This window comes from Affinirhizobium straminoryzae, from assembly GCF_007004135.1.
Taxonomy (GTDB): domain Bacteria; phylum Pseudomonadota; class Alphaproteobacteria; order Rhizobiales; family Rhizobiaceae; genus Neorhizobium; species Neorhizobium straminoryzae.
The window spans coordinates 1-112,267 of sequence record NZ_VJMG01000009.1 but is presented as its reverse complement, the minus strand read 5'-3'; the positions used below and the strand labels follow the sequence as shown (position 1 = coordinate 112,267).

Below are 112,267 nucleotides of genomic sequence, written 5' to 3'. Positions count from 1 at the left end.
ACATCGCCGCGCCGATCCTGATCGCCTTCAACATGCGCCCCGAAAGCGGGGATGCATCCGCCGCCAAGGGGGGCAAGAAGGCCTCCGACGTCAGCGGCGCGAAGGTCTGATCGATGGTGGAACTGCCCGGTCCCGATGCGCATTTCCCCGGACGCGCGCCGATCGATGCCTATGGCAATGGCGGCTTTCGTTTCGCGGACATGTCGCATCGCGGCTCTCTGATCTGCCTGCCCGTGGGCATCTATGCCTGGGAGATGGCTGAGGGCGATCCGCTGACGGTGGATGCATTTTCGCGCGTGTTGCACGCTGAGGGCGTCGAGTTTCTGCTTGTGGGCACGGGCCGCGATCTGCGCCCGTTGCCGGCACCGCTGAAGGCGGCGTTCCGGGCGCGCGGAATTTCCTCGGACTCGATGGGAACCGGGGCGGCCATCCGCACGTACAACATCATGCTCGGCGAATCGCGGCCCGTGGCTGCGGCGCTCATCGCCGTCTGAACCGAATTTGCGTGGAGGGAAGGCCGTGACGGCTGGTGCCGGCGACCACTGGGACATCTGCCTCTCGACGCTGCGCGAGACGGACCGCGACCGCTATCTGGCCTGCCTCCTTTCGCCGGAGGACAAGCGGGGAGCGCTTGCGGCACTTTACGCCTTCAATGCCGAAATCGCCCGGGTTCGCGACGTGGTGCAGCAGCCGCTGGCTGGCGAGATCCGGCTGCAATGGTGGCGCGATCTCCTTTTCGGCCAGGCGAGCGGCGATACAGGCGGCAATCCGCTGGCTGTTGCGCTGATGGAGACGGTGGAGCGTCATCGCCTGCCGCGTCAGAGCCTGACCGACATGATCGAGGCCCGCATCTTCGATCTTTATGACGATCCGATGCCGGACCGCAATGCGCTGGAGGGGTATGCGGGTGAAACCGCCTCCGCCCTGATTCAACTGGCCGGTCTGGTGCTCGATGCCCCGGCCGCCATGCAGCAGGCGGAAACAGCCGGTCATGCCGGCGTCGCGCAGGCCGTTGCCGGCCTTCTTCTGCTGATGCCGCAGCACCGCCGCCGTGGCCAGGTCTATGTGCCGCAGGATATCCTCTCTGCCACCGGCCTCGACCGTGACGGTTTCCTGGATGACGCGCTGAATGGGAATGTGGCGCATTCGGTTGGCGCGCTTGCCGCGCTCGGGCTGGAGCACCTCGGCAAGGCGGCCAGGTCAGGCATGCCTTCCGTACTGGTTCCGGCCTTCCTGCCGGTCGCGATCGCCGCGCCGGTTCTGAAGCAGGCCGCACGGCGCCCGCAGGATGCGCTGGACGGCAAGCTGCAGTCGCCGCAATGGCGTCGCCAGCTCTCCATGCTCAAAATGATGGCGCTGAAACGTTTTTGATGCCTGCAGGTGGCCGGGGCCGGCAATACGTCCGTCCTCCAATACGTCCGTCCTCAAGTGATGGCACGCCTCCACTGTCCTGCCGGCCAGCTTGCGGAGCCCGGTTCCGTCTGGCGGTCACGTTCGGGCAAGCCTCGGCCGCTACAGGGCAGGGGCGGTGAGCGGTGCCGTCTGCAGGGGAGAATTCGGTGTGAGTCTGGTCGTCTGGGCAATCATTTTCGGACTGGTCATTCTGACCGCCTATTACACCACATCCATGGCGCGGGAGCGCGAGGAACTGGATCGACATGATCCGGGACTCGCCATTCTCGAATTCGGGCGTGCCTATCCGACGGAAGCGATCCGCAGCCTGCATGAGACCGAGGATGGCAACACCATCTTCGTGCGCCTCTACGACAACAAGGCCGGCATCATGCGCAATGGCGGCTCGCACTATGCCTGCCATCTGATCCAGCCTGACCGTTCGCGCGTGACGCCGATGTCGAACGGGCGCGGCCTCGCGATCGACTTTCTCGACGCACCCACGCAGAGTGGCAGCTTCGTATTCTCGACCGCCGCCGAGGCGGCCGAGGTGTCGCTCTGGTTGCTCGGCAACTATGTGACCCGCGAGCAGATGCCGTTAGACGGCGTCCGCGGTCAAGGCGGCAGCCTCTGAGGCCTCCGCAAACACGGGCGCCGGGACGCCCAGCCACGTCGCGCAGTCGGTCAGCGCGCGGCGGGCAAGAAGCTGGCGCTTCATCACCGTCTTGTCCTTGCCGCGGAAGCGTTTGACGCCCTCCGGCTTGACGATGGAGCCGGGCTCCAGCTCCGGAAACAGGCCGAAATTGACGTTCATCGGCTGGAAGGAGCGCTTGCCGGGCTCGTCGTCCGAGACCAGATGGCCGCCGGTGATATGGTTGAGGAGCGCGCCGAGTGCCGTGGTGGCCGGCGGCAGGCTGGGGGCCTCGCCTCTCGCCTCGGCAGCCGCGAAACGACCGGCCAGCAGTCCGATCGCCGCACTTTCCACATAGCCCTCGCAGCCGGTGATCTGGCCGGCAAAGCGCAGGCCGGGGCGCGATTTCAGCGTCAGGCTCTGGTCGAGCAGCGTCGGCGAATGGATGTAGGTGTTGCGATGCAGGCCGCCGAGCCTTGCGAATTCGGCATTCTGCAGGCCGGGAATCATCCGGAAGATCTCCGCCTGCGCGCCATATTTCAGCTTCGTCTGGAAGCCGACCATGTTGTAGAGCGTGCCAAGCGCATTGTCTTGCCGAAGCTGGACGACGGCATAGGCCTTGACGGTCGGGTTATGGGCATTGGTGAGGCCCATCGGCTTCATGGGCCCGTGGCGCAGCGTCTCGCGGCCGCGCTCCGCCATCACCTCGATCGGCAGGCAGCCATCGAAATAGGGCGTGCCTTCCCATTCCTTGAAGCCGACGGTGTCCCCGGCAATCAGGGCATCGACGAAGGCGTCATACTGGTTCTTGTCGAGCGGGCAGTTGATGTAATCCTTGCCCGTGCCGCCGGGGCCGACCTTGTCATAGCGCGACTGGTACCAGCAGATCGACATGTCGATCGACTCGCGGTGAACGATCGGCGCGATCGCATCGAAGAAGGCGAGCGCATCCTCGCCGGTTTCCGCCTGGATCGCGGACGCAAGCGAGGCGGAGGTCAGCGGACCGGTCGCGACAATCGAAAGGCCCCACTCCTTCGGCGGCAGACCCTGCACTTCCTCACGCACCACGGTGATGCGGGGATGCTGCGACAGCGCCTGTGTGACGGCGTCGGAAAAGCCGTCGCGGTCGACGGCGAGCGCCCCGCCGGCCGGCACCTGGTGGCGGTCGGCACAGGCCATGATCAGCGAGCCGGCAAGGCGCATTTCCGCATGGATGACGCCGACCGCATTGGCGGTGGCATCGTCGGAACGGAAGGAATTGGAACAGACCAGCTCGGCAAGGCCGTCGGTCTTGTGCGCATCCGTGCCGCGGACACCGCGCATTTCATGCAGGATGACGGGGATGCCGGCCTCGGCCAGCTGCCAGGCGGCTTCGGAGCCGGCAAGGCCGCCGCCGATGACGTGAACGGGTGTGGAGGAAATCTTTGTCATGGGCGGCTCAATATCATGAGCCGCCCGCTGGTCCAATATCAAAGGCGCCTGCCTGACTAAGCGTGTTTCTGCCGGCGTCAACCGGCCATCGGCGTGCAGAGTTCAACCAGCAGACCGTCCGGGCAGCGCAGGTAGGAAACCACCTGTCCCCAGGGCTTTTCCGCGGGTGGCGACAGTTCACGGGCCCCGCAGGCGATGGCCCGGGCATGTGCGGCGGCGACATCCTCGGTGACGAGCGCGATTTCCATGCCGAGCGGCTGCGGGGATGCGTGGGCCGAGACATGGCCACCTGGAAAATTGGCCTCGCCCAGCGCCTCTGCCGCAAAGGCCAGCGTGGTTTCACCGCTCTCCAGCTCGCCATAGGTGCCGCTGTCGTGCAGGAAGCGGGTGGAGAAGCCGAAGGCATCGCCGAAAAAGGCAAGCGACTTGGCCACGTCGGGAACATAGGCGATGGAATAGCCGAACTTCATGGAGGTGTTCCTGTCTTTCGGAGGCAGGCCTGTGTGTCAGCCCTTTGCGGCGGGCGCGAGTTCTGCTGCAAGCGCGTCATCGAGTTCGGTGGCGCGCAGGTGAGCCGGGCGTGATTCAATGCGCGCAACATAGGCCTCGAACGCAGCGCGTTTCTCGATGCTACCGAACTGCATGCCCCACATCAGATGCGCGCCGAGATAGACGTCCGCGCCGGTGAAGCGCTCGCCAGCGACATAGGTGGTGGCGGACAGCGCCTGTTCCAGAGTGTCGAGAACAAGATCATAGGAGCCGTAGCCGACCATGCGCTGCTTTTCTTCCGGCACCACGAAGCCGAGCGCGCGGTTGCTGACCGCGGTTTCCAGCGGTCCGGCGGCGAAGAACATCCAGCGATAGTAGGCAGCCCGTTCTGCATCCGTCTGCGGATGGAGGCCCGCGTCATGGAACGTGTCCGCCAGATAGGCGATAATGCCGGCGCATTCGGTCACCACGAGGTCTCCGTGGCGAAGGGCCGGGACCTTGCCCATCGGATTGATCGCCCGATAGTCCGCGCTTTTCATGTCCGGCCCGTAGGCCAAGAGACGTACATCATAGGGCTGGCCGACTTCCTCCAGCATCCAGCGGGCAATGCGGCCGCGCGACATGGGGTGGGTATAAAGTGTCAACGGTGACATGAGGCTCCTCCGGTATTTGTTCTTCTTATGTTCTTATTGTGCCGTGATGACGGCCGGATGACAAGCCCGTGTGGACAAAGAAAAACCCGGCCGCGAGGCGACCGGGTTCGTCTGTCTCGGGATCGGTGAGATCAGGCGGCCATGGCGGCGCGCAGGTTCTCGTCCACCTTGTCGAGGAAGGCGGTGGTGGAGAGCCACGGCTGATCCGGACCGATGAGGAGCGCCAGATCCTTGGTCATGAAGCCGGCTTCGACGGTATCGATGCAGACCTTTTCGAGCGTCGTCGCAAATTTTGCGAGTTCGGCATTGTCGTCGAGCTTGGCACGGTGGGCAAGGCCACGGGTCCAGGCGAAGATCGAGGCGATCGAGTTGGTCGAGGTTTCCTGACCCTTCTGGTGCTGGCGATAGTGGCGCGTCACGGTGCCGTGGGCGGCTTCGGCTTCCACCGTGCGGCCATCGGGCGACAGAAGAACCGAGGTCATCAGGCCGAGCGAGCCGAACCCTTGAGCAACCGTATCGGACTGGACGTCGCCGTCGTAGTTCTTGCAGGCCCAGACGTAGCCGCCGGACCACTTGAGGGCGGACGCGACCATGTCGTCGATCAGGCGGTGTTCGTAGACGATGCCGATCTCGTCGAACTTCGCCTTGAATTCGGTCTGGTAGACTTCTTCGAAGATGTCCTTGAAGCGGCCGTCATAGGCCTTGAGGATGGTGTTCTTCGTGGACAGGTAGACCGGCCACTTGCGCATCAGGCCGTACATCATCGACGCGCGGGCGAATTCGCGGATGGATTCGTCGAGGTTGTACATGGCAAGCGCCACGCCGGCGCCCGGTGCGTTGTAGACTTCCTTCTCGATCACTTCGCCGTCTTCACCGACGAACTTGATCGTCAGCTTGCCCTTGCCGGGGAACTTGAAATCGGTTGCCTTGTACTGGTCGCCGAAGGCGTGACGGCCGACAACGATCGGCTTGGTCCAGCCCGGAACCAGACGCGGCACGTTCTTGCAGATGATCGGCTCGCGGAAGATCACACCGCCGAGGATGTTGCGGATCGTGCCGTTCGGGCTCTTCCACATTTCCTTGAGGTTGAATTCCTTGACGCGGGCTTCGTCCGGGGTGATCGTTGCGCACTTGATGCCGACGCCGTGCTTCTTGATGGCGTGGGCGGCGTCGACCGTCACCTGGTCATTGGTGGCATCGCGGTTTTCCACCGAGAGGTCGTAATATTCGATCTGAAGATCAAGATAGGGCAGGATCAGCTTTTCCTTGATGAACTGCCAGATGATGCGGGTCATCTCGTCGCCGTCGAGATCGACGACCGGGTTGGCAACCTTGATCTTGTTCATGTATCAGCCTCTTCAATGAACGGGGCTTGCCGCCCCGGCTTAGGTGGACAGAAGTCTCGTGCGCTATAGCACCGCAGAGCCGGAACGCAAAGCACTGCCAGAACAATTGCCATTGCCAAATCGATTGAGGGGGATAATCTCCCGCAACGTTTCCAGACAGGGATTATTGCCGCCATGCGGACCGTGCCGCTCGCTTTGCTTTTCGCTTCCTTTGCCACGTTTGCCAGCGCCGCCGATGCCACTGATCCGGTGCGTCAGGTGATGGACATGACCAAGGCCAACTGGGAAAGCGTGGATGCGGGCTGGAAGTTCATCTTCGATCCGGAGCCACTGGCAAAGCTGTTCAGCAAGCGCTTTCAGACAGCCTATAAGGAGGCCGCCAAACACCCGGCCTACGAGACCGAAAACAACCAGCCCGGCGATCCCTTCGGCTATGACGTGGTGACGGATTCTCAGGATGGCTGCCCGCTGCAGAACATCACCATTGCACCTGGCCAGCCGAACGGCGCGGTGACATCCGTCAAGGTCACCTTCAAGCTGTGGACCTGCATCGATCAGGCCGACATCAAGGATTCCGTCAATGAGGTGGATTTCGATGTCATCACCGAAGGCGGGCGTTTCGTGATCGATGATATCCACCGTGTCAGCGAGGGGGAGCGGGATTCGGTGTTTTCGGAAATGCAGGATCTTGCCAAGGGCGAGTGACAGCGCCAAACGGTTTCGCCGCACCGCGAGGCCGTCCCTCGTGAAGCTGCAGACGTGACCAAGGCGCTCCCGGAATGGCATCCAAACCCAAGCTCATCGACTGGATTCACTCGGTAGACCCCGCCCTGTCGCGGGCCCGCATGGGTGCGCGCGTCACGCTGTCGATTGCTCTGTCCGTCGGTGTTCTGGTGCTGGTGCATCTCAATGGGATGGCGTTGCCGCCGATTGCCTTTGGTCTGGCGATCATTCTCTCGATCGAGGGCGGTGTTGCCGTGCGCGATGCCACGCCACGTGGCCAGTTGCTGACCCGCGCGCTCGGCGCCCTCGCAGCGCTGGCCAGCATGTCGAGCGCGATTGCGCTGGAGCAGCACCGCTATCTCTCCGATATCACTTTCCTGCTGATCGTGCTGTTTGCAAGCCTGGCCAGGGTCTACGGACCGCGCGGCTTTGCCATCGGCATGTTTGCCTTCACGTCCTATTTCATCAGTGCCTATCTGAACCCCACCTATGACCAGTTGCCGGGAGCAGCCTTTGCGCTTGTTGTGGCGGCGCTGGTGTCGCATGGTGTGCGCAGCCTCCTGCTGCCGGACAATAGGGGCCGGGACCTGCTGCAGGCGCTGATTGCGATGCAGGGCCGCGCCAACGATATCCTCGTCCGTCTGGCGCTTCTTGCCCGCGAGCATGTGACGACGGATGAGGACCGCGCGGAACTGGTACAGCTCCAGGAACGACTGAAGGAAGTCTCGCTGATGGCGGAGGGGCTTCTGCCACGCAATGCCGATGGCATGCTGGACGAAAGCGATGCCGGCGTGATGGAGATCGCCACCGCCATCTTCGACCTGCATCTGGCGACCGAAAGTGCCGTCGTGCTCAGCGTCTACAACACCGCTCCCTTCGGTCTTGTGCATGCGGTGCTGGAGGGCAAGGACGAGGCGGTCAGCCACTGGAGCGAACTGCGCGACGAGACGCCCGACAAGCACCTGCGCGAAACGATCAATGCGTTCACGCTTCTGCATCGCATCCGCACCCGCTTTGCCGGCGTGATTGCCGAGGGTATGCACGACCAGTTCCGAACGCTGGCGCCCCATACGCCGGATCGCTCCGGTGCACGGCCGGACTTTTCGCTGAAGAACCCGCTGGTACGCGCCGCCCTGCAGATCACGGTGGCCTCCGGCATCGCCATGGTGTTCGGCCTGATGCTGTCGCGCGAACGCTGGTTCTGGGCGGTGCTGACGGCCTTTCTCGTCTTCACCAATACCAAGTCGCGGGGCGATACCGCCATTCGCGCCCTGCAGCGCTCCATCGGCACCGTGCTCGGCATTGCCGCCGGCCTCTGTCTGGCCTCACTGATCAAGGGCGATATGGTGGCAAGCGTCGCGGTGGCCGGGCTTGGCATTTTCTGCGCCTTCTATGCCCTGCAGGCCTCCTATGCGGTGATGACCTTCTTCGTCTCCATCGTCATCTGCGTGATCTATGGACTGATCGGCTCGCTGACGACCGAGCTTCTGCTGCTGCGTGTCGAGGAGACGCTGATTGGCGCCGTGGCCGGCACGGCCGTCGCCTTCGTCGTGTTTCCTGCCCGCACGCGCGAGACGCTGGAGGGAGCGATCGGCCGCTGGTACGACCAGTTGGGCCAGCTCCTCGAATCGGCCCGCGCTGGCGCATCCGGCAATGATCTGATGGAACGCTCCCGCCAGCTCGATCTCGCCTACCGCGATCTTGCCCAGGCGGCTCGACCGATCGGCACGTCCTGGTCGATCGTCACCAAGCCCGGCCATGTACGCCAGACGCTCGCCATCTTCCTCGGCTGTACCTACTGGGCGCGCATGTTCGCCCGTGGTCAGGCCCTGCCGGCACATGCCATGCCGGCAGAGGACGTCGAGGCGGTCAGCGCCCTGCTGGAAAAGATGTCGGCCGCCCGTGCTCTTTCCGGCGAGCCGTTCTACCGGGCTTCGAAGGTTCGTCGCCAGACCCTCGATCACCTGCCGACCTATCATCTTGGTGCCCGGCAGGGGCTGGACATGATCGGCATTCTGCTCGGCCGCCTGACGCCGCCGCGTCGCGTGACCTGAGGCCGGGCTTGCGCGGAAAAGCACGGAGCGATATCTCCCGCGCGACCAAGCATCGGACGGGATCACCATGGCAGGCACGAACAGCGAGCGCGAACTCTTGACGGAAGGTCCGGCAATCATCCTCGTCGAACCGCAACTGGGCGAAAACATCGGCATGGTAGCCCGCGCCATGGCGAATTTCGGCCTGTCGGAGCTGCGTCTCGTCAACCCGCGGGACGGTTGGCCGAGCGAGAAGGCACAGGCCGCCGCCGCCAAGGCGGACCATGTCATCGAGGCGACCATGGTCTTCGACACGCTGGAAGAGGCGGTGGCCGATCTCAACTTCGTCTATGCCACGACGGCACGCCAGCGCGACGGCTTCAAGGAGGTGCGCGCGCCGGTGACGGCAGCCGCGACGCTGCGCCAGCGCTTCAATGCCGGGGAGCGGACCGGCATCCTGTTCGGCCGCGAACGCTGGGGGCTGACCAATGAGGAGGTGGCGCTGGCCGACGAGATCGTTACCTTTCCTGTCAACCCGGCCTTTGCCTCGCTCAACATCGCCCAGGCCGTTCTGCTGATGTCCTATGAGTGGATGAAAAGCGGCATGGACGATATCGCCGCGACCCCTTTCCAGGCGGTGGACCAGCGGCCGGCGACCAAGGAGCAGCTGTTCGGCTTCTTCGAGCAGATCGAGGAGGCGCTCGATTCGCGCCATTATTTCCATCCGCCCACAAAAGTGCCGAAGATGATCGACAATCTGCGCGCCGTCTTGTCCCGGCCGGGCTTCACGGAGCCGGAAATCAGCGTCCTGCGCGGCGTGATCTCCTCGCTCGACGGCTTCCAGCGCCGCTGGCCGAAGGGACGGAAGCCGAAGACGGACGAGGCGGGGCATGACGGGGGCAATGAGGGTGGCGACAAAGGCGACGCATGAGCTGAAACCGGTTCTCGTCTTTGATTCCGGCATCGGTGGCCTGACCGTCCTGCGCGAGGCCCGCGTGCTGATGCCGGAGCGCGGCTTCATCTATGTGGCCGATGATGCCGGCTTTCCCTATGGCGGCTGGGAGGAGGAGGGGCTGAAGGCCCGCATTCTCGCGCTGTTCGCAGATCTTCTCGACCGCTACGATCCGGAGCTTTGCATCATCGCCTGCAACACCGCCTTCACGCTGGTCGGTGCTGATCTGCGGGCCGCCTTTCCGGACATGACCTTTGTCGGAACGGTGCCGGCCATCAAGCCGGCAGCGGAGCGCACCCGGTCCGGCCTCGTTTCGGTGCTGGCCACGCCCGGCACCGTCAAGCGCGCCTATACCCGCGACCTTATCCAGTCCTTCGCCTCGCAATGCCATGTTCGGTTGGTCGGCTCGGAAAATCTGGCGCGCATGGCGGAAGCCTATATTCGCGGCGAGAGCCTGGACGATGCGGCGGTTCGTGCGGAAATCGACCCGTGCTTTGTGGAGCGGGAGGGCCGGCGTACCGATATCGTAGTGCTGGCCTGCACGCATTACCCCTTCATGGCGAACCTGTTCCGCAGGCTGGCGCCCTGGCCGGTGGACTGGCTGGATCCGGCGGAAGCGATCGCAAGGCAGGCCCGCCGGCTGGTGCCGCCGGCGGATGCAGACAGCCACGGCGTCCACACCGACTTCGCCGTTTTCACCTCCCATGCGCCGGATTTTCCGACACGTCGCCTGATGCAGGGCTTTGGTCTTCGCGTGTCGTGAGACAACAGGCATAGCCCCTGCGTCACTGTGGCGCATTGGCAACAAGGAAGCCCATTTCCTGCAAATGCAGATTGCAGGACTTGTGGATGGAATGAGCCTGTGTCAGGTTCTTCGCGTCCGCAACTCTTCACGGAAAGGAGGCACGTCATGGATTATATTCACTCTCTCATGTGCCTCACCGGCGGATATATGATGACCCGTGCGCAGGCTCTGTCCGGCACATTTGGCGGTCATCGTACTCGGGCGCATTTCGCCTGATTTCCCAGCCATTTGGCACCTAGACCTCAACCTCTCTGACGCCGCGCGAACCCGTGTCCAAGCCCTCGTGGCCTGACCTGTTTTGCCGTGCGTTTTCCAACCCGCAAAAGGACCCGTTGCCGAGACGCAGCGGGAATGAAGACTCATGTCCAAAGTACACCCTTTGGTTGCCGATGCTGTCGGCGATCTGCATCGTGAACACGGTTTCTGGCGCGTCGCGGCGGCCCTGGCTGCCGCGGTCCTGCGCGAACGGCGCAAGGCCAACGACCTCAAGCACTTCTCGGACCGGATGTTGCTCGATATCGGCGTTCCCGAAAACGAAGTGACGAACGAGTATCGGATGATCAAGCAGCCGATGGTCTTCTGGCTGGGGTTCCGGCTGTGACCCGCGCGCCTCCGTAAGGAGGCGATTGTCCGGCCGGGCACGATCGTGTCCCGTCCGTCATGCAGCAGAGATACCTTCCGCCCTTCGGGGCGGGAGGTTTTTCGCGTTCGACAACAGACAGGAAAGACCATGCCGTCTTTTGACATCAGACGCCTCGATGCCGATGACATGACCGAGGCCGCCGCCGTGCATCGTGCGGCGTTCAACGCCGCTTTACCCTCGCTTGCCGATCTGCACACGCCGGCGGAAGATCGCGTCTACTGGCGGGAGCATCTTTTCGAAACCTGCACCATCTGGGGCGCCACGGAGGGCCGGCATCTGCTCGGCGTCATCGCCGTTCGGCCGGGCTGGATCGAGCAGCTTTATATTTTGCCCGGCCGGCAGGGAGAGGGCATCGGCTCGGCGCTTCTGGCGCGGGCCAGGAAAGGGCAGGTGACGCTCGATCTCTGGACCTTCCAGGTCAATGACCGTGCACGCCGGTTCTACGAGACGCGTGGTTTCGTTGCGGTCGAGCAAACCGACGGGCACGGAAATGAAGAGAGGGAGCCGGACATCCGCTACCGCTGGCAGGTTCAGACCGGCTGGTCGGCGACGTGATAGACACGCAGCCGGTGACCATCCGGATCGGTGGCGGTGAAGGTGCGGCCGAAATCCATGGTGGTCGGAGGCTGCAGGATGTGGGCCTGCCGGCCGATCCAGAGCGCATGCAGGGCGTCCACCTCGGCATCGCTGTCGCAGGAGAAGACGATCTCGCTTGCCCCCGTTGCCCCTGACGTTCCCGGCTCGACGCCGCGCCGATCCCACAAGCCGATTTTGAAACCACCCGCCAGCACGAACATCGCAAAGGTCGGTGAGGCCTCGACGGGCTTGATGTCCAGCAGAACCTGATAAAAGACGCTGCTTGCGGCAACGCTGTCGACATGCAGAAGAATGAAGTTGGCGGGTTTCATGATGTGTGCCTCCGTGTGTTGAGGCCCACAGATCTACGCCGTTCCACTGTCAGGAACTGTCAGCAGCCGCGTTTGAGGCGCCGGCCTGCTGCCGGGCGCGCCATTCCGACAGAAGTGCGGCCTTGCGTCTCGGATAGCGCTCGCCCGTCTCCAGGAGATCGCTGATCCGGTCGGCGCGGAAATGGCGGAAATCGTTCCGGGTCTCGCACCAGGCGACCAGCACGCGCACCTGATCGAAGTAACCGAGCGCGAAGGGCCAGACGCGGCGTGCGGACTTTTGGCCGGAAAGATCCAGATAGGAGAATTGCAGCGTCTGCTCGCGGCGGACAGCCTCCCGCAGCCGCTTCAGATCGCCCGCCAGACCGTCGACCTGTTCGGCCGGTCCGATCAGGAGCTGGTTTTCCTCGATCTGGTCGCGAAGCGGCGCGGGCAGCACGGCGGAAATGCGCGCCACGGCGGCGCGGGCAGCCTGCGCCAGATCGCCATCGCCCCGCGCGGCGACCCAGCGCGTGCCGAGAATCAGTGCCTCCAGCTCCTCTTCCGAAAACATCATGGTCGGCAGCAGGAAGCCGGATTTCAGCTGATAGCCCATGCCGGGTTCGCCGCGGATATCGGCACCCTGTGCCCTCAGCGTCGCGATGTCGCGGTAGAGCGTGCGCAGCGAAACCGACAGGTCTTCGGCCAGTTGTTCGCCGCGGACAGGACGACGGTATTGCCGCAGCGTTTGAAGGAGAAGCAGAATACGGTCCGAACGCGCCACGATGGCTCCCTAGATTGTATCTTGGTCGCCCTACGAGGCGGGCAATCGGCGATGTGCGCATGTCACGCGGCGCTTGCCAAGCGTTTCCGTTCGTGGCTTGCTTCCCGTCATAGTCGAGAGGGAACTGTCCATGCCGATTGAAAACTGGCTTGCCTTCGTCGCAGCCTCTGCCGTCATGCTGGCCATTCCGGGGCCGACGATCCTGCTGGTCATCTCCTATGCGCTGTCGCATGGGCGCAAGGTGGCGGCTGCGACGGTGGCCGGGGTTGCGCTTGGCGATTTCACCGCCATGACCGCTTCGATGCTCGGCCTTGGCGCCCTTCTGGCAGCCTCGGCCTCGGCCTTCACCGTGCTCAAATGGATCGGCGCTGCCTATCTCGTCTATCTCGGCATCAAGCTATGGCGGGCCCCGGTCAGCGAGGCCGCAGCGGCGGATGCCGAAGAGCACGCGGGCGCGGAGCCAGCCTCGAAAATCTTCCTGCACACCTATGTGGTGACGGCCCTCAATCCGAAGAGCATCGTCTTTTTCGTGGCCTTCCTGCCGCAGTTCTTCGATCTGACGCATCCTCTGCCGCCGCAGATGGTGATCCTCGAGGTCACCTTCCTGGTGCTTGCCACGCTGAATGCCGCGCTCTATGGCCTGCTTGCCTCGATGGCGCGCGAGACCGTGCGCAAGCCCGGGATCCGGCGCATCGTCAACCGCACCGGTGGCTCTCTGATGATCGGCGCCGGCCTGCTGGCGGCCGGCTATCGTCGGGCTGCCGGCTGATTGTCTGTTGATCACGCTCCATTGGGGCGCGCAGAATCGCCGGGGATCTGCTAGAGCACTGCCGGATGAGCGCGGAAAAGCCCCGCTCGACGGATCATGTGCATGAGAGGTTGAAGGCCGTGCAGGTAGGCATCGATATGGGAACTGTGTCCGGCGGGCAGCCGGCCAAGCTCGATATCGAGGAGCTTCTGGCCACCCGTCTGCTGGTGCAGGGCAATTCCGGGTCCGGCAAGTCGCACCTGCTGCGGCGTCTGCTGGAGCAGTCGGCGCCCTGGGTGCAGCAGGTGATCATCGATCCGGAAGGCGATTTCGTCACGCTCGCCGACAGGTACGGCCATGTCGTTGTCGATGGCGAGCGCACGGAAGCCGAACTGATCGGCATTGCCACCCGCATCCGCCAGCATCGCGTCTCCTGCGTGCTGACGCTCGAAGGGCTCGACCTCGAGGAGCAGATGCGGGCCGCCGGCACCTTCCTCAACGGCCTTTTCGATGCCGACCGCGAATACTGGTATCCGGTGCTGGTGGTGGTGGATGAGGCGCAGATGTTTGCGCCCTCGGTCGGCGGCGATGTGTCGGAAGATGCGCGCAAGCTGTCGCTCGGCGCGATGACCAACTTGATGTGCCGCGGTCGAAAGCGCGGTCTGGCGGGCGTGATCGCCACGCAGCGCCTGGCAAAGCTTGCCAAGAACGTGGCGGCCGAAGCCTCCAACTTCCTGATGGGCCGCACCTTCCTCGATATCGACATGGCGCGCGCCGCCGATCTGCTCGGCATGGACCGCCGGCAGGCGGAAATGTTCCGCGATCTGAAGCGCGGCAATTTCGTGGCGCTTGGCCCGGCCTTGTCGCGCCGGCCGCTGCCGATCGTCATCGGTACGGTGGAAACCTCGGCACGCTCCTCCTCGCCGAAGCTGATGCCGCTGCCGGATGCGCCGCAGGATGTGGAAGACCTGATCTTCACGCCGGACCCGGAAGAGTTCACGCGGCCGATCGTGCGCCGCGCGCCGCCGGCACCGCGGCCGACGACGGATATTCTCGCCGAACTGTCCCGCTCGACGCCCTCCGTCAGCGCTTCGCCGCAGGAACCGAGCCGTCCTTCCCAGCCGGAGCTTTCGCCGGAAGAGCGGGAGGAGCGGCTGGCGGCTGTGCTGTCCGAGATCATCGACGATCCGCAGGCCGCCTATCGCACCGATTCGGTGCTGTACCAGGATTTCCTCGTGCGCGCCCGCATGCGCCGCCTGCCCGGACCGCCGATGTCGATGGGGGAATTCCGCCGCCGGCTGGCGATCTCGCGGGCCGGAGTAGACGAGGAAACGGCCGCGACCCCCGGTTGGCAGACGGCGCTGGAGCTTTCCGCCCGCGTCTCGGACGATCTCCAGGGCGTGTTCCTGCTGATGGCCAAGGCGGCGCTGACGGGGGAGCCCTGTCCTTCCGACATGCGCATCGCCAAGGCCTATGGCACGCATTCTGCGCGCCGCGCCCGCCGTCTTCTCGGCTATTTCGAGGAGCAGAACCTGATCGTCGTGCATTCCGACTTTTCCGGCAAGCGCATCGTCGCCTTCCCGGATCTCGATGTGCAGACGGCACCGGGCGCGCCGGATGCGACCGACGACGAACCGGCGCGTGTGGACCGGTTCGCGGCGGAGTGAGACTGTTACCCTCGCGGCGGCGCCTCATCCACCCTTCGGGTACCTTTTCCCCGCGGGGAAAAGGGCGCGCGGCTCTGGTTGTTCTCCTCTCCCCACCGGGGAGAGGGTCGCCGAGCGAGGCGGGGTGAGGGCCCACGCCGCGATAAGCCTATCGTGGGAGACAGCGACCTCTGTATCGTAACGGCGATTGACGGCTTAAACCGCTCAAGCCGCCCGCTCTTCCCACACCTTCACCAGTTCGACGATGGCCGTGACCGCCGTTTCCATGTCCTGAACGCTCACCCATTCGAGCGGCGAGTGATAGGCATGGCCGCCGGTGAAGATATTGGGGCAGGGCAGGCCCATGAAGGAGAGGCGGGCGCCATCCGTTCCGCCGCGAATGGGCGTGATCTTCGGCTCGAGGCCGATGCGGCGGGTGGCCTCCAGCAGGTTTTCCGTCACTTCCGGGTGACGGTCGAGCACGGTCTTCATGTTGCGATACTGCTCTTTGACCGTGAAGGTGAAGGTCGAGCCCGGATAGGCCGAAAGCACCTGTTCGGTGATCGTCTTCAAGAGGTCTTCCTTGTCGGTCAGCCCCTGTTCCTCGAAGTCGCGGATGATGAAGCTGATCTTTGCGCCCTCCATCGCACCGCTGATGCCGACCGGGTGGATGAAGCCCTGCCGCCCTTCGGTCGTCTCCGGCGCCTGGTCCTTCGGCAGACGGGCAACGATCTCGGCGGCGATCTTGATGGCATTTTCCATCTTGTCCTTGGCGGTGCCGGGATGGATGGCGACGCCCTTGATGGTGATCGTCACGCCGTCCGCCGAAAAATTCTCGTTCTCGATCTCGCCGATGGTCGAGCCATCCAGCGTGTAGCCGAAGGCAGCGCCAAGCTTTTCAAGGTCCACCTTGTCGGCGCCGCGGCCGATCTCCTCGTCGGTGGTGAACAGGATTTTCACCGGTCCGTGCGGGATCTCCGGATGGTGGAGGAGGAACTGCGCCGCCGTCATGATCTCGGCGACGCCGGCCTTGTCGTCTGCGCCGAGCAGGGTCGTGCCGTCGGTGGTGACGATGTCATGGCCGATCTGGTTTGCGAGTTCCGGATGCTCTGCGACACGGATGACCCGGCTGGTGTCGCCGGTGAGGCGGATGTCGCCGCCCTGATAGTTCCGGACTAGTTGCGGCTTCACCCCGGTGCCGGAAAAATCCGGTGCCGTATCCATGTGCGCGCAGAAGCAGATGGCCGGAACCGCCTTGTCGCTCGTTGCGGGAACGGTCGCATAGACATTGCCGTGTTCGTCGAGATGCGCATCGGCAAGGCCCAGCGCCTTCAGTTCCTGCTCGAGCACGCGTCCGAGGTTCTTCTGCTTTTCCGTCGAGGGCTGGGTCGAGGAGGCGGGATCGGACTGGGTGTCGATCACCACATAGCGCAGGAAGCGATCGAGAACGGTGTCGGTGGGAAGAGACATGAGCGGGCATCCGATTCTGGCTGACGTGATGGCTCGACTGTAGCGTGCCGGACGCAAGGCGGAAATGGCGGATGCGAAAACCGCGCCGGTCAGACCGGCGCGGCAGGGCAGCTTCAGAGAGCCCGGTTAATCGGCAGACTTGGTCAGCGTCGCGCTGCCGTTGCGGGTGGCCCAGAGCGAGCCGAGGATGCCGGCGGCGAGGATGCCGAGCGTGACCGAGAGCGAGACCACCGGCGGGATCTTGGCAAGGCCCAGCATGTCGGCGAGGAAGATCTTCGAACCGATGAAGATCAGCACGACGGAGAGCGCGTATTTCAGGTAGGCGAAGCGGTGGATGAGGGCCGACAGCGCGAAATAGAGGGCACGCAGGCCAAGGATCGCGAAGATGTTGGAGGTGTAGACGATATAGGGATCGGTGGTGATCGCGAAGATGGCCGGGATCGAATCGACGGCGAAGATGACGTCGGCGAGTTCCACCATCACCAGCGCCAGGAAGAGCGGCGTGATGAAGGTCTTCAGTCTGCCGGTCTTGTCGTCGGCTTCCCGCACCATGAACTTTTCGCCGCGCAGGCCATCGGTTACCGGCAACTTGCGCCGCAGGAATTTCAACACGGGGTTGGAGGCGACGTCATATTCCTTGTCGGCCGTCAGCAGCATCTTGATGCCGGTGACGATCAGGAAGGCCGCGAAGAGATAGAGAACCCAGTTGTAGTTTTCGACGATCGCGGCACCGGCGGCAATCATCACGCCGCGCAGCACGATGACGCCGAGGATGCCCCAGAGCAGGACGCGGTGCTGGTAGGCGCGCGGAATGGAGAAGTAGGTGAAGATCATGGCGATGACAAAGATGTTGTCCATCGCAAGGCTCTTCTCGACCACGAAGCCGGTCAGATATTCAAGGCCGGCCTGTTCGCCGCTCTGGAACCAGATCCAGCCGCCAAAGGCGAGGCCAAGCGCAATATAGAACGCGGAAAGGGCAAAACTCTCCTTGATGCCGATCTCGCGGCTGTCCTTGTGCAGGACACCGAGATCAAGCGCGAGGAGAACGAGAACGACGACGACAAAGGTCAGCCACATCCAGACGGGCTTGCCGAGGAGGTCTATGAAAAGGAAGTCCATGACGGCTCTTTCGAAGCCGGATCAAGGTTGACTGAAAAAGCACCGACATCACGGTCGATCCGGCGATACACGTCAGAGGGGCCCGGTGCTGACACGGCAGATGGGAAGCCACAATTTCGCCTTCAAGAGCGCAGCATCAAAAAAATGCAAGGTGACATCACGGCGCGGCATCGTGGTTAACGCGGCCTTGATCCACGGCCGCGTCGCGGGCGATGTTGACAATTCCATGACTTCCCCCTAAAGACCGCGCCAACGCCGGGTGGAAACGCCCGGTGTTTCATTTGACATGTCCCGTGGTTGTCTCCGGACGCTCCGTGAGAAACCTGTCAGAGCCGCCGCAAGGTTCGGGCTCTTAGGAGGGCGTGTTTCCTCGGGTCCGGTCTGGAAACAGCCCGGTCGTTGTTTGTTTGAGAAGGAAATACGATGAGCAAGCGCGCGTCGTCCAAGTACAAAATCGATCGCCGCATGGGCGAAAACATCTGGGGCCGTCCGAAGTCCCCGGTCAACCGCCGCGAATACGGCCCGGGCCAGCACGGCCAGCGCCGCAAGGGCAAGCTCTCCGACTTCGGCGTGCAGCTGCGCGCCAAGCAGAAGCTGAAGGGCTACTACGGCGATATCCGCGAGAAGCAGTTCCGCGCCATCTATGACGAAGCCAACCGCCGCAAGGGCGATACCGGCGAAAACCTGATCGGCCTGCTCGAGTCGCGCCTGGACGCCATCGTCTACCGCGCCAAGTTCGTGCCGACCGTCTGGGCTGCCCGCCAGTTCGTCAACCACGGCCATGTCACCGTCAACGGCGTTCGCGTCAACATCGGTTCGTATCGCTGCAAGGCTGGCGACGTGATCGAAGTGCGCCAGAAGTCCAAGCAGCTGGTGACGGTTCTCGAATCGGTCCAGCTGGCCGAGCGTGACGTTCCGGATTACATCGAAGTCGACCACAACAAGATGGTTGCCACCTTTGCCCGCGTACCGTCGCTCTCCGACGTTCCGTACCCGGTCATCATGGAACCGAACCTCGTCGTCGAATTCTACTCGCGTTAATCGCGGTGAAAATGGCCCCGAAAGGGGCCATTTTCATATGGGAATCTCATCAGGCCGCTCTTTCATCGAGCGGCCTTTTTCATGCGCGGTGTTTGAGGTGATGCCTGACAACGGTGACGACCAGCGCCACGACCCAGACGCCGAACGCGACGCCGCCCACCGGAATGGTGACCAGCATCAGCCAGCCCGCGACGAAGAGAAAGGACAGAAGCCCTCCGATGTCGCTGCCGAAGATGATGCAGGGATAGCTGCCGCCTTCGTTCAGCGGACAGCCGGCAACGTCGGCGATTACTGTGCTGATCACGACGCCAGCCAAGGGCAGGAGGGCGAGAGAGAGGATCGCGACGAGCGAGATGGCGAAGGGACGCAGGAGGCTGCGCATCCGGTCCCTTCGCGCGCGCATTATTTCACCGCAGCCTTGCGCGGCATGGTGGGGTGGTCGGCAGCCGTAGACCCGGCTGCGTTTACCGGGTCGAGAGACTGGGCTGTTGCCACCGGCGCTTCCTTCGGTCCTTCGCCCATGCGGTTCCAGGCGTCGAGGCCGGCGATCTTGTAGGCTTCGGCCAGCGTCGGATAGTTGAAGGTGTTTTCCACGAAATATTCGACCGTGCCCTTCAGGTTCAGCACCGCCTGGCCGATATGCACCAGTTCGGTCGCGCCTTCGCCGACGATATGGACGCCGAGCAGACGGCGCGTCTTCAGCGAGAAGATCATCTTCAGCAGGCCGGTATCGAGGCCCATGATATGGCCACGCGAGGTTTCGCGGAAATGCGCGATGCCGGTCTCGTAGGGAATGCCGCGCTGGATGACCTCTTCCTCGCTGAGGCCGCAGGTGGAAATCTCCGGGACGGCATAAATGCCATAGGGGAAATATTGCGGCGGCTCGCTGGCCGGCGCGCCGACCGCATGGCGGGCGGCAATGCGGCCCTGTTCCATCGAGGTGGAGGCAAGGCTCGGAAAGCCGACGACGTCGCCTGCGGCATAGATATGCGGCACGGCGGTCTGGAAGGTTTCGGGGTCGACCTTCAGGCGACCGCGGCTATCGGCTTCAAGGCCAGCGGCGGGAAGGTTCAGCGTATCGGTTGCGCCGACACGGCCGGCGGCAAACAGCACCATTTCCGCCTGCAGCGAGCGACCGCTCTTCAGTGTCACGCGGCACTTGCCGCCGTTTTCCTCGCGCACGACGGTCTCCACCGTCTGGCCGAAGATCAGCTTCATGTTGCGGTCACGCAGCTGGTAGGCGAAATCCTCGACGATCTCCTTGTCGATGAAATCGAGCATGGTGTCGCGCGGCTCGACCACCGTTACCTGCGTGTCGAGCGCGCTGAAGATCGTGGCATATTCAATGCCGATGACGCCGGCGCCGACAACGATCAGCGAGCGCGGCACCTTCCTGATCTCCAGCAGTTCGTCGCTGTCGATCACGGCTTCGCCATCGAAGGGAATGTGGCCGGGGCGATAGGGGCGGGTGCCTACTGCAAGCAGGATGGAGGCGGCGGTGGTGCGCAGGATCTCCCCATCGCTCTTTTCGATTTCCAGCGTGTTGGGATCGACGAATTTCGCGCGGCCGCGCATCAACTGCACCCGGTTGCGGGCAAACTGATGCTCCAGCACCTCCACCTCGTGATCGAGCGTGATCAGCAGGCGGCGGCGCAGGTCGTCGGCGCTGATATCCTGCTTGACGCGGTACGAGCGGCCGTAAAAACCGCGCTCGCGCCAGCCGGTGAGATTCAGCGCGGTCTCGCGCAGCGTCTTGGAGGGAATGGTGCCGGTGTGCACCGAAACGCCGCCGACACGGCGACCCTGTTCCACGACGAGAACCTTCTTCTCCAGCTTGGCGGCCTGGATGGCCGCGCGCCGGCCGGCCGGCCCGCTGCCGATGACGATGAGATCGTAATGATGCATGGATGTGCCTCGTCTTGGGATGAGATGCCTATTGCACCGCAACAAATGATGTCGGTCAAATCATAACGTCGATTTCTGACCAATTTCTCATCGGTCTGCGACGTTCCCGCAAAAATGCCGGAATCAGACAAAAGCCCCGCATGGACTGACCGATGCGCTGCACAAAAGGCGGGCCGACTGTCGTCAGATCAGCCGCAGGCCCCGGAAGCTCACATGCCCGTCCTTGCCGATGATGATGTGGTCATGCACGGTAATCCCGAGAGGCTTGGCCGTGTCGATGATCGTCTTCGTCATGTCGATATCGGCGCGCGACGGAGTCGGATCGCCAGAGGGATGGTTGTGCACGAGGATGATGGCGGTGGCGGATAGTTCCAGCGCCCGGCGCACCACCTCGCGCGGATAGACGGGCGTATGGTCCACCGTACCGCGGCCCTGCACCTCGTCGGCGATCAGCGCATTGCGCTTGTCGAGAAAGAGGATGCGGAACTGTTCGCGTGCCTCATAGGCCATGGCGGCATGGCAGTAATCGATCACGGAGGACCAGGAGGACAGCACCTGCTTGCCGCGCAACTCGCTTTTCAGGATGCGCTGGCCGACCGAGGCAATCAGCTTCAGGTCCAGCGCCACGCTTTCGCCGACGCCCTTCACCTCCTGCAGCAGGGTTGCTTCCGCACCGAAGACGCCGGCGAGATTGCCGAAGCGATCGATCAGCGCCTTGGCTATCGGCTTGGTGTCGCGCCGCGGGATCAGACGGAACAGCAGGAGTTCGAGGATCTCGTAATCGGCAAGTGCCGTGTCGCCATGTTCGCGGTAGCGGTTGCGCAGCCGGTCGCGGTGGCCGTGATAATGCGCCGGCGGTTCCTCCACCTTGACGGGATGGGACTTCTTCCCGTTGCCGGGCATGGGCGCCTGTTCGGCAAAGAAACCGCGCTCGTCGGAAAACAGGTCATCCACCTCCGCCGCCCTCTCGTCGGGTCCGTCAGACGTCTTGGAGGAAGGCAGAGGCGGTTGCGGCATGGATTACCCTTTGAGCGGCGCAAGACCGGGACGATCGAGACCGCCCGGCGACAGGGTGAAGATCTCGCAGCCCGTGGCGGTGACGCCCACGGCATGCTCGTACTGCGCCGAGAGCGAACGGTCTCGGGTCACCGCCGTCCAGCCATCGGACAGAACCTTCACATGCGGCTTGCCGAGATTGATCATCGGCTCGATGGTGAAGATCATCCCCTCGCGCAGTTCCGGGCCTTCCTCCGGCGTACCGTAATGCAGGATGTTCGGGCTGTCATGGAACAGGCGGCCGACCCCGTGGCCGCAGAAATCGCGCACCACCGAGCAGCGCTCCTTCTCCGCATAGGTCTGGATGGCTGCACCGATCGCGCCGGTACGCACGCCGGGTTTCACCACGGCAATGCCGCGCATCAGGCATTCATGGGTGACTTCCAGCAGCCGCTCGGCGGCGCGCTTGATCTGGCCGACCGGGTACATGCGGCTCGAATCGCCGTGCCAGCCGTCGAGCACATAGGTCACGTCGATATTGACGATGTCGCCCTCGCGCAGCGGCTTGTCATCCGGCATGCCATGGCAGACGACGTGGTTGAGCGATGTGCAGACCGAATATTTATAGCCGCGATAGTTCAGCGTGGCGGGCAGGGCGCCATGGTCCATGCCGAATTCGAAGACGAAACGGTCGATCGCGGCAGTGGTGACGCCGGGCTTGACCATTCCGGCCAGTTCGTCCAGGCAGCGTGCCGTCAACTGGCAGGCGCGGCGCATGCCGTCAAAATCCTCGCCGGTATTGTAGAGCCGGATCGCTCCCGTGTTCTTCTTCGGCGCGGAGGCCGCCTCGATATAGGTTACCATGGATTCACTTTCGTCTCGGTCAGGTTGTTTTTAACCAGCCGGTCCGTCTTCGTCTATCGGGATCGGCCTTTCCGGGCGGATTCCCTGCGGTGAAACCGTGCAGGAGACGGCATAGGCCTCCACGCCCTGGGCTCTCGCCCGGCGAAAGGCCACGCCATAGGCCGGATCCAGTTCCTCGCAGATGCGAAGACGGGTGCAATCGGCCCGCTGGATCACGTAGAGCATGGCCGCCCTGTAGCCCGCCGTCACCATCGCCGCCATTTCGTCCAGATGCTTGGCGCCGCGGCTGGTCACCGAATCCGGAAATTCGGCAAGCCCCGCTTGCCGCATGTAGTGGACGTTCTTCACCTCGATATAGGCCGGTGGTCGGGCGTCATCCAGAAGCAGCAGGTCGATGCGGGAGTTCTGGCCATAGCGCTGCTCGCGCTTCAGCGTTGCGTAGCCGGCAAGCGCCGGAATGAGGCCGCTGACAACAGCCTCTTCCGCCAGCCTGTTCGGAAGGCCGGTATTGATGCCGACCAGCGTGCCGTCGGCTTCCACCATTTCCAGCATGTGGCGATATTTGCGGCTCGGGCTGTCATGCTCGGACAGAAGGATACGCGAGCCGGGCGTGGTCAGGCCGCGCATGGAGCCGGTGTTGGGGCACGAGCCGGTGATCTCGGTGCCATCCTCCAGAATGGCATCGAACAGAAAGCGCTTGTACCGGCTGATGAGCCGGGCCGATACAAGCGGCGGATCGAACTGCATGTCCGAAAATCCCTCTGGCAGAATGGGCGAGGCTCGGGCTGAGCCTGCCCGATCCTAGATGGCTTTGCGGGCACTTGTCTTTCGACGAAATCCGGTTTCCACGTTTTGCTGGAGCGGCGCTAGCTTCGCACCAGCACATAGGTTCCGGGTGCTTCTCCCAGCGGGGCAGGGCCTTTCGCGCCAGGCTTCCGGGCCGCCACGCGGTCAGCATTGCGTGCCTCGATCCAGGCCTGCCAGTGCGGCCACCACGACCCCGGCGTCTCGTGCGCGCCGGCGATCCACTCGTCCAGCGCGCCGATTGCCGGCCCGTTGGTCCAGTACTGGTACTTCTTCTTGTCCGGCGGGTTGACGACACCGGCAATGTGGCCAGAGCCGCTCAGGACAAAATCCACAGGTCCGCCGAAGAAGCGGCAGCCGGCAAACACCGAACGGGCAGGGGCGATATGGTCCTCGCGGGCGGCGAGGTTGTAGACCGGGATCGTCACGTCCGCGAGGTTCACCTTCTGGCCGAACAGGGTCATTTCGCCCTTGCTCAGCCTGTTCTCCAGATAGCAGTTGCGCAGGTAGAAGGCGTGGTTGGCCGGCGTCATGCGGGTGGAATCGGAATTCCAGTAGAGCAGGTCGAAGGCCATGGGCTCGCGACCCTTGAGGTAGTTGCTGACCACATAGGGCCAGATCAGTTCGGAGGCGCGCAGCATGTTGAAGGCACTCGCCATCTTCGAGCCCGCCAGATAGCCGGTCGCCTTCATCTGGCTTTCGAGCGCGTCCAGCTGTTCCTCGTCGACGAAGACCTTGAGATCTCCGGCATGCACGAAGTCCACCTGGGTGGTGAGGAAGGTGGCGGATTTGACGCGCTTGTCGCCGCGGCTGGCGTGGATGGCCAGCGTTGCTGCAAGCAGCGTGCCACCGACGCAGTAGCCGATGAGATTGATGTCCTGCTCGCCGGTTGCCTCCTCGACGGCCGACAGCGCGAAATCGATGCCCTCCTGGCTGTAGGTCTCCCAGGTCATCTCCGCATGGCGCTCATCCGGATTGACCCAGGAGATCACGAAGACCGTGTGTCCCTGATCGACGCACCACTTGATGAAGCTCTTTTCCGGGCCAAGATCGAGAATGTAGAACTTGTTGATCCAGGGCGGCACGATCAGCAGCGGGCGCTTGAACACCGTGTCCGTTGTCGGCGCATACTGGATGACCTCGCAGACGGCGCTGCGGGCTACCACCTTGCCGGGGGTGAGTGCCAGATTCTGGCCGACCGCAAATTTCTGGTAGTCGGTCTGTCGCAGGCGAAGCTCGCCGCGGCCGGCGGCAATATCTTCCGTGAGCATCTTCATGCCCTGCACCAGATTGGCGCCGTCCGTCGAGACGATCTCGCGATAGACCTCGGGATTGGTGAAGGCGAAGTTTGCGGGGGAAATCGCCGCTGTCATCTGCCGCACGTAGAAGGCGGCCTTGTGGCGGGTGTGGTCGTCCAGTCCTTCCGCCTTCTCCACCATCTTTTCCGCCCATTCTGCGGTGACCAGATAGATCTGGCGCAGAAGGGCGAAGAAGGGGTTCTTGCGCCACTCCTCGTCGGCAAAGCGTTTGTCCTTGCGCAGCGTGTCCGGCTCGCCGGGATCGCCCTCACCGGACAGCCGGTTCAGCGTGCGCATCCAGATGCCCATGTAGGATTGGAGCAGAAGCCCCTGTGCCTCCAGCGTGCGTTGCGGCTCGGACATCCAGTACTCGATGACCTTGGAGAGGGTCTTGATCATGTCGGCCACGGGGTCGATGGTGTCGACCACCTCGCCGCGCTCACGCGGCGCCAGCCACTCGGTGGCCGCCTTGCCAAGGTTTTCCGCCGCCTTTGCCAGGTTGACGGCCAGCTTCTGCGGATCCTTGACGATATAGGCTTCCAGCGACCTGGGATCGAAACCCGCGTAGTCGCCACCGGAGGCTCCTGTCTTCTCCCGCGCATCCATGGCTGTCCGCCCCCCCTCGTTCTGCCCTGCTTGTTCGTTGTTTTGGTTTTTACATTGTGCCCGAAACCGAATACAAGTGCCAGCAAGACAGGCCCGATATGGGTCATTTTTGAAGCAGAATAGGGTTGCATCAATGGTAGGACTGGCGCTGGGGTTCAAGCGTTTGCCGGGGATCATCGCGATCGTGGCGGTACCGCTGGCTCTGGCCGGCTGTAACTCGTTTGCGCTCGACAACGGCAATTCGACGGCCCCGCCGAAGGCTGTGGTGGTGGGCCCGAAGGACGTGCCGACGCCGGTCGGCCTGACGAAGAAGGATACCGGAACCTATCCGACGTTCGGCCAGCCGCTGACGGCTGCCAATACGCAGATTGGCGATGACGAGGCGACCACGTCACAGGCGCAGCTTTCCAGGCTTGCCGCCGCGCGTGCCTCGGGTGCCATGAGCGAGGCGGAGTACCAGCGCCGCGTTGCGGAACTACGCCGTCTGGCCGCCCAGCATGCATCGGATACCGAGAGCCAGATCGCCAAATAGCGCTTGCGTTCGACCGGTTTTGGACGCAAAGCAACCGCGTCGGGAGGCGTTGCGATCGGCGCATCCCACGGGCCCTGGATTTTCCCCGCGAGGATCATGATGGAAGAGTTTCACAAAGTCCGCAGACTGCCGCCCTACGTTTTCGAACAGGTCAACCGTTTGAAAGCCAGCGCGCGAGCGGCGGGCGCGGACATCATCGATCTCGGCATGGGCAATCCCGACCTTCCGACCAACAAGTTCATCGTGGACAAGCTGGTCGAGACGGTGCAGCGGCCCGATACGCATGGCTATTCGTCGTCCAAGGGCATTCCCGGCCTGCGTCGTGCCCAGGCCGCCTATTATGCCCGCCGCTTCGGCGTGAAGCTCAACCCGGACACGCAGGTCGTGGCGACGCTGGGGTCCAAGGAAGGCTTCGCCAACATGGCGCAGGCAATCACCGCGCCGGGTGACGTCGTGCTCTGCCCGAACCCGTCCTATCCCATCCACGCCTTCGGCTTCCTGATGGTGGGCGGCGTCATCCGCTCCATTCCGGTGGAGCCGAACGAGGAATTCTTCCGGGCGCTTGAACGGGCGGTCGCGCATTCGATCCCGAAGCCGATCGCGATGATCCTCTGCTACCCGTCGAACCCGACGGCGACCGTCGTGGAACTCGACTTCTACAAGGATGTGGTGGCCTTCGCGAAGAAGCACGGCATCTTCGTGCTGTCCGACCTTGCCTATTCGGAAATCTATTTCGACGGCAAGCCGACGCCCTCCATCCTGCAGGTGCCGGGTGCCATCGATGTGGCGGTGGAATTCACCTCCATGTCCAAGACCTTCTCGATGGCCGGCTGGCGCATGGGCTTTGCCGTCGGCAACGACCGGCTGATTTCGGCGTTGACGCGGGTCAAATCCTATCTCGATTACGGCGCCTTCACGCCGATCCAGGTGGCGGCCACCGCGGCGCTTAACGATCCCGATATCGAGCAGCATATCGATGAGGTGCGCCAGACCTACAAGCGCCGCCGCGACGTGATGGTCGAAAGCTTCGGGCGCGCCGGCTGGGATATTCCGCCGCCGGCCGCCTCGATGTTCGCCTGGGTTCCGATCCCGGAAAAGTTCCGCCCGCTCGGCTCGCTGGAGTTTTCCAAGCTGCTGATCGAGAAGGCAGACGTCGCCGTCGCGCCCGGCATCGGCTTCGGGGAACATGGGGACGATTATGTGCGCATCGCGCTCGTGGAGAACGAACATCGCATCCGCCAGGCGGCGCGCAACATCAAGCGGTTCCTCGGCACCGCGGACGACACATTGCACAATGTGATTTCGCTCAACGCACATCGCTAGGATTTTTTCATCCCGGGCGGCGTCCTGCCGCCCGCTCTTTCTCGACAGGAATTGACGCATGGCAGACGCCCTCAAAATCGGCATTGCGGGTCTGGGCACCGTTGGCGCAGCGCTGGCACGCATCCTCGTTTCGCGTGCCAACGAACTGGCCATCACCTGCGGGCGTCCAATCGCCATTGCTGCTGTTTCCGCCAGGGATCGCAGCCGTGATCGCGGCGTCGATCTGTCTGCTGCAACCTGGTTCGACACGCCGGAAGCGATGGCCGAAACGGCTGATATCGACGTTTTCGTGGAGCTTGTCGGCGGCGCCGAAGGCCCGGCCGAACGGGCGGTGCGTGCCGCACTTGCCCGCGGCCTGCATGTGGTGACTGCCAACAAGGCGCTGCTCGCCCGCCACGGCGTGGAACTGGCGCGCGTGGCCGAGGAAAAGGGTGTTCTCCTGAACTTCGAGGCGGCCGTTGCCGGCGGCATTCCCGTCATCAAGGCGCTGCGCGAATCGCTGACCGGCAATACGGTGAGCCGCGTCTACGGCATCATGAACGGCACCTGCAACTATATCCTGACCCGGATGGAGAAGGAGGGGCTGACCTTCGAGGCCTGCCTGAAGGAAGCCCAGCGTCTGGGCTATGCCGAGGCCGATCCGACCTTCGACATCGAAGGCAATGACACCGCTCACAAGCTTGCGATCCTGACGACGCTCGCCTTCGGCACGGAAATCGCCGCCGACGAGATCTATCTCGAGGGCATTTCGAACATCTCTATCGAGGACATCCATGCGGCGGCCGAGCTTGGCTATCGCATCAAGCTGCTCGGCGTTGCCCAGAGGACCGAGAGCGGCATCGAGCAGCGCGTGCATCCCACCATGGTGCCGCATGATTCGGTGATTGCCCAGGTCGATGGCGTGACCAATGCGGTGGCGATCGAATCCGACATTCTGGGCGAGCTGCTGATGGTCGGCCCCGGCGCCGGCGGCAATGCCACCGCCTCCGCCGTGCTTGGCGATATCGCCGACATCGCCAAGAGCCGTCCTGGTGCACAACGTGTGCCGGTGCTCGGCACGCCGGCGGCAAGCCTTGCGCCCTACCGCAAGGCCCAGATGCAGAGCCACGAGGGCGGCTATTTCATCCGCCTCACGGTTCTCGACCGTGCGGGCGTGTTCGCCAGTGTCGCCACGCAGATGGCGCAGAACGGTATTTCCCTGGAATCCATCGTGCAGCGGGCCAATGGCGGTGCACCGACCGATGCCAAGACGATCATTCTCGTGACCCATGCCACGACGGAGGATTCCGTGCGCAAGGCGGTGGCGGGCATCAAGTCCGGCAGCTATCTCGCAGGCGAACCGCAGGTCATCCGCATCGAGCGTCCGAAGGCCCTCTGAGACGGCAGACCCTCGTCATAAGGCCTTGCGAATAGCGACTCTGGTCATGAGTCGATTTTGGGCGTAGACTTCCCTTCGTACTTCATGAGCGAAGGGAGGCGCCTGTGATGTCCGTTATTCCATTTTCGTTGCGTCGGAGGACCGAGCCCGATCTGCGGGCAGGGCCAGAGGATCGTCTGCTCGTGACCGGTCCGCCGGTGCAGCCGAACGAGGTGAGCGAGGAGGATGCGCTCGAATCCGATCACCACTGGGGTGTTGCCATGGCATTGGCCAGCTGGCCTCTCTGCCTGGGCGCTTCGGCGGTTCTTGCTGTCATCTGACCTATGTGATCGAGAGGCTCCGGCGCGCTTGACAACAACGGCACTTCAGATTTGCCGCGCCATGCACTAGAAGGCAGGGCATGTATGCCTTTGCACGACTGCAGCGTCTGAAAGCCCCTCGCCATGTCCGAACCGGTTGACCCCGTCTCGCGCGCCTTTCTGGGCGTGGAGCGTTCCGCTACTGGCCAGCGCTGGGTATCCCGGCTGGATCAGGCCGGCCAGAACCGGGCGCTTGCCATGGCGCAGGTGCACGGCATTCCGGAGCTGATTGCGCGCGTGCTCGCCGGTCGCGGCGTGACGCTGGACGATGCGCCAGGCTTTCTTGATCCAACAATCCGCAACCTGATGCCGGAACCCTATTCGCTGATCGATTGCGAGAAAGCGGCCATCCGGTTGGCGGATGCGGTTGCGCGCCGGGAGAAGGTGGCGATCTTTGGCGATTATGACGTGGACGGTGCCGCTTCCTCTGCGCTGTTGGCGCGGTTCCTGCGTCATTTCGGCGTGGATGCCGAGATCTATATCCCTGACCGCATCTTCGAAGGCTATGGCCCGAACGCGGCGGCGCTACGCCAGCTGGTTGCCGGCGGTGCGCAGCTGATCGTGACCGTCGATTGCGGCTCGACAAGTCATGAGGCGCTGGCCGCCGCGGCAGAAGAGCGATGCGACGTGGTGGTGATCGATCATCACCAGATGGGGCATGAATTGCCGCCGTGCCAGGCGCTGGTCAACCCGAATCGTCAGGACGACCTGTCGGGGCAGGGGCATCTCTGCGCGGCGGGCGTCGTGTTCATCGTGCTGGTCGCCACCGCCCGGCTGCTGCGCGAGCGCGGCGATGGCCGCACCAAGGGCCTCGATCTGCTCGGCCTGCTCGATCTGGTGGCGCTCGCCACCGTGTGCGATGTGGTGCCGCTGAAGGGGCTGAACCGCGCCTATGTGGTGAAAGGTCTGCTGACGGCGCGGCACATGGGCAATGCGGGGCTGGCCGCACTTTTTCGCAAGGCGGGCCTTGGCGGTCCGGTGACGCCCTATCATCTCGGTTTCCTGATCGGTCCCCGGATCAATGCGGGCGGGCGAATCGGCGATGCTGCGCTCGGCAGCCGGCTGCTGACCCTCGATGATCCGGCCATGGCCGATTCGATAGCAGCGCAGCTCGACGATCTCAACCGCGAACGGCAAGCCATGGAGGCGGCCATGCTGATGGAGGCGGAAGCCGAGGTGATCGCCGAATACGGCACCGGCGAAAATGCCGCCGTCATCGTCACCGCGCGGGAAAACTGGCACCCCGGCATTGTCGGCCTGCTGGCGGCGCGGCTAAAGGAAAAGTTCAAGCGGCCGGCCTTTGCCATTGCCTTCGATCCGTCGGGACGGGGAACCGGCTCCGGCCGTTCGATCCCCGGTTTCGACATGGGGCGCATGGTGCGTGCTGCCGTCGATGATGGCCTGCTGGTCAAGGGCGGTGGCCATGCCATGGCGGCGGGTCTCACCGTGGAACGCAGCAAGCTTGGGCTGCTGCGCGCCCATTTCGAAGCGGTGGCTGAGAAGACGGTACCGGATCTGGTCGCCAACCACATGCTGAAGATCGATGGCGCTCTGGCGGCCTCCGGGGCAACGCTGGCCCTGATCGATCAGATGGAGCAGGCCGGTCCCTATGGCTCGGGCCACAGCCAGCCGGTCTTTGCATTGCCGGCGCACCGCATCACCGATTCGCGACTGATTGGCACGTCGCATGTGAAGGTCACGCTGCAGGGCATGGATGGTAGTCGCCTCGACGGAATCGCGTTTCGCGCCGGTGACACGCCGCTCGGGCAGTTGCTGCTGTCGTCGCGCGGTCAGACGCTGCATGTGGCGGGATCGCTCGGTGCGGATCACTGGCAGGGCAGCCGCCGCATTCAACTGCGCATTCTGGATGCCGCGAAGGCCGTCTGATAAGGCGCGCGGGATGGTTCCGCTCTGCATCAGAAGAGTACAGGCAAACGTTCGAAACGAACGACCCAAAGCCAAATTTAGCGATATATTGAGAAAGTGAAGTGGCACGCCCTAGGGGAGTCGAACCCCTCTTCCCAGAATGAAAATCTGGTGTCCTAACCGATAGACGAAGGGCGCGTGCGCTTCGTTGTGTGGCGCCCTTATAGGCGGGCGCCGATTGTCATGCAAGCGTCAAATTTCACTTTTCGCGCTGTGAATCGCAAAAAAATCATCGGGCTGAGCGGCGGCTGTGGAAAGGCGGAAAGCGACGCAAATACAAAGAGGTATCGCAAAGGAACTGCGCAGAATGTCAGCGTCACAAACAGGAAAACATCGCGGAGAATGGCACGCCCTAGGGGAGTCGAACCCCTCTTCCCAGAATGAAAATCTGGTGTCCTAACCGATAGACGAAGGGCGCGTGCGCTTCGTGGTGGCGCCCTTATAAGCGGAGATTTTTGACATGCAAGCGAAAAGTTGCCGCATCTCTGAACTTTTTTGGACAAGTGAAATGCATGTCGCGCCGCGTGCGTGACGGCGCAAGCCAGCAAGATTGGAAGCCAATGAAAACTGTTTGCAAGAAGGAAAGTGGCACGCCCTAGGGGAGTCGAACCCCTCTTCCCAGAATGAAAATCTGGTGTCCTAACCGATAGACGAAGGGCGCGTGCGCTTCGTGGTGTGGCGCCCTTATAGGCGGGCAAAATCCGGGAGGCAAGCGTGATTTTGCGCAAGCGACACAAAATCCGCAGCATGTGCGATACGATCTGTGGATAACAGAAAGTTGCATTCTATCAGTGTGTTAACTGCCAACGTTGATTCAGCCTACGAGGGCTCTCTCACCATAGGCCGTCCTTTGCTCCGCCCGATGATGGCGTTGCCGGGGAGGCCTGTGCGCTGAACACGCTGCCCGCCATGGGGTTGATGCGGCCGACAACCGGCACCGGAGCCGGCGCATCCATCGCGGGCATGCCGGGGGCTGTGGCTGAGGGGGAGGACATCGCGTAAAGACTGCTGGCGCCGGCACGCACCGCCGTTGGCTGGTTGACCAGTGCAGCGAAATCGGACGAGGGCTGCTGCGCTGCCTGAGGTTGGTGCATCGCGCTCTCCGAGGGGGGCGTTTCCGGCGGACGGTAGGCGCGGCTGCGCCGCTGCAGCGAACCATCGGCGGACACGATCATGGGATCGACATAAGCGCTGGCGGCTGTGTCTGCGGGCGCTGCTGCCGCTGCCGTCGCCACCTGCTGCGCCTCGGGCATCTTCGCTGCGGCCGCAGGTGCCGGCTTTGCGACAGCCGTGATGGCGGGCTTTGGTGCGGAGAGCAGGTTGACGCAGCCGGTAAGGCCAAGGCTGATGCCGATCACGGCGAACAGTGCGCCTGGCACCTGGAAGGTCTTGGAGGTGTGTGGCGTGGTCTGCATGCGCTTCCCGGTCCTGCTGGATCATCACTGCCGCCGAGCATGCGCCGGCAAGCCTGTGTCAGGCTTGCCGGGATGCGGATCGAGGCCGGCAATTCGCGCGCATGAAAAAGCCGGCGCGTGGCGCCGGCTGAACATGAGACAAGACCGCCTGCAGGCAGGCCCTGTGCCGGCTTATCAGCTGTCGGCTTACCAGCTGCCGGTGTTGGGCATCGAGATCCAGGGTTCTGCCGGTTCGAGGGCCGGTCCCTTCTGCAGCAGTTCGATGGAGATGCCGTCCGGCGAGCGGATGAAGGCCATGTTGCCATCGCGCGGCGGACGGTTGATCGTCACGCCGAGGTCTGCCAGGCGCTGGCAGGTGTCATAGATATTGTCGACCTCATAGGCGAGATGGCCGAAATTGCGGCCGCCGGTATAGTCTTCCGGGTCCCAGTTGTAGGTGAGTTCCAGAAGCGGGGCGCGCAGGGTTTCGCCGGCTTCCACATCCTTCTCGGCGGCGAGGAAGATCAGCGTGAATCGACCCTTTTCGTTTTCGATACGGCGGACTTCCTTCAGTCCGAAAATACGGGTGTAGAAATCGAGCGAGGCATCAAGGTCCTTGATCCGGACCATGGTGTGCAAGTAGCGCATGAATGGCTTTCCTCCTGATCGGGCGGTCCCGGTCATGCCGGGCGCTGCTGGGATATGCAGCACTGGTCAGCCTCAGGCAAGGCGTTTACCCTATAAAGAAAGGGATAACACGTGAGCAGGGTCTTGCGCTGGACGAACGGCGCAATGTTAACATATCCTCTAAGAATCAGTTAACCGATCGACCGTGACGCGTAATCCAGGGGCTGACAGTATGGCGGACAGAATGTCATCGAAGGACGTTGCGAGTTTCGAGGAGCTCGGTGGCGAACCGGTAGAACTGATCGAGATCACCGGTGTGGTGAAGTGGTTCGATGTTGCCAAGGGATTCGGTTTCATCGTTCCCGACAACGGCATGCAGGACGTGCTGCTGCATGTGACCTGCCTTCGGCGTGACGGATACCAGACCATTCTGGAGGGAACCCGGATCGTGGCGCTGATCCAGCGGCGTGATCGCGGCTATCAGGCGTTCCGTATCCTTTCCATGGACCAGTCGACGGCGGTGCATCCTTCGCAGCTGCCGCCGGTACGCACCCATGTGCAGGTGACGCCGACGAGCGGGCTGGAACGTGCACTGGTCAAGTGGTTCAACCGCACCAAGGGATTCGGCTTCCTGACACGCGGCGAAGGCACCGAAGACATCTTCATCCACATGGAAACGCTGCGGCGCTTCGGCCTGACGGAACTTCGTCCGGGTCAGGTCGTTCTTGTGCGCTTCGGTTATGGTGACAAGGGCCTTATGGCTGCCGAAATTCACCCGGATGGTCCGAGCGTTCTCCCAAGGGCTCATTGATGCGTCGTCTTTTCACCGGTCTTGTCGCGAGCGCCATCATGGCGCTCTTTGCGTTTTTTGCCTCCGCATCGGTCGCGCAGCTGCGTTTCGATACGCAGCCGCTGGCAATTGTCACGGCCTCCGGTGTGCGCCACAACTTTACGGTTGAGCTTGCGCTTGATTCGCAACAGCGCCAGCAGGGGCTGATGTACCGCACAGAGATGGCCGAGGATCGCGGCATGCTGTTCGATTTCGGCGGCGCAAGGGATGTGTCCATGTGGATGCGCAACACGCTTCTGCCGCTCGACATGCTGTTCATCGATGCCGCAGGCCGTGTTGTGAACATTCACCAGGGCGCGGTGCCATTGTCGGAAGCGATCATCTCTTCCGGTGGCCCTGTGAATTACGTGCTGGAGCTGAAAGGCGGGGTTGTGGCAAGTCGTGGCATTGCCATCGGCGACCGCGTGGAGAGCGCCCAGATCGCCCGGGGTCGCTGAACGGCGGGCAGGGGGCGCGGGCGGCTTCGGTCTTGCCTGGATCAACCCGGGAAGCGGCTCCAGTCTTTCCAGTGACTTGCCGAAGACGGTGTTATTTTGCAGTTGCGGCCAAAACGCGAACCGTGTATCTCGACTTTCATCGTTGGCACGGAGTGTAGCGCAGTCTGGTAGCGCATCTGGTTTGGGACCAGAGGGTCGGGAGTTCGAATCTCTCCACTCCGACCATCGCTGCCGAAGGCGTCTGGTTGACCGCCGGCGGGCTGGCAATGCCTCTGGGCATAGGCCGCCAGCGGCGGATACCCGGCTTCGGTCGGTGTAATTGGCGCCTAAGGGAGCGTTGAGACGTATGACGGCCAAGATTTTCCGTCCCGCAAAGACAGCCATGCAGTCCGGCAAGGCAAAGACTCATCTCTGGGTTCTTGAATTTGATCAGGAAGAGCCGCGCCGCATCGACCCCGTCCTTGGCTACACCTCTTCCAGCGACATGAAGCAGCAGGTTCGCCTGACCTTCGAAACGCTGGAACAGGCCAAGGCCTATGCCGAGCGCAATGGCATCGAGTACCGCGTGATCCTGCCGAAGGAAGCTGCGCGTCAGGCCGTATCCTACAGCGACAACTTCCGCTTCAATCGCCTTCAGCCCTGGACGCATTGATCCGGGTTCTGCCTCTCAGGCCCCTTAGCTCAACTGGATAGAGCAACTGCCTTCTAAGCAGTAGGTCGCAGGTTCGAGTCCTGCAGGGGTCGCCACTGGCTAGGATCTGTTATTTCGCCCGCCGATCTGCTTGCTTCGGTAAGTTCCGCGCTAAAGACGGCGAAAAACCTCCGCCGACAGGGATCTCCACGGAACGATCAATGCCGCTTTTCGCGCATTCGCATCTCGAGAAGGTCGAAAGGTCGGGCGATCTCGTGCGGATAAGCGGTCTGTTCTTTCGTTCCGTCCCGTCAGACCATGCCGACCAAGTCCTTACCCCGCCGGTCAGCGACAAGGCTGGTCGTTACCATAGGCCCGGGCAACCCATTCTGTATACAAGCGCGACGCTTGACTGGTCGATCATCGCCGTTTCCGGATACATGCGTGACGATAATCGCCCGCGCGTCGTTGTGCCTTTGCGCATCGATGATGCGCTTGTCCTGGATCAGCATGATGAAGGCGCCTGCCTGCGACTTGGCATTGATCGGGACTTGTCCAACGAATCCTGGACGAGGGCGTTGGCGGAAGGGCGGGAACCGGGCTCCTGGCGGAACGCCGATAAGGCACGTGCCTGCGGCGCAGACGGGCTTGTCGACCGGTCCAGAATGATTCCGGGCGGATGGCATTTGAACCTGTTTCGCTGGAACGACTTGGGCGGGCCGAAAGTGACGGTCTGCGGCGGTCCCATCGATATCAAGCTATCGTCCGGCGGCGCCAAATGGGGACTGTGATCCCGCTCGACTGGACGTTCTGAAACGGGACGCGGCGTTGTCAGTGGTGATCGTGTTGTGCTGCGGTCAAACCTTGGCTGCCCGGCGTCTTGATGATGTTCCGCCGTAGGTAGGGGCGCATGCCCATATCAACATCTTGAGGGCGTCGGAATGTGCAACGCTCATGCCTTGAGAAGGATAGCCGCTTCTTCTGCGGCGGCAACGAAGGCCTCGCGGGCTGCGTCATCGGTCTGGCGGCCGGCATCCACCGCAGCCAGTACGAGGAGGGCGCGGTCCAGTGCAGGCCCCTCGTCCAGAGGCCAGTCCTCGATCATCGCCCAGGCGGCTGCCTGCGTCGAATCGATCACGACGTCTTCTGCGGGATCGCCAAGACGTACGACGACGGACTTCTTCCAGGCTTTGCTCATGCTCTGTCTCGCTTGGTGATCGGGGGGCGACGCTTGCGGATTGCTCTACGCTGAAAGGCGCGTCATCGGATCCGCAGCTTGCCTGTTCCCGATCAGGAAAGGTTCGTATTGCGGGGCTGTAGCCTGATTCATTTGGCGAGGCGAGAAAATTCGCGTCTTTCCGGAAGGTGGTGCAGGCCGATCAGCGGTGCTGACGTTCCAGTTGCAGAGGTGCGTGCGTGCGGTGGGTTTCCGCATATTGCACGACAACAGGCAGGGCGACGGTAAAGAGAATGAGCGCAACGATGAATGCCGGCCCCTGGATCGCCATGGAACACCTCTTGAAATCCATCGAACCCGGTTCGATGTTCGTTAAGGCAGATTGTGACAAAAAGGTGGCGCCTCGTACAGGCAAATCCGCGTGTGAACGGGCGGTCTACCGCATTTTCTTTCCGACAATCCCTCACCACGCTTGCAATGCGAAAGATTTGTGACTATCTAGCGCCCATCACCTGTATCGATGGCTTCCTGCTGTGGCTCTGCTGCGCGTTCGATGCCGTCCAGGTCAGAAAGGGCGCTCCCCGCAAGGGTCGAGCGCCCTTTCTCATTTCCGGCAGAGATGGCGCCATGCCTGGGTGACATCACGGATCGGTAGCGAAGTCGTACGGCGGCTTGTCTGTCCTGCAATTGCGCGAGAAAGCCGGCGCGAACCTCGCTCATGCTCAGGCTGCCGCTGACCCATCCTTCGATCAGGGCGAGAAAGCGCGGATCCGTGTCCAGCGACATGCCGTGTCTGTCGAGTCTTGCAATGACTCTTTCCACGATAATGCGGCGCGATTCCTCGCTCATATCCGGCCTTTGTGCCGATACGCCATACAGCCTCGGGTTTTCATGTCTCATACGCTCCAGGAATGCGCCGCGGACAGGCGAATCGTCTGCCACAAGGGCGCTCGTGATGCGCAGAAAATACGGCAACAGAAGGTCCTGTGGCGCAAGCGGTCGTCTCTTTGAGGGCCTGCTACCAGATCCCGCTGTCGCGCCAGTAGACGATTGCGATCATCAGCAACATCGCCAGGGCTGCGCGACGCGCCAGAAGCAAAAGGGCGTGGCGTGTCTGATCCTGACCCGCGTCGGTGGCTTCTGACTGATTTGGTGCAGGCTCGAAGGGCAGGGATGTCATGGTCACTCGATTGCGCTCAATCACTGCTGATGCAGCCAAACGCTGCCTGCACACGATTGTTCCGTAAGGCTTCAAAAATCGCTGGGGGTAGGCCAAGGCCTTGTGTCGGCATGCTGTTTCCTTGCCTGCTGTCCACTGAGCGGATCCCTGTTTGATTCACGCTATTATAACACGGAGTCTGTGTCGCAATCATTCAAGAATTGTTGCGGTTTGATATTCCACATGTATTGCTGTCCCATTGTGAGACGATGGATCGGATGCGGAAAGCGCACGCGCTGCCGAGCGGAACAGTCATCCACGTCGTGCCTCTACCAGAGGTATCTGATCATCCTGCCAAGCGCTCGACGGCGCGTAGGGATGGAAACGGTCGAGGGAAATCCGACAGAGCGCATGTAACCATACCCGCCGGGGGAAGCCCCCGTGCCTGCATGGGACCGCGTTCCATGTTAGAGGTTCTGAATGCTCGAAATCCCGGTTTCGCGGCAACGGTTTAGAAGCCGGCGGAAAATAGCCCCTTCAAATGATCCTGAACATCTATTAGTTTTTGTGTCGTCATGTTCGTCAAGGCGACAGTGCTGTGAAAACCCAGAAGACAGGCCCGCGTACCGACGACAACGGCACAGTCTTTCATGCAAGTGATCAGTCACACTTGAATATCCATGCGGGCGCATTGAACCCGCATGCGTGATCATCCCCCCACCCATCACAATCAAACTTCAACCGGAGCGGGCTGCGGGTCGAAGGATCGTGCGCTCGCGGGACAGACATATGGATATTCTACATCAGTTCAGTCCGGCCGTCGTACAGGTCGCGGAGATTGCGATCCTCGTTCTTCTGCTGTTGCTCATCCTGTGGCGCAGCGGATGTGTGCGTTACATCCCCAATGACAGATTGGGCGTGCTCGAAAAGCTGTGGAGCATGCGCGGCTCCGTCGAGAATGGTTTCATTGCACTCAACGGAGAAGCGGGGTTCCAGCCGAAGGTGGTGCGCGGCGGCCTCCACTTCTTCATGCCGTTCCAATACGCGCTCCACCGCGCCAATCTGGTGACGATACCGCAGGGTCAGATCGGCTATGTCTTTGCCCGCGATGGTAAGCCGTTGCCCCCCACGCAGACGCTTGCCTCCAATGTAGAAGCCGACGATTTTCAGGATGTACGCGATTTCCTCACCAAGGGCGGCCAGAAAGGACCGCAGCGAAAGATCCTGCGCGAAGGAACCTACGCCATCAATCTCGCGCAATTCATCGTGCTGACGGCGCAGTCAACCTATGCCATCAATCTCAATGCCGCCGAGGAGAAGCTGTTCTCCGACATGTCATTGCTGATTACCGAACGCAGGGGCTTCGAACCTGTCATCATCGACAACGCCTCGGATATGATCGGCATCGTGACCGTGCATGACGGCCCGGCGCTTGCCGAAGGCGAGATCATTGCGCCCACGGTCGCGAACGATCCCGCCGACCCGCATTTTCATAACAATTTCCAGGATCCGGAACGGTTTCTGGCTGCTGGCGGCTATCGCGGCAGACAATTGCAGGTGCTGGCTGACGGCAGCTATTTCATCAACCGCATCTTTGCGACCGTCGAACTCGTCAACAAGACGGTCATCCAGGTCGGAACGGTCGGGGTGGTCGTCTCCTATACCGGCCGCCGTGGCACGGACCTTTCCGGCCAGAGTTACCGTCACGGTGAACTGGTCGACATTGGTGAACGCGGCGTCTGGTCAACACCCCTCTTGCCCGGGAAATATGCGTTCAACACCTATGCCGGCAATATCGTCATCGTGCCGACCACGAATTTCGTTCTGAAATGGACGAAGGAGCAGTTTGGCGAACACCGGCTGGATGAGAATCTCTCCGAAGTCTCGCTGATCACCAGGGATGCCTTCGAGCCCGTCCTGCCGCTCTCTGTGGTCGTGCATATCGATTACATGAAGGCGCCCCTGGTCGTCCAACGTTTTGGCGATATCAAGCGGCTCGTCGAACAGACGCTCGACCCCATGGTGTCGGCCTATTTCAAGAATATTGCCCAGACCAAGACCCTGATCCAGCTCCTGCAGGAGCGCAGCGAGATCCAGAGCAAGTCCGGCGAAGAGATGCGGGAAAAATTCGCGGGCTATAATCTGGAGCTGCAGGAGGTTTTGATCGGTACGCCACGGGCCAATAACGGCCAGAACAGTATCGAGCAGATCCTGATGCAGTTGCGAGAGCGCCAGATTGCCGTCGAAAAGGTGGAAACCTACAAGCTGCAGGAGGCTGCTGCGATCCAGGAACGGACCTTGAGGGAAAAGGAAGCACTTGCGGAGCAGCAGGCAAAGATCACGACCTCGGCCCTGACGATCGAGATCAGCGAGAATGAAGGCAAGGCGCAGCTCGCGCGCACCCGTCAGCAGGCCGAGACGATACAGGTCACGGCGCGGGCCGAAGCCGAGAGGGTCCGTTTGTCCGGCCAGGGCGAGGCGGACCGGATCAAGACCGTTGCCCTTGCCGATGCCGAGCGTATCAAGGCGACCGGCTTTGCCGATGCTGAAAAGGTGCGGGCTGTCGGTCTGGCGGAAGCCGAAGCAACCGAAAAGAAGGTCGCCGCCTTCGGTGGCCCGGACTATCAGCTGCATTCGCAGGTTCTGATGCGCTTTGCCGAAGCGATCGAAAACGGAAGGCTGCCGCTCGTCCCGCAATTCCAGGTCGGCAATGCTGGCGAAAAGGGAAGCGCCAACGGTCTGGTGGAGATGATGCTGTCCATGCTGATCGCGGATCGCGCAGGTCAGCAACACGCGTCACCGCAACAGGTGGCGCCGACAGATCCGAAATGACGGGCTGATCGCGAGCGCCGTTCGCGGGGGGGAGCAGCGGATCGTCGTTGCCGTCGGTGGACCAGGGCCGCGTGCCATCGCGCTTTGGCTTCATGCGGCGGTGGGCGCTCCCGTTCAGCCGGTCACTTGTCTGAGGCGCAGGCAGGCCTCTGCTCGCGGGAAGTTTCGACCGCTGCGTTGCCGGCCTTCCGGCAGGGCAGCCGCTGCGCGGGTCAAAGGCGGCGTTGCTCCGCTCTCGACTGTATACCCACCCACGGGAAGACATTGACGATGCAAAAGGGGCGCCGCGTGGCGCCCCTTCAACGGATCGCTGTCCCGGACACGGATCAGTGCAGGATCTGGCTGAGGAACAGCTTGGTGCGTTCGTGCTGCGGATTGTCGAAGAACTCGGCCGGCGAGTTCTGCTCGACGATCTGACCCTGGTCCATGAAGATCACGCGGTTTGCCACCTGGCGGGCAAAGCCCATTTCGTGGGTCACGCAGAGCATGGTCATGCCCTCTTCGGCGAGGCTCACCATGGTGTCGAGCACCTCCTTGACCATTTCCGGGTCGAGAGCAGAGGTCGGCTCGTCGAACAGCATGATCTTCGGCTTCATGCAGAGCGAACGGGCAATCGCCACGCGCTGCTGCTGGCCGCCGGACAACTGCCCGGGGTACTTGTGTGCCTGTTCCGGGATCTTGACGCGCTTCAGATAGTGCATCGCGATCTCTTCCGCTTCCTTCTTCGGCATCTTGCGCACCCAGATCGGTGCCAGCGTGCAGTTTTCGAGGATGGTCAGGTGCGGGAAGAGGTTGAAGTGCTGGAACACCATGCCGACTTCGCGGCGCACTTCATCGATCTTCTTCAGGTCGTTGGTCAGTTCGATGCCATCCACCACGATCTTGCCCGCCTGGTGCTCCTCCAGGCGGTTGATGCAGCGGATCATCGTCGATTTGCCGGAACCCGACGGACCGGCAATGACGATGCGCTCGCCGCGCATGACGGTGAGGTTGACGTCGCGCAGCACGTGGAAATCCCCGTACCACTTGTTCATTCCGGTGATCTGGATGGCCACATCGGTGCTCGATACCGTCATGGCCTGCGGCTTGGTGGTCGTTGCAGACATGAGTTTATCCTTATCCTTTTAGCGCTTGTGGCCGGTGTCGAGATGGCGCTCCATGAACAGGGAGTAGCGCGACATGGCAAAGCAGAAGATCCAGAAGACGAAGCCGGCGAACACGTAACCGGTGACCGGCGTGACCGGGGTCGACCAGTTGGCGTCCGACTGGTTCAGCGTGACGATGCCGAGCAGGTCGAACATCCCGATGATGTAGACCAGCGAGGTATCCTTGAAGAGGCCGATGAAGGTGTTGACGATGCCGGGGATGACCAGCTTGATCGCCTGCGGCAGGATCACCAGTCGCATCTTCTGCCAGTAGCTGAGGCCGAGCGAATCGGCGCCTTCGAACTGGCCCTTCGGCATGGCCTGAAGGCCGCCGCGGATCACTTCCGCCATATAGGCGGAGGAGAAGAGCGACACGCCGATCAGCGCGCGCAGCAGCTTGTCGAAGGTCCAGCCGTCCGGCAGGAACAGCGGCAGCATGACGCTTGCCATGAACAGCACCGTGATCAGCGGAATGCCGCGGATGATCTCGATGAAGAGCACGCAGAGCATCTTGATGACCGGCATGTTCGACCGGCGACCGAGCGCGAGCAGGATGCCAAAGGGAAGCGAGACGGTGATCCCGAAGAAGGACAGGATCAGCGTGACCATCAGGCCGCCCCACAGCTGGGTTTCGACCGGCTGGAGGCCGAAACCGCCGCCGAGCAGGAAGAAGGCGACGACCGGCAGGACGATGAACAGCGCCAGGGCGTTCCAGCCCTTGAATGGCGCCTTCGGCATCAGCATCGGGATGAGCAGCACCACGAACATCGCCATGACCAGCATGGGACGCCAGTAGAGGCTGGACGGATAGCGACCGAAAATGAACTGCTGGAATTTGGCGGAGACGAAGGCCCAGCAGGCGCCCGACTGGCCATCCGGCAGGATGCCGCCCTGCGAGACGGTGGCGCAGGCCTTTCGGTCGGCGCCTGTCCAGCTCGCATTGATGAACAGCCACTGGATCAGGCCGGGCAGGATATAGGCCAGCAGCGCAAGGGCTGCGAGCGTCAGGATCGTATCTCCGGCCGAGGCAAACAGGTTGGTGCGCAGCCAGTGGATGACGCCCACCTGGCTGGACGGCGCCGGCTTGGCCGGTTCCATCTGGCGGCGAACATAGGAGAAGTCGGTCACAGCCATCTTATCTCTCCACCAGAGCCATCTTGGCGTTGAACCAGTTCATGAACAGCGCCGTGGTGACGGACAGCGACAGGTAGATCACGAGCCAGAGCGCGACGATCTCGACGGCCTGACCGGTCTGGTTCAGCATTGTGCCGCCGACCGCCACGACGTCGGCAAAGCCGACGGCGACGGCGAGCGAGGAGTTCTTCGTGAGGTTGAGGAACTGGCTGGTCAGCGGCGGGATGATGATGCGCATCGCCTGCGGGATGATGACGAGGCGGGTGGTCACGCCCGGGCGAAGGCCGAGCGCGCTTGCCGCTTCGGTCTGGCCCTTGGCAACCGCCATGATGCCGCCGCGCACGATTTCGGCGATGAATGAGGCGGTGTAGAAGGACAGCGCCAGGAACAGCGAGATGAATTCCGGACCGACCGTGCTGCCGCCCGTCAGGTTGAAGCGGCCGGCAATCGGATAGTCGAAGGTGACAGGCGAACCGAGCGCCAGGAAGGTGGCGGCAGGCAGGCCGATGATCAGGACGATCGCCGTCCAGCCGGAGCGGAACTGCTGGCCGGTGCGGGCCTGGCGCGCGCGCGCCCAGCGGAAGATCACGATCGAGGCGACAATGGCGACGACGAGCGCCACGCCCACCATCCATGCTCCATTGCCCCAGATCGCCTTCGGGAAGAAAAGGCCGCGATTGTTGAGATAGGATGCGAGCGGAAGCGCGATCGAGTCGCGTGCCTGCGGCAGCACCGCGATCACGCCCTTGTACCAGAACAGGATGACCAGCAACGGCGGAATGTTGCGGAAGATTTCCACATAGACCTGCGCCAGACGGGCAATCAGCCAGTTCTTCGACAGGCGGGCGATGCCGACGACGAAGCCCAGGATGGAGGCCGTAATGATGCCGAAAAAGGCAACCTGCAGCGTGTTGAGCAGGCCGATCAGCAGGGCGCGGCCATAGGTGGAATCGCTGCTGTAGGGGAGGAGTGTCTGGGCGATGTCGAAGCCCGCACGGCCCTGGAGGAAGCCGAAGCCCGAGGCGATGTTCGCCTTTTCAAGGTTGTGAATCGTGTTCTGGGTGATCTCCCAGACAAACAGCGCGACCAGCGCGACCGTCAGAACCTGGTAGAAGATGCCACGAACCTTCGGGTCGTAGATAAGCGATGATGTTGAAGACTGCTGAGTATCCGGTTTTGCCAAACTTGGCGCGAAGCCTGCCATCGGCGCCTTTCCCTCTTTTTCATGCTCGTTAGAGCTCGTTATTGCCCGTATCGGGTTCTTTTATACGTCGAAAGGCGGAGTATACCCCGCCTTTCGTGGTTTCGGAGGTTCGAAAGGCGCTTAGCGGATCGGCGGAGCGTACTGCAGGCCGCCCTTGGTCCACAGAGCGTTCAGGCCACGCTCGATCTTGATCGGGGTTTCCGGGCCAAGGTTGCGTGCGAAGACTTCGCCGTAATTGCCGACGGTCTTGACGATGTTGTAGGCCCAGTCGTTGGTCAGGCCGAGATCGGTACCGATCTTGCTGCCTTCTTCGGCACCCAGCATGCGCTTGATGTCCGGGCCGCCCTTGGTCTTCATCTCGTCGACATTCTTCGAGGTGATGCCGAATTCCTCGGCGCTGACCATGGCGTAGTGAACCCAGCTCACCACGTCGAACCACTGGTCGTCACCTTGGCGAACGGCCGGACCGAGCGGCTCCTTGGAGATGACTTCCGGCAGAACCACGTTTTCGTCGGGGTTCTTCATCTTCAGACGGATGGCATAGAGGCCGGACTGGTCGGTGGTGTAGACGTCGCAACGGCCGGCGTCATAGGCGCTGGTGGCGTCGGCTTCCTTCTCGAACACGACCGGGTTGTACTGAAGGTTGTTGGCCTTGAAGTAGTCGGCGAGGTTGAGTTCGGTGGTGGTGCCCTGCTGCACGCAGACAGCGGCGCCGGAGAGTTCCAGAGCCGACTTCACGTTGAGGCTCTTCTTCACCATGAAGCCCTGGCCGTCATAGTAGTTGACGGTGCGGAAGTTGAAGCCGAGCGAGGTGTCGCGGCTGATCGTCCAGGTGGTGTTGCGGGTCAGGACGTCCACTTCGCCGGACTGCAGGGCCGGGAAGCGGTCCTTGGAGGAGAGGGCCACGAACTTGGCCTTGGACGGATCGCCGAATACGGCAGCGGCAATGCCGCGGCAGTAATCGACGTCGATACCGGACCAGTCGCCCTTGTCGTTCGGGTTCGAGAAGCCGGGGATACCCTGGCTGACGCCGCAGGTGACAACGCCCTTTGCCTTGACGTCGGCAAGCGTGGCAGCGGATGCAGCCGAGGCAGCGCCAAGGACTGCCGCGCCAATCGCGGCTGACAGAATCGTCTTTTTCATTTTCCCAACCTTTGTCTGTTGTTCTTTATCGACCCAAGTCTCGCATCACCACGCCGTGAAGGCACCGGGGCAAGACCGCTCGCGTAAGGCCTCCCAAACGAGCTGGCCTTATCACAGTCGCAAATGTGGGCAGGGGTCAAGTCTTGCACTTTAAATTAGCGCCACAAATCCGACAAAATGCAGTGAGTTGGTAATATATTAGGCAGTTCATGCATTTTTGTGCAGTGGATGCCTATTGCGACGACAGGTTGCCGTGCTTTCCACGCATGGGTGTAATGGCAACCATGCGGGCAGGTCTTGACCCGTGCCGGCCTTGGCCTCACAACTCCGGCTTCCTGCAACCTAAAAACTCTGGCATCCCATGAAAAGCAAAGATTCCCTGCTGGCGGGTGCGGGTGACAACACCCGTCTTGCCCATCTCGGTCACGATCCGATGAGCTATCACGGCTTCGTCAATCCACCCGTGGTGCACGCCTCGACCGTGCTGTTTCCCAATGTCGAGACGATGGAGAATCGTGGCCAGAAATATACCTATGGCACGCGCGGGACGCCCACCACGGATGCCCTGTGCGAGGCTTTCAATGCGCTGGAAGGGGCGGCGGGTACCGTTCTCGTGCCCTCGGGGCTTGCCGCAATCACGGTGCCTTTTCTCGCTTATCTCTCGGCCGGAGACCATGCGCTGATTGTCGATTCGGTCTACACGCCGTGCCGGCATTTCTGCGACACCATGCTGAAGCGGCTGGGTGTCGAGGTCGAGTATTACGATCCGGAAATCGGGGCAGGGATCGAGACGCTGATCCGGCCGAACACGAGGCTCGTGCATACCGAGGCGCCGGCCTCCAACACCTTCGAGATGCAGGACATTCGCGCCATTGCCGAGGCTGCCCACCGGCATGACTGCGTGGTGACCATGGACAATACCTGGGCGACGCCGCTCTTCTTCCGTCCGCTGGACTTCGGCGTCGACGTGTCGATCCATGCCACGACCAAATATCCTTCCGGCCACTCCGATATCCTGATGGGCTCGGTTTCCGCCAACGAGAAGCACTGGCCGCGCCTGCACGAGACGCAGATTACGCTCGGCATCTGCGGCGCGCCCGATGACAGCTATCAGATCCTGCGCGGCTTGCGCACCATGGGTGTGCGTCTGGCCCACCATCAGGCGAGCGCTCTTGAGATTGCCTGCTGGCTGGAAGGCCGGTCCGAGGTCGCGCGCGTGCTGCATCCGGCGCTGGAAAGCTTTCCCGGTCATGCGGTCTGGAAGCGGGACTTCAAGGGCGCCAGCGGCATCTTCTCCTTCATCCTCAAGGCAGGCGATGCGGCCGAGGGGCGCAAGAAGGCGCATGCCTTCCTCAATACGCTGTCGCTGTTCGGGCTCGGCTATTCCTGGGGCGGCTATGAGAGTCTGGCGCTCAAGGTCAATCTCTCAGACCGCACCATCCGCAAGGCGCCGCCGGAAGGCCCGGTCATTCGCCTGCAGATCGGTCTGGAAGATGTGGCCGATCTCATCAAGGATCTGGAGGCCGGTTTTGCCGCGGCAGCGAGCGCCTGATCAGGTGGTCGCGTCGTAGCCATAGAGCCAGTCGAGGTCCGCCGCGAGCGCTTGCGGCGGACGCAGCGCGAGAACCATGTCGCGGCCGATCCGCAAGGGGCCACGGACGTGATAGGCGAAACGATTGAAGGCGCCGCGTGCCCGCACGCGTGCCGCCCGCGCCTTGCGAACCTTCTCATAGTCTGCCAACGCCTGCGGCACGGTGGCGGCCGTGGACAGCCGCATGGCCAGTTCCCAGCCATCCTCGATCGCCATGGCCGCGCCCTGGGCGGCAAACGGCATCATGGCATGGGCGGCGTCGCCCACAAGGACCGTGTCCCTGCCATTCTGCCAGGCGCCGTCGCTCACCTGGTAGAGCGGCCAGAAGCGACCGGAATCCATGCATTTCAAAAGGGAAACGATCTGCGGATGCCAGCCGCCGAACTGCTCCAGCAGGAGACGCTTCTGCTCGATGCTGGCATTGGCCTCCCAGATTTCCCCGGGATTGAGGCCGGCGGCGATTGCCACGATGTTGAAGCCATCGATCTCGCGGAGCGGGTAGCAGACGAGATGGCAGGAGGGACCGAGATAGGCGGTCACCGTATCGGGCTGCAGGAAGGACGGTGCGTCCCTGCTGGCAAGCGTAAAACGCCAGGCGACATTGCGGGAGAAATCCGGCTCGGGCGCCGCGGCAATCTCGTCGCGGGTACTGGACCAGACGCCGTCTGCGCCAACAATCACGTCCGGGGCTTCGCCAATCAGGTCGGCGAGGACGTCGCGATTGTTGCGGTCGATGCGTCGTCCAAGATGCAGGACGGCGTTGCGGTCGGCCACGACAGCATCCATCAAAACGCGTTGCAGCGTGCTGCGATGGGCAACGCCATAGGGCGCGCGCCAGCGTTCGCGAGCGAAACGGCCGGCCGGCACATGGCCGAGGCGGCCGAGCGATTTGCCGGAGACAAGCGCAATCCGCTCCGGCTCCGTCCATTCTCGCTCCAGCGCGGACAGAACGCCGAGACGCGCCAGGATGCGGCTGGCATTGGGCGAAATCTGCAGGCCAGCGCCAACCTCCGCGAGGTAGGGAGCCTGTTCGATCACATGGCAGCGAATGCCACGGTTTGAAAGCGCCAGGGCGGTGGTCAGACCCGCCATGCCGGCGCCAATGATCGCGGCATTGCGTATGGACATGGGAACGCGCCCGATCAGGCGGCCTTGACGTGGAAGGTGCAGCCCGGCGGATTGGTTTCGCCGGACTTCAGGGCCGGGTTGTAGCGATAGAGCGTCGAGCAGTAGGAGCAGATCTTCTCGTTGTCGTCGCCCATGTCGATGTAGATGTGCGGATGGTCGAACGGCACGTTGGCCCCCGTGCACATGAACTCCTTGACGCCGACCTCGATGAGGCGGTGCCCGGCGTCGTTCTGGAAATGGGGAATACCGTGATGACCGGCCATGTTTGCACTCCATGCTGTTCATTCGTGCCTGCCCTGACGATCGGCCAGACGTTGACGCGAACCTTACAGATTGCCCGCGCGAAAGTGTAGGGGTAAACGGGGCACCGCATGGGGATTTTCGTCGCAGGGCGGTTCAAGCGGCCGCACTCTTCGCCTATGGTCCCGCCTTGACAAGGAAGCCTGCCATGAACCTGAACCCGCCCGCTTTTTCTACCTTTGCCCATCAGGGCCTGACGCTTGCCTATTTCGATGAGGGCGAACCGGCTGGCGAGCCGGTGGTGCTCGTTCATGGCTTTGCCTCCACCGCCAATGTGAACTGGGTCTATCCGGGCTGGCTGAAAACGCTGTCGGATGCCGGCTACCGGGTCATCGCGCTCGACAACCGCGGCCATGGCGCCAGCGACAAGCCGAAGGATGCAGAAGCCTATCGTCCGGCCGTAATGGCCGAGGATGTGGTGGCGCTGCTCGATCATCTGGGGCTGCCGGATGCGCATCTGATGGGCTATTCCATGGGCGCACGCATCTCCACCTTCGCGACGCTGGCCCATCCAGACCGGGTGCGCTCGCTGGTGCTCGGCGGCCTCGGGATCGGACTGACCGATGGCGTTGGCGACTGGGACCCGATCGCCGACGCGCTGCTGGCGCCGTCGCTCGATGTGGTGACCCATGAGCGCGGGCGCATGTTCCGTGCCTTTGCCGACCAGACGAAAAGCGACCGCGCGGCGCTTGCCGCCTGCATTCGCGGCTCACGCGATCTCGTGGCCCGCGAGGCGATGGGGCGTATCGAGGTTCCGACCCTGATCGGCGTTGGCACCAAGGACGACATCGCCGGCTCGCCGCAGGAACTGGCGGCGCTGATGCCGCATGCGCGGGCGCTGGACATTCCAAACCGTGACCACATGCTCGCCGTCGGCGACCGGGTGTTCAAGGCCGCCGTTCTGGACTTCTACCGCGAGATCGCGTGAACCCGGTTCCGCCGGCGCCATTCGCCGGCATTGGTGTTTTGCGCAAGATTGTTCTATAAATGGTCTCTCCCATAAACGAGGGTACTGCCATGTCGGCACGCACTGAAATCCGCCCGCAGGAGCCGATTGCTTCCGTCGATCCGATCTGGGACACGCTGCGCCATGAAGCACGCGCCGGCGCCGAGCGCGACCCGCTGCTGGCGACCTTTCTCTATTCCACGGTGATGAACCATCGTTCGCTGGAGCAATGCGTCGTCCACCGGATCTGCGAGCGTCTCGATCATCCGGATCTGCAGGCGGTCCTGCTGCGTCAGGCCTTCGAGGAAATGCTGGAGGACTGGCCGGAATGGGGCGCCGTCCTGCGTGTCGACATCCAGGCCTATTACGACCGCGATCCGGCCTGCATGCGGTTTCTCGAGCCGGTCCTCTATTTCAAGGGTTTCCACGCCATCCAGACGCATCGTCTGGCGCACTGGCTGATGGAGCGCGGCCGGCGCGATTTCGCGATGTATCTCCAGAGCCGTGCGTCGAGCGTGTTCCAGACGGATATCAACCCGGCTGCCCGCATCGGCAAGGGGATCTTCCTCGATCATGCGACGGGTTTCGTGGTCGGCGAAACGGCGGTGATCGGCGACAATGTGTCAATCCTCCACGGGGTGACGCTGGGCGGTACCGGCAAGGAGGGGGCCGATCGTCATCCGAAGATCGGCAACGGCGTGCTGATCGGTGCCGGCGCCAAGATCCTCGGCAATATCCAGATCGGCAATTGCTCGCGCGTTGCAGCAGGATCCGTGGTCCTGAAGCCGGTTCCGCCGAAGACCACGGTTGCCGGCGTGCCGGCCAAGGTGGTTGGAGAGGCCGGGTGTTCGGAGCCATCGCGCCTGATGGACCAGATCCTGCGTTCAGAGGATTGATGTTGGCGCAAGCGGCGCCATGTTTCCCGCGGCCAGCCAAGCGCCGTGCGGGCAGGGCAGGCATGCGGGGATGAGCGGCGCAGCGTTCTTTACTTTCGCCGTGATCCCGTGGCAAAAGCCCCGCAACCGAGAACACTGACGGAGAGACACCAGTGAAAGCCGACGAAATCAAGAAGCTCGATGCCTACTTCAAACGGGTTTTCAACCCTTCCATGAGCGTCAAGGCACGTCCGCGCAAGGACGATTCAGCCGAGGTCTATGCTGGTGACGAGTTCCTGGGCGTGGTCTACGTCGATGACGAAGACGAAGAGCGCTCCTACAATTTCTCCATGGCGATCCTGGACGTCGATCTCTGATCCTTTGGAACCGTTTTCACACGGGTTGACTGATTGCGGCGGGCTCTGATCGAGACCCGCCGTTTTTCATGGGTGCGCGTCCTGGTTGATCGCGAATCCTGCGGCATTCGGTCCAAAACTGCCATTTCGCAGGTGCGTCACAGTTTCTTGCCTTGACTTTCGCAGTGCAAAAATATTCCATCAGTAATTGCGAATTCACCTACAGGAGGCGGACAATGTTCAACTTCGACGAAATCAGCCGTAAGAACAAGGAAGCGTTCGATACCGCGCTGCGCAGCTATTCCGAAATCGCCAAGGGCTTCCAGGCCATTGCCACCGAGACCGGCGACTACTCGAAGAAGTCCTTCGAGGATCTCACGAGCTTCTTCGAGCAACTGGTGGGCGTGAAGAGCGTCGAGAGCCTCTACGAGCTTCAGACGAAGTTCGCAAAAAGTTCCTACGAAGGCTTCGTGGCCGAGGCGACGAAGATCAGCAGCATGTATGCCGATCTCGCCAAGACCGCCTACAAGCCCTATGAGGCGCCAGTCGCCCGTGCAACGGCCGTGGTGACCTCGGCGGCCGCCTGATTCCCCGACAGATTCGAGCCCGCAAGAGCTTCGGCAAACCGGCTGCGCAAGACGCGTGGCCGGTTTTTGCTTTGTATACGCCCTTCGTCTGACGGGAAATTGTCCCTCCTGTCCCCTCATGCAACGAATAGTGATTGCGTGCCGCCGCGAGGGGCTTAAAATCAGCTTCAGGCGAACTAGATATGTGCATCTGATGTCCGGCTCCGGCTGATCGTTCGGACGAGGCTTCGGACAGTTGGGGATTGAAGGAAAGATGATCGCTTTGCCGATCTACATGCAAGACGGGAAGGATGGACAGGGAGACAGCGGCAATCGCGGCACCTCGGTGATTACGCGCACCAAGGCGAAGACGAAGAAGCCGAACCTCTACCGCGTCCTTCTGCTGAATGACGATTACACGCCGATGGACTTCGTCATTCACATTCTGGAGCGTTTTTTCCAGAAAGACCGCGAAGCGGCCACCCGCATCATGCTGCACGTTCACAATCACGGGGTCGGCGAATGCGGGATCTTTACGTACGAGGTCGCTGAGACCAAGGTGAGCCAGGTCATGGATTTTGCCCGCCAGCACCAGCACCCGCTGCAATGTGTCATGGAAAAGAAGTGAGGACCGCGCGTGCCAACATTTTCGCCTAGTCTTGAAAAGGCGCTGCATCAGGCACTGACTTTCGCCAATGAGCGGCACCACGAATACGCGACGCTGGAGCATCTGCTTCTGGCGCTGATCGACGATTCCGATGCGGCCGCCGTGATGGGCGCATGCAATGTCGACCTGGACGCCCTGCGCAAGACGGTGTCCGATTACGTCGACAACGAACTGGCCAATCTCGTCACCGGTTACGACGAGGATTCCAAACCCACCTCCGGCTTCCAGCGCGTCATCCAGCGCGCCGTCATCCACGTTCAATCCTCCGGTCGCGAGGAAGTGACCGGGGCGAACGTTCTTGTCGCCATCTTCGCCGAGCGTGAAAGCCATGCGGCCTATTTCCTGCAGGAGCAGGAGATGACCCGCTACGATGCGGTCAACTACATCTCGCACGGCATCGGCAAGCGGCCGGGCTCCTCGCAGGTGCGCACGCCGCGCGGAGCCGATGACGGCGAGGCCGATGCCAAGCCCTCCTCGCGCGAGCAGGAGGACGGTTCGGCCAAGAAGCCGCAGGATGCGCTCAAGGCCTATTGCGTCAATCTGAACGACAAGGCGCGTGACGGGCGCATCGATCCGCTCATCGGCCGCCATGACGAGGTCAACCGCACCATCCAGGTGCTGTGCCGCCGCTCCAAGAACAACCCGCTCTACGTGGGCGATCCAGGTGTCGGCAAGACGGCGATCGCCGAAGGTCTTGCCAAGCGCATCATCGAAGGCAAGGTGCCGGAAGCACTGGCGGATGCGACGATCTTCTCGCTCGACATGGGCACGCTGCTTGCCGGCACCCGGTATCGCGGCGATTTCGAGGAGCGCCTGAAGCAGGTCGTCAAGGAACTGGAAGAGTTTCCGGGCGCCGTGCTGTTCATCGATGAGATCCACACAGTGATCGGCGCCGGTGCGACGTCCGGCGGGGCCATGGATGCGTCCAACCTGCTGAAGCCGGCGCTCTCCTCCGGGGCGATCCGCTGCATCGGTTCGACCACCTACAAGGAATATCGCCAGTTCTTCGAAAAGGACCGGGCGCTGGTGCGTCGCTTCCAGAAGATCGACGTCAACGAGCCGTCGATCGATGATGCGATCGAGATCATGAAGGGCCTCAAGCCCTATTTCGAGGAGTATCACAAGCTTCGTTATACCAACGAGGCGATCAAGTCGGCCGTCGAATTGTCGGCCCGCTACATCTCCGACCGCAAGCTGCCGGACAAGGCGATCGACGTGATCGATGAAACCGGCGCGGCGCAGATGCTGCTGCCAGCGTCGAAGCGCCGCAAGCTGATCACCGAGAAGGAGATCGAGGCCACCATCGCCACCATGGCCCGCATCCCGCCGAAGACGGTGTCCAAGGACGACGAGATGGTTCTCGCCAACCTGGAAAAGGAACTGCGCTCCGTCGTCTACGGCCAGGACAAGGCGATCGAGGCACTGGCAACCGCCATAAAGCTGGCGCGTGCCGGCCTGCGCGAACCGAACAAGCCGATCGGCTCCTACGTGTTCTCCGGCCCGACCGGCGTCGGCAAGACGGAAGTGGCGAAGCAGCTCGCCTCCTCGCTCGGCGTGGAACTCCTGCGCTTCGACATGTCGGAATACATGGAGCGGCACACGGTCTCGCGCCTGCTCGGTGCCCCTCCCGGCTATGTCGGCTTCGACCAGGGTGGTCTTCTGACCGACCAGGTGGACCAGCATCCGCATTCTGTCGTGCTGCTCGACGAAATCGAGAAGGCGCACCCGGACATCTACAACATCCTGTTGCAGGTGATGGACCATGGCTCGCTGACGGACCACAACGGCAAGAAGATCGACTTCCGCAACGTGATCCTGATCATGACCACCAATGCCGGCGCCGCCGAGATGGCCAAGGCGGCCATCGGCTTCGGCTCGTCCAAGCGCACCGGCGAGGACGAGGAGGCGCTGAACCGGCTGTTCACGCCGGAGTTCCGCAACCGCCTCGACGCGATCATTCCCTTCGCGCCGCTGCCAACCGAGGTCATCCATCAGGTGGTGCAGAAGTTCGTCATGCAGCTGGAAACCCAGCTCTCCGAACGCAATGTGACCTTCGACCTGCATCAGGATGCGATCGCCTGGCTCGCCGACAAGGGATACGACGAACGCATGGGTGCGCGTCCGCTGTCGCGCGTCATCCAGGAACACATCAAGAAGCCGCTCGCCAACGAAATCCTGTTCGGCGCGCTGCGCAAGGGTGGCGTGGTGCGTGTCACCGTCGGTAAGAAGGATGACGGCCAGGATGGCCTGATCCTCGAATCGATCCCGGAAGCCGCTCCGGTAAAGCCGAAGCCGGAAGCCGAGGTGGAAGAGGTCGAGCAAGAGGTGAAGGCCAAGGCGAAGCCGGGTAAGGAAAAGCCCGGCAAATCTGCTGGCAGTCGCGAGAAGCCAGCAAAGGCGGAGGCGGAAGGTGACGTGCTGACCGAGGAACCGCAGAAGCCGCGCAAGGGCACAACCGTTCCTCGGGTACCCAAGAAGAAGTAAGGCGTCTTGCCTGAGATGTCGTGCCGGGGCTTGCGTCCCGGCACATTGCGTTTTGCCGGTCGGTTCCGAGCGGCGTTCCCCGGACTGACCGATGTCTTCTCCTCCGCTTGATGTGCGTTCCAACTTTTTCTGGTTCTTTGTCGGCATGCGGGGTCTTACCTCGCTGCCTGCGCTGATCCTGATGACCTCCTTTGTCGGCTTCAGCGCCTTTGCGCTCGAATCCGGCATCACCCGCGACCAGGCGGTGTTCATGACGCTTGCCGTCTGGGCGCTGCCGGCCAAGATGATCCTGATCGGCACCATGGCGGGCGGGGCGCCGCTTGCAGCCTGCTTTCTGGCCGTGACGCTTTCTTCGATCCGCATGATGCCGATGGTCGCCTCGATCATGCCGGACATGAAGAGCGAGAAGAGCCCTACTTGGCTTCTGCTGTTTCTCTCGCATTTCGTGGCGATCACCTCCTGGGTCTTTGCGATCCAGCATCTGGAAAACGTGCCGCGCGAGCGGCGCACCGCCTATTTCGGCGGCTTTGCCATCACCCTGACGCTCGTCAATGCAGTGATCGTCGGGGTCTGCTACGGCATCGTCGCGCAGTTTCCCCCGCTGGTGTCCGGTGCGCTGTTCATGATGACGCCGGTCTATTTCTTCGCCTCGATCTGGGCGAGTGCCCGCCATTCCGTCGTGCGGATTGCCTTCGTGGTGGGGGCCACGGCAGGGCCGGCGATGGCGCTGGTCGATCCGCGCTTCGATATCGTCTATGCCGGTCTTGGCGGCGGCGCGCTTGCCTATCTGTTCGACCGTTTCGTGATCCGCAGGGCAGGGCGCAGGATGACGCCCGCGTCCTCCCTGGAGGATCCGCTATGACGGATCATGGCTGGTGGATCTATCTTGTCATCATCGTGGCCGGCTGGCTGGCGACCGACATCTGGCGCTGGCTGGGTGTCCTCGTCGGCAACCGCCTGGACGAGGAATCCGAGGCCCTGCACCTTGTGCGGGCGGTGGCAACTGCACTCGTGATGGCGGTCACCTCGAAGCTGGTCTTCTTTCCGACGGGAACGCTCGCCGATTCGCCGTTGTGGTTGCGGCTTGGTGCGCTCGGCGTCGGCTTCGCGGCCTTCCTGCTGACTGGCCAGCGGGTCATCGTCTGCGTCGTCGTGTCGATCTCGCTTTTGATCGCGGGGCTGGCGTTTCTCTGAAAAATGTCGGCGGTTACCGCCTTGCCCTTGTCCATGATCTCAAAAGATCAGGCGATCTGGATGACGTGAACTTCGGAAAATTCCACCGAGCCGCGGCCCTTTCGCTTGGCTTCATAGAGCGCCTGATCGGCCGCTGCCACGAGGCGCTGCGGCGTGTCGGTGGGATCGTCCGTCACGGCAACGCCGAGGCTTGCGCCGATCGCGACTTCCTGTCCCTGCAGCAGATAGGGCATCTGCAGTCCTGTTGCGATCTGCCGGGCAAGCCGCTCCGCCTCGTCCGACGAGGAGAGTCTGGGCTGAACGACGAGAAACTCATCGCCGCCGCGTCGCGCGGCGAGCGCCTGTGGTGGCAGAAGTGCCCGCAGGCGGCGCCCTACCTCGACCAGGATGGAATCGCCCGCGTCGTGGCCGAAGGTGTCGTTGGCGGCCTTGAAATGGTCGAGGTCGATGAAGTGCACGGCTACCGCCTGCCCCGGACGGACTTCCTGCGCCATGAACAGCCGCTGCAATTCCCGGTCCACCGTGAAGCGGTTGGCAAGTCCTGTCAGCGCATCGCTGCCGGCCAGCGCGGCCAGTTCGGCGCGGGTGATCAGCGCTTCGAAGGTCAGGCGGTAGGTTGTCTGGATCAACTGGATGCTCGCAAGCGACATCATCAGCAGGAACAGCCCGAGCAGCTTGTGCAGCAGGACCGGGTGAAACAGGAGGACAACGATATAGGGGAGAGCGGCAATCTGGGTGCAGGCAATGGCAAGGCGCGGACGCACCGCCAGGCGCGACAGCACCCCGGTGCAGTAGCTGACCAGGAACACGGTAGAAAAAAGCTGCGCCTCGGTTGGGCCGCCGAGAAAGGTATAGCCGCCGATCGCAGCCACCAGCAGGGAAAACAGCAGGCTGCCGGCTGCATGCGACCGCTCCCAGACACGAACCGATCGACGCTCCCGCCATCGGCGATAGGCCCGGTCGATGGCAAAACGGAGGCTTGCAATCAGAAGGGCCAGAACTGCAAAGGCTGCGAAGACGGCGTCACCGGAGGTAAAGGCCACGAGGCCGCAGAAGAAAGCCGCAGCAAAGCCGATGAAGACCACATTGAAGGTGGAGGCGTAGAGCTGGTCCACCAGCTCGGCCTTGATCGGCGCTTCCCGGTCGATCCGGGCGTGCTTCGTGCGATGGGACGTCATGCTCTTGCCTGTTGCAAAACGGTGGCTGCCGGCAACCTGATACAGGGCGAAGCCGCGGAAAGAATGTGCTCACCCCGGTCTGATCCTTTCTCGAAAAGGCGTGAACGGCGCCCGTCAGCTTCGCGTGAAGCCCAGGCAAGCGCCGTTTTGCCGATCAGAGGGCGTCACGCACCTTCCGGGCATGCTCCGCAAGCACCGCATGGTCTTCCATCTTGCCCGTATGGGGCTTCAGTGGTTCGCCCTCGCGGCGCGGGATGACGTGAAAATGCAGGTGGAATACGGTTTGTCCGGCGGCGGGTTCGTTGAACTGTGCAATGAACACGCCGTCCGCTTCGAAGGCATCCTTCGCGGCGACCGCAAGTTTCTGGACAACCGGGATAACATGGGCAAGGACGGCCGGATCGGCGTCCAGCAGGTTGCGCGAACCGGTCTTCGGAATCACCAGTAGATGGCCGGGTGCCTGGGGCATCACGTCCATGAAGGCCAGCGTATGCTCGTCTTCGTAGACCTTGTGGCACGGGATCTCGCCCTTCAGGATTTTTGCGAAGATGTTGTTTTCGTCGTAGGCCTGCACGCTCATCGCTTGCTCTCTCCGCTGCTATGTCGTTGGTCAGTCGTGGTCCTGCCGCTCTCCCTTGCGGAAGGGGCTGTGCTCGGTCAAGACCTCGCCGGTATATTCCACCTGCCGGCGCTCCTGTTCCAGATAGTCGGCGACGGCGCGCCGCAGGCCCGGATGAGCGATGTAATGCGCCGAATGGGTGGTGACCGGCAGGTAGCCACGCGCCAGCTTGTGTTCGCCCTGGGCTCCGGCTTCCACACGCGCCAGACCCCGCGCCAGCGCGAAATCAATCGCCTGATGATAGCAGACCTCGAAATGCAGGAAGGGGTGATCTTCGATACAGCCCCAATGGCGGCCGAACAGCACCTCTTCGCCGATGAAGTTGATGGCGCCCGCCACGTAGCGTCCGTCGCGTTTCGCCATGACAAGCAGGATGTCATCGGCCATGCGTTCGCCGATCAGCGAATAGAAGCGGCGGTTGAGATACGGGCGGCCCCATTTGCGGCTGCCGGTATCCATGTAGAAGGTAAAGAACTGGTCCCAGATGTCCTCGGTCAGGTCCCGCCCCGTCAGCCAGTCGATACGGATGCCGCCCTCCAGCGCAGCACGACGCTCCTTGCGCAGGTTCTTGCGCTTGGCGGAGGAGAGTTCCGCGAGGAACGCCTCGTGATCGGCATAGCCCTTGTTGATGAAGTGGAACTGCTGGTCCGTGCGGTGCAGGAAGCCGGCTTCCTCGAAAGCCTCGATCTCCGTCTCCGGCAGGAAGGTGACGTGCGCGGAGGAGACGCCTGCCTGGCGCGTGACTTCCGCAAGACCAGCCGCCAGCGTCTGCTGAAGGGGAGCGCTGTTCTCTCCTGCCAGTGTCAGCAGTCGCGGACCGGTTGCCGGCGTGAAGGGAATGGCGCACTGGATTTTCGGATAGTAGCGCCCGCCGGCCCGCTCGAAGGCATCGGCCCAGCCGTGATCGAACACATATTCGCCCTGGCTGTGGCTCTTCAGATAGCCGGGCACGGCACCGACCAGCCGGCCATCGCCATCCTCCAGCAGCAGGTGATGGCCAAGCCAGCCGGTCTTTGCTGTCGCAGAGCCCGAATCTTCCAGCGCCGAGAGGAAGGCATGCGACAGGAAGGGATTATAGGGCACCCCACCCCCGCGTCGTGTTCCCGACAATGCCGACCAGCGGTCGGAGCTGATCGCAGAAAAGGATTTTTCGACGCGGAGGGTAAGTGTGTCTGTCATGCGGCGGAAGGAGCGCTTTCTCTCGGGTCGAAACCCTCGAAGGTCATCTGGTCTGCATGAGTATAGGTATGCGCGCGTGCCTTTTCATCCCTCACCGTCCAGGTAATCACCGGAATGCCGCGACGCTTCTGCGCATCGATGAAGCTGTTGGGCAGATGCGCCCAGTGGTAGGAAATGAAATCGATACCGAGCTGCATGGCCTCGTCGTGGCGGAAGAATTCCTCCGGCGTATCGCCCATCGCCGTCAGTCCGACCGGATAGGGGGAGCCGGCGCGCTTCAGGTCCTTCAGCAGATGATGGTCGAAGCTCATCAGCGCCACCTTGCCCTGGTATCCGTCCAGCTGTTCCAGCACCGTTTCGGCAAAGCCCTCGTCCTCGGCAGCGCTTTGCCCCTTCAGCTCGATGACGAGCGGGACCTTGCCCTTCACAAGATCGAGAAGCTGGCGCAGCTTGGGCACGCGGTCGGCGGTGCCGCCAACGGTCAGCAGTCCAAGTTCGGCGGAGGTGCGTTCGCGCACCTTGCCGGAAATCCCGCACAGACGGTCCAGCACATCGTCATGGAAGACGACCGGTTCGCTGTCGGAGGCGAGCTGCAGGTCGCATTCGATGGCAAAACCGGCCTCGACGGCGCGCGAAAAGGCCGAGAGCGTGTTTTCCCACACGGCATGGTTCATGTCGTGATAGCCGCGATGGGCAACCGGCAGGTCCTTGATCCAGGAGGCATCCGTGCTCATGCGTCGACATCCAGGATAGCGTCGACCTCGACGGCCGCATTGAAGGGCAGGGCGGCCATGCCGACGGCGGCACGCGCATGCTTGCCGACATCGCCGAGCACATTGGCGATCAGGTTGGAGGCGCCGTTCATCACGAGATGTTGTTCCACGAAGCCGGGCGCGGAGGCAATGAAGCCGTTCAGCTTCAACACGCGGCGGACCTTTCCGAGATCGCCGCCAAGCGCTGCCTTTACCTGCGCCAGAATGTTGATCGCGCACAGTTCTGCGGCGCGCTGGGCTGTTGCGACGTCCACTTCGGCGCCGACCAGGCCGGTGACTGCGACCTTTCCGGCCTCCATCGGCAGCTGGCCGGAAATGTACAGCGTATTGCCGCTCAGCGTGTAGGGCACGTAATTGGCCGCGGGCGCTGCCGCAACGGGCAATTCAATCCCCATCTCCTTGAGGCGGCTTTCAATCGCTTCCGACATTTCATTCTCCGCTTTGATTGTAAAATTGACTCGATTCCGTCACACATGACGCTAAGCATCACTCGATGGCGTTCTTATAACATTGCTTATCGAGTCCCATAGGAGTTTGTGGATGTTGCGACCGAGCCTTGCGACCGTCCTTCTTGCAGGCAGCACCCTTGCCGTCGTCAGCCCTGCCCTTGCGGGCATGGAGGGCGCGCGCACGCTCATCCCGCACCGGGCGGTTTATGATCTCAAGCTCAAGGATGTGTCGGAACGGTCCGGGATCGAGGGCATGTATGGCCGTATGGTCTATGAGTTCACGGGCTCTGCCTGTGCCGGCTATACCACCAATTTCCGCTTCGTAACCCGCGTCGATACCGGTGAGGACATGCGCCTGACCGATCAGCAGACGACGACCTTCGAGAACCTGAAGGCCGGCAGCTTCCGCTTCGACACCAAATCCTTCACCGATGACAAGCTGGACCGGCAGGTGACAGGCGAGGCGAGTGATCAGACGACCGGCATCAAGGTGGCGCTGGCGAAGCCCGATGCACGGCAGGTGGAACTCACACCTGCGCAGTTTCCGACGGAACACATGCTTGAAGTCATCGAGAATGCCCGGCAGGGCAAGCGCTTCTTCGAGGAGCGCCTGTTCGACGGCTCGGAGGATGGCGACCAGAGCCTCATCACCACCACGGTGATCGGCAAGCCGCAGACGCCGGCCGCCGATGACGTGGATGCAGGCAATGCCGGCGAATTCGCCAAGAAGCCCTATTGGCCGGTGACGATTGCCTATTACAACGAGGACCAGAAGACGGATTCGCTGCCGATCTATCGCATGTCCTTCAAGCTCTACGACAACGGCATCACCCGTGACCTCACGATGGATTACGGCGATTTCGTTCTCTCGGGCACCTTGTCCAAGCTGGAAGTGCTGGACAAGGGACAGCCGCAGGACAACTGCCACTGATTGCGGGCGGGGCGCCTCCGTCCCGGCTGTCGCTCGCTGCCAGTCATGGCGGTGCGTGGGCTGCCGTGTCACCTCCGGTATCCGGATAATCCGGCTCCCTGATGAAAATCAGACCGCAAAAGGCTTGCATTTCCATCACAATGCAATTATGCGCAGCCCATTCCACACGCGAGGCTTGGGGCTATCCGGGAGAAATCCGGATCGTTCCGCCGGTGGTCGGTGAGATCCGACTGTTCGTCTCGCGGGGGTTAAACCGGAAACTAGGAGAAAAAGGCATGGCATTGCCTGATTTCAGCATGCGTCAGCTTCTTGAAGCTGGCGTTCACTTCGGTCACCAGACGCATCGCTGGAACCCGAAGATGAAGCCGTACATCTTCGGCGATCGTAACAACATCCACATCATCGACCTCGCCCAGACGGTTCCGATGCTGTCGCGCGCCCTGCAGGTCATTTCCGACACGGTTGCCCGTGGCGGTCGCGTCCTGTTCGTCGGCACGAAGCGTCAGGCTTCCGAACTGATCGCCGACAGCGCCAAGCGTTCGGCCCAGTACTACGTCAACTCCCGCTGGCTCGGCGGCATGCTGACGAACTGGAAGACGATCTCGAACTCGATCCAGCGTCTGCGCAAGCTCGATGAAATCCTTGGCTCCGACGCCCAGGGCTTCACGAAGAAGGAGCGCCTGAACCTCGAGCGCGAACGCGAGAAGCTTGAAAAGGCTCTCGGCGGTATCCGCGACATGGGCGGCACCCCGGACCTGATGTTCATCATCGACACCAACAAGGAAAAGATCGCCATCGATGAAGCCAAGCGCCTGGGTATCCCGGTCGTGGCCATCATCGACTCGAACTGCGATCCGGACCTGATCGACTACCCGATCCCGGGCAACGACGATGCATCGCGCGCCATCGCGCTCTACTGCGACCTGGTTGCACGCGCTGCAATCGACGGCATCGCCCGCCAGCAGGGCGCTTCCGGCCGCGACATCGGCGCCATGGCCGAAGCCCCGATCGAGCCGGCTCTTTCCGAAGAGACCGAAGCCTGATTGGCCGGGGAGGGCGCTGTCCTCCCCTGATCTTTTCGGGGGCCGCGTAGGGTGGTCCCCGGATGCCAAGGCGTCCGACGCCGGCGAAAACGCAATTTCGCCATCAGATGCGTGATATCGCGCGGACGATCATTCATCACGCTGTCATACTTCCGGGTACATTCGTGCCCCAAACGGGCGCCGGCCCTTCCGATTCCGGCAGGCGCACCCCCTGATTGGACAAGAGGCAAACATGAGCGAAATCACAGCCGCAATGGTGAAGGAACTGCGCGAGAAGACCGGCGCAGGCATGATGGACTGCAAGAAGGCGCTCGCCGAGACCAATGGCGACATGGAAGCCGCGATCGACTGGCTGCGTGCCAAGGGCATTGCCAAGGCCGACAAGAAGTCGGGCCGCACGGCTGCCGAAGGCCTCGTCGGCATCGCCTCCGCCGGCACCAGCGCTGTCGTCGTCGAAGTGAACTCGGAAACCGACTTCGTCGCCCGTAACGATGCCTTCCAGGATCTCGTTCGTGGCGTTGCCTCGGTTGCCCTTTCCACCGACGGTACCGTTGATGCCATCAGCGCCGCCTCTTACCCGGCCACCGGCAAGCCGGTCGCCGACACCATCAAGGATGCGATCGCCACCATCGGCGAAAACATGACCCTGCGTCGCGCGGCAAAGCTTGCTGTCGAGGACGGCGTGGTCGCCACCTACGTCCACAATGCTGCTGCCGACGGTCTCGGCAAGCTTGGCGTTCTCGTTGCCCTGAAGTCCACCGGCAACAAGGAGGCGCTGAACGCCATCGGCCGTCAGGTTGCCATGCACGTCGCCGCCACCAACCCGCTCGCCGTTCGCGCCGAGGAAGTGGACGCAGCGGTTGCCGAGCGCGAGCGCAATGTCTTCATCGAGCAGTCGCGCGCGTCGGGTAAGCCGGATGCCATCATTGAAAAGATGGTTGAAGGCCGCATGCGCAAGTTCTTCGAGGAAGTGGCCCTTCTCTCGCAGGCTTTCGTCATCAACCCCGACCTGACGGTTGCTGCTGCCCTCAAGGAAGCCGAAAAGGAAATCGGCGCTCCCGTCGAGATCACCGGCATTGTTCGTCTTCTGCTCGGCGAAGGTGTCGAGAAGGAAGAAACCGATTTTGCTGCCGAAGTTGCTGCAGCCGTCAAGCATTGATTCTCATTCGAGAATTCCTGGGTAAAGAAGAAGGGCGTCGCGTGACAACGCGGCGCCCTTCGTGTATCGGGCATTCGGTGCGATCCTCGAAGGAGTTTCCATGTCATCCTCCACTCCCGTCTACAAACGTGTGCTGCTGAAAGTCTCCGGCGAGGCTTTGATGGGTAGCCAGGGCTTCGGCATCGATGTTGCCGTGGCCGACCGCATCGCATCCGACATTGCCGAGGCACGCCGCATGGGTGTGGAAGTGGGCGTCGTCGTTGGCGGCGGCAACATCTTCCGTGGCGTCGCCGTGGCCTCCAAGGGTGGCGACCGTGTCACCGGCGACCACATGGGCATGCTGGCGACCGTCATCAATGCGCTGGCGCTCGCCACCTCGCTGCGCAAGCTCGACATCGACACGGTGGTGCTGTCCGCCATCGCGATGCCGGAAATCTGCGAAAGCTTCTCGCAGCGCCAGGCGCTGCATCACATGGACCAGGGCCGCGTGGTGATCTTCGCCGGCGGCACGGGCAATCCCTTCTTCACGACGGACTCGGCGGGTGCGCTGCGCGCCGCCGAAATCGGTGCCCAGGCGATCTTCAAGGGCACGCAGGTCGACGGCATCTATTCCGCCGATCCCAAGAAGGATCCGGACGCCACCCGTTTCGAGAGGCTGACGCACAGCGAGGTCCTCGAAAAGGGACTGGCCGTGATGGATGTCGCCGCCGTGGCGCTGGCGCGCGAAAATGCCATTCCGATCATCGTCTTCTCGATCCACGAAAAGGGCGGGTTCGGACAAATCTTGACTGGCGGTGGCCTCAAGACCATCGTGACCGACAATTGAGGCAGGCCGCGTCACCTTGCGCCCCTGCAATTCCAGAATGGAGTAGAAGATGAGCGGAGCCATCGATCTCAATGACATCAAGCGTCGCATGGACGGCGCCATCACGGCCTTCAAGAACGATATCGCGTCGCTGCGCACCGGTCGCGCCTCGGCCAACGTTCTCGATCCGGTCATGGTGGAAGCCTATGGCTCGCGCGTGCCGCTGAACCAGGTGGCCAACGTGACGGTACCGGAGCCCCGCATGCTCGGCGTCTCCGTCTGGGACAAGTCCATGGTCAACGCCGTTGACCGCGGCATCCGTGAAGCCAATCTCGGCCTCAACCCGATCATCGACGGCCAGAACCTGCGCATCCCGCTGCCGGAACTGAACGAAGAGCGCCGCAAGTCGCTGGTGAAGGTTGCCCACGACTATGCCGAAAAGGCGAAGGTGGCGATCCGCCACGTGCGCCGCGACGGCATGGACGCGCTGAAGAAGGCGGAGAAGGATGGCAGCATGAGCCAGGACGACAGCCGCGTGCAGTCCGACAAGGTTCAGAAGATGACCGACGAGACGATTTCTGACGTCGATCGCTTGCTTGCGGAGAAGGAAAAGGAAATCATGCAGGTCTAATGGACCTGCCTGACGCTTTTTCCTCCAACGCGAAATAACGGATGCTCCATGGCAAGCGGTGACCTTCTCTCCCCTCCCAGACATGTCGCGATCATCATGGATGGCAACGGACGCTGGGCAAACGAAAGGGGGCTGCCGCGCACTGTCGGGCACAGCAAGGGCGTGGAGGCCGTGCGCCGCACCGTGGAGGCGGCGGCGGATTTCGGCATCGAATACCTGACGCTGTTTGCCTTCTCCTCGGAGAACTGGAGCCGGCCGGAAGAAGAGGTGTCCGTGCTGATGGGGCTTCTGCGCCGCTTCATCCGGCGCGATCTTGCCGAACTCCATCGGTCCAATGTCCGCATCCGTGTCATCGGTGAACGGGACGGTCTCCAGGGCGACATCCTGCCGCTGCTGCTGGAAGCGGAGGACACCACGCGCAACAATACCGGCCTGACTCTTGTCATTGCCTTCAATTATGGTGCGCGTGACGAGATGGTACGGGCCATGCGCCGTCTGGCGCGGGATATCGAGGCCGGGCGCATCGCGGCCGAGGATGTGACCGCGTCCGCGATCACCGAGCGTCTGGATACCGCGGGCATTCCCGACCCGGATCTCATCATCCGCACCAGCGGTGAAGAGCGGCTGTCGAACTTCCTGCTCTGGCAGGCCGCCTATTCCGAATTCGTCTTCGTGCCGGAATACTGGCCGGATTTCGACCGCGACCTGTTCCTCAAGGCGCTGCGGAGCTTTGCCAATCGTGACCGACGCTTTGGCGGCCTGTCGGCGAGCAAGGCCGCCACGGCGGTGGCGGGCTGATGTCGGTCGAACTGAGGCAGCGGATCCTGTCCGGCATCGTGATGGCGGCGGTGACGCTGGCTGCCACCTGGGTCGGCGGTCTCGCCTTCCGCGCGCTTGCGGCTCTCATCGCCGTTCTCGTCTATTACGAATGGTCGCGGATGACCCGGTTGGCGGAGCGTGATTTTCGCGGTCATGCGCTGGGCTGGCTGTCGGTTGCTGCCGTTGCGCTCAATCTGCTCATTGGAGACGAAGGTTTGGGGACGCCCATTGCGGGCGGCTTCATCGTTACTGCGATCCTGTTCATGCTGGTGCGCGGCGGCACTGCCTGGCTTCCGGGCGGCATTGCCTATGCAAGTTTCAGCGGCATTTCGCTGGCGGCGATCCGCGGCGCTGACCAGCCGGGTTTCGTGGCCATGTTGTTCGTGTTTGCCGTGGTCTGGGCGACGGACATCCTGGCGTATTTCGTCGGACGCAGGCTGAAGGGGCCGAAGCTTGCGCCGCGCATCTCGCCCGGCAAGACCTGGTCGGGCGCGATTGGCGGCACCGTTTCCGGCGTCGCTGCCGGCTGCCTTCTGTCGCTTGCCTTCTTTCCGGCGCTCTCGCCGCGCACCGTCGTCATCGCCTTTGCGCTTTCGGTGGCCAGTCAGGCGGGCGATCTTTTCGAATCTTTCATCAAGCGGCGTTTTGGCGTCAAGGACTCCAGCCATCTGATTCCCGGGCATGGTGGCGTGATGGACCGCGTGGACGGCCTCGTTTTTGCCGGTTTCGCAGCATTTCTTCTTGCAATCATGCATGCGGCATGGTCCGAAGATGGCGGAACGTCAGTGGCGGCAGTTCTGTTCGGGCTTTAGGCACCGGGAGGTTAGGGGCAAGAGATGTTGGCAACGGCAGGGTTCATCACCGGCTACATCATTCCGTTCATCCTCGTCCTGTCTCTGCTCGTCTTCGTGCATGAAATGGGCCACTACCTCGTCGGCCGCTGGAGCGGCATCCGCGTGACAGCCTTTTCCATCGGATTCGGGCCGGAGCTTTTCGGTTTTACCGATGGGCATGGTACGCGCTGGAAGCTGTCGCTCATTCCACTGGGCGGCTATGTGAAATTTTACGGTGACGAGGATGCCGCCAGCCGGCCGGGTCACGAGCGGCTTGACGCAATGACCGAGGCGGAGCGTGCCGAGACACTGGCGGGGGCTGCGCTATGGAAGCGGGCGGCGACGGTGGCTGCGGGCCCTGTCGCCAATTTCCTGCTGGCGATTGCCATCTTTGCCGTTTTGTTTGGTGTCTACGGCCGGATGATCGCCGATCCCGTGGTGTCGGAAGTGCGTCCTGATAGTGCTGCGGCCGAGGCCGGCCTGCAGCCGGGCGATCGGCTGATGGCACTCGACGGTTCGAAGATCCGCACCTTTGACGATGTGCGCCGCTATGTGAGCGTACGCCCCGAGGCGCGCATCATCGTGACGATCGAGCGCGGTGGGAAGGAGATGGACGTTCCCGTCGTTCCGCGCCGTTCGGAGATTACCGATCAGTTCGGCAACAAGATCGAGATGGGCCTGATCGGGATCGTCACGAACGAGCAGAGCGGCAATTTCCGTCATGTGACCTATACACCGGTTCAGGCGGTGCATCAGGGCGTCATCGAGACCGGCCAGATCATCTCCGGGACCTTCCGCTATATCGGCAATCTGGTGACGGGGCGCATGAAGGCAGACCAGTTGGGCGGCCCTGTCCGGGTTGCTCAGGCCTCGGGACAGATGGCGACGCTCGGCATTGCCGCCGTGATACAGCTTGCCGCGGTGCTCTCGGTTTCCATTGGATTGCTCAACCTGATGCCTGTTCCGGTGCTGGACGGCGGTCATCTTCTGTTTTATGCCATTGAAGCCGTGAGGGGAAAGCCGTTGGGAGCAGGGGCGCAGGAGGTTGCCTTCCGCATCGGTCTGGCGATGGTTCTGAGCCTCATGGTCTTTGCCACGTGGAACGACATCAGCAATCTGATCGGCTGAAGAAGTTTCTTGTAAACCAATTGTTTACCTTAATTTCAGGTGTTCGTGGCGATTGGGTCACGCCTTGGAAGGAAGTAAACAGAAATTAACGGGATGCCTTGCTTGTAGGGTAAAAGCAGGTAAAACGACACACGTGGCCGGAGTCGGGCCTGGCTCGCCGAGGGACAACGGGAAAAGGTAAGTATTGAAAATGAAAGCTGGTTCAAAGTTTTTGAACGCAGTATCGGCGTTTGCGCTGTCTGCTGGTGTTGTCGCGTCTGGGGCCGGTGCTGTCGTTGTTGCTTCTGCTCTTTCCGCCGAGGCTGCCGTCATCCAGAAAATCGATGTTCGTGGCGCCCAGCGCGCAGGGGCGGCTGCCGTCCGCTCCAATCTTACCATTCGTCCCGGGGTGAATTTCTCGAATTCCGACATCGATGAGTCGGTCAAGCGCCTCTATGCGACCGGCTTCTTCTCGGATGTGAAGATCGCCGTGTCTGGCTCTACGCTTGTCGTGACCGTCAACGAAAGCCAGCTCGTCAACCAGGTCGTGTTCAACGGCAACCGCAAGATCAAGGACGACAAGCTTCAGTCTACGGTCAACACCCAGCCGCTCGGTCCTTACAGCGAAGCCATGGTGAAGGCCGATATCGAGCGTATCCGTGAGGCCTACAAGCAGATCGGCCGCAGCGATGTGCAGATTACGACGCAGACCGTGCCGGTGGGGCAGGGGCGCGTGAACCTCGCTTTCGTGATCAACGAAGGCGACCGCACCAAGATTTCCGACATCAAGTTCATCGGCAACAGCGCCTACAGCAGCAGCCGTCTGCATGACGTGCTGGTGACCAAGGAAAGCGGCCCGCTCTCTTTCCTGACCCGCAAGGACGTCTACACCGAAGACAAGATGAAGGCGGATGAAGAGGCGCTTCGCAAGTTCTATTATGACCATGGCTATCCGGACTTCCGCATCGTCTCCTCCGATGCCGTGCTGAACGAAGCCAAGAACGAATACACGCTGACCTTCACCGTCGAGGAAGGTGCGCGCTACCGCTTCGGCAACGTGACTGTCGACTCCACCGTTCAGGGTCTCGATGCATCCGCTCTGAAGAACGTGGTTCAGACCAATGCGGGCGATGTCTACAAGGCAAGCGACGTCCAGAAGTCGATCGAGGCAATCCAGAAGAAGGTTGCCGAAGCCGGCTACCCGTTTGCTCGCGTCACACCGCGTGGCGATCGCAACTTCCAGACCAACACGATCGGTCTGTCCTATCTGGTGGATCAGGGTGAGCGCGCCTATGTCGAGCGCATCGACATTCGCGGCAACACCCGTACGCGTGACTATGTCATCCGTCGCGAGTTTGATATGAGCGAAGGCGATGCCTTCAACCAGCTGATGATCACGCGCGCCAAGCGTCGCCTGGAAGCTCTGGGCTATTTCTCGAAGGTCAACATCACCACGCAGCAGGGTTCGGCACCCGACCGTGTCGTGATCGTTGTGGACGTCGAGGACCAGTCGACGGGCGCCTTCGGTATCGGTGTCGGTTATGCGGCCAATGACGGTGTCGTTCTCGAAGCCTCCATTGAGGAAAAGAACTTCCTGGGTCGTGGCCAGTACATCCGTGTGGCTGCTGGTGGCGGTCTGAACGACTCCCGCACCTACTCGCTGAATTTCACCGAGCCATATTTCCTCGGCTATCGTCTGGCGGCTGGTTTCGACGTCTTCAAGAACCAGACCTCGTCGAACGACTATTATGACTACAACGAGCAGGGCTTCACCCTGCGCGTCACGGCGCCGATCACCGAAACGCTGGCGACGACGTTCCGCTACACCTACAAGGAAATCAACTACGACGGCACGAATGACTGGCAGACAAACCTGTCACAGCCGTTCCAGGATCTTGTCCGTGGCGGCGACTATGTCCAGTCGTCCATTTCGCAGACGCTGACCTACAACACGCTGGACAGCATGACCCTGCCGCGCGAAGGCATCTACGCGTCGGTCACGCAGGAATATGCCGGCCTCGGTGGCGATTCGCAGTTCTACAAGATTTCCGGTCGCGCCCGTTATTTCCAGCTGCTGTCGGATGAACTCGACATGATCGGTCAGATCGCCGTTGGTGCGGGTCATGTGGTTGCTACCGGTGATCATCTGAACGTCTTTGACCAGTTCACCTTTGGTGGTCGTCAGGTTCGCGGCTTCAAGAATGATGGTATCGGTCCGCGCGCTGGCAGCGATGCGATCGGTGGTACGACATACTTCAACGCGTCGGCCGAAGTCTCCGTGCCGATGCCGGCCCTGCCGCAGGATGCCGGTCTGCGTGCCAACTTCTTTGCCGATGCCGGTACGCTCTATGGCAATGACGTTCCTGTCGCCAGCGGGCTTCAGTCGGATAACTCCATCCGCGCTTCGGTCGGTATGGGCGTTACCTGGGCCTCGCCGTTTGGCGCGTTGCGCTTCGACTATGCCGTCCCTGTCGCGAAGGAAGATTACGACAGGGAACAGCGTTTCCGCTTCAGCATGGCCAACCAGTTCTGATATCTGGCGTCCAGAACGCGAACTGGAAAACTGTTCTGGAGCTCAGGGCAATGGACAACAACGACTTCTTTCCGCCGCATGATGGCGTGAGCCTTCGTGAGCTGGCTTCGTATCTTGGGGCGGAATTGCTGGATGAAACGAAGGCGGAGCGTCTGGTGCGCTCCGTTTCGCCAGTTTCGCGGGCGGGCGAAGGGGATGTTTGCTACATTCTCTCGCGTAAATTTCGAGACGAACTCGAGACCTGCAATGCCACAGCGATTCTTTGTGAGCCGGCACTTCAGCCTCTGATCCCCAGTCATATCGCCATCTTGTCCACGCCGAAGCCGCATACGGCCTTTGCGCGTGCCGGCGCGTTTCTGCATCCAAAGGCGATGCGGGTTGTTCCGACGGTCTCTGGCGAGGGCATTTCGCCGGCAGCCTATGTCGACCCGACTGCCCGGCTGGAAGCCGGCGTCACGGTTGAGCCGATGGCGGTCATTGGCGCGCATGCGGAAATCGGGTCCGGAACGCGCATCGGTGCAGGTGCGGTTATCGGTGCGGACGTCAAGATCGGTCGCAACTGCTGTGTTGCGCCGACGGCGTCTGTCATGTGTGCGCTCATCGGCAATGGCGTGATCATTCACAATGGCGCGCGCATTGGCCAGGATGGCTTCGGCTTTGCGCCTGGTCCCGCCGGCATGCTGAAAATGGTGCAGATCGGCCGGGTTATCATTCAGGATAATGTCGAAATCGGCGCGAACACGACGATCGACCGCGGCGCGATGGACGATACGGTCATCGGCGAAGGTACCAAAATCGACAATCAGGTTCAGGTCGGCCACAATGTTAGGATCGGCCGGCATTGCGCTTTTGCCAGCGGTGTTGGTATAGCGGGCTCGACGCGTATCGGCGATGGCGTGCAGATCGGCGGTGCAACCGGCGTCAATGGCCATATCACCATCGGCAATGGCGCACAGATCGGTGCAGCGGCTGCCGTGATCGGATCTGTGCCGGCAGGCGCCCGTTTTGGTGGCCACCCGGCCCGGCCCATGCAGGATTACCTGCGCGATATGGCAGAGGTGCTTGCGCGGTCTGACGAACGGTCGAAGAAAAGAGGAAAAAGGAATGGCTGAGCAGGAAAAGGCAACGCTCGACTCCGTCGATATTCAGGAGATCATGAAGCTTCTGCCGCATCGGTATCCCTTCCTGCTGGTTGATCGCATCATCGAGATCAACGGCGACGAGAGTGCCATTGGTGTGAAGAATGTCAGCGCCAACGAACCGCATTTCACCGGGCATTTTCCGGAGCGGCCGATCATGCCGGGTGTACTGCTCGTCGAGGGGATGGCGCAGACCGCAGGTGCCATCTGCGCACGAAAGCAGGGTGAAACCGGCAATCTCGTCTACTTCATGACCATCGACAATGCGCGCTTCCGCCGTCCGGTCGTGCCGGGTGATCGTGTGGAATATCATGTCGCCAAGCTGAAGCAGCGCGGCAATATCTGGAAGTTCCACTGCGATGCCAAGGTGGATGGTGTTCTCGTCGCGGAGGCCGATATCGGCGCCATGATCCGCACGAAGGACGATGCATGAGCACGATTGCCGCCAGCGCCCGAATCCATCCGCATGCCGTCGTGGAAGACGGCGCCGTCATTGGCGAGAACGTTGTCATCGGGCCGTTCTGCCGGATCGGCCCGCGTGTCGTCCTGCATGATGATGTCGAGGTCGTTTCGAATGCGGTCGTCACGGGTCTGACCGAGGTCGGCAAGGGCTCGCGCATTTTTCCGATGGCAGTGATCGGGGGCGTATCCCAGAGCCTTCATGAGGCCGGCGAGGATTCGCGTCTGGTGATTGGCGCGCGCTGCACCATGCGCGAAGGCGTCACGATGAACACCGGAACGGTCGGCGGCGGCGGCATCACCAGTGTTGGTGATGACTGCCTCTTCCTCGCCAATTCGCATGTGGCGCATGATTGCCACCTGGGCAATGGCATCATCCTGTCCAACAACGTCATGCTGGCCGGCCATGTGCAGGTGGCGGATCGCGCGATCCTCAGCGGTGGCTGCGCCGTGCATCAGTTCAGCCGCATCGGCCGTCAGGCCTTCATCGGCGGCCTGTCTGCCGTCAATTACGACGTCATTCCCTATGGCATGCTGAACGGCAATCCGGGTCTGCTGGGGGGGCTGAATGTCGTCGGCATGACCCGTGCCGGGATCGACCGTGCCGTCATCCATCAGGTGCGCAAGGCCTACAAGGCGATCTTTGACGGCGAGGGCGCCATTCGCCCGAAGGCGGCTGCGATCCGCGATGAATTTCTCGACTGCCCGGAAGCGCTTGAGGTCATCGACTTCATCCTGGCCGACAGCGACCGGGCGATTTCTTCGCCCTATCGCGGCAAGGCGTAAGGCCGTGGCGTCCGCTCCCGTTCGCGACCGGACGGGACGTCTGGCGATCATTGCTGGCCATGGCTTCCTGCCTCTGCATGTGGCGGAAGCCGCCCGTGCGGCAGGCGATGAGCCCTTTGTCATCTGCCTTGAGGATGAGGCGGATCGCGATTTTTCCGCCTTCGATCATGCTGTGGCCGGCGTGGGCGACCAGGTGCGTATCGAAAGGCTGTTGCGCGAGCGAGGGGTCAAGCGTGTCGTGATGTCCGGCGGGGTGCGGCGGCGTCCTGAACTGCGCCAGATTCGCCCGACGGTTTCGACCCTCCTCAAAATGCCGCAGGCCTTGAAGACCCTGCTTGCTGGCGGGGATGACGCGGTGCTTCGCATGGTCATCAGCCTGTTCGAAGGCATGGGTTGCCGGGTGGTCGGGGTCCATGAAATTCTGCCCGGCCTGCTGGCCGATACCGGCACGCTCGGCCGCCACACGCCGACCGCCGAGGACCGTCGCGATATTGCGCGCGGTGCAGAGGCTGCAAGGCTTCTCGGCCAGCTCGATGTAGGACAGGGCGCCGTCAGCGTTGGCGGACGCATCGTTGCCCTGGAGGGCGTGGAAGGGACCGATGCCATGGTGCATCGCGTTGGCGAACTCCGTGCCTCGGGTCGCGTGTCGCGGCGCCGACGCGGCGCCCTTGTCAAGCTCTGCAAGCCGCAACAGGACATGCGGGCCGATTTGCCGACGATTGGCCCCTCCACCATCACCGCCATCGTATCGGCGGGTCTCGGGGGCATTGCCGTGGAAGCTGGCCGGGCTCTGATCGTGGAGCGCGAAACCATGTTGAAGGCCGCCGATGATGCTGGTGTTTTCGTCTGCGGCATCGACGCGGGATTGCCGTCGCTGGGCATCGGATCATGAGCGAACGGGTGCTGAAAATCGGTGTCATTGCCGGTGAAGTTTCCGGCGATCTGCTGGGCGGAGATCTCGTTGCGCATCTGAAGCGTCGCTGGCCGGGTTCTGTTGAACTCATCGGCGTCGGGGGGGACGCATTGGAAGCCGAGGGGTTGGATTCGCTGTTCGACTTTTCGGAGCTTTCCATCATGGGCCTGACCCAGGTGCTGAAGCGCCTGCCGCAGTTGATGCGGCGCATCCGTCAGACGGCAGATGCGATCATTGCGGCACGGCCCGATGTGCTGATCATCATCGACAGCCCGGATTTCACCCATCGTGTGGCCCGGCGCGTACGCAAGGCGCTGCCGGACCTGCCTGTCGTTGATTATGTGTGCCCGAGCGTCTGGGCCTGGAAGGAGCACCGGGCAACCGAGATGCTCGCCTATGTCGATCAGGTGCTGGCTGTTCTGCCTTTCGAACCGGAGGCTATGCAGCGACTCGGCGGCCCGAAGACGGACTTCATCGGTCACCGTCTGACGGCGGATCCGGATGTCCTCAGGGTCCGCGCAGCGCGTGCCGGGCGCGGACTTCCCGGGGACGAGGGCATCAAGACGATCATCATCCTGCCGGGATCGCGGTCCACAGAGATCAAAATCCTGATGCCGGCCCTTGAGGAAACGGTGCGACTGCTGTCCGAGCGCAATGATGGCCGCGTGCGGTTTCTGTTGCCCACCGTGCCGCGGCAGGAAGCGTTGGTGCGCAGCCTGACCGCCGACTGGATCGTCAGGCCCGAGATCACGGTGGGCGCCGAGAGCAAGTGGCGTGCCTTTGCAGACGGCGACATGGCGATCGCAGCTTCCGGCACGGTGACCTTGGAACTGGCGCTCTGCGGCGTGCCGACCGTCTCCATCTACAAGGTCGACTGGCTGATGAAGTTCATGCTGTCTCGCATCCGGATCTGGTCCGCCTCGCTGCCGAACCTGATTGCCGACCAGCCGGTCCTGCCCGAACATATCAACGATCTCGTCCGGCCCGGCTATCTCGCACGTTGGGCGGAATGCCTGTGTGCGGACACGCCACAGCGTCACGCCATGCTGCAGGGCTTTAATACCGTCTGGCAGCGGCTGGCAACGGCGGTTGCACCCGGAGAAGCCGGGGCCGGGCTGGTCCTTGCGCTGCTTGACCGCCGTGCTCACGCGGATGGCACGATAGTTCCCTGATGAAAGATCATCTGCCAGCGGCCATCTCTGAAGGCCCATATGGAACTGCGCAGCGTTTCGCGAATGCTGCCCGTCCATGATCCCGTGCGCCGGGCACGATAGGTGATGAGCACGACCTCGCCCGCCAGCTCCTTCACGACATAGTCCAACGTCTCGAGGCGTTCATCAGGGACGGATGGTGTTTCCGCTGCAAGGGCCGCGACCGTCGTCTGCCGGTCGAAGATACGCCCGGAGCTTCCGAACTCGATGAAATCCTCCGCCAGAAGATGGGTCACCCGATCTTGTGCAGTGCGGATGGCGGGTTGGTGCAGGCACTGTTCCAGTGCAATGATTGTCTCGGCCGTTTGCCGGTTCATGGGCAGCTCTTCCCGTTGTGGCAGCGTCCCGTTCGTCCCAGTCAAGGGCCGTCGCGCGATCGCAACCGCAGTCACTGTCGCAGAAGCAGGGTATAAAAAAAGCCCGCGATGATGGTCGCGGGCCGTGTTGTTACTGTCTGTGAGCCGGCTTAGCGCTTGGAGACCGGTACGTAGTCGCGCTGGGCAGCACCGGTGTAGAGCTGGCGCGGGCGGCCGATGCGCTGCTGCGGATCTTCGATCATTTCGGCCCACTGCGCGATCCAGCCGACGGTGCGGGCAAGCGCGAACAGCACGGTGAACATGGTGGTGGGGAAGCCCATCGCCTTCAGCGTGATGCCGGAATAGAAGTCGATATTCGGATAGAGCTTCTTTTCGATGAAGTAGTCGTCCGTCAGCGCGATCTTTTCCAGCTCCATGGCGACCTGCAGCAGCGGATCGTCCTTGTGGCCGAGTTCGCCCAGAACCTCATGCGTGGTCTTCTGCATGATCTTGGCGCGCGGATCATAGTTCTTGTAGACGCGGTGACCGAAGCCCATCAGGCGGAACGGGTCATTCTTGTCCTTGGCGCGGGCAATGTATTCCGGAATGCGGTCCGGCGTGCCGATTTCCATCAGCATGTTGAGTGCCGCTTCGTTGGCGCCGCCATGTGCCGGGCCCCAGAGGCAGGCAATGCCAGCCGCGATGCAGGCGAACGGGTTGGCGCCCGAGGAGCCGGCAAGGCGAACGGTCGAGGTGGAGGCGTTCTGCTCGTGATCTGCGTGCAGGATGAAGATGCGGTCCATGGCGCGCGCCAGAACCGGATTGACCTGATATTCCTCGCAGGGAACGGCAAAGCACATGCGCAGGAAGTTCGACGCATAGTCGAGGTCGTTCTTCGGGTAAACGAAGGGCTGGCCGATGTGGTACTTGTAGGCCATGGCGGCGATCGTCGGCATCTTGGCGATCATGCGCAGCGAAGCGACCATGCGCTGGTGCGGATCGGTGATGTCGGTGGAATCGTGATAGAAGGCGGAGAGCGCGCCGACCGTGCCAACCATGACGGCCATCGGATGGGCGTCGCGGCGGAAGCCGGTGAAGAAGCGGCTCATCTGCTCATGCACCATGGTGTGGTGCGTTACGCGGTAGTCGAAGTCCTTCTTCTGCGCAGCCGTCGGCAGTTCGCCGTAGAGCAGCAGGTAGCAGGTTTCCAGGAAGTCGCCATGCTCCGCCAACTGTTCGATCGGATAGCCGCGATGCAGGAGGACGCCCTCGTCGCCGTCGATGAAGGTGATCTTGGATTCGCAGGCCGCGGTCGAGGTGAAACCGGGGTCATAGGTGAAGGCGCCGGTCTGCTTGTAGAGCGCGCCGATGTCGATCACGTCAGGCCCGATCGTGCCCTTCTTGACCGGAAGGTCAACCTTCTTCTCTCCCAATCCAAGATGTGCGCTTGTGTCCGTCATACTGATCCTCCGATGGGCGGAAAGGCGCTGAAAGCGCCAGATGAGTGAAGCCTCTGAAAGTAGCTATATGATCTAACGCGTGCTGCCAAGCACTTGCCGCGGGTAATTGTGCACCGCGAAATCCGTAACTTCACCCGGGTTTTCGGGTTCCCGCGAAGCGCTTTGGCGGGTTCTCTGCGTTTCAATCGATCCAATTGAGGCTGGCCCTGTTCTGCCGCAGAAAGCGGCAATTGACCGCCGCAGCTAAACAGGTTCAGGTTGTATTTCTGTTAAGGGCGGGCGCCATTCTGCGGAGGGTGCGTGAGGCAGGCTGAAACCCCGGCGAGCGAATCGAGACGAGAGGCGGAAGCCTTCCGCCAGCCTTCCTTTCTGCCTGTTCCGGCCCTTCTGGGGGAGGGAACGGCGCGTGCTCCGCTGACCTGGGACATCTCGGCGGACACCCCGTCAATATTGCGTGATCGGTCCGATCCGACACGGTGGTGGCAGACCATGCTGGCGGAGGAGCTTGCCCATGGACGCGGCTTTCTGCTTCTGCCCGTGTTTTTGGGGCTGGGGGTCATTCTCTGGTTTTCGGCCACTGCCGCGCCACCGGCTTGGCTGTCTGCGATGGGCCCGGTGCTGGTCGCGCTTGCAATCTGGACCGGACGGCGCGGGCAGGGGGCCGTGAGAACATGCCTGCTGGTCGTGGTGCTCGTCCTGTCGGGCTTCGGGCTTGCCCATCTGGAAAGTCTGCGGAATGCCACCGTTATTCTCGATCAAGCCGTCGTGACGCGGTTGGAGGGGGTGGTGGAGCGGCGTGAGGCTGTGGCGGGCGGCCGCTGGCGCTATACGGTGCATGTTCTCAGAACCTTCGAGCCGGTGCTCTCCCGGCCCCCCGAGCGGGTGGCGCTCCTGTGGCGCGCGCCGCATGAACCCCTGGCATCGGGCACGCGGATCGAGGGGCGTGTGCGCCTGTCTCCCCCCTCCGGGCCCGCGCTTCCGGGCCTGCTGGATTTCGGCTTCACCGCCTATTTCGAAGGAACCGGTGCGGTCGGCTTCTTCTACGGGCGTCCGCTCATCCTGGGCGTGGCGGAACCGCCAGGCGGCTTTCTGGCCGGGTTGCACGGCGCACTCTTCGATCTGCGTGCCAGCATCGGCCAGCGCATCCGTAATGTGGTCGGGGGCGATGCCGGTGCCTTTGCAGCCGCGATTGTGACCGATGAGCGGCGGGCGATTTCGCCAGCCACCGTGGAGGCGCTGCGCCTTGCCGGCCTTGCCCATATCGTGGCGATCTCCGGGCTCAACATGGCGCTGGCGGCCGGCATTTCCTTCGTCGGTCTGCGCGGAGCCCTCAGCCTCATCCCTGGCTTTGCCGAGCGTGTGCCGATCAAGAAGATTGCCGCCCTGGGTGCGCTTCTTCTGGTCACGGCCTATTACCTGATTTCCGGTTTCGGTGTCTCGGCCGAACGTGCCTACGTAATGATGGTCATCATGCTGGCCTCGGTTCTGTTCGACCGGCCCTCGATCAGCCTGCACAATGTGGCCCTCGCAGCCGTGCTGATTCTGGTCCTGACGCCATCCGCCGTGCTGGGCGCAAGCTTTCAGATGTCGTTTGCGGCAACCGTTGCCCTTGTGGCCGGCTATGAGGCCTGGATGCGCGGTGGAGCTTGGGAGGATCGCGGGCTGCTTGCGGGCGCGCACTCATTCCTCGGGCGACTCGTCCTGCCGTTGTTCGGCTTCGCGGCGGGCGTGCTGGCCACTTCGCTGATCGGCATGCTGTCGACGACAATCTTCTCGCTTGCTCATTTTCACCGGCTGGCCGCCTATGGTCTTGCGGGGAATCTGGCAGCCATGCCGCTGATTTCGATTGTCGTGATGCCGGCCGGATTGGTCGGCATGCTGCTGATGCCCCTGGGGCTTGATGTCCCTTTCCTGACACTGATGGGATGGGCGCTGCAGGGCGTGATCGCGATTGCCGAAACGGTCGCAGGCTGGGGAGGCGAGGTGGCGACGGGGCGACCGCCAGCTGGCTTCCTGCCGCTGGCCTCGGCCGGCTTCCTGCTGCTCACGCTGCTTCGGACGCGCCTGCGTCTGCTTGGTCTGCCGCTGATCCTGGCCGCTGTCGCCATGACGATCATTCCGGAGCGTGCGAGTTCGCCGGATCTGCTCGTCTCGGAGGATGGGATCCTCGTTGCCCTTCTGGACGGGCAGGCCGCGGCGACCAACCGGCGCCGACCTTCGGATTTTCTATACCGGCAATGGCAGGATGCGTTGCGCATCGAACAGACCAGCGCACCGCGCCTGTTGTCGCCGCTGCCTGACGCCGCGGCCAACCGAAAGGCAGACCCTGGAATCCAGAGGGGTTCCGCACAGAATAAGAGAATCGAGCAAACAGAACGGGAGCCGGCGTCAACTGCCACGACGACCGACAGACAGTCTCAGCGAGCCGCTGCCAAAGTGCCGCTGAAGGCCGGCGAGGCGGAAACCATCCTGCAGACCCTGCGCAGGGGCGCCGAAAAACAGCCGGGACGCTTTGCGTGTCTTCCCTCGTCCGGCTGTCTTGCGATCACCTCGCAGGGGGCGACACTCATAACCGTTGAGGACAATCGTCTCACCGGAACCGCTTGCGACCGCGCAGATCTCGTCATTGCGCCACAGGCCCGCTTCGATGAGTGCCGTTCCGGCGCTCTTCTGCTGAGCGGCCAGACCTTGCGCCGCACCGGTGCCCTGATCGTCCGTTTTCGCGACAGCCGACGAGTCGAAGACTGGCGCGCGGAAGCTGCCATCATGTCACATGAGCGCCCCTGGAGCGTTCATCGCAGCTATGACTGGCGACGCCGCAGCTTCGAGACAGATGTTCCGGAACCGGTGCGCCGGCTGGTCAGTGATAGCGGCGGATAAGTCCGACCAGTCTGCCTTGTATCTTCACCCGGTCCGGTCCGAAGATCCGGGTCTCATAGGCAGGATTGGCCGCTTCCAGTGCGATCGAGGCCCCCTTGCGGCGGAACCGCTTGAGGGTTGCCTCCTCGTCATCCACCAGCGCCACCACGATATCGCCGGGCGTGGCTGTGCTGCCATTGCGGATGATGACCGTATCGCCGTCGAGAATGCCGGCCTCGATCATCGAATCGCCCTTCACTTCGAGTGCGTAATGCTCGCCGGTTCCCAGCATCTCAATCGGCACTGCAATCGAATGCGTATTGTTCTGGATGGCCGAGATGGGCACGCCGGCAGCAATGCGTCCCATGACAGGAACTGTTGCCGTTCCCGTATATTCTTCCGCAGGTGCCGCTGATGCGGCGGACTTGGCGGGCGGCGTCTTGCCGAGACTGCCTTCGATAACACTGGGTGAGAAGCCGCGGCGGGGCTGGGCCGGCGGCACATAGGATTCCGGCAGCTTGATCACTTCCAGCGCGCGGGCACGGTTTGGCAGGCGGCGAATGAAACCGCGCTCCTCCAGGGCTGTGATCAACCGGTGGATGCCGGACTTCGACGCCAGATCAAGCGCATCCTTCATTTCGTCGAAGGAGGGCGGCACACCGGACTCCTTCATGCGTTCATGAATGAACAGAAGCAGTTCCTGTTGTTTGCGTGTCAGCATATGGCAACCCCGAGCCCGAAACAAATACAGAACAGACCCTATCTGTTCCTTATGTGTTCTGCAAGCCCCCAAAAGCCGGGTGTTTTTGGGGTGACCGGCTGAGCCGAAGAGACAATCCGGGCTCATTGGTGAGGACCCTCGCCACAGATTCGGCGGGAATCGGTGGATGCTGCCGGCTGGGGTGATGCAGTGCACAAAATACCATCTGTGAGGGATGGTCATTCCAGCCGGGAGTCTTCATCATGCGCATGCTGTTTTCGTCCGTCCTGCCGTTTGCAATCTCGATGTCCCTTTCCCTTCCCGCATCTGCCGCGGCTCCTGTCTGGCCAGATACTCCGGTCATGCGGCTTGAAGCGCTCGCTCTTTTGCAGACGCTGAATGCCGAATTGCTCAGTCATGACAGCGCGACACTGACGCTCGATCGCTGGTGTGCAGCCCACCACCTCGCCGATGGCGAAAAAATCGTTGCCGAACGGATAAAGGGCGAAGACAAGCCCGCTTCAGAGGAGGTGCGTCATCTGCTGAACGTGTCCGGGGACACGCCACTTGCCTATCGTCACGTGCGGCTGAAATGCGGATCCGTCGTGCTTTCGGAGGCGGACAACTGGTATGTACCTGCTCTTCTGACGCCCGAAATGAACAGGACGCTGGAGACCACCGACACCGCCTTTGGCCGCGTGGTGCAGCCGCTGCACTTCCAGCGCCACACGGTTTCCGCCGACCTCCTGTGGCAGCCGCTGCCGGCGGGGTGGGAAACGGGAACCGCGGTCCAGGCCGCCACGTCCGGCGGTCTCGACATGCCCGATTATCTGCTGCGCCATCATGCCTATCTCGCAACGCCGTCCGGCACGCCATTCAGCGTGGTGGTCGAGACCTACACAAAGAGCATCCTCGGCTTTGCACCACGGGACGTGACGGCACGCTGATCTCCCTATCACCTGCCCAGGCGGGCTCGCGGGTGACAGGCTGTCGTTCGGCTGGTATGAGCGCGCTCACGAAGGTGGCATCCGGACGTGCCGGATCCATGGTTTTACCGGAATGTGGGATCGATCATGTCAGTCACAGCCAATGCAGTGGTATCCGTCGGCGAGGGTGCAAGCCAGGTCCAGTTCTCAAACAGCGGACGCCTGTCGCTCATCTGTGGTCCCTGCCAGATGGAAAGCCGTGAGCATGCCTTCATGATGGCCGGTGCCATCAAGGACATCTGCGACCGTCTCGGCATCGGTCTTGTCTACAAGTCCTCCTTCGACAAGGCCAATCGCACCTCGATTGCCGGCAAGCGTGGCATCGGCCTCGAGAAGGCCATGGAGGTGTTTGCCGACCTGAAGAAGGAGTTCGGTTTTCCGGTGCTGACCGACATTCACACCGAGGAGCAGTGTGCGATCGTTGCCGAGACGGTCGACATCCTGCAGATCCCCGCTTTCCTCTGCCGGCAGACCGATCTTCTGGTGGCTGCTGCCAGAACCGGGCGCGTGATCAACGTGAAGAAGGGCCAGTTCCTCGCCCCCTGGGACATGCGCAACGTTCTGGCCAAGTTCACCGAAAGCGGCAATCCGAATGTGCTTCTGTGTGAACGGGGCGCATCTTTCGGCTACAATACCCTGGTGTCCGACATGCGCTCCCTGCCGATCATGGCGGCCATGGGCGCGCCGGTGGTCTTCGATGCGACTCACTCGGTGCAGCAGCCGGGCGGTCAGGGTGCCTCGACCGGCGGCCAGCGTGAATTCGTCGAAACGCTGGCGCGTGCCGCGGTCGCCGTCGGCGTGGCCGGTGTTTTCATCGAAGCGCATGAGGATCCCGACAATGCGCCCTCCGACGGCCCGAACATGGTGCGCCTCTCGGAGCTTGAACGTCTGCTGGAAAAGCTTCTGGCGTTTGACGCCGTTGCCAAGGGCTGAGCGGGCGAACCCCGGCGTCACGCAGTCATCAGAAGGGGGCCGTTCAGGCCCCCTTTTGGTGTCGACTGCCAAAACGACGGGTCCTCAGGAGGCCAGTCGGAAGCCTTGCTGCGACCGTGTGCTCACGGTTCGGAAACGGCCAAGCTGGCTTCCCAGATCCCGTGCGCAGGTTTCGAGGTCGCGGCAGGCCGCATTCGCTTCCTCCGCCATGGCCGCATTTTTCTGCGTGACCTGATCCATCTGGCCGACCGCATCGCTGACTTCGTCCAGAGCGCGGGATTGGTCGCGCGCTGACTGCACGATGGCATCGATCAGGGTACCAACCTGCTCCATCTGATGTTCCATTTCCGTCAGTGCGTCGCCGGTGCGGTTGACGAGGCCAACGCCGAGGCCGACTTGCGTGTTGGACACGTCGATCAGATGGCGGATCTCGCGCGCGGCATTGGCGGAGCGGCTTGCGAGTTCGCGGACCTCCATGGCGACGACTGCAAAGCCCTTGCCGGCCTCTCCGGCGCGGGCCGCTTCCACGCCGGCGTTCAGCGCAAGGAGATTGGTCTGGAAGGCGATCTCGTCGATCACGCCGATGATCTGGCGAATCTGCGTCGATGACTCCTCGATCTTGCCCATGGCGGCGACGGCATCGCGAACGATGGTGGTCGACCGTTCCGCGCCGCGCCGGCTCTCTGCCATCTGGCGGTCTGCCTCCTGCGCCCGCTCTGTGGTGGCGCGCAGGGTGACGGTGATCTGGCTGAGCGCGGATGCCGCCTCCTCCAGCGATGCCGCCTGCGCTTCCGTTCGGCGCGACAGGTCGTCGGTGCCAGTGGAAATGTCGCAGACCCCGGACTGCACCGTCTGCATGGCGACCGCGATGCTCAACAGCGCTTGTTCCAGCGACTGGACGCTGCCATTGAACTGTTCGCGCAGCATCTCGTAGTCCGGTGCAAAGCGGTCCTCTATGCGAATGGTCAGGTCGCCGCGTGACAGCGATTCGAGGCTTGCGGCGAGTGTCGCGATCACCCTGGCGCGGGCGGCGTCTTCGCCGGCCTTGCGCTCCATGTCGTCCCGCTCTGCCTGCATGGCCTGTTCGCGCGCCTCCTCCTGTTTCCTGCGGGCTGCGATGCGCTCCAGCGCGTTTTCGCGAAACACGGTCACCGCGCCGGCCATTTCTCCGATCTCGTCTGCACGATCATGGAAGGGAACCGGCTGGCTGTAATCGCCTTTGGCAAGAATACTCATATAATCCCGCATGCCGTTCAGCGGTCTTACGGCACGACGATGCAGCAGATAGAGACCGGCACCGAGCAGAAGCAGCGCGCTGCCGGCTGCACAGAGAGAAATCAGCGTCAGCCCGGTCGTTTCGGCAGACGCCTGCCTCTCTGCCGCTGCCAGGAAATCGTTTGCCTTGGCCACCAGTTGCAGCACATTGGCCTGGTGGCGCTCGAAGGCGGCCTTCAGGGCGACCGTCGCTGCCTTGACCTCATCTGCGTTGCCGGACGTGACAGCGCTCGCATAGCGCCCGGCAAGGATCGTCCAGAACGCATCGGCGGTCGGTTCGAGCTGTTCCTTCAATTGCGCCTTCAGGTCCGATGCAAGGCCGGTGCCCGGCCAATAGGCCTTGCGCTCGTCATAGGACTTCTTCAGGTCGGCAATCTTCGCCAGATTGCCGCTGGCCGCCTCCGGATGATAGGCGCCTTCGGTCGCCAGCAGATAGGCTTCCACCACGAAAAGCGGCGGCGGCAGGATATCGGCGACCAGATCCTTGCCGTAGACGATCTGCTGATAGACGGGGCCGTTCACCCGCAGACGGTCGAAGGCGTAGGTCTGCAGCCCGATGGCGAGGGCCACGCCGCTGCCCACCAGGATGCCAAAAAGCGTGAGGCTTCGCGCGATCGTCAGGTTCATTGCATGCCCTCCCGGCCAAAGGGCGAAAGCTGGTTGTGCCGCCTGTTGTGCGGGCTCCGCCGGGTCAATAGTTCATGCGAAATGAATTACTTTTTTGATAAAAGCCAAGCCAAGGTTTCGCTCCCAGATTTGGAACTGCCTGTTCTGCTTCCGGTCTCGGTTTAGCCCTCAGCCGGCATCCGCCGCACAGCGCGTGATCATGCGGCCGGCGACGGAACTGTCATTCTCCTGCCATTGTATTTTCTGTACCGTTGGATAAGACAGGCAGTGATTTCCACCGCACTTACCAGCAGGAAAAGTCCATGACAGCCATCACCGATATTATCGCGCGCGAAATTCTCGACAGCCGAGGCAATCCGACCGTTGAGGTCGATGTTCACCTCGAAGACGGCAGCATGGGCCGGGCGGCCGTGCCGTCGGGCGCCTCCACTGGCGCGCACGAGGCCGTCGAGCTGCGCGATGGCGGCAAGCGCTATCACGGCAAGGGCGTCGAGAAGGCTGTCGAAGCCGTCAACGGCGAAATCTTCGATGCCATCGGTGGCCATGACGCCGAAAACCAGATTCTGATCGACAACCTGATGTGCCAGCTGGATGGCACGCCGAACAAGTCTCGCCTCGGCGCCAACGCCATCCTCGGCGTGTCGCTCGCCGTTGCCAAGGCTGCTGCCGAATCGGCGGGCCTGCCGCTGTTCCGCTATGTCGGCGGTCCGAATGCCCGCCTGCTGCCGGTGCCGATGATGAACATCATCAATGGCGGTGCACATGCCGACAACCCGATCGACTTCCAGGAATTCATGATCATGCCGGTCGGCGCGGAAAGCATTCGTGATGCCGTGCGCATGGGTTCGGAAGTCTTCCATGTTCTCAAGAAGGAGCTGGCTGCCGGCGGTCACAACACCAATGTCGGTGACGAAGGCGGTTTTGCGCCGGGCCTGAAGAGCGCACCTGAAGCGCTCGACTTCATCATGAAGTCGATCGAGAAGGCCGGTTATCGTCCGGGCGACGACATCCATCTCGCTCTCGACTGCGCCTCGACCGAGTTCTTCAAGGATGGCAAGTATGCGCTGGAAGGCGAGGGCCGCACGCTTGAGCCGGAAGCCATGGCCGAGTACCTCGCCGAGCTTGCTGCCAAGTACCCGATCATCTCGATCGAGGACGGCATGGCGGAAGATGACTGGAACGGCTGGAAGTATCTGACCGACAAGATCGGCTCCAAGGTGCAGCTGGTCGGCGACGATCTGTTCGTCACCAATTCGGCGCGCCTGCGCGACGGCATCAAGATGGGCGTTGCCAACTCCATCCTCGTGAAGGTCAACCAGATCGGCTCGCTGACGGAAACGCTCGATGCCGTCGAAACCGCGCACAAGGCGGCCTACACCGCCGTTATGTCGCACCGTTCGGGCGAGACCGAAGACGCCACGATTGCCGATCTCGCCGTTGCCACCAATTGCGGTCAGATCAAGACCGGCTCGCTGTCGCGTTCTGACCGGATTGCCAAGTACAACCAGCTGATCCGCATCGAGGAACTGCTGGGTCCGCAGGCTGCCTTTGCCGGCCGCGCCGTGCTGAAGGCCTGATCGGCCTTCGACAACGAAACAGAAAACAAGGGGCGGTGCCGAAAACGGTTCCGCCCTTTTTCTTTTGCCGGGCCGTGGCGATAAAGATGGTCAACGATTGTTTAATCAACTTCTGCCAATCTGACAGAACGTAATGCGTTTCAGGGCAAAATCTCGCATGTGGACGAGGCATCACAAAGAACGGAAACTGGGTCGACTGATCCTTCCGGCGATCACCGCCGCCTTCCTTTCCTATTTCGGCTATCATTCCGTTCACGGCGATCTTGGCCTGATCGCGACCGAGAAATTCGAACGCATGCGCCTTGAACGGGCAGCGCAACTGGCCAAATTGGTTCAGAAGCGTCAGGCGCTGGAGCGTCAGGTGCAGTTGCTGAGCGACGGTTCGCTGGAAAAGGACATGCTGGACGAGACGGCGCGCTATCAGTTGAATGTGTCGCGCGGCGATGAGATCGTGATCTTCAACAACTATTTCTAAATTAACCGAATTCCAGTTAATTCAGCTTTTTCCCTGAAATTTCATGGCTTTGATTATCATGTGAGCCATGCATTTATGGCATTGCTGGGGCGAACATTCTTGCCTATGGTACGCATAACCAATCAAACACGCAGGGAGGTTATGAATGGCGCCGAAGCAAGTCGCGTCCGCCGCCGGTCGCAAGACGGCAGCGAAGCCTGCAAAATCCAATGGTGGAGCTATCGCTGAATTCGATAAGGCCGAGGAACTCAAGGCCTATCGCGAGATGCTTCTCATCCGCCGTTTCGAGGAAAAGGCCGGCCAGCTCTATGGCATGGGTTTCATCGGCGGTTTCTGTCACCTTTACATCGGCCAGGAAGCTGTCGTCGTCGGCATGCAGATGGCGTTGAAGGAAGGCGATCAGGTCATTACCGGTTATCGTGACCACGGTCACATGCTGGCTTGCGGCATGAGCGCGCGCGGCGTCATGGCGGAACTCACCGGTCGTCGCGGCGGTCTTTCCAAGGGGAAGGGCGGCTCGATGCACATGTTCTCCAAGGAAAAGAACTTCTACGGCGGTCACGGCATCGTCGGTGCGCAGGTTTCGCTCGGCACCGGTCTCGGTTTTGCCAACAAGTATCGCGGCAACGACAATGTCTCGCTTGCCTATTTCGGCGATGGCGCCGCAAACCAGGGCCAGGTCTATGAAAGCTTCAACATGGCACAGCTGTGGAAGCTTCCGGTCATCTACGTGATCGAGAACAACCGCTACGCCATGGGCACGGCCGTTTCGCGCGCCTCCGCCCAGACGGATTTCTCGCAGCGCGGCGCCTCCTTCGGTATTCCCGGCATCCAGGTGGATGGCATGGACGTGCGCGCCGTCAAGGCGGCAGCCGACGAGGCTGTCGAGCATTGCCGTTCCGGCAAGGGCCCGATCATTCTGGAAATGCTGACCTATCGCTATCGTGGTCACTCGATGTCCGACCCGGCGAAGTATCGCTCCAAGGATGAAGTGCAGAAGATGCGCTCCGAACATGACCCGATCGAGCAGGTGCGTCTGCGTCTGGTGGAAAAGGGCTGGGCCTCGGAAGACGAACTGAAGGCCATCGACAAGGATGTCCGTGACATCGTGGCCGACAGCGCCGATTTCGCCCAGAACGATCCGGAGCCGGATGTGTCCGAGCTCTACACCGACATTCTGCTTTAATCGGGGAGGGAACCCATGCCGATCAATATTCTCATGCCCGCCCTCTCTCCGACCATGGAAGAAGGCACGCTGTCCAAGTGGCTGAAGAAGGAAGGTGACAAGGTCACCTCCGGCGACGTGATCGCCGAAATCGAAACCGACAAGGCGACCATGGAAGTGGAAGCTGTCGATGAAGGCGTGATCGGCAAGCTGCTGATCGATGCCGGCACCGAAAACGTCAAGGTCAACACGCCGATCGCCGTCCTTCTGCAGGAAGGCGAAAGCGTCGATGCGATTTCGGCGGCACCTGCATCCGCACCGAAGGCCGATGCCGATACGCCGGCTGCGACCTCGGATGCCGCCGGTGGCAAGGCACGCGAATCGTCCGACGAGCCGACCGCTGCCGCGGACACCAAGGTTCCGGCCCAGCCGAAGGCGGCCGTGGCTGCCGATCCGGCTATTCCGGCAGGCACAGAAATGGTGACGATGACGGTGCGCGAAGCGCTGCGCGATGCCATGGCGGAAGAAATGCGCCGCGACCCGGACGTCTTCGTCATGGGTGAGGAAGTCGCCGAATACCAGGGCGCCTACAAGATCACCCAGGGGCTGCTGCAGGAATTCGGCGCCAACCGCGTCATCGACACGCCGATCACCGAGCATGGCTTTGCCGGCGTCGGCGTCGGTGCGGCCATGGCCGGCCTGAAGCCGATCGTCGAGTTCATGACCTTCAACTTCGCCATGCAGGCGATCGACCAGATCATCAACTCGGCCGCCAAGACGCTCTACATGTCGGGCGGCCAGATGGGCGCGCCGATGGTGTTCCGTGGTCCGAATGGTGCCGCTGCCCGCGTGGCGGCCCAGCACAGCCAGGATTACGGCGCCTGGTACAGCCATATCCCGGGCCTGAAAGTCATCCAGCCCTATACGGCGGCCGATGCCAAGGGCCTTCTGAAGGCGGCGATCCGCGATCCGAACCCGGTCATCTTCCTCGAAAACGAAATCCTCTACGGCCAGTCCTTTGAAGTGCCGAAGCTCGACGATTTCGTGCTGCCGATCGGCAAGGCCCGCATTCATCGCCCCGGCAAGGACGTGACGATGGTCTCCTGGGGCATCGGCATGACCTATGCGGTCAAGGCTGTTGCCGAGCTGGAACAGGCCGGCATCGATGTCGAACTGATCGACCTGCGCACGCTGCGTCCGATGGACCTGCCGGCCGTGATCGAGTCGGTGAAGAAGACCGGCCGTCTGGTGACGGTGGAAGAAGGCTTCCCGCAGTCGTCCGTCGGCGATTTCATCGCCAACTCGGTGCAGCGCGAGGCGTTCGACTATCTCGATGCCCCGGTCATAACGATCGCCGGCAAGGATGTGCCGATGCCGTATGCGGCCAATCTCGAAAAGCTCGCTCTGCCGAATGTCGGCGAAGTGGTCCAGGCCGTCAAAGCCGTCTGCTACAAGTAACGGGAGGGCAGGCTCATGCCGATCAACATCACCATGCCCGCCCTCTCTCCCACGATGGAAGAGGGCAATCTCGCCAAGTGGCTCGTCAAGGAAGGCGACACGGTCAAGTCCGGCGATGTGATCGCCGAGATCGAGACCGACAAGGCCACGATGGAAGTGGAAGCCGTCGATGAAGGCGTCGTTGCCAAGATCGTCGTTCCCGCCGGCACCGAGGCCGTCAAGGTCAACGCGCTGATCGCGATCCTCGCCGCCGATGGCGAGGATGTGGCGGCCGCTGCCGCCGGCGGCGGTTCGGCCGCACCGGCGCCGAAGGCGGACGCTGCACCGGCTCCGGCCAAGGCGGAGGCCGCGCCTGCCGCGTCCGCTGCACCGGCTGGCGCGCCTGCCGCTCAACCGGCTCCGGCTGCGACCAATGGCGACCGCGTCTTCTCCTCGCCGCTTGCCCGTCGCGTGGCGAAGGAAGCCGGCATCGACATTGCCAAGGTATCGGGCTCCGGTCCGAAGGGCCGTGTCGTGAAGTCGGATGTCGAGAAGGCCGTGGCGGGCGGTTCGGCAAAGGCCGCACCCGTGGCTGCCGCACCGGCCCCTGCTGCCGCACCGGCACCGGCGCTTGCCAAGGGTCCGTCGGACGAGGCCGTCCTCAAGCTGTTCGAGCAGGGTTCCTACGAACTCGTGCCGCATGACGGCATGCGCAAGACGATTGCCAAGCGCCTGCAGGAAAGCAAGCAGACCATCCCGCATTTCTACGTGTCCGTGGATTGCGAGCTGGATGCGCTGCTGGCCCTGCGTGCCCAGCTCAATGCCGCTTCCCCTGAAAAGGATGGCAAGCCGGCCTACAAGCTGTCGGTCAACGACATGGTGATCAAGGCTCTGGCGCTCGCGCTCCGCGATGTTCCGGATGCCAACGTCTCCTGGACCGACAGCGCCATGGTCAAGCACAAGCATTCCGATGTCGGCGTTGCCGTATCGATCCCGGGCGGCCTGATCACGCCGATCATCCGCAAGGCCGAGACGAAGAGCCTGGCGGCCATCTCCAACGAGATGAAGGACTATGGCAAGCGCGCCAAGGAACGCAAGCTGAAGCCGGAAGAGTATCAGGGCGGCACGACGGCCGTGTCCAACATGGGCATGATGGGCGTCAAGAACTTTGCCGCCGTGGTCAATCCGCCGCATGCCACCATTCTGGCCGTCGGTGCCGGCGAGGAGCGCGTGGTCGTGAAAAAGGGCGAGATGAAGATCGCCAATGTCATGACCGTCACGCTCTCGACCGATCACCGCGCTGTCGATGGCGCGCTGGGAGCCGAACTGCTCGGCGCCTTCAAGCGCTACATCGAAAACCCGATGGGCATGCTGGTGTGACGAGATGAGGAGAGGTGGCTAGTGCTACCTCTCCACGTCTTTCTCCGGGAGGGAGGCTGCCGATGAAAACCGTTCTTGCCTATGGCGACAGTCTGACCTGGGGCTATGACCCGGTGTCACGCAACCGCCACGCCTACGAGGATCGCTGGACGAGTGTTCTGCAGAAGGCGCTGGGGCATGGAGTGCGGGTCATCGCCGAAGGGCTGAACGGCCGGACCACCGCCTATGACGATCATCTCGGCGATGGCGAGCGCAACGGGGTAAAACTTCTGCCGAGCCTGCTGGCGACGCACAAGCCCCTCGATCTCGTCATCATCATGCTGGGTACCAACGATCTGAAGCGCGGAATCCAGGGCACGGCGATCGGTGCGACGAATGGCGTCAAGCGGCTGGTGAAGCTGGTGCAGCATCACGACTGGGGTTTTGATTTCGAGACGCCGGACGTGCTGATTGTCTCGCCGCCGTCGATCTGCGAGACGGCGGATGCCCTTTTCGGCGCGCAGTTCAATCAGGCGATCGACGAGGGGGCGATGCTCGCCAGCATGTATCGCGACGCGGCTGACGAACTGGGCTGCGGCTTCTTTGATGCTGGCTCCGTCGCAAGCACCACGCCGCTCGACGGCATTCACCTCGATGCGGACAACACGCGCGCCATCGGCCGCGGCATCGAGCCGGTGGTGCGGATGATGCTCGGCCTGTGAGGCTGCGCAGAAGTTTGATCAGGGTCAAGGAGGACACGCAGACGGTGAGAGTAGCATGACAGTCGAAGTCACGAAGACGGAGGGACGGTCATGTCGAATACCCCACACCATCTCGCGGAGGAATTTCCGGAGCATCTTGTGAAGATGCGCCACCTGCGTGAAACGGATGGCCACTTTCACCGGATCGCAACCGCATACGAGGACATCAATCATCGCATCCACCGCGCCGAAACGGATCTGGAACCCTGCGATGACGTCCGCATGGCGGGCATGCGCAAGGAGCGCCTGGCCCTGAAGGATGAAATACACGGGATGTTGATGCGGGCGGAACCGCTGGCCGAGGAGGCCGAAGTCTAGAGGTTCCGCCGCCGCTTCCACTCCCGAGAAGAACGACAGAAGACGGCTCCGCGCCGGTTCGACACATTCTTGAAGGAGTGGAAGCGCCCATGGCTCAATCCTACGACGTCATCATCATCGGTTCCGGCCCCGGCGGGTATGTAACCGCCATCCGTGCCGCCCAGCTTGGCCTCAAGACCGCCATCGTGGAGCGCGAGCATCTCGGCGGCATCTGCCTGAACTGGGGCTGCATCCCGACCAAGGCGCTGCTGCGCTCGGCCGAAATCCTCGATCACGCCAACCATGCCAAGGCCTATGGCCTGACGCTGAACGGCACCATGACGGCTGATGTCAAGGATGTGGTTGCCCGTTCGCGTGGCGTTTCGGCCCGCCTCAACGGTGGCGTCGCCTTCCTGATGAAGAAGAACAAGATCGACGTGATCTGGGGTGAAGCCAAGCTCACCAAGCCCGGCGAGATCGTCGTCGGTGCGCCGTCGAAGCCGGCGGTGCAGCCGCAGAACCCGGTTCCGAAGGGCGTGCTGGGCGAGGGCACCTACACGGCCAAGCACATCATCGTCGCAACCGGCGCGCGTCCGCGCGCGCTCCCCGGCATCGAGCCGGATGGCAAGCTGATCTGGACCTATTTCGAGGCGATGAAGCCGGATTTCATGCCGAAGTCGCTGGTGGTCATGGGCTCGGGCGCGATCGGCATCGAGTTCGCCTCCTTCTATCGCTCCATGGGCGTTGACGTCACCGTTGTCGAACTGATGCCGAACATCATGCCGGTCGAGGACGTGGAAATCTCCACCTTCGCCCGCAAGCAACTGGAAAAGCGTGGCCTGAAGATCATCACCGAAGCCAAGGTGTCGAAGGTCGAGAAGGGTGCCAACGCCATCACCGCCCATGTCGAGACAAAGGACGGGAAGGTTCAGACGATCACCGCTGACCGCCTGATCTCGGCCGTCGGCGTGCAGGGCAATATCGAGAACCTCGGTCTCGAAGCGCTCGGCGTGAAGACCGATCGCGGCTGCATTGTCATCGATGGCTACGGCAAGACGAACGTGCCGGGCCTCTACGCCATCGGCGACGTTGCCGGCCCGCCGATGCTCGCCCACAAGGCCGAGCACGAGGGTGTCATCTGCATCGAGAAGATCGCCGGCGTGCCGGGCGTCCATCCGATGGACAAGGCAAAGATTCCGGGCTGCACCTATTGCAACCCGCAGGTCGCCTCGGTCGGTCTGACGGAAGCCAAGGCGAAGGCCGAGGGCCGTGACATCCGAGTCGGTCGTTATTCCTTTGCTGCCAACGGCAAGGCGATCGCGCTCGGCGAGGACCAGGGCATGATCAAGACCATCTTCGACAAGAAGACCGGCGAACTGATCGGCGCCCACATGGTCGGTGCGGAAGTGACCGAACTCATCCAGGGTTTCGTCGTCGCCATGAACCTGGAGACGACGGAAGAGGAGTTGATGCACACCATCTTCCCGCATCCGACGCTCTCGGAAATGATGAAGGAAAGCGTGCTCGACGCCTATGGCAAGGTGCTGAACGCCTGATCTGGTGACATCCCTTTCCCGCTGTGGGGTGGGAGGGGGAGCTCTCTTGCCGGCTGGCGATACGCAGGCTGGACGAGAGGCCGCAACGATGTCCCTTCTCCTCTCGGGGAGAAGGAGGCCCGAAGGGCCGGGTGAGGGAGGCTGCCGCAACGTGGCGCCGGCGAAAGCCGCTCATGTCGCATTGCGCTTCGCCCTCGTCGGGACCATATGAGTGTCCGAAAACGGAAGGACGGTCATGGAAGGTTTGGGTTTCTTTGGCACCATCATCGTCGGCGGTCTTGCAGGCTGGCTGGCGGGCATGTTGATGGATCTGCGCTTCGGCGTCTTCATGAACATCGTCATCGGCGTCGTGGGTGCAGCGATCGCCACTGCCGTTCTGGAGCGCGCCGGCATCTGGGTGGAACCCGGTGCCTGGGGCGGTCTTGTCAGCGGTTTCCTCGGCGCCTGTGCTCTGTTATTTGTCGCCAAACTCGTAAGACGCTAATCCGCCGGCTGAAGGCGGCTTGAAAGCAGGTTAGTCATGGTCACAATCCTCGATCGGATGTCGTCCCCGGACGATTCAAAGCGCGTCCGGCATCCGGAAAAGGCGCATCGTCCCGATACGGAAGTGATGCGCAAACCGGAATGGATCCGCGTCAAGGCGCCGACCTCGAAGGGATACCAGGAAACGCGCGAGCTGGTGCGCAGCCACAAGCTGGTCACCGTCTGCGAGGAAGCGGGTTGCCCGAACATCGGCGAGTGCTGGGACAAGAAGCACGCGACCTTCATGATCATGGGCGAGATCTGTACCCGCGCCTGCGCCTTCTGCAACGTGGCGACCGGAAAGCCCAATGCGCTTGACCAGGACGAGCCTGAAAACGTTGCCAAGGCCGTGCGCCAGATGGGCTTGAGCCACGTCGTGATCACCTCCGTCGACCGTGACGATCTGGACGATGGTGGCGCCGAGCATTTCGAGAAGGTGATCTGGGCGATCCGTGCCGCCTCGCCCGCAACGACGATCGAGATCCTGACGCCGGACTTTTTGAAGAAGCCGGGCGCGCTGGAGCGTGTCGTGGCTGCCAAGCCGGACGTCTTCAACCACAACATGGAAACGGTGGCCGGCAACTATCTCACGGTTCGCCCCGGCGCCCGCTATTTCCACTCCATCCGCCTGCTGCAGCGGGTGAAGGAACTGGATCCGACCATGTTCACCAAGTCCGGCATCATGGTCGGCCTCGGCGAGGAGCGCAACGAAGTGCTTCAGCTGATGGATGACCTGCGCACCGCCGACGTCGACTTCCTGACCATCGGCCAGTACCTCCAGCCGACGCGCAAGCACCACAAGGTGGAAAAGTTCGTGACGCCGGAGGAGTTCAAGTCCTACGAGACGGTGGCCTACACCAAGGGTTTCCTGATGGTGTCGTCCAGCCCGCTCACCCGCTCTTCGCATCACGCCGGCGATGATTTCGCCCGTCTGAAGGCCGCCCGCGAGAAGAAGCTTCTCGCTACAGCCGAGTAAGCCTCGGCCCCCTATTTGGGGATTGCCTGGCCTCGCTTTCTTTCCCGTAGCTCAAAACGGTGGCTGCGGGCCTCCGCCTTTGCCATTTCCACGAGATAGACCAGCATGGGCAGCTGGTTCATGTCCGCAAGTTGCCGTGTTGATTCCAGCAGTCGCATGATCTGGGTAAAATCGTCCATTGTCCTGTCTGTGGGGCTCTTGTCAGGGCTGTTCTGCATACTGCTTTTACGCGCAACTGCGTGATGATCGGTAAATCAGAGGTTTGTGTGGCACAATTCTTGGGGATAAAGGTTAATTTCGCATTAGGTCTGTGCGTGTTACGACCTTGCCTCGGCCGCGACCACCTGTCACTTGCCAAGCCACCGACCTGCCATTAGCTCACGTCCATGCCAAAGTTCGAAAATCACCGCCCCGTCCGCCATTCGCCGGAAAACATGTTCGCCCTGGTGGCGGATGTGGAAAAATATCCGCAGTTCCTGCCGCTCTGCGACGGGCTCACGGTACGCTCGCGCAAGGAGCGGGATGGCAAGACACTGCTGATTGCCGATATGACTGTGGGCTACAAGGCGATCCGCGAGACCTTCACCACGCAGGTCCTGCTCAATCCGGCCGAACTGACCATCGACGTCAAATATATCGAGGGCCCGTTCAAGTATCTCGACAATCGCTGGACCTTTTCACCCGCCCCGGAAGGATGCGTTGTGAATTTCTTCATCGATTACGAGTTCAAGAGCCGCATCCTCGGCGCCGTGATGGGCTCGATGTTCGACCGGGCGTTCCGCATGTTCGCGGAGGCGTTCGAGGCCAGAGCCGACAAGATTTACGCCTGAACAAGCTCCGCCAGCATCTCCAGTGCGGTGCGGATGGTGGCGGTGCGGATGCCGTCGCGCCCGAGATCGCCGTAGCGCATCTCCCGATGCAGGAGGGTGCCCTTCCTGCTCATCGCAGCCAGATGCACGAGCCCGACCGGCTTTTCCGCCGAACCGCCCCCCGGTCCCGCAATGCCGGTGACGGCGACGGCGCTGTCGGCCAGCGAGCGAAACAGCGCGCCGCGGGCCATCTGCAGCGCGGTTTCCCGCGACACGGCGCCGAAGCGGTCCAGCGTGGCGGGCGTGACGCCCACAAGGTCCATCTTCGCCGCGTTGCTGTAGGTGACGAAGCCGCGATCGACGACGGCCGACGAACCGGATATTTCGGTCAGTGCGCCGGCAATCATGCCGCCGGTGCAGGATTCGGCGGTGGCGATCCGTTGGCCCAGCGCGGCATAGTGCCGGATGATGGCTTTGGCCTGGTCGAGAATGTCTGCAGCGAAGATGCTCATGCGAGAACTCCATAGACGACGGTGGCGGTGGCGATGGCGGCGATGCCTTCCCTGCGGCCGATGAAGCCGATCTTCTCGTTGGTGGTGGCTTTCACCGAACAGCGATCGCGGGAAATGCCGAGAATCTCGGAAAGATTCTGGCACATGGTTTCCCGATGCGGCGCAATCTTCGGCGCTTCCGCGATCAGCGAGATGTCGGCATTGGTGATCACGCCGCCGCGCTGGCGCACGATCTCGGCCGCATGGGCGAGGAAGATGCGGGAGGCGGCGCCCTTCCATTGCGGGTCGGAGGGCGGAAAGTGGTCGCCGATATCGCCGGCGCCGCAGGTGGCGAGCAGCGCGTCGGTCAGCGCATGCAGTGCCACATCCGCATCGGAATGGCCGCTGAGGCTCTGGTCGTGCGGGATGAATACGCCGCACAGGGTTACGCCATCGCCCGATACCAGTTGGTGTACGTCATAGCCGTTGCCGGTGCGCACGTCCGGCAGGGCGTTCTGGCGGCTCAGCTTCTCGTCGGCCATGGCAATGTCTCTCCTGATCGTCAGCTTGATGTTGTCGGCCGCGCCTTCCGCCAGCGTGACGGCAAGGCCCGCCCATTCGGCAATCGCGGCATCGTCGGTGAAATCGCTGCGGCGGGCGGCCGCGGCCTTCTCATGCGCAGAACGGATGGCGGTCAGCGCAAAGCTTTGCGGCGTCTGCGCGGCATAGAGGCCGGCCCGCGGCACGGTTTCCTGCACGATGCCATTCTCGCCGGCGCGTTTCAGCGTGTCGGTGACGGCAAGCGCCGGCAGCACGGCCACATGGCCGGCGCCCAGCAGGGCTTCGATGCGCTCCAGCAGCGGATGATCGATGAAGGGGCGTGCCGCATCGTGGATCATCACATGCGTGGCGTCTGTCGTGGACAAGGTGCGGAGCCCTTCGAACACCGATTGCTGACGCGTTGCACCGCCATGGGTGATGATGATGCGATCGGCCTTCGCCAGCCCATGCACGGCCGAGGCAAACAGGGATTCATCATCCGGATGGATCACCACCACCACGGGTCCTGCCTTTTCCCAGGTGAGAAAGGCACGCAGCGTGTGGCGGATGACCGGTTCGCCGCCGATCCTGCGGTATTGCTTGGGCCCCTCGTGTGGAGCGCCGGCCCGCTCGCCGCGCCCGGCAGCCACGATAACGATGCCGATCTTCATGAAACTGCCTGTCAGGATCGCTTATTCGGTTGATGAACGACTCAGATCGCCGCCAAGGGGTGGACTTCGCCGGTTGACAGCGCAGAACTATAGACTGAAAACGCCCATTTCCAGCACGTCGCCCAGAAATAACGCAGTTTGGGAATAGCACTTGGCAAACACCCAAACTCTGAATAAAAATAGTGCAAAACTCGTGTGTGCCCGAAAGATCATCATTTGAGTCCCATCACTCTCGCAAGCCCCTTTCTGATTGGTTCGGTGGTCATCCGCAATCGCGTCGTGCTTGCGCCGATGTCGGGCGTCACCGATCTGCCGTTCCGCCAGCTGGCCTGGCGCTACGGGGCAGGGCTGGTCGTGACCGAGATGGTGGCCAGTCGCGAGCTTGCGCATAACCGCGGCGAATCCTGGGAGCGTCTGAAGGGGACGGGTATCCGGCCGCACATGGTGCAGCTTGCCGGGCGCGAGGCGCACTGGATGGCGGAAGCGGCCCGGATCGCCGAAGCAAACGGCGCCGACATTGTTGACATCAATATGGGCTGCCCTGCCAAGAAGGTGACCGGCGGTTATTCCGGTTCTGCGCTGATGCGTGATCCTGACCATGCGCTGTCCCTCATCGAGGCGGTTGTCGCGGCGGTCAAGGTGCCGGTTACCGTGAAGATGCGGCTCGGCTGGGACGAGCAATCGATCAATGCGCCGGAGATTGCCGCACGCGCCGAGCAGGCGGGCGTCAGCCTGATCACCGTGCATGGGCGCACGCGCCAGCAGTTTTACGAGGGGCGCGCCGACTGGGATGCCATTCGTCGTGTCCGCGAGGTTCTCTCGATCCCGCTGATCGCGAATGGCGATGTGGAGACGCATGGCGATGCGCAGGAGATCCTGCGGCGTTCGGGGGCGGATGCGGTGATGCTCGGCCGCGGCGCGCAGGGGCGACCGTGGCATCCGGGTGTTCTCGCCGGCCGCGCCCATCCCGTTCCCGCGGAAATGGCGGCGGTTGCCTGCGAACATTACGAATTGATGCTCGGTTTCTATGGCCGCGAGGCTGGCTTGCGCCACGCCCGCAAGCATGTCGGCTGGTATCTGGACCGCTTCGCGCCCGAGATGGCGCCGGAGCGAAAGGCGGGATTGATGACGGAAAAGGATCCGGACATGGTGCTCCGTGTTCTCGGTGAGGAACTGGCGGCTTATCGCGGCCATGCAAGCAGCAGGGAGGCCGCATGAGCAAGGCGTCGCAGGAGGCGGCGGCAGGCAATGCGCTTGCCATGGCCGTTCTGAATTCGGTTCAGAATCCGGTGATCCTCGTCAACGAGGCCGGCGTGATCGCCTTTGCCAACTGGGAGGCGGAAGCCTTCTTCGGGGCAAGCGCTGCGCATCTGGCCCGCAACAGGATTTCCACCTTCATTCCGTTCGGCAGTCCGCTTCTGGCGCTGATCGACCAGGTGCGCGAGCGTCGCGCACCCGTCAACGAATACCGCGTGGACCTGTCTTCGCCGCGGCTCGGCCAGGAAAAGCTGGTCGACCTCTATGTCGCGCCTGTTGTCAGCGAGCCGGGCTCCGTCGTCGTGGTCTTCCAGGAGCGCAGCATGGCCGACAAGATCGACCGCCAGCTGACGCACCGGGCGGCCGCGCGCTCCGTCACCGGGCTTGCCTCCATGCTGGCGCATGAAATCAAGAATCCACTGTCTGGAATTCGTGGCGCTGCGCAGCTTCTTGAGACCTCCGTGGCCGACGAGGACCGGGCACTCACCCGGCTCATCTGCGACGAGACCGACCGGATCGTTTCGCTGGTCGATCGCATGGAGGTGTTTTCCGATGAACGGCCGGTGGATCGCCTGCCGCTCAATATCCATTCGGTTCTCGACCATGTGAAGGCGGTGGCCAAGGCCGGCTTTGCGCGCGACATCAAGATCCTCGAGAACTATGACCCATCTTTGCCCTCTGTGTTTGCCAATCGCGACCAGCTGGTTCAGGTCTTCCTGAACCTCATCAAGAATGCGGCGGAAGCGATCGGCGACCAGCAGGATGGCGAGATCATGCTGACGACGGCCTATCGTCCCGGCATTCGCCTGTCGGTGGCCGGCACGCGCGAAAAGATTTCGCTGCCGCTCGAATTCTGCGTGATCGACAACGGCCCCGGCGTGCCGAGCGATCTCCTGCCGCATCTGTTCGATCCCTTCATCACCACCAAGACGAATGGCTCAGGCCTCGGTCTAGCGCTTGTCGCCAAGATCATCGGCGCCCATGGCGGCATCGTCGAATGCGACAGCCAGGCGCGCCGCACCATTTTCCGCGTATTGATGCCCATGCACAAGGATGACGGGTCCCAGGAAGAGAACCGTCCCTTGAACACGACAGGAAGCCTGAAATGACCGCAACGATCCTTGTGGCCGACGACGACGCGGCGATCCGCACCGTGTTGAACCAGGCCTTGACCCGCGCCGGCTATGACGTGCGCATCACCTCGAATGCCGCCACGCTCTGGCGCTGGATTTCGGCGGGCGAGGGCGATCTCGTCGTCACCGACGTGGTGATGCCGGATGAGAACGCCTTCGATCTGCTGCCGCGCATCAAGAAGGCGCGCCCCGAGCTTCCGGTGCTTGTGATGAGCGCGCAGAACACCTTCATGACGGCGATCAAGGCCTCGGAAAAGGGCGCCTATGACTATCTGCCAAAGCCCTTCGATCTGACGGAGCTGATCGCCATTATCGGTCGAGCGCTCGCCGAGCCGAAGCGCAAGCCGGCGAAGCTGGACGACGACATGCAGGACGGCATGCCGCTGGTTGGCCGCTCGGCCGCCATGCAGGAAATCTACCGCGTGCTGGCCCGCCTGATGCAGACGGACCTGACGCTGATGATCACCGGTGAGTCGGGCACCGGCAAGGAACTGGTGGCCCGCGCGCTGCATGACTATGGCAAGCGCCGCAACGGGCCCTTCGTTGCCATCAACATGGCGGCCATTCCACGCGACCTCATCGAATCGGAACTGTTCGGTCACGAGAAGGGCGCGTTCACGGGTGCGCAGAACCGTTCCACCGGTCGTTTCGAGCAGGCCGAAGGCGGCACGCTCTTCCTCGATGAAATCGGCGACATGCCGATGGATGCGCAGACAAGGCTGCTGCGCGTGCTGCAGCAGGGCGAGTATACCACCGTCGGTGGCCGCACGCCGATCCGCACCGACGTGCGCATCGTGGCCGCGACCAACAAGGACCTGAAGCAGCTGATCAATCAGGGCCTGTTCCGCGAGGATCTGTATTATCGCCTGAACGTCGTGCCGCTGCGCCTGCCGCCGCTGCGAGACCGCGCCGAGGACATCCCGGATCTTGTCCGCCATTTCATGCAGATGGGCGAGAAGGAGGGGCTTGATGCCAAGCGTTTCGACAATGAGGCGCTCGACATCATGAAGGCCTATGCCTGGCCGGGCAATGTGCGCGAGCTGGAAAACCTCGTTCGCCGTCTGATGGCGCTCTATCCGCAGGACGTGATCACCCGCGAGATCATCGATCAGGAACTGCGCTCCGACGTGCCGGACAGCCCGATTGACAAGATGGGGGCCCGCAGCGGCAATCTTACCATCGCACAGGCGGTGGAAGAGAACATGCGCACCTATTTCGCGAGCTTCGGCGATGCGCTGCCGCCGCCCGGTCTCTACGACCGCGTGCTGACCGAAATGGAATATCCGCTGATTCTCGCGGCCCTGACGGCCACCCGCGGCAACCAGATCAAGGCGGCCGATCTTCTCGGACTGAACCGCAACACCCTGCGCAAGAAGATCCGCGAACTGGGCGTCTCGGTCTACCGCAGTTCGCGCAGTGCATGAGCGGTTGCTGCTTGACACCTGTCGCAGCTTCGTTGCATTTTCGCCACAATGTGTTGCTCAGTGGTCACGTCAGCCGGTATGATGTGTGGTGTGTGCCAGAGGTCTGGCGCCTGATCGGGTGAAGCGCCCCGTCACTGGTTGATCCGTCATCGTGCATGAACCCCGATCGATCGGGGCTGGGAGTGATTTTCGGATGAATGAAGGCGTTGCGACGACCGCCGGAGACGATCCGGCGACGTTGGTGCAGGATCGCAGGGCCTCGTTTGCCCTTCCCGGCCTGCTGCTGGCGGGGGGGGCGCTGCTGTGCGCCATCGCAACCCTGTTCGTCCTCCTTGGCCTGACGCCGGTTGCCCCCACTTCGCAGGTGGTCATTGCCTCGGCTGTGCTCAACGCTCTCTTCGTGCTGGGCCTGATGTACCTAATCGGTCGCGAGGTCGGACGCCTGCTGAAGGCACGGCGCCGGGGCAGGGCGGCGGCCCGGCTGCATGTGCGCATCGTGGTGCTGTTTTCCATCGTCGCGATCACGCCGGCGGTGCTGGTGGCGATCTTTGCAACCCTGACGCTGAATGTGGGCCTCGATCGCTGGTTCTCGCTGCGCACGCAGTCGATCGTGCAGTCCTCGCTCGATGTGGCCCAGGCCTATATGCTGGAAAATGCGAGCTATCTGCAGGGCCAGACGGTCTCCATGGCCAATGACCTCGAGCGCAACCGTGCGATGTTCTATCTGGATCGCACCGGCTTCGTTGAGTTGATGACACGGCAGGCCCGGGGGCGCGGGTTGCTGGGAGCCTTCCTGGTGCGCGAAGACGGTGCGGCGATTGCCCAGGCCGATATCCCGACCGACCGGCCTCTGCCCGCCATTCCGAAGGATGCGCTGGCAAGCTCGGCCGCCGGTCAGCCGACGCTCATTCCGCCTGGGGTGACGAACCTTGTCGGCGCCATCCTCAAGCTGGATGCCCTCCCGGGCGCCTTCCTCTACACGATCCGTGCCGTCGATCCGAAGGTCATGGGCGCCATGCGGCTGATGGAAGACAACCGCGCCGAATACAAGGCAATGGAGGCCGGTCGCGCCAGCCTGCAGCTTGCCTTCGCCGTGCTCTATCTCGGCTTTGCGCTGATCGTGCTTCTGGCCTCGATCTGGACCGCCATTGCCGTTGCCGACCGTATCGTGCGTCCGATCCGGCTGCTGATCAGCGCCGCAGACAGCGTGGCGGCAGGCAATCTCTCCGTCGTCGTGCCGGTGCGCGCCGCCGATGGCGATGTCGGCAACCTTTCACGCACCTTCAACAAGATGATTTCGCAGATCCGCAGCCAGCGTGATGAGATTCTCGTTGCCAAGGACGAGGTGGATGACCGCCGTCGCTTCATCGAGGCTGTGCTGTCCGGCGTGACGGCCGCCGTCATCGGCGTCGAGGATGATCACCGGATCTCCATCGTCAATCCCTCCGCCGAGGAACTTCTCGGTCTTTCCGCCGAAGACCTGATCGGTCATTCACTGGCCGAGATCGTGCCGGAGGTCGATCAGGTGCTGAAGGAAGCAACCGGACGCGCCCGCGGCGACCTGCGCAAGGAAGTGAACCTGATGCGCGGCGGCATGGAGCGCACGCTCTCTGTCCAGGTGACGCGCGAGGAACAACGCAACGCGGCCGAATCCTATGTCATCACGCTGGATGACATCACCGATCTCGTGATTGCCCAGCGCTCCACGGCCTGGGCGGATGTGGCGCGCCGCATTGCCCATGAGATCAAGAATCCGCTGACACCGATCCAGCTCTCTGCCGAACGCCTCAAGCGGCGCTATGGCCGCCAGATCGAGGAAAGCGACCGCGCCGTTTTCGACCAGTGCACCGATACCATCGTGCGGCAGGTGGGCGATATCGGCCGCATGGTCGATGAATTTTCTGCCTTCGCGCGCATGCCGAAGCCAGCCAAGGAGCGGGCGGACCTGCGTGACGTGCTGCGCGATGCGATCTTCCTGCGCGAGATGGGGGCAAGCCATGTGCAGTTCCAGCGCGAACTCGGCGAGACGCCTCTGGAGGGACTGTTCGATTCGCGCATGCTGGGACAGGCCTTCGGCAATCTCATCAAGAATGCCGTTGAATCCATCGAGGCGGTGCCTGCTGACGAGGAACGGGACGGGCAGCGCATTCTGGTCCGGGCCGCCTTTGATGCCGCGCGCGACCAGTTTCGTGTGGACGTGATCGATAATGGCCGCGGTCTGCCGGTGGAAAACCGGCACCGCATTCTGGAACCTTACATGACGATGCGCGAAAAGGGCACGGGGCTCGGTCTTGCCATCGTCAAGAAGATCATCGAGGAACACGGCGGGCAGCTCGAACTGCACGATGCGCCCGCCGATTTCGATCATGGCAAGGGCGCCATGATCCGGGTGATCCTGCCGCATCCTCCCGCTGCGGCAGCCCCCGAAACCGGCAATGACAAGGAAGTGGCATATGGCGTCTGATATTCTGGTCGTGGATGACGAGGCCGACATCCGCGAGATCGTTTCGGGCATTTTGTCGGATGAAGGTCATGAGACCCGCACGGCGCATGACAGTGACAGCGCGCTGGCGGCCATTTCCGACCGCGTGCCGCGGCTGGTGTTCCTGGACATCTGGATGCAGGGCAGCCGTCTTGACGGGCTGGCGCTGCTGGACGAAATCAAGACCCGCCATCCGGACCTGCCGGTGGTGATGATTTCCGGACATGGCAATATCGAGACGGCAGTCTCCGCCATCAAGCGCGGCGCCTTCGATTTCATCGAAAAGCCCTTCAAGGCGGACCGGCTGATCCTGATTGCCGAGCGGGCGCTGGAAAATTCCAAGCTGCGGCGCGAGGTGACGGAACTCAAGCGGCGCACCGGCGATGCGGTGGAACTGATCGGTACCTCGGTCGCCATCTCCCAGCTGCGCCAGACAATCGACAAGGTGTCGCCGACGAACAGCCGCATCATGATCCTCGGTCCCTCCGGCTCCGGCAAGGAACTCGTGGCGCGCATGATCCATCGGCGCTCGTCGCGCTCGGCCGGCCCGTTCGTCGCGCTGAACGCGGCAACCATCACGCCGGAGCGCATGGAGATCGCCCTGTTCGGAACCGAAGGCGGGCCCGGCCAGCCGCGCAAGATCGGCGCGCTGGAAGAGGCCCATCGCGGCATTCTCTATCTCGACGAAGTCGGCGAAATGCCGCGCGAGACGCAGAACAAGATTCTCCGTGTTCTTGTCGACCAGCAGTTCGAGCGTGTCGGCGGCTCCAAGCGGGTGAAGGTCGATGTCCGCATCATCTCGTCGACCGCCTACAATCTGGAAAACCTGATCAGCGAGGGGATTTTCCGCGAGGACCTTTACCATCGTCTGGCGGTCGTTCCGATCAAGGTGCCGTCGCTTGCGGAGCGTCGCGAGGACATTCCCTTCCTCGTTGACATGTTCATGCGCCAGATCTCCGATCAGACGGGCATCCGCCAGCGCAAGATCGGCGATGATGCGATGGCGGTGCTGCAGGCGCACGACTGGCCGGGCAATATCCGCCAGCTGCGGAATAACATCGAGCGGCTGATGATTCTCGCCCGCACCGACGGGCCCGATTCGCCGATCACCGCCGACATGCTGCCGACCGATCTCGGCGACATGCTGCCGAAGATTGCCGGCAAGGGCGATCATCACATCATGACGCTGCCGCTGCGCGAAGCCCGCGAAATGTTCGAGCGCGACTATCTGGTGGCGCAGATCAACCGTTTCGGCGGCAATATCTCGCGGACTGCGGAATTCGTCGGCATGGAGCGTTCTGCGCTGCACCGCAAGTTGAAGTCGCTCGGCGTCTGAGGCTAGGTTAAGGCCGGGCCGTGCCGAGGGGCGGCATGGCAGGGGGGACGGCATGAAGGTCATCATATGCGGGGCGGGGCAGGTGGGATACGGCATTGCCGAACGCCTGTCGCAGGAGGACAACGAAGTCTCCGTCATCGATACCTCCGCAGCCCTGATCAACGGCATCACCGATACGCTCGATGTGCGCGGCTATGTGGGGCACGGGGCGCATCCCGATGTCCTGGCGCGGGCCGGGGCGGAGGATGCCGACATGATCATCGCCGTCACGCTCTATGACGAGGTCAATATCGTCGCCTGCGAGGTGGCGCATGCGCTGTTCAGCGTGCCGACCAAGATCGCCCGTATACGGTCGCAGAGTTATCTGCTGCCGGAATATGCCGATCTCTTCAGCAGCAAGAACATGTCCATCGACGTGACGATCTCTCCGGAGGTCGAGGTGGGCAAGATGGTGCTGCGGCGTATCTCCTTTCCCGGCGCCACCGATGTGGCGCGGTTTGCGGAAGACCAGATCGCCATGGTGGCGATCGAATGCATGGAAGACTGCCCGGTCATCAACACGCCGCTTGAGCAGTTGAGCCAGCTGTTTCCGGATCTGGTGGCCACCGTCGTTGGCGTCTATCGCCAGGGACGGTTGAGCGTACCGCGGTCCGGAGATCAGTTGCATGCGGGCGACCTTGCCTATGTCATCTGCCAGCGCGATCATACGCGTCGGACACTGGGCCTGTTCGGGCACGAGGAACAGGAAGCGGCCCGGATCGTGATTGCCGGCGGCGGCAATATCGGCACCTATGTCGCTCGCCGCATCGAGGAGATGCAGCCGAAGACCCGCATCAAGATCATCGAAAGCGACCGCGAGCGGGCGGTGGCGATTTCCGAGCAGTTGCGCCACACGATCGTGCTGCACGGTTCCGCGCTCGACCAGGCCATTCTCCAGCAGGCCGACATCCAGGATGCGGACCTGATGGTGACGCTCACCAACAATGACCAGGTGAACATTCTGGGCGCGGTGATGGCCAAGGCGCTTGGCTGCAGGTCCAATCTGTCGCTGGTCAACTCGTCGTCGCTGGGCGAGGTAACGCGGTCGCTCAACATTGATTCGCTGATCAATCCCAGGGCCGTCACGATTTCCCGCGTGCTGCAGCACGTCCGCAAGGGGCGTATCCGTTCGGTCTACGCGGTGCAGAATGGCGCTGCCGAGGTCATCGAGGCGGAAGCATTGGAAACCTCGCCGCTGGTCGGGCGCGCCTTTCGCCAGCTGGATCTGCCGGCTGGCATCCGCATTGGCGCGCTTCTACGCGACGGCCAAGTCATTCGCCCGAACGGCGACACCCGGATCCGCGCGAAGGATCGCGTGGTGTTGTTTGCGACTGCCGGTACCGTGCGCCATGTCGAGCAGCTGTTCCGGGTCTCCATCCAGTACTTCTGAGGGGTGAGGCCCGCCCATCGCTCGCTTTCGGGGCAGCCGCAATTGCCTGTGGATAGCGCGACAAGGCTCTGCCGCCAGCCTTCCTTTCCCGCACGCCGCAGCTTTCCGTCAGCCATGGCGGAAAGCGCTTTGAGACGTGTGTCAGAGCGCGGAACAGCTCGCCAAGCAGTTCTATGGCATGGTTTATTCGGCGTTGCGGAAAAGACGGCGATTTGATAACCAGTCATGCGGGCGGCGGAGACAGGAGAGGGTTTCCGGCTGGCCTTCCACGCGTGATCATTCCCGGCGATCCGGCCGGCAACAAAGAAAGAAAGAAGCGGCGCCATGGCGGAACGTTCTCAGAATCTTCAGGACCTTTTTCTCAACACGGTCCGGAAGCAAAAGATTTCTCTCACCATCTTTTTGATCAATGGTGTCAAACTGACGGGGGTTGTCACCTCCTTCGATAATTTCTGCGTGCTGCTGCGCCGCGATGGACATTCGCAGCTGGTCTACAAGCACGCCATTTCGACAATCATGCCGGGACAGCCGATGCAGATGTTCGAAAGCGAAGAAAACGCGGCCTGATCGTTTCGCGCCCTGCGGATGCCGGAGCCGATGGGTTGAATTGTCTGTCTGATCGTCCCATCTAGGCGGTCAGACAGTTTTCCCACGACGCGGCTCAATGTTGCCGGCTCGCATGCCCCAAGCGGCGGCTTGCGCCGGCATCGCGCAACGTCTGTGGCGCTCTCCTGAAGGACCAAGGCCATCAGCATTCGCGATACCAGCAACGAATCCATCGTTCCGGACATGGAGAAACGGCGCGACGACATGCGCGCCGTCGTGCTCGTGCCCGTTCTCAAGCAGAACCGTCCGGCCCGCGCGCCCCAGGGCGAGGCCGCTCTGTCCTCGCCGCGTCGCTCCGACGAGAGCCGGCTGGAAGAGGCCGTGGGCCTTGCGCGCGCCATCGAACTGACGATTGCCCAGGGACTGATCGTGCCGGTCGGCCAGCCGCGACCAGCGACCTTGATCGGTACGGGCAAGATCGAGGAGATCAAGGCACTGCTCGACGAGCGGGATGCCGGCCTCGTCATTGTGGATCATCCGCTGACACCGGTGCAGCAGCGCAATCTCGAGAAGGAATGGAACGCCAAGGTCATCGACCGCACCGGCCTCATTCTGGAGATCTTCGGCCGCCGGGCCTCCACCAAGGAAGGTACGCTGCAGGTCGACCTCGCGCATCTCAACTATCAGAAGGGCCGGCTGGTCCGCAGCTGGACCCATCTGGAGCGTCAGCGCGGCGGCGCGGGCTTTATGGGCGGCCCCGGGGAAACCCAGATCGAAGCCGACCGCCGCCTGCTGCAGGACCGGATCGTTCGGCTGGAGCGCGAACTGGAGCAGGTGGTGCGCACCCGCCAGCTGCATCGTGCCAAGCGCCGCAAGGTGCCGCACCCGATTGTGGCGCTGGTCGGCTATACCAATGCCGGCAAGTCGACGCTTTTCAACCGCATCACCGGTGCCGGCGTGCTGGCCGAGGACATGCTGTTTGCCACGCTCGACCCGACGCTGCGCCGCCTGAAGCTGCCGCATGGCCGCACGGTGATTGTCTCCGATACCGTCGGTTTCATCTCCGACCTGCCGACGCATCTGGTCGCGGCCTTCCGCGCCACGCTGGAAGAGGTGCTGGAAGCGGATCTCATCCTGCATGTGCGCGACATGTCCGACCCGGACAATGCTGCCCAGTCCGCCGACGTGCTGCGCATCCTTGACGATCTCGGCATCGACGAGAAGGAGCGCAATGACCGCATTCTCGAAGTCTGGAACAAGATCGACCGGCTGGAGCCGGAGGCCCATGACGCGGTGGCCGAGAAGGCCGCCGGCCGCGACAATGTGATGGCCGTTTCCGCCATCACCGGCGAGCGAATCGATCCGCTGATGGACGAGATTGCCCGGCGCCTGTCCGGCGTTGTGACCGAAACCACCGTGGTTCTGCCGCCGGAAAAGCTCGGCCTGATTTCGTGGATCTATCAGAATGCCATGGTGGAGCACCGGGAGGACCGTGAGGACGGCTCGGTCGCCTTCGACCTGCGCCTGTCTGCGGAGCAGGCCAATGCGCTGGAGCGCAAGCTTGGCGTGATGCCGGTGCGCGAGCGGGAAGACTGGGAACGGTAGGGGCGGATTGGAGTTCTGGCTATAGTCGATCCTGCCGTTCCAACCAATTTGCACTCTCTTGCGAACAGCCCGGCCCATTGTGGCCTGACCGGGCTGCCGTCGCTTTGTTACAGGCGTTCGTTCATCGAATCCGCCAACCTTGCGCCCGGCTTGCTGTGAGGCCTTGGCCGTCGCAGACAGAGCGCTGGCTCTGCACGAGAATGTGCGGATGCAGGATCAGGAGAACGTGATCGACTTGCATTGCTCCAGCACGACCTTCTTTTCTTCATTGCTGATTTCGTAGGTGGAGAAACCAGTGAAGATCGTCTGGGGCTTGGTATCCGATGTGTTGATGCTGTAGCCGAACTTCACGCCGTGAATTTGCAGCATGTCCTTCTTCACATCCACGCGGTACACGGTAAATTTCGTAGACAGCACGCCCCGGTCTCTCTTGCTGAGTTCCCGTGGCGTATCCTTGATTGTGCCTCCCTCCGCATTTGCGAAAATGAGGCACGCGGGATCGGCGCTTGGAGCCTTGTGGTTGTCGATGTTCCACTGACCAGCCTTGTTGGTGCCAACGCTGGTGGCCGGGAAAATCAATTGACATAACGGGAGGGGATTCGAGCTCGGCGACTGGGTGATGGTGAAATCCATTCCGAACTGGATATCGGAATCCGGATCGGCCCGGGTGAGGAGTTCATATTCGATCTTGAAGATCCCGGCATTTGCAGTCTGTGTCATGCTTTTCTCCTTAGAGTGTTTGGTGAGTTTCGCCCCACGCGTAGCACCCCAATGGCGTCAAGCAATGCAACTAAAGCACGAAAAAATTATTGATGCAACTATTTTTGTTTCGGCTGTTGCGATGGCCGTTAGCGTCAGACATTGCCTCGCTCCAGAATTTTTGCCGCCTGCCAGAGTCCTTCCATCTGCTCCAGCGATGCATCTTCAAGTGAAACATTCATCGCCTGAAGAGATGTTTCTATATGGCTGAATCGACGACGGAATTTTGTATTGGTTCCGCGCAGGGATTGCTCCGGATCTGCTTTGACGTGGCGCCCGATATTGACGAGGGCGAAGATCAGGTCGCCCAGTTCATCCTTTACTTTATCCGGTGCGCCGGATTTCAGTGCCGCGCGCAGCTCCTCGATTTCCTCCTCGATCTTGTCGAGGATCGGTTCGGCTTCCGACCAGTCGAAGCCCACCTTGGCGGCGCGCTCCTGCAGTTTGAGGGCCTCCGTCAGGGCCGGCTGGCTGCGCTGCACGGAACCGAGGAAGCCTGCCTTGACATCCTCGGTGATGCCGCGGCGGGCGCGGCGTTCGGCGCGCTCTCGTTTTTCGGCGGACTTGATCTCGTCCCACTGCACCTTCACGGCTTCCGGCGTGGCCGCGGCAGAGCGGGCGAAGACATGCGGATGGCGGCGGATCATCTTGGTCATGACGGCTTCCACCACCTCGCCGAACGAAAACGCCCCGGCTTCCGAGGCCATCTGCGCATGAAACACCACCTGGAACAGCAGGTCGCCCAGCTCATCCTTGAGATCGTCCAGATCATTGCGCTCGATGGCGTCCGCCACCTCATAGGCTTCCTCGATCGTGTAGGGCTTGATCGTCTCGAAGGTCTGCTCGACATCCCAGGGGCAGCCGGTGTGCGGGTGACGCAGCGCTGCCATGAGGTCGAGCAGGCGCGCGATATCCTTGGAGGGCTCCATGGTTCCGATCCTTTGCGGCAGGCGTCAGTTCAGGGGAATCTTGTTGTCGGCCTTGCTGGCCTGATAGGTCTCGGAGAGCGCATCGTAGCGCGCCTTGATCGCGGCGATCCGTGCCTTCAGAGCGTCGCGCACCGCTACCTCTTCCGTCTCGGCCAGATCGGCAATCGCAAAGGCGTTCCAGAAGGCGTTGTGGCGGCGATAGCCGCCGGGCTCCAGATCGAACACCTCTTTCAGGATCTTCAGGTCGTGCGGAATGGCGAAGGCGTCGCGCGAATCCTCGTGGCTGAAGAAGTAATAGAAATTGTCAAAGCCCGCCCAGGTGATCGCCGACATGCACATGGTGCAGGGTTCGTGCGTGGAGAGGAAGATCAGGTCGCGGGTATCCGGAACCTCGCCCCGTTCATAGAACCGCTTCAGCGTATGCACCTCGCCGTGCCAGAGCGGGTTTTCCAGCTCGTTGTTGGTCTCCGCCAGCACCAGCGACAGATCCGACTTGCGCAGGATCGCCGCGCCGAACACCTTGTTGCCGGCCGCGACGCCCCGTTCCGTCAGTGGAAGAATGTCGTTTTCGATCACGTCCAGCAGACGGGCGGCGATGGTGGCAGTGCTCACGGGCGGTGTCCTCAAATCTTGTTGTCGATCTCCACCTTAAGCGCTGTGTGCGCTGCGGGAAATCCCTTTTCGGCTGGGAGCACATGCCGCGTGTGGAGAAGGCCGGCGCCCTGCTGCAGCGGGTGCATTTTCTCCGCTTCCCGGCAATGCCGGAACAGAAATGCCACAGGTCCAATCAGGAAGGATTTGCGTTTCTTCAAGCCTCTGGACGGTTCTGACATAATCTGGGCACAGTGGAAAAGAGGTCCGGATTCCGACGCAGGCTTCCCCTTCGGGATCCCGAACCATGACGCACAGGAAGGCATGGCCATGACAGACAAGGTTCTGACCGCAAACCGGCTCACGGACGGCATCGCCGTCTGGCTGAATGCCAGCGGTCAGTGGACCGAGCGGCTGCAGGATGCGCTGGTCGCACGGCATGCGGAAGCGGTTGCCTCGCTTGAGGCGATCGGCAAGCGCGATTTTTCGGCCAATCTTGTCGTTGACGTCAATGTCATCGAGGTGGAAGAGGTATCCGGGCAGATCCGCCCCTTGCGTCTGCGCGAGCGCATCCGTGCCGCCGGCCCGACCATGGACTATGCCAGCGGTTTCGCACCGGCCGATCCCGCCTTCATCGCTGCCTGAGGAATTTCATGTATCGTTACGATGAGTTCGACCACGCCTTTGTGTCCAGTCGCGTGGAACAGTTCCGTGATCAGGTGGCCCGCCGCCTGTCCGGTGAACTGGCCGAGGATGCGTTCAAGCCGCTGCGCCTGATGAATGGCGTCTATCTGCAGCTGCATGCCTATATGCTGCGCGTCGCCATTCCCTATGGCACGCTGAATGCCCGTCAGATGCGGATGCTCGCGCATATCGCGCGCAAGTATGATCGCGGCTACGGTCACTTCACCACGCGCCAGAACATCCAGTATAACTGGCCGAAACTGTCGGACACGCCGGACATCCTCGCCGAGCTTGCCTCGGTGGAAATGCATGCGCTGCAAACCTCCGGTAACTGTATTCGCAACGTGACGGCTGACCATTTTGCCGGTGCAGCCGCCGACGAGGTGGCCGATCCGCGCCCCTATGCGGAAATCCTGCGTCAGTGGTCGTCCGTGCATCCGGAGTTTTCCTTCCTGCCGCGCAAGTTCAAGATTGCCGTGACCGGTGCCGAGCGCGACCGCGCGGCGATCCAGGTGCATGACGTCGGCCTGCATCTGAAAAGGAACGATCAGGGCGAGATCGGCTTTGCGGTCTATGTCGGCGGCGGGCAGGGCCGCACGCCGATGGTGGCAAAGAAGATCCGCGACTTCCTGCCGGAAGCCGACCTTCTGTCCTACACCACGGCGATCATGCGCGTGTACAACCTGCATGGCCGGCGTGACAACAAGTACAAGGCCCGCATCAAGATCCTCGTGCACGAAACCGGCACGGAGGAACTGGCGCGCCAGGTGGAGGAAGAATTCGCCCATCTGCAAGGCGCGGAACTGACGCTGCCGGAGGCCGATATCCAGGCGATCACCGCCTATTTCGCGCCGCCGGCGCTTGCAGACCGACCGGAAGGCTGGGCGCAGCTTGCCGGCTGGAAGAAGGCGGACGAGGGTTTTGCCCGCTGGGTGCAGCAGAATGTGCAGCCGCACAAGCATCCCGATTACGGCATGGTGACCATTTCGCTGAAGCCGATCGGCGGCATTCCGGGCGACGCGACGGATGTGCAGATGGAGGCGATTGCCGCGATCGCCGAGGAATATGCCTTCGACGAAATCCGCATTAGCCACGAGCAGAACGTGATCCTTCCGCATGTGGCGCTGGCCGATCTGGAGCCCGTCTATCGGGCGCTGGCGGCGCAGGGGCTGGCCACCGCCAATGCCGGGTTGATCACCGATATCATCGCCTGTCCCGGGCTCGACTACTGTGCGCTTGCCAATGCCCGCTCCATTCCGGTGGCGCAGGCCATATCGTCGCGCTTCGGCTCGGCGGCGCGCCAGGCCGAGATCGGCGAGTTGAAGATCAAGATCTCCGGCTGCATCAATGCCTGCGGCCATCACCATGTGGGCCATATCGGCCTGCTCGGGGTGGAGAAGAAGGGTGCCGAACTCTACCAGATCACGCTCGGCGGTTCCGCCGACGAGCACACCTCGATCGGCGAAATCATCGGCCGCGGCTTCGAGCCGGAGAAGGTGACGGATGCCGTGGAGAAGGTCGTCGATACCTATCTCGGCCTTCGCCTGTCGAAGGAGGAAACCTTCCTCGAAGCCTATCGTCGTGTCGGGCCGCAGCCGTTCAAGGATGCGCTCTACGGCGAAACGGCCAAGGCAGCCTGAGGCAGGGAACAGCGACATGACACGCATCTGGACAGAAACCGGTTTCGTCGAGAACGATCCCTGGGTCATCGAGACGGACGAGCGGAAGGCAGAGGGCGATGAACGTCCGCTGCTCTCCATCGACCAGCTGATCGAAGTGGCCGATAGCAGCAACGAGGTTGGCTTCGGCGTGCTGGTGAAGCCGGCAGACGACGTCCGCCGGCTGGAGCCTTATCTCTACCGGCTGGAACTGGTGGCGGTACAATTCCCGGCCTTCAACGACGGGCGCGGTTTCAGCCACGCCTCTCTTCTGCGCGAGCGTCTGGCCTACAAGAACGAGCTGCGTGCGGTGGGCGATGTGCTGATCGACCAGGTGCCGCTGATGCTGCGCTGCGGCTTCGACAGTTTTGCGGTGACCAATGCCACCGCGCTGAAGCGCCTTGCGGAGAACCGGCTGCCGGGCATCTCCGTCCATTATCAGCCGACGGCACGTGCTGCAGCCGGCGGCGAGGCCTATAGCTGGCGGCGTCGCTCGGCCTGAAAACCTGACGGGCAAAGGCATATTTTTTCTCGCATCCGCGGCATAAGAACGCGGATGCCTTCAAAAATGCGCGCGCATGGTATATTTCGCATGCGCAAAACAACTCCATGAGACGAGACGACGGACATGAACGTTTCCGCCAAGACCGAAGAATTTGCCGAACAGGCAGTCGCGAAGATTCCGGACGGTGTTTATGCCGAAACGGTGCTGTCGGTGGAGCATTATACCGATCGTCTGTTCCGCTTCCGCATGACGCGGCCGGCCGGCTTCCGCTTCCGTTCCGGCGAGTTTGCGATGATCGGCCTGATGGTCGGTGACAAGCCGATCTACCGCGCCTATTCGATCGCAAGCCCCTCCTGGGACGAGGAGCTGGAATTCTTTTCCATCAAGGTGCCGGATGGCCCGCTGACCTCGCACTTGCAGAAGATCAAGCCGGGCGACACGGTGCTGATGCGCAAGAAGCCTACGGGCACCCTGGTGCTCGATGCGCTCACCCCCGGCAAGCGCCTCTACATGTTCTCGACCGGCACCGGCATTGCACCCTTCGCCAGCCTGATCCGGGATCCGGAAACCTACGAAAAATTCGAGGAAGTGATCCTCACCCACACCTGCCGCGAGGTGGCAGAGCTGAAATACGGCTTCGACCTCGTGGAAGAGATCCGCAATCACGAATTCCTGGCCGAAGTGGTGGGCGACAAGCTGAAGCATTATGCCACCGTGACGCGCGAAGACTACCCGTTCCAGGGCCGCATCACCGACCTGATGGCGAATGGCAAGCTGTTTGCCGATCTCGGCGTGCCGGCCCTCGATCCGGCGGTGGATCGCGGCATGATCTGCGGCTCCTCTGTCATGTTGAAGGACACCAAGGACCTCCTGGAAAAGGCGGGCCTGACGGAAGGCGCCAACAACAAGCCCGCCGAATTCGTCATCGAACGGGCATTTGTGGGGTGAGGAACGGTCGGGCGCTTGCGC

At 62.3% G+C, this 112,267-nt stretch carries 113 protein-coding genes and 5 tRNA genes (1 of these 118 cut by a window edge); 74 read left to right on the top strand and 44 right to left on the bottom strand.

The features are described 5' to 3' along the window. From secDF to FNA46_RS04105, 4 genes are all read left to right on the top strand, one after another. On the top strand, positions 1-110 hold the 3' portion of the coding sequence (secDF, locus tag FNA46_RS04120; RefSeq protein WP_142881074.1) for a protein translocase subunit SecDF. The gene continues 2,452 nt to the left of window position 1, outside the view; only the last 110 of its 2,562 coding nucleotides appear in the window; its start codon lies off the left edge, out of view; it ends in the stop codon at positions 108-110. Between the two features lie 3 nt (positions 111-113). Beyond that, a complete protein-coding gene (locus FNA46_RS04115; RefSeq protein WP_142881073.1) occupies positions 114-494 on the top strand; it encodes an Mth938-like domain-containing protein in 381 nt (126 codons plus the stop codon). A gap of 25 nt (positions 495-519) precedes the next feature. Continuing rightward, positions 520-1,371, top strand: a complete 852-nt coding sequence (locus tag FNA46_RS04110; RefSeq protein WP_142881072.1) for a phytoene/squalene synthase family protein — start codon at positions 520-522, stop codon at positions 1,369-1,371. 190 nt (positions 1,372-1,561) lie between these two features. Then, on the top strand, positions 1,562-2,026 hold the full coding sequence (locus FNA46_RS04105) for a hypothetical protein (protein ID WP_142881071.1): 465 nt from the start codon (positions 1,562-1,564) through the stop codon (positions 2,024-2,026). Here the strand turns inward: FNA46_RS04105 and trmFO are convergent. The 4 genes from trmFO to FNA46_RS04085 all read right to left on the bottom strand — a co-directional run bounded on the left by trmFO (position 1,991) and on the right by FNA46_RS04085 (position 5,942). Continuing rightward, positions 1,991-3,454 carry a methylenetetrahydrofolate--tRNA-(uracil(54)-C(5))-methyltransferase (FADH(2)-oxidizing) TrmFO gene (trmFO, locus tag FNA46_RS04100; protein WP_142881070.1) on the bottom strand — a complete coding sequence of 488 codons (1,464 nt, stop codon included), beginning with the start codon at positions 3,452-3,454 and terminating at the stop codon, positions 1,991-1,993. The two genes, FNA46_RS04105 and trmFO, sit on opposite strands and share 36 nt — an antisense overlap. 77 nt (positions 3,455-3,531) lie before the next feature. Further along, positions 3,532-3,924 (bottom strand): VOC family protein, encoded by a 393-nt coding sequence (locus FNA46_RS04095; RefSeq protein ID WP_142881069.1) that lies wholly within the window; start codon positions 3,922-3,924, stop codon positions 3,532-3,534. Positions 3,925-3,960: 36 nt separating this feature from the next. Beyond that, positions 3,961-4,596: a glutathione S-transferase family protein gene (locus FNA46_RS04090; protein ID WP_142881068.1), complete on the bottom strand. Its 636-nt coding sequence runs from the start codon at positions 4,594-4,596 to the stop codon at positions 3,961-3,963. Positions 4,597-4,727: 131 nt separating this feature from the next. Then, positions 4,728-5,942: an NADP-dependent isocitrate dehydrogenase gene (locus tag FNA46_RS04085; protein ID WP_142881067.1), complete on the bottom strand. Its 1,215-nt coding sequence runs from the start codon at positions 5,940-5,942 to the stop codon at positions 4,728-4,730. A 174-nt stretch (positions 5,943-6,116) separates the two neighbouring features. On the opposite strand from FNA46_RS04085, the gene FNA46_RS04080 reads away from it, so the two are divergent. The 6 genes from FNA46_RS04080 (at position 6,117) to FNA46_RS04055 (ending at position 11,653) form a co-directional block, all read left to right on the top strand. Continuing rightward, on the top strand, positions 6,117-6,647 hold the full coding sequence (locus FNA46_RS04080) for a hypothetical protein (RefSeq protein WP_142881066.1): 531 nt from the start codon (positions 6,117-6,119) through the stop codon (positions 6,645-6,647). A 74-nt stretch (positions 6,648-6,721) separates the two neighbouring features. Beyond that, positions 6,722-8,719 carry an FUSC family protein gene (locus FNA46_RS04075; protein WP_142881065.1) on the top strand — a complete coding sequence of 666 codons (1,998 nt, stop codon included), beginning with the start codon at positions 6,722-6,724 and terminating at the stop codon, positions 8,717-8,719. 67 nt (positions 8,720-8,786) lie between these two features. Continuing rightward, positions 8,787-9,629, top strand: coding sequence for an RNA methyltransferase (locus FNA46_RS04070; protein WP_142881064.1), 843 nt, complete (start codon positions 8,787-8,789; stop codon positions 9,627-9,629). Next, positions 9,601-10,413, top strand: a complete 813-nt coding sequence (gene murI, locus FNA46_RS04065) for a glutamate racemase (protein WP_142881089.1) — start codon at positions 9,601-9,603, stop codon at positions 10,411-10,413. The genes FNA46_RS04070 and murI overlap by 29 nt, the downstream gene beginning before the upstream one ends. Before the next feature lie 403 nt (positions 10,414-10,816). Further along, positions 10,817-11,056, top strand: a complete 240-nt coding sequence (locus FNA46_RS04060) for a DUF1127 domain-containing protein (protein ID WP_142881063.1) — start codon at positions 10,817-10,819, stop codon at positions 11,054-11,056. Between the two features lie 129 nt (positions 11,057-11,185). After that, positions 11,186-11,653, top strand: a complete 468-nt coding sequence (locus FNA46_RS04055; protein WP_142881062.1) for a GNAT family N-acetyltransferase — start codon at positions 11,186-11,188, stop codon at positions 11,651-11,653. Here FNA46_RS04055 and FNA46_RS04050 read toward each other — a convergent pair. Beyond that, positions 11,629-12,006 carry a VOC family protein gene (locus FNA46_RS04050; protein ID WP_142881061.1) on the bottom strand — a complete coding sequence of 126 codons (378 nt, stop codon included), beginning with the start codon at positions 12,004-12,006 and terminating at the stop codon, positions 11,629-11,631. The two genes, FNA46_RS04055 and FNA46_RS04050, sit on opposite strands and share 25 nt — an antisense overlap. Before the next feature lie 49 nt (positions 12,007-12,055). Further along, a complete protein-coding gene (locus FNA46_RS04045; RefSeq protein WP_142881060.1) occupies positions 12,056-12,766 on the bottom strand; it encodes a helix-turn-helix transcriptional regulator in 711 nt (236 codons plus the stop codon). A gap of 130 nt (positions 12,767-12,896) precedes the next feature. Between FNA46_RS04045 and FNA46_RS04040 the strand changes: the two genes are divergently transcribed. Next, a complete protein-coding gene (locus tag FNA46_RS04040) occupies positions 12,897-13,535 on the top strand; it encodes a LysE family translocator (protein WP_142881059.1) in 639 nt (212 codons plus the stop codon). Positions 13,536-13,654: 119 nt separating this feature from the next. Continuing rightward, positions 13,655-15,181: a helicase HerA domain-containing protein gene (locus FNA46_RS04035; protein WP_142881088.1), complete on the top strand. Its 1,527-nt coding sequence runs from the start codon at positions 13,655-13,657 to the stop codon at positions 15,179-15,181. Positions 15,182-15,385: 204 nt separating this feature from the next. Here the strand turns inward: FNA46_RS04035 and pepT are convergent, their stop codons facing one another. Both pepT and FNA46_RS04025 read right to left on the bottom strand, forming a co-directional pair. Beyond that, complete coding sequence (gene pepT, locus FNA46_RS04030) at positions 15,386-16,630, bottom strand: peptidase T (protein ID WP_142881058.1); 1,245 nt, start codon at positions 16,628-16,630, stop codon at positions 15,386-15,388. A 126-nt stretch (positions 16,631-16,756) separates the two neighbouring features. Beyond that, positions 16,757-17,749, bottom strand: coding sequence for a TerC family protein (locus FNA46_RS04025; protein ID WP_142881057.1), 993 nt, complete (start codon positions 17,747-17,749; stop codon positions 16,757-16,759). A gap of 423 nt (positions 17,750-18,172) precedes the next feature. Between FNA46_RS04025 and rpsD the strand changes: the two genes are divergently transcribed. Beyond that, entirely contained in the window at positions 18,173-18,790 is a 618-nt protein-coding gene (gene rpsD / locus FNA46_RS04020) for a 30S ribosomal protein S4 (RefSeq protein WP_142881056.1), read from the top strand. Between the two features lie 79 nt (positions 18,791-18,869). Here rpsD and FNA46_RS04015 read toward each other — a convergent pair whose 3' ends face one another. The 6 genes from FNA46_RS04015 to FNA46_RS03990 all read right to left on the bottom strand — a co-directional run bounded on the left by FNA46_RS04015 (position 18,870) and on the right by FNA46_RS03990 (position 25,263). Then, positions 18,870-19,172: a hypothetical protein gene (locus tag FNA46_RS04015; RefSeq protein ID WP_142881055.1), complete on the bottom strand. Its 303-nt coding sequence runs from the start codon at positions 19,170-19,172 to the stop codon at positions 18,870-18,872. Between the two features lie 20 nt (positions 19,173-19,192). Continuing rightward, entirely contained in the window at positions 19,193-20,695 is a 1,503-nt protein-coding gene (sthA, locus tag FNA46_RS04010) for a Si-specific NAD(P)(+) transhydrogenase (protein ID WP_142881054.1), read from the bottom strand. A 183-nt stretch (positions 20,696-20,878) separates the two neighbouring features. After that, entirely contained in the window at positions 20,879-21,712 is an 834-nt protein-coding gene (gene radC / locus FNA46_RS04005) for a RadC family protein (RefSeq protein ID WP_142881053.1), read from the bottom strand. Between the two features lie 3 nt (positions 21,713-21,715). After that, entirely contained in the window at positions 21,716-22,555 is an 840-nt protein-coding gene (gene map, locus FNA46_RS04000) for a type I methionyl aminopeptidase (protein WP_142881052.1), read from the bottom strand. Between the two features lie 30 nt (positions 22,556-22,585). Further along, a complete protein-coding gene (gene sfsA / locus FNA46_RS03995) occupies positions 22,586-23,302 on the bottom strand; it encodes a DNA/RNA nuclease SfsA (RefSeq protein WP_142881051.1) in 717 nt (238 codons plus the stop codon). 119 nt (positions 23,303-23,421) lie between these two features. Continuing rightward, positions 23,422-25,263: a PHA/PHB synthase family protein gene (locus FNA46_RS03990; protein ID WP_142881050.1), complete on the bottom strand. Its 1,842-nt coding sequence runs from the start codon at positions 25,261-25,263 to the stop codon at positions 23,422-23,424. Positions 25,264-25,396: 133 nt separating this feature from the next. On the opposite strand from FNA46_RS03990, the gene FNA46_RS03985 reads away from it, so the two are divergent. From FNA46_RS03985 to recJ, 5 genes are all read left to right on the top strand, one after another. After that, complete coding sequence (locus FNA46_RS03985) at positions 25,397-25,795, top strand: SHOCT domain-containing protein (RefSeq protein WP_142881049.1); 399 nt, start codon at positions 25,397-25,399, stop codon at positions 25,793-25,795. Between the two features lie 99 nt (positions 25,796-25,894). Next, positions 25,895-27,118 (top strand): LL-diaminopimelate aminotransferase, encoded by a 1,224-nt coding sequence (locus tag FNA46_RS03980; protein ID WP_142881048.1) that lies wholly within the window; start codon positions 25,895-25,897, stop codon positions 27,116-27,118. A gap of 58 nt (positions 27,119-27,176) precedes the next feature. Then, on the top strand, positions 27,177-28,496 hold the full coding sequence (locus FNA46_RS03975) for a homoserine dehydrogenase (RefSeq protein ID WP_142881047.1): 1,320 nt from the start codon (positions 27,177-27,179) through the stop codon (positions 28,494-28,496). 182 nt (positions 28,497-28,678) lie between these two features. Beyond that, complete coding sequence (locus tag FNA46_RS25930) at positions 28,679-28,816, top strand: hypothetical protein (RefSeq protein WP_185969715.1); 138 nt, start codon at positions 28,679-28,681, stop codon at positions 28,814-28,816. Positions 28,817-28,939: 123 nt separating this feature from the next. Then, the gene (gene recJ / locus FNA46_RS03970; protein WP_142881046.1) at positions 28,940-30,742 is read left to right on the top strand and encodes a single-stranded-DNA-specific exonuclease RecJ; all 1,803 of its coding nucleotides are present in this window, start codon (positions 28,940-28,942) and stop codon (positions 30,740-30,742) included. A gap of 102 nt (positions 30,743-30,844) precedes the next feature. On the opposite strand, the gene FNA46_RS03965 is transcribed toward recJ, so the two are convergent. The 5 genes from FNA46_RS03965 to gloA form a co-directional block, all read right to left on the bottom strand. Further along, positions 30,845-30,919, bottom strand: a tRNA-Glu gene (locus FNA46_RS03965). Positions 30,920-31,124: 205 nt separating this feature from the next. Beyond that, positions 31,125-31,199: transfer RNA gene (locus FNA46_RS03960), tRNA-Glu, on the bottom strand. Positions 31,200-31,367: 168 nt separating this feature from the next. Then, positions 31,368-31,442 (bottom strand) — tRNA-Glu (locus FNA46_RS03955). Positions 31,443-31,614: 172 nt separating this feature from the next. Further along, positions 31,615-32,196, bottom strand: a complete 582-nt coding sequence (locus tag FNA46_RS03950; RefSeq protein WP_142881045.1) for a hypothetical protein — start codon at positions 32,194-32,196, stop codon at positions 31,615-31,617. Positions 32,197-32,382: 186 nt separating this feature from the next. Continuing rightward, positions 32,383-32,823, bottom strand: a complete 441-nt coding sequence (gloA, locus tag FNA46_RS03945; RefSeq protein ID WP_142881044.1) for a lactoylglutathione lyase — start codon at positions 32,821-32,823, stop codon at positions 32,383-32,385. A gap of 211 nt (positions 32,824-33,034) precedes the next feature. Between gloA and FNA46_RS03940 the strand changes: the two genes are divergently transcribed. The 6 genes from FNA46_RS03940 to FNA46_RS03915 all read left to right on the top strand — a co-directional run bounded on the left by FNA46_RS03940 (position 33,035) and on the right by FNA46_RS03915 (position 35,511). Continuing rightward, positions 33,035-33,613 (top strand): cold-shock protein, encoded by a 579-nt coding sequence (locus FNA46_RS03940; RefSeq protein ID WP_142881043.1) that lies wholly within the window; start codon positions 33,035-33,037, stop codon positions 33,611-33,613. Continuing rightward, positions 33,613-34,089, top strand: a complete 477-nt coding sequence (locus tag FNA46_RS03935) for a DUF192 domain-containing protein (protein ID WP_142881042.1) — start codon at positions 33,613-33,615, stop codon at positions 34,087-34,089. The genes FNA46_RS03940 and FNA46_RS03935 overlap by 1 nt, the downstream gene beginning before the upstream one ends. 148 nt (positions 34,090-34,237) lie before the next feature. Further along, positions 34,238-34,314: transfer RNA gene (locus FNA46_RS03930), tRNA-Pro, on the top strand. 121 nt (positions 34,315-34,435) lie between these two features. After that, complete coding sequence (locus tag FNA46_RS03925; RefSeq protein ID WP_142881041.1) at positions 34,436-34,741, top strand: ETC complex I subunit; 306 nt, start codon at positions 34,436-34,438, stop codon at positions 34,739-34,741. Positions 34,742-34,759: 18 nt separating this feature from the next. Continuing rightward, a tRNA-Arg gene (locus FNA46_RS03920) sits at positions 34,760-34,836 on the top strand. A gap of 105 nt (positions 34,837-34,941) precedes the next feature. Next, entirely contained in the window at positions 34,942-35,511 is a 570-nt protein-coding gene (locus tag FNA46_RS03915; RefSeq protein ID WP_142881040.1) for an RES family NAD+ phosphorylase, read from the top strand. A gap of 161 nt (positions 35,512-35,672) precedes the next feature. Here FNA46_RS03915 and FNA46_RS03910 read toward each other — a convergent pair whose 3' ends face one another. The 4 genes from FNA46_RS03910 to FNA46_RS25925 form a co-directional block, all read right to left on the bottom strand. Then, complete coding sequence (locus tag FNA46_RS03910; RefSeq protein ID WP_142881039.1) at positions 35,673-35,918, bottom strand: DUF982 domain-containing protein; 246 nt, start codon at positions 35,916-35,918, stop codon at positions 35,673-35,675. Between the two features lie 181 nt (positions 35,919-36,099). After that, the gene (locus FNA46_RS26510; RefSeq protein WP_280177849.1) at positions 36,100-36,228 is read right to left on the bottom strand and encodes a hypothetical protein; all 129 of its coding nucleotides are present in this window, start codon (positions 36,226-36,228) and stop codon (positions 36,100-36,102) included. 167 nt (positions 36,229-36,395) lie between these two features. Further along, a complete protein-coding gene (locus FNA46_RS03905) occupies positions 36,396-36,872 on the bottom strand; it encodes a hypothetical protein (RefSeq protein WP_142881038.1) in 477 nt (158 codons plus the stop codon). Between the two features lie 43 nt (positions 36,873-36,915). Next, positions 36,916-37,077: a hypothetical protein gene (locus tag FNA46_RS25925; protein WP_185969714.1), complete on the bottom strand. Its 162-nt coding sequence runs from the start codon at positions 37,075-37,077 to the stop codon at positions 36,916-36,918. A gap of 768 nt (positions 37,078-37,845) precedes the next feature. Here FNA46_RS25925 and FNA46_RS03900 point away from each other — a divergent pair. Next, positions 37,846-39,888: an SPFH domain-containing protein gene (locus FNA46_RS03900; protein WP_142881037.1), complete on the top strand. Its 2,043-nt coding sequence runs from the start codon at positions 37,846-37,848 to the stop codon at positions 39,886-39,888. A 326-nt stretch (positions 39,889-40,214) separates the two neighbouring features. On the opposite strand, the gene FNA46_RS03895 is transcribed toward FNA46_RS03900, so the two are convergent. From FNA46_RS03895 to FNA46_RS03880, 4 genes are all read right to left on the bottom strand, one after another. Next, positions 40,215-40,994 (bottom strand): amino acid ABC transporter ATP-binding protein, encoded by a 780-nt coding sequence (locus FNA46_RS03895; RefSeq protein WP_142881036.1) that lies wholly within the window; start codon positions 40,992-40,994, stop codon positions 40,215-40,217. 18 nt (positions 40,995-41,012) lie between these two features. After that, positions 41,013-42,167 (bottom strand): amino acid ABC transporter permease, encoded by a 1,155-nt coding sequence (locus FNA46_RS03890; RefSeq protein WP_142881035.1) that lies wholly within the window; start codon positions 42,165-42,167, stop codon positions 41,013-41,015. Position 42,168: 1 nt separating this feature from the next. Then, a complete protein-coding gene (locus FNA46_RS03885; protein WP_142881034.1) occupies positions 42,169-43,371 on the bottom strand; it encodes an amino acid ABC transporter permease in 1,203 nt (400 codons plus the stop codon). A gap of 120 nt (positions 43,372-43,491) precedes the next feature. Then, positions 43,492-44,514 (bottom strand): amino acid ABC transporter substrate-binding protein, encoded by a 1,023-nt coding sequence (locus FNA46_RS03880; protein ID WP_142881033.1) that lies wholly within the window; start codon positions 44,512-44,514, stop codon positions 43,492-43,494. A gap of 361 nt (positions 44,515-44,875) precedes the next feature. Between FNA46_RS03880 and FNA46_RS03875 the strand changes: the two genes are divergently transcribed. Continuing rightward, a complete protein-coding gene (locus tag FNA46_RS03875) occupies positions 44,876-46,066 on the top strand; it encodes a cystathionine beta-lyase (protein ID WP_142881032.1) in 1,191 nt (396 codons plus the stop codon). Here the strand turns inward: FNA46_RS03875 and FNA46_RS03870 are convergent, their stop codons facing one another. Together FNA46_RS03870 and FNA46_RS03865 are read right to left on the bottom strand one after the other, a co-directional pair. Further along, the gene (locus tag FNA46_RS03870) at positions 46,067-47,233 is read right to left on the bottom strand and encodes an FAD-dependent monooxygenase (RefSeq protein ID WP_142881031.1); all 1,167 of its coding nucleotides are present in this window, start codon (positions 47,231-47,233) and stop codon (positions 46,067-46,069) included. It lies immediately after the preceding gene. Positions 47,234-47,247: 14 nt separating this feature from the next. Next, entirely contained in the window at positions 47,248-47,496 is a 249-nt protein-coding gene (locus FNA46_RS03865) for a zinc-finger domain-containing protein (protein WP_142881030.1), read from the bottom strand. A 185-nt stretch (positions 47,497-47,681) separates the two neighbouring features. Here FNA46_RS03865 and FNA46_RS03860 point away from each other — a divergent pair, with 185 nt between their 5' ends. From FNA46_RS03860 to FNA46_RS03825, 8 genes are all read left to right on the top strand, one after another. Beyond that, positions 47,682-48,461 (top strand): alpha/beta fold hydrolase, encoded by a 780-nt coding sequence (locus FNA46_RS03860; RefSeq protein ID WP_142881029.1) that lies wholly within the window; start codon positions 47,682-47,684, stop codon positions 48,459-48,461. Between the two features lie 89 nt (positions 48,462-48,550). Then, on the top strand, positions 48,551-49,375 hold the full coding sequence (gene cysE / locus FNA46_RS03855) for a serine O-acetyltransferase (RefSeq protein WP_142881028.1): 825 nt from the start codon (positions 48,551-48,553) through the stop codon (positions 49,373-49,375). Between the two features lie 152 nt (positions 49,376-49,527). After that, positions 49,528-49,731, top strand: coding sequence for a DUF3126 family protein (locus FNA46_RS03850; protein ID WP_142881027.1), 204 nt, complete (start codon positions 49,528-49,530; stop codon positions 49,729-49,731). A gap of 215 nt (positions 49,732-49,946) precedes the next feature. Next, a complete protein-coding gene (locus FNA46_RS03845) occupies positions 49,947-50,297 on the top strand; it encodes a phasin family protein (protein ID WP_142881026.1) in 351 nt (116 codons plus the stop codon). Positions 50,298-50,550: 253 nt separating this feature from the next. Continuing rightward, positions 50,551-50,904 (top strand): ATP-dependent Clp protease adapter ClpS, encoded by a 354-nt coding sequence (gene clpS, locus FNA46_RS03840; RefSeq protein WP_142881025.1) that lies wholly within the window; start codon positions 50,551-50,553, stop codon positions 50,902-50,904. A 9-nt stretch (positions 50,905-50,913) separates the two neighbouring features. Next, positions 50,914-53,427, top strand: a complete 2,514-nt coding sequence (gene clpA / locus FNA46_RS03835) for an ATP-dependent Clp protease ATP-binding subunit ClpA (RefSeq protein WP_142881024.1) — start codon at positions 50,914-50,916, stop codon at positions 53,425-53,427. 91 nt (positions 53,428-53,518) lie between these two features. Further along, positions 53,519-54,289, top strand: a complete 771-nt coding sequence (locus FNA46_RS03830) for an AzlC family ABC transporter permease (protein WP_142881023.1) — start codon at positions 53,519-53,521, stop codon at positions 54,287-54,289. Then, positions 54,286-54,621, top strand: coding sequence for an AzlD domain-containing protein (locus tag FNA46_RS03825; RefSeq protein ID WP_142881022.1), 336 nt, complete (start codon positions 54,286-54,288; stop codon positions 54,619-54,621). Before FNA46_RS03830 ends, FNA46_RS03825 begins: the two co-directional genes overlap by 4 nt. Positions 54,622-54,668: 47 nt before the next feature. On the opposite strand, the gene FNA46_RS03820 is transcribed toward FNA46_RS03825, so the two are convergent. The 5 genes from FNA46_RS03820 to FNA46_RS03800 form a co-directional block, all read right to left on the bottom strand. After that, entirely contained in the window at positions 54,669-55,799 is a 1,131-nt protein-coding gene (locus tag FNA46_RS03820) for a GGDEF domain-containing protein (protein WP_142881021.1), read from the bottom strand. Positions 55,800-55,953: 154 nt separating this feature from the next. Continuing rightward, positions 55,954-56,379: an HIT family protein gene (locus FNA46_RS03815; protein WP_142881020.1), complete on the bottom strand. Its 426-nt coding sequence runs from the start codon at positions 56,377-56,379 to the stop codon at positions 55,954-55,956. Positions 56,380-56,409: 30 nt separating this feature from the next. Then, positions 56,410-57,597 carry a GNAT family N-acetyltransferase gene (locus FNA46_RS03810; protein ID WP_142881019.1) on the bottom strand — a complete coding sequence of 396 codons (1,188 nt, stop codon included), beginning with the start codon at positions 57,595-57,597 and terminating at the stop codon, positions 56,410-56,412. Next, positions 57,594-58,331 (bottom strand): glycerophosphodiester phosphodiesterase, encoded by a 738-nt coding sequence (locus tag FNA46_RS03805; protein ID WP_185969713.1) that lies wholly within the window; start codon positions 58,329-58,331, stop codon positions 57,594-57,596. The genes FNA46_RS03810 and FNA46_RS03805 overlap by 4 nt, the downstream gene beginning before the upstream one ends. Further along, complete coding sequence (locus FNA46_RS03800; protein WP_142881018.1) at positions 58,328-58,798, bottom strand: RidA family protein; 471 nt, start codon at positions 58,796-58,798, stop codon at positions 58,328-58,330. Before FNA46_RS03800 ends, FNA46_RS03805 begins: the two co-directional genes overlap by 4 nt. 112 nt (positions 58,799-58,910) lie before the next feature. On the opposite strand from FNA46_RS03800, the gene FNA46_RS03795 reads away from it, so the two are divergent. The 14 genes from FNA46_RS03795 (at position 58,911) to lpxB (ending at position 73,149) form a co-directional block, all read left to right on the top strand. Continuing rightward, on the top strand, positions 58,911-59,750 hold the full coding sequence (locus tag FNA46_RS03795) for a cell envelope integrity EipB family protein (protein ID WP_142881017.1): 840 nt from the start codon (positions 58,911-58,913) through the stop codon (positions 59,748-59,750). A gap of 275 nt (positions 59,751-60,025) precedes the next feature. Then, the gene (rpsB, locus tag FNA46_RS03790) at positions 60,026-60,793 is read left to right on the top strand and encodes a 30S ribosomal protein S2 (protein ID WP_142881016.1); all 768 of its coding nucleotides are present in this window, start codon (positions 60,026-60,028) and stop codon (positions 60,791-60,793) included. Between the two features lie 232 nt (positions 60,794-61,025). Next, positions 61,026-61,952, top strand: a complete 927-nt coding sequence (gene tsf / locus FNA46_RS03785; protein WP_142881015.1) for a translation elongation factor Ts — start codon at positions 61,026-61,028, stop codon at positions 61,950-61,952. A gap of 100 nt (positions 61,953-62,052) precedes the next feature. Continuing rightward, positions 62,053-62,778, top strand: coding sequence for a UMP kinase (pyrH, locus tag FNA46_RS03780; protein WP_142881014.1), 726 nt, complete (start codon positions 62,053-62,055; stop codon positions 62,776-62,778). 49 nt (positions 62,779-62,827) lie between these two features. Continuing rightward, positions 62,828-63,388 carry a ribosome recycling factor gene (gene frr, locus FNA46_RS03775; RefSeq protein WP_142881013.1) on the top strand — a complete coding sequence of 187 codons (561 nt, stop codon included), beginning with the start codon at positions 62,828-62,830 and terminating at the stop codon, positions 63,386-63,388. Between the two features lie 48 nt (positions 63,389-63,436). Further along, complete coding sequence (locus FNA46_RS03770; protein WP_142881012.1) at positions 63,437-64,186, top strand: isoprenyl transferase; 750 nt, start codon at positions 63,437-63,439, stop codon at positions 64,184-64,186. After that, on the top strand, positions 64,186-65,019 hold the full coding sequence (locus FNA46_RS03765) for a phosphatidate cytidylyltransferase (protein ID WP_142881011.1): 834 nt from the start codon (positions 64,186-64,188) through the stop codon (positions 65,017-65,019). Before FNA46_RS03770 ends, FNA46_RS03765 begins: the two co-directional genes overlap by 1 nt. Before the next feature lie 24 nt (positions 65,020-65,043). After that, a complete protein-coding gene (gene rseP, locus FNA46_RS03760; RefSeq protein WP_142881010.1) occupies positions 65,044-66,168 on the top strand; it encodes an RIP metalloprotease RseP in 1,125 nt (374 codons plus the stop codon). 190 nt (positions 66,169-66,358) lie between these two features. Then, positions 66,359-68,680, top strand: a complete 2,322-nt coding sequence (gene bamA / locus FNA46_RS03755) for an outer membrane protein assembly factor BamA (protein ID WP_142881009.1) — start codon at positions 66,359-66,361, stop codon at positions 68,678-68,680. 50 nt (positions 68,681-68,730) lie between these two features. Next, entirely contained in the window at positions 68,731-69,792 is a 1,062-nt protein-coding gene (gene lpxD / locus FNA46_RS03750) for a UDP-3-O-(3-hydroxymyristoyl)glucosamine N-acyltransferase (protein ID WP_142881008.1), read from the top strand. Continuing rightward, positions 69,785-70,252 (top strand): 3-hydroxyacyl-ACP dehydratase FabZ, encoded by a 468-nt coding sequence (gene fabZ / locus FNA46_RS03745; RefSeq protein WP_142881007.1) that lies wholly within the window; start codon positions 69,785-69,787, stop codon positions 70,250-70,252. The genes lpxD and fabZ overlap by 8 nt, the downstream gene beginning before the upstream one ends. Next, complete coding sequence (gene lpxA / locus FNA46_RS03740) at positions 70,249-71,064, top strand: acyl-ACP--UDP-N-acetylglucosamine O-acyltransferase (protein WP_142881006.1); 816 nt, start codon at positions 70,249-70,251, stop codon at positions 71,062-71,064. Before fabZ ends, lpxA begins: the two co-directional genes overlap by 4 nt. A 4-nt stretch (positions 71,065-71,068) precedes the next feature. Then, the gene (locus FNA46_RS03735; protein WP_246102828.1) at positions 71,069-71,956 is read left to right on the top strand and encodes an LpxI family protein; all 888 of its coding nucleotides are present in this window, start codon (positions 71,069-71,071) and stop codon (positions 71,954-71,956) included. Beyond that, complete coding sequence (gene lpxB / locus FNA46_RS03730; RefSeq protein ID WP_142881004.1) at positions 71,953-73,149, top strand: lipid-A-disaccharide synthase; 1,197 nt, start codon at positions 71,953-71,955, stop codon at positions 73,147-73,149. Before FNA46_RS03735 ends, lpxB begins: the two co-directional genes overlap by 4 nt. Here lpxB and FNA46_RS03725 read toward each other — a convergent pair. Continuing rightward, positions 73,122-73,505 carry a nuclear transport factor 2 family protein gene (locus FNA46_RS03725; protein ID WP_142881003.1) on the bottom strand — a complete coding sequence of 128 codons (384 nt, stop codon included), beginning with the start codon at positions 73,503-73,505 and terminating at the stop codon, positions 73,122-73,124. The genes lpxB and FNA46_RS03725 overlap by 28 nt on opposite strands. A gap of 149 nt (positions 73,506-73,654) precedes the next feature. Further along, complete coding sequence (gltA, locus tag FNA46_RS03720; protein ID WP_142881002.1) at positions 73,655-74,944, bottom strand: citrate synthase; 1,290 nt, start codon at positions 74,942-74,944, stop codon at positions 73,655-73,657. 450 nt (positions 74,945-75,394) lie between these two features. Between gltA and FNA46_RS03715 the strand changes: the two genes are divergently transcribed. Beyond that, positions 75,395-77,824: a ComEC/Rec2 family competence protein gene (locus FNA46_RS03715; protein WP_246102826.1), complete on the top strand. Its 2,430-nt coding sequence runs from the start codon at positions 75,395-75,397 to the stop codon at positions 77,822-77,824. Here the strand turns inward: FNA46_RS03715 and lexA are convergent. Then, complete coding sequence (lexA, locus tag FNA46_RS03710) at positions 77,805-78,524, bottom strand: transcriptional repressor LexA (protein ID WP_142881001.1); 720 nt, start codon at positions 78,522-78,524, stop codon at positions 77,805-77,807. The genes FNA46_RS03715 and lexA overlap by 20 nt on opposite strands. A gap of 341 nt (positions 78,525-78,865) precedes the next feature. Here lexA and FNA46_RS03705 point away from each other — a divergent pair, with 341 nt between their 5' ends. Then, positions 78,866-79,450 (top strand): hypothetical protein, encoded by a 585-nt coding sequence (locus FNA46_RS03705; RefSeq protein WP_342782378.1) that lies wholly within the window; start codon positions 78,866-78,868, stop codon positions 79,448-79,450. Positions 79,451-79,576: 126 nt separating this feature from the next. Beyond that, positions 79,577-80,422 (top strand): 3-deoxy-8-phosphooctulonate synthase, encoded by an 846-nt coding sequence (kdsA, locus tag FNA46_RS03700; protein WP_142880999.1) that lies wholly within the window; start codon positions 79,577-79,579, stop codon positions 80,420-80,422. A gap of 84 nt (positions 80,423-80,506) precedes the next feature. Here kdsA and FNA46_RS03695 read toward each other — a convergent pair whose 3' ends face one another. Next, on the bottom strand, positions 80,507-82,324 hold the full coding sequence (locus tag FNA46_RS03695) for a methyl-accepting chemotaxis protein (RefSeq protein ID WP_142880998.1): 1,818 nt from the start codon (positions 82,322-82,324) through the stop codon (positions 80,507-80,509). Positions 82,325-82,626: 302 nt separating this feature from the next. Between FNA46_RS03695 and eno the strand changes: the two genes are divergently transcribed. From eno to lipA, 10 genes are all read left to right on the top strand, one after another. Continuing rightward, positions 82,627-83,901, top strand: coding sequence for a phosphopyruvate hydratase (gene eno / locus FNA46_RS03690; protein WP_142880997.1), 1,275 nt, complete (start codon positions 82,627-82,629; stop codon positions 83,899-83,901). A gap of 157 nt (positions 83,902-84,058) precedes the next feature. Then, a complete protein-coding gene (locus tag FNA46_RS03685; protein WP_142880996.1) occupies positions 84,059-84,376 on the top strand; it encodes an FtsB family cell division protein in 318 nt (105 codons plus the stop codon). A gap of 145 nt (positions 84,377-84,521) precedes the next feature. Then, on the top strand, positions 84,522-85,562 hold the full coding sequence (pdhA, locus tag FNA46_RS03680) for a pyruvate dehydrogenase (acetyl-transferring) E1 component subunit alpha (RefSeq protein WP_142880995.1): 1,041 nt from the start codon (positions 84,522-84,524) through the stop codon (positions 85,560-85,562). A 15-nt stretch (positions 85,563-85,577) separates the two neighbouring features. Next, on the top strand, positions 85,578-86,999 hold the full coding sequence (locus tag FNA46_RS03675; protein ID WP_142880994.1) for a pyruvate dehydrogenase complex E1 component subunit beta: 1,422 nt from the start codon (positions 85,578-85,580) through the stop codon (positions 86,997-86,999). Between the two features lie 15 nt (positions 87,000-87,014). Beyond that, a complete protein-coding gene (locus tag FNA46_RS03670; protein ID WP_142880993.1) occupies positions 87,015-88,358 on the top strand; it encodes a pyruvate dehydrogenase complex dihydrolipoamide acetyltransferase in 1,344 nt (447 codons plus the stop codon). A gap of 62 nt (positions 88,359-88,420) precedes the next feature. Continuing rightward, positions 88,421-89,059: an SGNH/GDSL hydrolase family protein gene (locus FNA46_RS03665; protein WP_142880992.1), complete on the top strand. Its 639-nt coding sequence runs from the start codon at positions 88,421-88,423 to the stop codon at positions 89,057-89,059. A 90-nt stretch (positions 89,060-89,149) separates the two neighbouring features. Then, positions 89,150-89,416, top strand: coding sequence for an HP1242/YdcH family protein (locus FNA46_RS03660; protein WP_142880991.1), 267 nt, complete (start codon positions 89,150-89,152; stop codon positions 89,414-89,416). Between the two features lie 89 nt (positions 89,417-89,505). Beyond that, complete coding sequence (lpdA, locus tag FNA46_RS03655; RefSeq protein WP_142880990.1) at positions 89,506-90,951, top strand: dihydrolipoyl dehydrogenase; 1,446 nt, start codon at positions 89,506-89,508, stop codon at positions 90,949-90,951. A gap of 235 nt (positions 90,952-91,186) precedes the next feature. Beyond that, entirely contained in the window at positions 91,187-91,435 is a 249-nt protein-coding gene (locus FNA46_RS03650; RefSeq protein WP_142880989.1) for a GlsB/YeaQ/YmgE family stress response membrane protein, read from the top strand. A 36-nt stretch (positions 91,436-91,471) separates the two neighbouring features. Then, on the top strand, positions 91,472-92,449 hold the full coding sequence (gene lipA / locus FNA46_RS03645) for a lipoyl synthase (RefSeq protein WP_142880988.1): 978 nt from the start codon (positions 91,472-91,474) through the stop codon (positions 92,447-92,449). Between the two features lie 11 nt (positions 92,450-92,460). Here lipA and FNA46_RS25920 read toward each other — a convergent pair whose 3' ends face one another. Beyond that, positions 92,461-92,628 carry a hypothetical protein gene (locus FNA46_RS25920; protein WP_185969712.1) on the bottom strand — a complete coding sequence of 56 codons (168 nt, stop codon included), beginning with the start codon at positions 92,626-92,628 and terminating at the stop codon, positions 92,461-92,463. Between the two features lie 207 nt (positions 92,629-92,835). Between FNA46_RS25920 and FNA46_RS03640 the strand changes: the two genes are divergently transcribed. Further along, positions 92,836-93,279 (top strand): type II toxin-antitoxin system RatA family toxin, encoded by a 444-nt coding sequence (locus FNA46_RS03640; protein WP_142880987.1) that lies wholly within the window; start codon positions 92,836-92,838, stop codon positions 93,277-93,279. Here FNA46_RS03640 and FNA46_RS03635 read toward each other — a convergent pair. Together FNA46_RS03635 and FNA46_RS03630 are read right to left on the bottom strand one after the other, a co-directional pair. Continuing rightward, positions 93,270-93,770, bottom strand: a complete 501-nt coding sequence (locus FNA46_RS03635) for a CinA family protein (protein ID WP_142880986.1) — start codon at positions 93,768-93,770, stop codon at positions 93,270-93,272. The genes FNA46_RS03640 and FNA46_RS03635 overlap by 10 nt on opposite strands. Continuing rightward, the gene (locus FNA46_RS03630; RefSeq protein WP_142880985.1) at positions 93,767-94,960 is read right to left on the bottom strand and encodes a bifunctional 2-C-methyl-D-erythritol 4-phosphate cytidylyltransferase/2-C-methyl-D-erythritol 2,4-cyclodiphosphate synthase; all 1,194 of its coding nucleotides are present in this window, start codon (positions 94,958-94,960) and stop codon (positions 93,767-93,769) included. Before FNA46_RS03630 ends, FNA46_RS03635 begins: the two co-directional genes overlap by 4 nt. 195 nt (positions 94,961-95,155) lie before the next feature. Between FNA46_RS03630 and dusB the strand changes: the two genes are divergently transcribed. From dusB to hflX, 8 genes are all read left to right on the top strand, one after another. Further along, on the top strand, positions 95,156-96,178 hold the full coding sequence (dusB, locus tag FNA46_RS03625) for a tRNA dihydrouridine synthase DusB (RefSeq protein WP_142880984.1): 1,023 nt from the start codon (positions 95,156-95,158) through the stop codon (positions 96,176-96,178). After that, positions 96,175-97,326 (top strand): two-component system sensor histidine kinase NtrB, encoded by a 1,152-nt coding sequence (locus FNA46_RS03620; RefSeq protein ID WP_142880983.1) that lies wholly within the window; start codon positions 96,175-96,177, stop codon positions 97,324-97,326. The genes dusB and FNA46_RS03620 overlap by 4 nt, the downstream gene beginning before the upstream one ends. After that, on the top strand, positions 97,323-98,774 hold the full coding sequence (gene ntrC / locus FNA46_RS03615; protein ID WP_142880982.1) for a nitrogen regulation protein NR(I): 1,452 nt from the start codon (positions 97,323-97,325) through the stop codon (positions 98,772-98,774). The genes FNA46_RS03620 and ntrC overlap by 4 nt, the downstream gene beginning before the upstream one ends. 193 nt (positions 98,775-98,967) lie before the next feature. Continuing rightward, a complete protein-coding gene (locus FNA46_RS03610) occupies positions 98,968-101,238 on the top strand; it encodes a sensor histidine kinase NtrY-like (RefSeq protein WP_142880981.1) in 2,271 nt (756 codons plus the stop codon). Further along, positions 101,228-102,592 carry a nitrogen assimilation response regulator NtrX gene (gene ntrX / locus FNA46_RS03605; protein ID WP_142880980.1) on the top strand — a complete coding sequence of 455 codons (1,365 nt, stop codon included), beginning with the start codon at positions 101,228-101,230 and terminating at the stop codon, positions 102,590-102,592. The genes FNA46_RS03610 and ntrX overlap by 11 nt, the downstream gene beginning before the upstream one ends. A gap of 52 nt (positions 102,593-102,644) precedes the next feature. Beyond that, positions 102,645-104,021 (top strand): Trk system potassium transporter TrkA, encoded by a 1,377-nt coding sequence (gene trkA / locus FNA46_RS03600; RefSeq protein WP_142880979.1) that lies wholly within the window; start codon positions 102,645-102,647, stop codon positions 104,019-104,021. 324 nt (positions 104,022-104,345) lie between these two features. After that, entirely contained in the window at positions 104,346-104,588 is a 243-nt protein-coding gene (gene hfq / locus FNA46_RS03595) for an RNA chaperone Hfq (protein WP_037155370.1), read from the top strand. 222 nt (positions 104,589-104,810) lie between these two features. Then, positions 104,811-106,172 (top strand): GTPase HflX, encoded by a 1,362-nt coding sequence (gene hflX, locus FNA46_RS03590; protein ID WP_142880978.1) that lies wholly within the window; start codon positions 104,811-104,813, stop codon positions 106,170-106,172. Positions 106,173-106,388: 216 nt separating this feature from the next. Here the strand turns inward: hflX and FNA46_RS03585 are convergent, their stop codons facing one another. The 3 genes from FNA46_RS03585 to FNA46_RS03575 form a co-directional block, all read right to left on the bottom strand. Then, complete coding sequence (locus FNA46_RS03585; RefSeq protein WP_142880977.1) at positions 106,389-106,892, bottom strand: hypothetical protein; 504 nt, start codon at positions 106,890-106,892, stop codon at positions 106,389-106,391. 134 nt (positions 106,893-107,026) lie between these two features. Further along, a complete protein-coding gene (gene mazG / locus FNA46_RS03580) occupies positions 107,027-107,860 on the bottom strand; it encodes a nucleoside triphosphate pyrophosphohydrolase (protein WP_142880976.1) in 834 nt (277 codons plus the stop codon). Between the two features lie 24 nt (positions 107,861-107,884). Then, complete coding sequence (locus tag FNA46_RS03575; protein ID WP_142880975.1) at positions 107,885-108,472, bottom strand: deaminase; 588 nt, start codon at positions 108,470-108,472, stop codon at positions 107,885-107,887. Positions 108,473-108,781: 309 nt separating this feature from the next. Between FNA46_RS03575 and FNA46_RS03570 the strand changes: the two genes are divergently transcribed. From FNA46_RS03570 to FNA46_RS03555, 4 genes are all read left to right on the top strand, one after another. Then, positions 108,782-109,096 (top strand): DUF2849 domain-containing protein, encoded by a 315-nt coding sequence (locus tag FNA46_RS03570; RefSeq protein ID WP_142880974.1) that lies wholly within the window; start codon positions 108,782-108,784, stop codon positions 109,094-109,096. Positions 109,097-109,104: 8 nt separating this feature from the next. Further along, entirely contained in the window at positions 109,105-110,775 is a 1,671-nt protein-coding gene (locus FNA46_RS03565) for a nitrite/sulfite reductase (protein ID WP_142880973.1), read from the top strand. 16 nt (positions 110,776-110,791) lie between these two features. Further along, a complete protein-coding gene (locus FNA46_RS03560) occupies positions 110,792-111,295 on the top strand; it encodes a DUF934 domain-containing protein (RefSeq protein ID WP_142880972.1) in 504 nt (167 codons plus the stop codon). Between the two features lie 126 nt (positions 111,296-111,421). Beyond that, positions 111,422-112,246, top strand: coding sequence for a ferredoxin--NADP reductase (locus FNA46_RS03555; RefSeq protein WP_142880971.1), 825 nt, complete (start codon positions 111,422-111,424; stop codon positions 112,244-112,246). Positions 112,247-112,267: the final 21 nt, after the last annotated feature.

Excerpts from the sequence above, each read along its gene's own strand:
- FNA46_RS04115 (WP_142881073.1), top strand. The coding sequence starts at position 114 with ATGGTGGAACTGCCCGGTCCCGATGCGCATTTCCCCGGACGCGCGCCG.
- trmFO (WP_142881070.1), bottom strand. The coding sequence starts at position 3,454 with ATGACAAAGATTTCCTCCACACCCGTTCACGTCATCGGCGGCGGCCTT.
- FNA46_RS04095 (WP_142881069.1), bottom strand. The coding sequence starts at position 3,924 with ATGAAGTTCGGCTATTCCATCGCCTATGTTCCCGACGTGGCCAAGTCG.
- FNA46_RS04090 (WP_142881068.1), bottom strand. The coding sequence starts at position 4,596 with ATGTCACCGTTGACACTTTATACCCACCCCATGTCGCGCGGCCGCATT.
- FNA46_RS04085 (WP_142881067.1), bottom strand. The coding sequence starts at position 5,942 with ATGAACAAGATCAAGGTTGCCAACCCGGTCGTCGATCTCGACGGCGAC.
- FNA46_RS04080 (WP_142881066.1), top strand. The coding sequence starts at position 6,117 with ATGCGGACCGTGCCGCTCGCTTTGCTTTTCGCTTCCTTTGCCACGTTT.
- FNA46_RS04075 (WP_142881065.1), top strand. The coding sequence starts at position 6,722 with ATGGCATCCAAACCCAAGCTCATCGACTGGATTCACTCGGTAGACCCC.
- FNA46_RS04070 (WP_142881064.1), top strand. The coding sequence starts at position 8,787 with ATGGCAGGCACGAACAGCGAGCGCGAACTCTTGACGGAAGGTCCGGCA.
- murI (WP_142881089.1), top strand. The coding sequence starts at position 9,601 with ATGAGGGTGGCGACAAAGGCGACGCATGAGCTGAAACCGGTTCTCGTC.
- FNA46_RS04060 (WP_142881063.1), top strand. The coding sequence starts at position 10,817 with ATGTCCAAAGTACACCCTTTGGTTGCCGATGCTGTCGGCGATCTGCAT.
- FNA46_RS04055 (WP_142881062.1), top strand. The coding sequence starts at position 11,186 with ATGCCGTCTTTTGACATCAGACGCCTCGATGCCGATGACATGACCGAG.
- FNA46_RS04050 (WP_142881061.1), bottom strand. The coding sequence starts at position 12,006 with ATGAAACCCGCCAACTTCATTCTTCTGCATGTCGACAGCGTTGCCGCA.
- FNA46_RS04040 (WP_142881059.1), top strand. The coding sequence starts at position 12,897 with ATGCCGATTGAAAACTGGCTTGCCTTCGTCGCAGCCTCTGCCGTCATG.
- pepT (WP_142881058.1), bottom strand. The coding sequence starts at position 16,630 with ATGTCTCTTCCCACCGACACCGTTCTCGATCGCTTCCTGCGCTATGTG.
- FNA46_RS04025 (WP_142881057.1), bottom strand. The coding sequence starts at position 17,749 with ATGGACTTCCTTTTCATAGACCTCCTCGGCAAGCCCGTCTGGATGTGG.
- rpsD (WP_142881056.1), top strand. The coding sequence starts at position 18,173 with ATGAGCAAGCGCGCGTCGTCCAAGTACAAAATCGATCGCCGCATGGGC.
- FNA46_RS04015 (WP_142881055.1), bottom strand. The coding sequence starts at position 19,172 with ATGCGCAGCCTCCTGCGTCCCTTCGCCATCTCGCTCGTCGCGATCCTC.
- sthA (WP_142881054.1), bottom strand. The coding sequence starts at position 20,695 with ATGCATCATTACGATCTCATCGTCATCGGCAGCGGGCCGGCCGGCCGG.
- radC (WP_142881053.1), bottom strand. The coding sequence starts at position 21,712 with ATGCCGCAACCGCCTCTGCCTTCCTCCAAGACGTCTGACGGACCCGAC.
- map (WP_142881052.1), bottom strand. The coding sequence starts at position 22,555 with ATGGTAACCTATATCGAGGCGGCCTCCGCGCCGAAGAAGAACACGGGA.
- sfsA (WP_142881051.1), bottom strand. The coding sequence starts at position 23,302 with ATGCAGTTCGATCCGCCGCTTGTATCGGCCCGGCTCATCAGCCGGTAC.
- FNA46_RS03990 (WP_142881050.1), bottom strand. The coding sequence starts at position 25,263 with ATGGATGCGCGGGAGAAGACAGGAGCCTCCGGTGGCGACTACGCGGGT.
- FNA46_RS03985 (WP_142881049.1), top strand. The coding sequence starts at position 25,397 with ATGGTAGGACTGGCGCTGGGGTTCAAGCGTTTGCCGGGGATCATCGCG.
- FNA46_RS03980 (WP_142881048.1), top strand. The coding sequence starts at position 25,895 with ATGGAAGAGTTTCACAAAGTCCGCAGACTGCCGCCCTACGTTTTCGAA.
- FNA46_RS03975 (WP_142881047.1), top strand. The coding sequence starts at position 27,177 with ATGGCAGACGCCCTCAAAATCGGCATTGCGGGTCTGGGCACCGTTGGC.
- recJ (WP_142881046.1), top strand. The coding sequence starts at position 28,940 with ATGTCCGAACCGGTTGACCCCGTCTCGCGCGCCTTTCTGGGCGTGGAG.
- FNA46_RS03950 (WP_142881045.1), bottom strand. The coding sequence starts at position 32,196 with ATGCAGACCACGCCACACACCTCCAAGACCTTCCAGGTGCCAGGCGCA.
- gloA (WP_142881044.1), bottom strand. The coding sequence starts at position 32,823 with ATGCGCTACTTGCACACCATGGTCCGGATCAAGGACCTTGATGCCTCG.
- FNA46_RS03940 (WP_142881043.1), top strand. The coding sequence starts at position 33,035 with ATGGCGGACAGAATGTCATCGAAGGACGTTGCGAGTTTCGAGGAGCTC.
- FNA46_RS03935 (WP_142881042.1), top strand. The coding sequence starts at position 33,613 with ATGCGTCGTCTTTTCACCGGTCTTGTCGCGAGCGCCATCATGGCGCTC.
- FNA46_RS03925 (WP_142881041.1), top strand. The coding sequence starts at position 34,436 with ATGACGGCCAAGATTTTCCGTCCCGCAAAGACAGCCATGCAGTCCGGC.
- FNA46_RS03915 (WP_142881040.1), top strand. The coding sequence starts at position 34,942 with ATGCCGCTTTTCGCGCATTCGCATCTCGAGAAGGTCGAAAGGTCGGGC.
- FNA46_RS03910 (WP_142881039.1), bottom strand. The coding sequence starts at position 35,918 with ATGAGCAAAGCCTGGAAGAAGTCCGTCGTCGTACGTCTTGGCGATCCC.
- FNA46_RS26510 (WP_280177849.1), bottom strand. The coding sequence starts at position 36,228 with ATGGCGATCCAGGGGCCGGCATTCATCGTTGCGCTCATTCTCTTTACC.
- FNA46_RS25925 (WP_185969714.1), bottom strand. The coding sequence starts at position 37,077 with ATGACATCCCTGCCCTTCGAGCCTGCACCAAATCAGTCAGAAGCCACC.
- FNA46_RS03900 (WP_142881037.1), top strand. The coding sequence starts at position 37,846 with ATGGATATTCTACATCAGTTCAGTCCGGCCGTCGTACAGGTCGCGGAG.
- FNA46_RS03895 (WP_142881036.1), bottom strand. The coding sequence starts at position 40,994 with ATGTCTGCAACGACCACCAAGCCGCAGGCCATGACGGTATCGAGCACC.
- FNA46_RS03890 (WP_142881035.1), bottom strand. The coding sequence starts at position 42,167 with ATGGCTGTGACCGACTTCTCCTATGTTCGCCGCCAGATGGAACCGGCC.
- FNA46_RS03885 (WP_142881034.1), bottom strand. The coding sequence starts at position 43,371 with ATGGCAGGCTTCGCGCCAAGTTTGGCAAAACCGGATACTCAGCAGTCT.
- FNA46_RS03880 (WP_142881033.1), bottom strand. The coding sequence starts at position 44,514 with ATGAAAAAGACGATTCTGTCAGCCGCGATTGGCGCGGCAGTCCTTGGC.
- FNA46_RS03875 (WP_142881032.1), top strand. The coding sequence starts at position 44,876 with ATGAAAAGCAAAGATTCCCTGCTGGCGGGTGCGGGTGACAACACCCGT.
- FNA46_RS03870 (WP_142881031.1), bottom strand. The coding sequence starts at position 47,233 with ATGTCCATACGCAATGCCGCGATCATTGGCGCCGGCATGGCGGGTCTG.
- FNA46_RS03865 (WP_142881030.1), bottom strand. The coding sequence starts at position 47,496 with ATGGCCGGTCATCACGGTATTCCCCATTTCCAGAACGACGCCGGGCAC.
- FNA46_RS03860 (WP_142881029.1), top strand. The coding sequence starts at position 47,682 with ATGAACCTGAACCCGCCCGCTTTTTCTACCTTTGCCCATCAGGGCCTG.
- cysE (WP_142881028.1), top strand. The coding sequence starts at position 48,551 with ATGTCGGCACGCACTGAAATCCGCCCGCAGGAGCCGATTGCTTCCGTC.
- FNA46_RS03845 (WP_142881026.1), top strand. The coding sequence starts at position 49,947 with ATGTTCAACTTCGACGAAATCAGCCGTAAGAACAAGGAAGCGTTCGAT.
- clpS (WP_142881025.1), top strand. The coding sequence starts at position 50,551 with ATGATCGCTTTGCCGATCTACATGCAAGACGGGAAGGATGGACAGGGA.
- FNA46_RS03830 (WP_142881023.1), top strand. The coding sequence starts at position 53,519 with ATGTCTTCTCCTCCGCTTGATGTGCGTTCCAACTTTTTCTGGTTCTTT.
- FNA46_RS03825 (WP_142881022.1), top strand. The coding sequence starts at position 54,286 with ATGACGGATCATGGCTGGTGGATCTATCTTGTCATCATCGTGGCCGGC.
- FNA46_RS03820 (WP_142881021.1), bottom strand. The coding sequence starts at position 55,799 with ATGACGTCCCATCGCACGAAGCACGCCCGGATCGACCGGGAAGCGCCG.
- FNA46_RS03815 (WP_142881020.1), bottom strand. The coding sequence starts at position 56,379 with ATGAGCGTGCAGGCCTACGACGAAAACAACATCTTCGCAAAAATCCTG.
- FNA46_RS03810 (WP_142881019.1), bottom strand. The coding sequence starts at position 57,597 with ATGACAGACACACTTACCCTCCGCGTCGAAAAATCCTTTTCTGCGATC.
- FNA46_RS03805 (WP_185969713.1), bottom strand. The coding sequence starts at position 58,331 with ATGAGCACGGATGCCTCCTGGATCAAGGACCTGCCGGTTGCCCATCGC.
- FNA46_RS03800 (WP_142881018.1), bottom strand. The coding sequence starts at position 58,798 with ATGTCGGAAGCGATTGAAAGCCGCCTCAAGGAGATGGGGATTGAATTG.
- FNA46_RS03795 (WP_142881017.1), top strand. The coding sequence starts at position 58,911 with ATGTTGCGACCGAGCCTTGCGACCGTCCTTCTTGCAGGCAGCACCCTT.
- rpsB (WP_142881016.1), top strand. The coding sequence starts at position 60,026 with ATGGCATTGCCTGATTTCAGCATGCGTCAGCTTCTTGAAGCTGGCGTT.
- tsf (WP_142881015.1), top strand. The coding sequence starts at position 61,026 with ATGAGCGAAATCACAGCCGCAATGGTGAAGGAACTGCGCGAGAAGACC.
- pyrH (WP_142881014.1), top strand. The coding sequence starts at position 62,053 with ATGTCATCCTCCACTCCCGTCTACAAACGTGTGCTGCTGAAAGTCTCC.
- frr (WP_142881013.1), top strand. The coding sequence starts at position 62,828 with ATGAGCGGAGCCATCGATCTCAATGACATCAAGCGTCGCATGGACGGC.
- FNA46_RS03770 (WP_142881012.1), top strand. The coding sequence starts at position 63,437 with ATGGCAAGCGGTGACCTTCTCTCCCCTCCCAGACATGTCGCGATCATC.
- FNA46_RS03765 (WP_142881011.1), top strand. The coding sequence starts at position 64,186 with ATGTCGGTCGAACTGAGGCAGCGGATCCTGTCCGGCATCGTGATGGCG.
- rseP (WP_142881010.1), top strand. The coding sequence starts at position 65,044 with ATGTTGGCAACGGCAGGGTTCATCACCGGCTACATCATTCCGTTCATC.
- bamA (WP_142881009.1), top strand. The coding sequence starts at position 66,359 with ATGAAAGCTGGTTCAAAGTTTTTGAACGCAGTATCGGCGTTTGCGCTG.
- lpxD (WP_142881008.1), top strand. The coding sequence starts at position 68,731 with ATGGACAACAACGACTTCTTTCCGCCGCATGATGGCGTGAGCCTTCGT.
- fabZ (WP_142881007.1), top strand. The coding sequence starts at position 69,785 with ATGGCTGAGCAGGAAAAGGCAACGCTCGACTCCGTCGATATTCAGGAG.
- lpxA (WP_142881006.1), top strand. The coding sequence starts at position 70,249 with ATGAGCACGATTGCCGCCAGCGCCCGAATCCATCCGCATGCCGTCGTG.
- lpxB (WP_142881004.1), top strand. The coding sequence starts at position 71,953 with ATGAGCGAACGGGTGCTGAAAATCGGTGTCATTGCCGGTGAAGTTTCC.
- FNA46_RS03725 (WP_142881003.1), bottom strand. The coding sequence starts at position 73,505 with ATGAACCGGCAAACGGCCGAGACAATCATTGCACTGGAACAGTGCCTG.
- gltA (WP_142881002.1), bottom strand. The coding sequence starts at position 74,944 with ATGACGGACACAAGCGCACATCTTGGATTGGGAGAGAAGAAGGTTGAC.
- lexA (WP_142881001.1), bottom strand. The coding sequence starts at position 78,524 with ATGCTGACACGCAAACAACAGGAACTGCTTCTGTTCATTCATGAACGC.
- FNA46_RS03705 (WP_342782378.1), top strand. The coding sequence starts at position 78,866 with ATGCGGCTTGAAGCGCTCGCTCTTTTGCAGACGCTGAATGCCGAATTG.
- kdsA (WP_142880999.1), top strand. The coding sequence starts at position 79,577 with ATGTCAGTCACAGCCAATGCAGTGGTATCCGTCGGCGAGGGTGCAAGC.
- FNA46_RS03695 (WP_142880998.1), bottom strand. The coding sequence starts at position 82,324 with ATGAACCTGACGATCGCGCGAAGCCTCACGCTTTTTGGCATCCTGGTG.
- eno (WP_142880997.1), top strand. The coding sequence starts at position 82,627 with ATGACAGCCATCACCGATATTATCGCGCGCGAAATTCTCGACAGCCGA.
- FNA46_RS03685 (WP_142880996.1), top strand. The coding sequence starts at position 84,059 with ATGTGGACGAGGCATCACAAAGAACGGAAACTGGGTCGACTGATCCTT.
- pdhA (WP_142880995.1), top strand. The coding sequence starts at position 84,522 with ATGGCGCCGAAGCAAGTCGCGTCCGCCGCCGGTCGCAAGACGGCAGCG.
- FNA46_RS03675 (WP_142880994.1), top strand. The coding sequence starts at position 85,578 with ATGCCGATCAATATTCTCATGCCCGCCCTCTCTCCGACCATGGAAGAA.
- FNA46_RS03670 (WP_142880993.1), top strand. The coding sequence starts at position 87,015 with ATGCCGATCAACATCACCATGCCCGCCCTCTCTCCCACGATGGAAGAG.
- FNA46_RS03665 (WP_142880992.1), top strand. The coding sequence starts at position 88,421 with ATGAAAACCGTTCTTGCCTATGGCGACAGTCTGACCTGGGGCTATGAC.
- FNA46_RS03660 (WP_142880991.1), top strand. The coding sequence starts at position 89,150 with ATGTCGAATACCCCACACCATCTCGCGGAGGAATTTCCGGAGCATCTT.
- lpdA (WP_142880990.1), top strand. The coding sequence starts at position 89,506 with ATGGCTCAATCCTACGACGTCATCATCATCGGTTCCGGCCCCGGCGGG.
- FNA46_RS03650 (WP_142880989.1), top strand. The coding sequence starts at position 91,187 with ATGGAAGGTTTGGGTTTCTTTGGCACCATCATCGTCGGCGGTCTTGCA.
- lipA (WP_142880988.1), top strand. The coding sequence starts at position 91,472 with ATGGTCACAATCCTCGATCGGATGTCGTCCCCGGACGATTCAAAGCGC.
- FNA46_RS25920 (WP_185969712.1), bottom strand. The coding sequence starts at position 92,628 with ATGGACGATTTTACCCAGATCATGCGACTGCTGGAATCAACACGGCAA.
- FNA46_RS03640 (WP_142880987.1), top strand. The coding sequence starts at position 92,836 with ATGCCAAAGTTCGAAAATCACCGCCCCGTCCGCCATTCGCCGGAAAAC.
- FNA46_RS03635 (WP_142880986.1), bottom strand. The coding sequence starts at position 93,770 with ATGAGCATCTTCGCTGCAGACATTCTCGACCAGGCCAAAGCCATCATC.
- FNA46_RS03630 (WP_142880985.1), bottom strand. The coding sequence starts at position 94,960 with ATGAAGATCGGCATCGTTATCGTGGCTGCCGGGCGCGGCGAGCGGGCC.
- FNA46_RS03620 (WP_142880983.1), top strand. The coding sequence starts at position 96,175 with ATGAGCAAGGCGTCGCAGGAGGCGGCGGCAGGCAATGCGCTTGCCATG.
- ntrC (WP_142880982.1), top strand. The coding sequence starts at position 97,323 with ATGACCGCAACGATCCTTGTGGCCGACGACGACGCGGCGATCCGCACC.
- FNA46_RS03610 (WP_142880981.1), top strand. The coding sequence starts at position 98,968 with ATGAATGAAGGCGTTGCGACGACCGCCGGAGACGATCCGGCGACGTTG.
- ntrX (WP_142880980.1), top strand. The coding sequence starts at position 101,228 with ATGGCGTCTGATATTCTGGTCGTGGATGACGAGGCCGACATCCGCGAG.
- trkA (WP_142880979.1), top strand. The coding sequence starts at position 102,645 with ATGAAGGTCATCATATGCGGGGCGGGGCAGGTGGGATACGGCATTGCC.
- hfq (WP_037155370.1), top strand. The coding sequence starts at position 104,346 with ATGGCGGAACGTTCTCAGAATCTTCAGGACCTTTTTCTCAACACGGTC.
- hflX (WP_142880978.1), top strand. The coding sequence starts at position 104,811 with ATGGAGAAACGGCGCGACGACATGCGCGCCGTCGTGCTCGTGCCCGTT.
- FNA46_RS03585 (WP_142880977.1), bottom strand. The coding sequence starts at position 106,892 with ATGACACAGACTGCAAATGCCGGGATCTTCAAGATCGAATATGAACTC.
- mazG (WP_142880976.1), bottom strand. The coding sequence starts at position 107,860 with ATGGAGCCCTCCAAGGATATCGCGCGCCTGCTCGACCTCATGGCAGCG.
- FNA46_RS03570 (WP_142880974.1), top strand. The coding sequence starts at position 108,782 with ATGACAGACAAGGTTCTGACCGCAAACCGGCTCACGGACGGCATCGCC.
- FNA46_RS03565 (WP_142880973.1), top strand. The coding sequence starts at position 109,105 with ATGTATCGTTACGATGAGTTCGACCACGCCTTTGTGTCCAGTCGCGTG.
- FNA46_RS03560 (WP_142880972.1), top strand. The coding sequence starts at position 110,792 with ATGACACGCATCTGGACAGAAACCGGTTTCGTCGAGAACGATCCCTGG.
- FNA46_RS03555 (WP_142880971.1), top strand. The coding sequence starts at position 111,422 with ATGAACGTTTCCGCCAAGACCGAAGAATTTGCCGAACAGGCAGTCGCG.